At 58.8% G+C, this 113,638-nt stretch carries 106 protein-coding genes, 2 tRNA genes, 1 pseudogene and 1 riboswitch (1 of these 110 cut by a window edge); of the genes and pseudogenes, 52 read left to right on the forward strand and 57 right to left on the reverse strand.

Going from position 1 to position 113,638, the window contains the following annotated elements; genetic code table 11:
- Nucleotides 1–132: 132 nt before the first annotated feature.
- A pseudogene (locus tag GGQ68_RS20695) lies at nucleotides 133–490 on the forward strand (hypothetical protein); the annotation flags it as partial.
- A gap of 86 nt (nucleotides 491–576) precedes the next feature.
- Nucleotides 577–804, forward strand: coding sequence for a hypothetical protein (locus GGQ68_RS20700; protein WP_183969343.1), 228 nt, complete (start codon nucleotides 577–579; stop codon nucleotides 802–804).
- 195 nt (nucleotides 805–999) lie between these two features.
- Here GGQ68_RS20700 and GGQ68_RS20705 read toward each other — a convergent pair whose 3' ends face one another.
- The 6 genes from GGQ68_RS20705 to GGQ68_RS20730 form a co-directional block, all read right to left on the reverse strand.
- Nucleotides 1,000–1,977: a sialic acid TRAP transporter substrate-binding protein SiaP gene (locus GGQ68_RS20705; protein ID WP_183969345.1), complete on the reverse strand. Its 978-nt coding sequence runs from the start codon at nucleotides 1,975–1,977 to the stop codon at nucleotides 1,000–1,002.
- 16 nt (nucleotides 1,978–1,993) lie between these two features.
- Nucleotides 1,994–2,878: an SMP-30/gluconolactonase/LRE family protein gene (locus tag GGQ68_RS20710; protein ID WP_183969347.1), complete on the reverse strand. Its 885-nt coding sequence runs from the start codon at nucleotides 2,876–2,878 to the stop codon at nucleotides 1,994–1,996.
- Nucleotides 2,879–2,882: 4 nt separating this feature from the next.
- Complete coding sequence (locus GGQ68_RS20715; protein ID WP_183969349.1) at nucleotides 2,883–4,178, reverse strand: TRAP transporter large permease; 1,296 nt, start codon at nucleotides 4,176–4,178, stop codon at nucleotides 2,883–2,885.
- Nucleotides 4,171–4,692 carry a TRAP transporter small permease gene (locus GGQ68_RS20720; protein WP_183969351.1) on the reverse strand — a complete coding sequence of 174 codons (522 nt, stop codon included), beginning with the start codon at nucleotides 4,690–4,692 and terminating at the stop codon, nucleotides 4,171–4,173. The genes GGQ68_RS20715 and GGQ68_RS20720 overlap by 8 nt, the downstream gene beginning before the upstream one ends.
- Nucleotides 4,693–4,754: 62 nt before the next feature.
- Nucleotides 4,755–5,744, reverse strand: coding sequence for a TRAP transporter substrate-binding protein DctP (gene dctP / locus GGQ68_RS20725; RefSeq protein ID WP_183969353.1), 990 nt, complete (start codon nucleotides 5,742–5,744; stop codon nucleotides 4,755–4,757).
- A 44-nt stretch (nucleotides 5,745–5,788) separates the two neighbouring features.
- Entirely contained in the window at nucleotides 5,789–6,655 is an 867-nt protein-coding gene (locus tag GGQ68_RS20730) for a shikimate dehydrogenase (protein WP_183969355.1), read from the reverse strand.
- A 432-nt stretch (nucleotides 6,656–7,087) separates the two neighbouring features.
- On the opposite strand from GGQ68_RS20730, the gene GGQ68_RS24470 reads away from it, so the two are divergent.
- Complete coding sequence (locus tag GGQ68_RS24470) at nucleotides 7,088–7,543, forward strand: hypothetical protein (protein WP_246429479.1); 456 nt, start codon at nucleotides 7,088–7,090, stop codon at nucleotides 7,541–7,543.
- A gap of 13 nt (nucleotides 7,544–7,556) precedes the next feature.
- Nucleotides 7,557–8,489: an alpha/beta hydrolase gene (locus tag GGQ68_RS24475; RefSeq protein WP_246429480.1), complete on the forward strand. Its 933-nt coding sequence runs from the start codon at nucleotides 7,557–7,559 to the stop codon at nucleotides 8,487–8,489.
- A 347-nt stretch (nucleotides 8,490–8,836) separates the two neighbouring features.
- Here GGQ68_RS24475 and GGQ68_RS20740 read toward each other — a convergent pair whose 3' ends face one another.
- The 8 genes from GGQ68_RS20740 to GGQ68_RS20775 form a co-directional block, all read right to left on the reverse strand.
- Nucleotides 8,837–9,865 (reverse strand): zinc-dependent alcohol dehydrogenase, encoded by a 1,029-nt coding sequence (locus tag GGQ68_RS20740; RefSeq protein WP_183969357.1) that lies wholly within the window; start codon nucleotides 9,863–9,865, stop codon nucleotides 8,837–8,839.
- Nucleotides 9,862–10,869 carry a branched-chain amino acid ABC transporter permease gene (locus GGQ68_RS20745; RefSeq protein ID WP_183969359.1) on the reverse strand — a complete coding sequence of 336 codons (1,008 nt, stop codon included), beginning with the start codon at nucleotides 10,867–10,869 and terminating at the stop codon, nucleotides 9,862–9,864. The genes GGQ68_RS20740 and GGQ68_RS20745 overlap by 4 nt, the downstream gene beginning before the upstream one ends.
- A gap of 9 nt (nucleotides 10,870–10,878) precedes the next feature.
- Complete coding sequence (locus GGQ68_RS20750) at nucleotides 10,879–11,739, reverse strand: branched-chain amino acid ABC transporter permease (RefSeq protein WP_183969361.1); 861 nt, start codon at nucleotides 11,737–11,739, stop codon at nucleotides 10,879–10,881.
- Nucleotides 11,726–12,460: an ABC transporter ATP-binding protein gene (locus GGQ68_RS20755; RefSeq protein WP_183969363.1), complete on the reverse strand. Its 735-nt coding sequence runs from the start codon at nucleotides 12,458–12,460 to the stop codon at nucleotides 11,726–11,728. The genes GGQ68_RS20750 and GGQ68_RS20755 overlap by 14 nt, the downstream gene beginning before the upstream one ends.
- The gene (locus GGQ68_RS20760) at nucleotides 12,457–13,185 is read right to left on the reverse strand and encodes an ABC transporter ATP-binding protein (RefSeq protein WP_183969364.1); all 729 of its coding nucleotides are present in this window, start codon (nucleotides 13,183–13,185) and stop codon (nucleotides 12,457–12,459) included. The genes GGQ68_RS20755 and GGQ68_RS20760 overlap by 4 nt, the downstream gene beginning before the upstream one ends.
- A gap of 9 nt (nucleotides 13,186–13,194) precedes the next feature.
- A complete protein-coding gene (locus GGQ68_RS20765) occupies nucleotides 13,195–14,493 on the reverse strand; it encodes an ABC transporter substrate-binding protein (RefSeq protein ID WP_183969366.1) in 1,299 nt (432 codons plus the stop codon).
- 89 nt (nucleotides 14,494–14,582) lie between these two features.
- A complete protein-coding gene (locus tag GGQ68_RS20770) occupies nucleotides 14,583–15,419 on the reverse strand; it encodes an SDR family NAD(P)-dependent oxidoreductase (protein ID WP_183969368.1) in 837 nt (278 codons plus the stop codon).
- 30 nt (nucleotides 15,420–15,449) lie between these two features.
- The gene (locus GGQ68_RS20775) at nucleotides 15,450–15,965 is read right to left on the reverse strand and encodes a 2,4'-dihydroxyacetophenone dioxygenase family protein (RefSeq protein ID WP_183969369.1); all 516 of its coding nucleotides are present in this window, start codon (nucleotides 15,963–15,965) and stop codon (nucleotides 15,450–15,452) included.
- 304 nt (nucleotides 15,966–16,269) lie between these two features.
- Between GGQ68_RS20775 and GGQ68_RS20780 the strand changes: the two genes are divergently transcribed.
- Nucleotides 16,270–17,838: a XylR N-terminal domain-containing protein gene (locus tag GGQ68_RS20780; protein ID WP_281374919.1), complete on the forward strand. Its 1,569-nt coding sequence runs from the start codon at nucleotides 16,270–16,272 to the stop codon at nucleotides 17,836–17,838.
- A 252-nt stretch (nucleotides 17,839–18,090) separates the two neighbouring features.
- On the opposite strand, the gene GGQ68_RS20785 is transcribed toward GGQ68_RS20780, so the two are convergent.
- Complete coding sequence (locus tag GGQ68_RS20785; RefSeq protein WP_183969374.1) at nucleotides 18,091–18,987, reverse strand: thymidylate synthase; 897 nt, start codon at nucleotides 18,985–18,987, stop codon at nucleotides 18,091–18,093.
- 599 nt (nucleotides 18,988–19,586) lie between these two features.
- Here GGQ68_RS20785 and GGQ68_RS20790 point away from each other — a divergent pair.
- The 5 genes from GGQ68_RS20790 (at nucleotide 19,587) to GGQ68_RS20810 (ending at nucleotide 23,731) form a co-directional block, all read left to right on the forward strand.
- The gene (locus GGQ68_RS20790) at nucleotides 19,587–20,537 is read left to right on the forward strand and encodes a hypothetical protein (RefSeq protein WP_183969376.1); all 951 of its coding nucleotides are present in this window, start codon (nucleotides 19,587–19,589) and stop codon (nucleotides 20,535–20,537) included.
- Between the two features lie 109 nt (nucleotides 20,538–20,646).
- Complete coding sequence (locus GGQ68_RS20795; protein WP_183969378.1) at nucleotides 20,647–21,927, forward strand: tetratricopeptide repeat protein; 1,281 nt, start codon at nucleotides 20,647–20,649, stop codon at nucleotides 21,925–21,927.
- A gap of 36 nt (nucleotides 21,928–21,963) precedes the next feature.
- Nucleotides 21,964–22,398, forward strand: coding sequence for a VOC family protein (locus GGQ68_RS20800; RefSeq protein WP_183969380.1), 435 nt, complete (start codon nucleotides 21,964–21,966; stop codon nucleotides 22,396–22,398).
- Nucleotides 22,395–23,063, forward strand: a complete 669-nt coding sequence (locus tag GGQ68_RS20805; RefSeq protein WP_343056031.1) for a DUF1194 domain-containing protein — start codon at nucleotides 22,395–22,397, stop codon at nucleotides 23,061–23,063. The genes GGQ68_RS20800 and GGQ68_RS20805 overlap by 4 nt, the downstream gene beginning before the upstream one ends.
- Before the next feature lie 8 nt (nucleotides 23,064–23,071).
- Nucleotides 23,072–23,731, forward strand: coding sequence for a DUF1194 domain-containing protein (locus GGQ68_RS20810; RefSeq protein WP_221235669.1), 660 nt, complete (start codon nucleotides 23,072–23,074; stop codon nucleotides 23,729–23,731).
- Between the two features lie 159 nt (nucleotides 23,732–23,890).
- On the opposite strand, the gene GGQ68_RS20815 is transcribed toward GGQ68_RS20810, so the two are convergent.
- Complete coding sequence (locus GGQ68_RS20815; protein WP_183969384.1) at nucleotides 23,891–24,388, reverse strand: MarR family winged helix-turn-helix transcriptional regulator; 498 nt, start codon at nucleotides 24,386–24,388, stop codon at nucleotides 23,891–23,893.
- A 292-nt stretch (nucleotides 24,389–24,680) separates the two neighbouring features.
- On the opposite strand from GGQ68_RS20815, the gene GGQ68_RS20820 reads away from it, so the two are divergent.
- Both GGQ68_RS20820 and GGQ68_RS20825 read left to right on the forward strand, forming a co-directional pair.
- Entirely contained in the window at nucleotides 24,681–25,169 is a 489-nt protein-coding gene (locus GGQ68_RS20820) for an NUDIX domain-containing protein (protein ID WP_183969386.1), read from the forward strand.
- A gap of 50 nt (nucleotides 25,170–25,219) precedes the next feature.
- Nucleotides 25,220–26,707: an inorganic phosphate transporter gene (locus GGQ68_RS20825; protein ID WP_183969388.1), complete on the forward strand. Its 1,488-nt coding sequence runs from the start codon at nucleotides 25,220–25,222 to the stop codon at nucleotides 26,705–26,707.
- A 70-nt stretch (nucleotides 26,708–26,777) separates the two neighbouring features.
- Here GGQ68_RS20825 and GGQ68_RS20830 read toward each other — a convergent pair whose 3' ends face one another.
- Nucleotides 26,778–26,999: an FAD assembly factor SdhE gene (locus GGQ68_RS20830; RefSeq protein ID WP_183969528.1), complete on the reverse strand. Its 222-nt coding sequence runs from the start codon at nucleotides 26,997–26,999 to the stop codon at nucleotides 26,778–26,780.
- A gap of 41 nt (nucleotides 27,000–27,040) precedes the next feature.
- Nucleotides 27,041–27,436, reverse strand: coding sequence for a helix-turn-helix domain-containing protein (locus tag GGQ68_RS20835; RefSeq protein WP_183969390.1), 396 nt, complete (start codon nucleotides 27,434–27,436; stop codon nucleotides 27,041–27,043).
- Nucleotides 27,437–27,527: 91 nt separating this feature from the next.
- Between GGQ68_RS20835 and GGQ68_RS20840 the strand changes: the two genes are divergently transcribed.
- The 4 genes from GGQ68_RS20840 to GGQ68_RS20855 all read left to right on the forward strand — a co-directional run bounded on the left by GGQ68_RS20840 (nucleotide 27,528) and on the right by GGQ68_RS20855 (nucleotide 31,163).
- Nucleotides 27,528–28,736, forward strand: coding sequence for a pyridoxal phosphate-dependent aminotransferase (locus GGQ68_RS20840; RefSeq protein WP_183969392.1), 1,209 nt, complete (start codon nucleotides 27,528–27,530; stop codon nucleotides 28,734–28,736).
- On the forward strand, nucleotides 28,729–29,127 hold the full coding sequence (locus GGQ68_RS20845; RefSeq protein WP_183969393.1) for a hypothetical protein: 399 nt from the start codon (nucleotides 28,729–28,731) through the stop codon (nucleotides 29,125–29,127). Before GGQ68_RS20840 ends, GGQ68_RS20845 begins: the two co-directional genes overlap by 8 nt.
- An 815-nt stretch (nucleotides 29,128–29,942) precedes the next feature.
- A complete protein-coding gene (locus tag GGQ68_RS20850; protein WP_183969395.1) occupies nucleotides 29,943–30,254 on the forward strand; it encodes a hypothetical protein in 312 nt (103 codons plus the stop codon).
- A 117-nt stretch (nucleotides 30,255–30,371) separates the two neighbouring features.
- Complete coding sequence (locus GGQ68_RS20855; protein ID WP_183969397.1) at nucleotides 30,372–31,163, forward strand: inositol monophosphatase family protein; 792 nt, start codon at nucleotides 30,372–30,374, stop codon at nucleotides 31,161–31,163.
- Between the two features lie 359 nt (nucleotides 31,164–31,522).
- On the opposite strand, the gene GGQ68_RS20860 is transcribed toward GGQ68_RS20855, so the two are convergent.
- Nucleotides 31,523–33,406 carry a PhoX family protein gene (locus GGQ68_RS20860; protein WP_183969399.1) on the reverse strand — a complete coding sequence of 628 codons (1,884 nt, stop codon included), beginning with the start codon at nucleotides 33,404–33,406 and terminating at the stop codon, nucleotides 31,523–31,525.
- Nucleotides 33,407–33,767: 361 nt separating this feature from the next.
- Nucleotides 33,768–34,277: a bifunctional 3-hydroxydecanoyl-ACP dehydratase/trans-2-decenoyl-ACP isomerase gene (gene fabA / locus GGQ68_RS20865; RefSeq protein WP_183969401.1), complete on the reverse strand. Its 510-nt coding sequence runs from the start codon at nucleotides 34,275–34,277 to the stop codon at nucleotides 33,768–33,770.
- 183 nt (nucleotides 34,278–34,460) lie between these two features.
- Here fabA and irr point away from each other — a divergent pair, with 183 nt between their 5' ends.
- The gene (irr, locus tag GGQ68_RS20870) at nucleotides 34,461–34,877 is read left to right on the forward strand and encodes a Fur family transcriptional regulator Irr (protein WP_183969530.1); all 417 of its coding nucleotides are present in this window, start codon (nucleotides 34,461–34,463) and stop codon (nucleotides 34,875–34,877) included.
- A 57-nt stretch (nucleotides 34,878–34,934) separates the two neighbouring features.
- Here the strand turns inward: irr and GGQ68_RS20875 are convergent.
- The 3 genes from GGQ68_RS20875 to GGQ68_RS20885 all read right to left on the reverse strand — a co-directional run bounded on the left by GGQ68_RS20875 (nucleotide 34,935) and on the right by GGQ68_RS20885 (nucleotide 37,617).
- Nucleotides 34,935–35,020, reverse strand: a tRNA-Leu gene (locus GGQ68_RS20875).
- Between the two features lie 80 nt (nucleotides 35,021–35,100).
- Nucleotides 35,101–36,957: a M10 family metallopeptidase C-terminal domain-containing protein gene (locus tag GGQ68_RS24750; RefSeq protein WP_183969403.1), complete on the reverse strand. Its 1,857-nt coding sequence runs from the start codon at nucleotides 36,955–36,957 to the stop codon at nucleotides 35,101–35,103.
- Between the two features lie 183 nt (nucleotides 36,958–37,140).
- Entirely contained in the window at nucleotides 37,141–37,617 is a 477-nt protein-coding gene (locus GGQ68_RS20885) for an Lrp/AsnC family transcriptional regulator (RefSeq protein WP_183969405.1), read from the reverse strand.
- A gap of 108 nt (nucleotides 37,618–37,725) precedes the next feature.
- Between GGQ68_RS20885 and putA the strand changes: the two genes are divergently transcribed.
- The 8 genes from putA (at nucleotide 37,726) to GGQ68_RS20925 (ending at nucleotide 46,486) form a co-directional block, all read left to right on the forward strand.
- Nucleotides 37,726–41,160, forward strand: coding sequence for a bifunctional proline dehydrogenase/L-glutamate gamma-semialdehyde dehydrogenase PutA (putA, locus tag GGQ68_RS20890; RefSeq protein ID WP_183969407.1), 3,435 nt, complete (start codon nucleotides 37,726–37,728; stop codon nucleotides 41,158–41,160).
- 103 nt (nucleotides 41,161–41,263) lie between these two features.
- Nucleotides 41,264–42,007 carry a rhomboid family intramembrane serine protease gene (locus GGQ68_RS20895; protein ID WP_183969532.1) on the forward strand — a complete coding sequence of 248 codons (744 nt, stop codon included), beginning with the start codon at nucleotides 41,264–41,266 and terminating at the stop codon, nucleotides 42,005–42,007.
- Nucleotides 42,004–42,384, forward strand: a complete 381-nt coding sequence (locus GGQ68_RS20900; RefSeq protein ID WP_183969409.1) for a GFA family protein — start codon at nucleotides 42,004–42,006, stop codon at nucleotides 42,382–42,384. Before GGQ68_RS20895 ends, GGQ68_RS20900 begins: the two co-directional genes overlap by 4 nt.
- Nucleotides 42,385–42,701: 317 nt before the next feature.
- Nucleotides 42,702–43,931: a beta-ketoacyl-ACP synthase I gene (gene fabB, locus GGQ68_RS20905; RefSeq protein WP_183969411.1), complete on the forward strand. Its 1,230-nt coding sequence runs from the start codon at nucleotides 42,702–42,704 to the stop codon at nucleotides 43,929–43,931.
- Between the two features lie 14 nt (nucleotides 43,932–43,945).
- Nucleotides 43,946–44,734 (forward strand): enoyl-ACP reductase FabI, encoded by a 789-nt coding sequence (locus GGQ68_RS20910; RefSeq protein ID WP_183969413.1) that lies wholly within the window; start codon nucleotides 43,946–43,948, stop codon nucleotides 44,732–44,734.
- 119 nt (nucleotides 44,735–44,853) lie between these two features.
- A complete protein-coding gene (locus GGQ68_RS20915) occupies nucleotides 44,854–45,354 on the forward strand; it encodes a hypothetical protein (protein ID WP_183969415.1) in 501 nt (166 codons plus the stop codon).
- 71 nt (nucleotides 45,355–45,425) lie between these two features.
- Nucleotides 45,426–45,758 (forward strand): hypothetical protein, encoded by a 333-nt coding sequence (locus tag GGQ68_RS20920; protein ID WP_183969417.1) that lies wholly within the window; start codon nucleotides 45,426–45,428, stop codon nucleotides 45,756–45,758.
- Nucleotides 45,759–45,811: 53 nt separating this feature from the next.
- On the forward strand, nucleotides 45,812–46,486 hold the full coding sequence (locus tag GGQ68_RS20925) for a ferredoxin reductase domain-containing protein (protein ID WP_183969419.1): 675 nt from the start codon (nucleotides 45,812–45,814) through the stop codon (nucleotides 46,484–46,486).
- Nucleotides 46,487–46,628: 142 nt separating this feature from the next.
- Here GGQ68_RS20925 and GGQ68_RS20930 read toward each other — a convergent pair whose 3' ends face one another.
- Nucleotides 46,629–47,498 carry a hypothetical protein gene (locus GGQ68_RS20930; RefSeq protein WP_183969421.1) on the reverse strand — a complete coding sequence of 290 codons (870 nt, stop codon included), beginning with the start codon at nucleotides 47,496–47,498 and terminating at the stop codon, nucleotides 46,629–46,631.
- Nucleotides 47,499–47,610: 112 nt separating this feature from the next.
- On the opposite strand from GGQ68_RS20930, the gene miaB reads away from it, so the two are divergent.
- From miaB to trmB, 11 genes are all read left to right on the forward strand, one after another.
- Entirely contained in the window at nucleotides 47,611–48,939 is a 1,329-nt protein-coding gene (gene miaB, locus GGQ68_RS20935) for a tRNA (N6-isopentenyl adenosine(37)-C2)-methylthiotransferase MiaB (protein ID WP_183969423.1), read from the forward strand.
- 217 nt (nucleotides 48,940–49,156) lie between these two features.
- Nucleotides 49,157–49,756, forward strand: coding sequence for an OmpA family protein (locus GGQ68_RS20940; protein ID WP_183969425.1), 600 nt, complete (start codon nucleotides 49,157–49,159; stop codon nucleotides 49,754–49,756).
- 12 nt (nucleotides 49,757–49,768) lie between these two features.
- Nucleotides 49,769–50,092, forward strand: coding sequence for a hypothetical protein (locus tag GGQ68_RS20945; RefSeq protein WP_183969427.1), 324 nt, complete (start codon nucleotides 49,769–49,771; stop codon nucleotides 50,090–50,092).
- 188 nt (nucleotides 50,093–50,280) lie between these two features.
- Entirely contained in the window at nucleotides 50,281–51,252 is a 972-nt protein-coding gene (locus tag GGQ68_RS20950) for a PhoH family protein (RefSeq protein WP_183969429.1), read from the forward strand.
- A 249-nt stretch (nucleotides 51,253–51,501) separates the two neighbouring features.
- Nucleotides 51,502–53,346, forward strand: a complete 1,845-nt coding sequence (locus GGQ68_RS20955; protein WP_183969431.1) for a PIG-L family deacetylase — start codon at nucleotides 51,502–51,504, stop codon at nucleotides 53,344–53,346.
- Nucleotides 53,347–53,385: 39 nt separating this feature from the next.
- Nucleotides 53,386–53,910, forward strand: coding sequence for an rRNA maturation RNase YbeY (gene ybeY / locus GGQ68_RS20960; RefSeq protein ID WP_183969433.1), 525 nt, complete (start codon nucleotides 53,386–53,388; stop codon nucleotides 53,908–53,910).
- A gap of 13 nt (nucleotides 53,911–53,923) precedes the next feature.
- Nucleotides 53,924–54,937 carry a hemolysin family protein gene (locus GGQ68_RS20965; RefSeq protein ID WP_183969534.1) on the forward strand — a complete coding sequence of 338 codons (1,014 nt, stop codon included), beginning with the start codon at nucleotides 53,924–53,926 and terminating at the stop codon, nucleotides 54,935–54,937.
- Nucleotides 54,938–54,941: 4 nt separating this feature from the next.
- The gene (lnt, locus tag GGQ68_RS20970) at nucleotides 54,942–56,498 is read left to right on the forward strand and encodes an apolipoprotein N-acyltransferase (protein WP_183969435.1); all 1,557 of its coding nucleotides are present in this window, start codon (nucleotides 54,942–54,944) and stop codon (nucleotides 56,496–56,498) included.
- Between the two features lie 31 nt (nucleotides 56,499–56,529).
- Nucleotides 56,530–56,577: riboswitch (SAM-SAH riboswitch) on the forward strand.
- Between the two features lie 5 nt (nucleotides 56,578–56,582).
- Nucleotides 56,583–57,761: a methionine adenosyltransferase gene (metK, locus tag GGQ68_RS20975; RefSeq protein WP_183969436.1), complete on the forward strand. Its 1,179-nt coding sequence runs from the start codon at nucleotides 56,583–56,585 to the stop codon at nucleotides 57,759–57,761.
- Nucleotides 57,762–57,869: 108 nt separating this feature from the next.
- Nucleotides 57,870–58,625 carry a dienelactone hydrolase family protein gene (locus tag GGQ68_RS20980; RefSeq protein ID WP_183969437.1) on the forward strand — a complete coding sequence of 252 codons (756 nt, stop codon included), beginning with the start codon at nucleotides 57,870–57,872 and terminating at the stop codon, nucleotides 58,623–58,625.
- A gap of 301 nt (nucleotides 58,626–58,926) precedes the next feature.
- A complete protein-coding gene (gene trmB, locus GGQ68_RS20985) occupies nucleotides 58,927–59,640 on the forward strand; it encodes a tRNA (guanine(46)-N(7))-methyltransferase TrmB (protein ID WP_183969438.1) in 714 nt (237 codons plus the stop codon).
- A 120-nt stretch (nucleotides 59,641–59,760) separates the two neighbouring features.
- Here the strand turns inward: trmB and GGQ68_RS20990 are convergent, their stop codons facing one another.
- Nucleotides 59,761–59,982 (reverse strand): CBU_0592 family membrane protein, encoded by a 222-nt coding sequence (locus GGQ68_RS20990; RefSeq protein ID WP_183969439.1) that lies wholly within the window; start codon nucleotides 59,980–59,982, stop codon nucleotides 59,761–59,763.
- Nucleotides 59,983–60,180: 198 nt separating this feature from the next.
- On the opposite strand from GGQ68_RS20990, the gene aroA reads away from it, so the two are divergent.
- From aroA to GGQ68_RS21005, 3 genes are read left to right on the forward strand one after another with little or no spacing between them, the layout of a single operon-like run.
- Nucleotides 60,181–61,524 (forward strand): 3-phosphoshikimate 1-carboxyvinyltransferase, encoded by a 1,344-nt coding sequence (aroA, locus tag GGQ68_RS20995; protein WP_183969440.1) that lies wholly within the window; start codon nucleotides 60,181–60,183, stop codon nucleotides 61,522–61,524.
- Nucleotides 61,521–62,033 carry a hypothetical protein gene (locus GGQ68_RS21000; RefSeq protein ID WP_183969441.1) on the forward strand — a complete coding sequence of 171 codons (513 nt, stop codon included), beginning with the start codon at nucleotides 61,521–61,523 and terminating at the stop codon, nucleotides 62,031–62,033. Before aroA ends, GGQ68_RS21000 begins: the two co-directional genes overlap by 4 nt.
- 55 nt (nucleotides 62,034–62,088) lie before the next feature.
- A complete protein-coding gene (locus tag GGQ68_RS21005; protein WP_183969443.1) occupies nucleotides 62,089–62,700 on the forward strand; it encodes a (d)CMP kinase in 612 nt (203 codons plus the stop codon).
- A 56-nt stretch (nucleotides 62,701–62,756) separates the two neighbouring features.
- Here GGQ68_RS21005 and GGQ68_RS21010 read toward each other — a convergent pair whose 3' ends face one another.
- Nucleotides 62,757–63,782, reverse strand: a complete 1,026-nt coding sequence (locus GGQ68_RS21010; protein ID WP_183969445.1) for a substrate-binding domain-containing protein — start codon at nucleotides 63,780–63,782, stop codon at nucleotides 62,757–62,759.
- A gap of 326 nt (nucleotides 63,783–64,108) precedes the next feature.
- On the opposite strand from GGQ68_RS21010, the gene GGQ68_RS21015 reads away from it, so the two are divergent.
- A tRNA-Arg gene (locus GGQ68_RS21015) sits at nucleotides 64,109–64,185 on the forward strand.
- 7 nt (nucleotides 64,186–64,192) lie between these two features.
- On the opposite strand, the gene GGQ68_RS21020 is transcribed toward GGQ68_RS21015, so the two are convergent.
- The 3 genes from GGQ68_RS21020 to GGQ68_RS21030 are packed head-to-tail and all read right to left on the reverse strand — an operon-like array spanning nucleotide 64,193 to nucleotide 65,698.
- Nucleotides 64,193–65,320, reverse strand: coding sequence for a tyrosine-type recombinase/integrase (locus tag GGQ68_RS21020; protein ID WP_183969447.1), 1,128 nt, complete (start codon nucleotides 65,318–65,320; stop codon nucleotides 64,193–64,195).
- Nucleotides 65,305–65,478 (reverse strand): hypothetical protein, encoded by a 174-nt coding sequence (locus tag GGQ68_RS21025; protein ID WP_183969449.1) that lies wholly within the window; start codon nucleotides 65,476–65,478, stop codon nucleotides 65,305–65,307. Before GGQ68_RS21025 ends, GGQ68_RS21020 begins: the two co-directional genes overlap by 16 nt.
- Before the next feature lie 10 nt (nucleotides 65,479–65,488).
- Nucleotides 65,489–65,698, reverse strand: coding sequence for a hypothetical protein (locus GGQ68_RS21030; RefSeq protein WP_183969451.1), 210 nt, complete (start codon nucleotides 65,696–65,698; stop codon nucleotides 65,489–65,491).
- Nucleotides 65,699–65,820: 122 nt separating this feature from the next.
- Between GGQ68_RS21030 and GGQ68_RS21035 the strand changes: the two genes are divergently transcribed.
- The 5 genes from GGQ68_RS21035 to GGQ68_RS21055 all read left to right on the forward strand — a co-directional run bounded on the left by GGQ68_RS21035 (nucleotide 65,821) and on the right by GGQ68_RS21055 (nucleotide 71,474).
- Nucleotides 65,821–66,462, forward strand: coding sequence for a helix-turn-helix domain-containing protein (locus tag GGQ68_RS21035; protein ID WP_183969453.1), 642 nt, complete (start codon nucleotides 65,821–65,823; stop codon nucleotides 66,460–66,462).
- A 159-nt stretch (nucleotides 66,463–66,621) separates the two neighbouring features.
- On the forward strand, nucleotides 66,622–67,485 hold the full coding sequence (locus GGQ68_RS21040; protein WP_183969455.1) for a Dam family site-specific DNA-(adenine-N6)-methyltransferase: 864 nt from the start codon (nucleotides 66,622–66,624) through the stop codon (nucleotides 67,483–67,485).
- A gap of 1 nt (nucleotide 67,486) precedes the next feature.
- Nucleotides 67,487–68,692, forward strand: coding sequence for a metallophosphoesterase family protein (locus tag GGQ68_RS21045; RefSeq protein WP_183969457.1), 1,206 nt, complete (start codon nucleotides 67,487–67,489; stop codon nucleotides 68,690–68,692).
- Nucleotides 68,692–70,560 (forward strand): ORC-CDC6 family AAA ATPase, encoded by a 1,869-nt coding sequence (locus GGQ68_RS21050; RefSeq protein ID WP_183969459.1) that lies wholly within the window; start codon nucleotides 68,692–68,694, stop codon nucleotides 70,558–70,560. The genes GGQ68_RS21045 and GGQ68_RS21050 overlap by 1 nt, the downstream gene beginning before the upstream one ends.
- Nucleotides 70,557–71,474 carry a hypothetical protein gene (locus GGQ68_RS21055; protein ID WP_183969461.1) on the forward strand — a complete coding sequence of 306 codons (918 nt, stop codon included), beginning with the start codon at nucleotides 70,557–70,559 and terminating at the stop codon, nucleotides 71,472–71,474. The genes GGQ68_RS21050 and GGQ68_RS21055 overlap by 4 nt, the downstream gene beginning before the upstream one ends.
- A 165-nt stretch (nucleotides 71,475–71,639) precedes the next feature.
- Here GGQ68_RS21055 and GGQ68_RS21060 read toward each other — a convergent pair whose 3' ends face one another.
- From GGQ68_RS21060 to GGQ68_RS21070, 3 genes are read right to left on the reverse strand one after another with little or no spacing between them, the layout of a single operon-like run.
- A complete protein-coding gene (locus GGQ68_RS21060; RefSeq protein ID WP_183969463.1) occupies nucleotides 71,640–72,050 on the reverse strand; it encodes a DUF6634 family protein in 411 nt (136 codons plus the stop codon).
- A 53-nt stretch (nucleotides 72,051–72,103) separates the two neighbouring features.
- A complete protein-coding gene (locus GGQ68_RS21065; RefSeq protein WP_183969464.1) occupies nucleotides 72,104–72,520 on the reverse strand; it encodes a hypothetical protein in 417 nt (138 codons plus the stop codon).
- Nucleotides 72,517–73,452 carry a hypothetical protein gene (locus tag GGQ68_RS21070; RefSeq protein ID WP_183969466.1) on the reverse strand — a complete coding sequence of 312 codons (936 nt, stop codon included), beginning with the start codon at nucleotides 73,450–73,452 and terminating at the stop codon, nucleotides 72,517–72,519. Before GGQ68_RS21070 ends, GGQ68_RS21065 begins: the two co-directional genes overlap by 4 nt.
- A 102-nt stretch (nucleotides 73,453–73,554) precedes the next feature.
- Between GGQ68_RS21070 and GGQ68_RS21075 the strand changes: the two genes are divergently transcribed.
- Complete coding sequence (locus tag GGQ68_RS21075; protein WP_425502993.1) at nucleotides 73,555–73,752, forward strand: helix-turn-helix domain-containing protein; 198 nt, start codon at nucleotides 73,555–73,557, stop codon at nucleotides 73,750–73,752.
- A 20-nt stretch (nucleotides 73,753–73,772) separates the two neighbouring features.
- Here the strand turns inward: GGQ68_RS21075 and GGQ68_RS21080 are convergent, their stop codons facing one another.
- The 4 genes from GGQ68_RS21080 to GGQ68_RS21095 form a co-directional block, all read right to left on the reverse strand.
- The gene (locus GGQ68_RS21080) at nucleotides 73,773–74,141 is read right to left on the reverse strand and encodes a hypothetical protein (protein ID WP_183969470.1); all 369 of its coding nucleotides are present in this window, start codon (nucleotides 74,139–74,141) and stop codon (nucleotides 73,773–73,775) included.
- On the reverse strand, nucleotides 74,138–75,577 hold the full coding sequence (locus tag GGQ68_RS21085; protein ID WP_183969472.1) for a hypothetical protein: 1,440 nt from the start codon (nucleotides 75,575–75,577) through the stop codon (nucleotides 74,138–74,140). Before GGQ68_RS21085 ends, GGQ68_RS21080 begins: the two co-directional genes overlap by 4 nt.
- A gap of 274 nt (nucleotides 75,578–75,851) precedes the next feature.
- On the reverse strand, nucleotides 75,852–76,715 hold the full coding sequence (locus tag GGQ68_RS21090; protein WP_183969474.1) for a hypothetical protein: 864 nt from the start codon (nucleotides 76,713–76,715) through the stop codon (nucleotides 75,852–75,854).
- 380 nt (nucleotides 76,716–77,095) lie between these two features.
- A complete protein-coding gene (locus tag GGQ68_RS21095; RefSeq protein ID WP_343056028.1) occupies nucleotides 77,096–79,120 on the reverse strand; it encodes a TniQ family protein in 2,025 nt (674 codons plus the stop codon).
- A 499-nt stretch (nucleotides 79,121–79,619) separates the two neighbouring features.
- On the opposite strand from GGQ68_RS21095, the gene GGQ68_RS21100 reads away from it, so the two are divergent.
- Nucleotides 79,620–83,444 (forward strand): SIR2 family protein, encoded by a 3,825-nt coding sequence (locus GGQ68_RS21100; protein WP_183969478.1) that lies wholly within the window; start codon nucleotides 79,620–79,622, stop codon nucleotides 83,442–83,444.
- A 263-nt stretch (nucleotides 83,445–83,707) separates the two neighbouring features.
- Here GGQ68_RS21100 and GGQ68_RS21105 read toward each other — a convergent pair whose 3' ends face one another.
- From GGQ68_RS21105 to GGQ68_RS21120, 5 genes are all read right to left on the reverse strand, one after another.
- The gene (locus GGQ68_RS21105; protein ID WP_183969480.1) at nucleotides 83,708–84,325 is read right to left on the reverse strand and encodes a uracil-DNA glycosylase family protein; all 618 of its coding nucleotides are present in this window, start codon (nucleotides 84,323–84,325) and stop codon (nucleotides 83,708–83,710) included.
- A 479-nt stretch (nucleotides 84,326–84,804) separates the two neighbouring features.
- Entirely contained in the window at nucleotides 84,805–86,421 is a 1,617-nt protein-coding gene (locus GGQ68_RS24155; protein WP_221235670.1) for a hypothetical protein, read from the reverse strand.
- 426 nt (nucleotides 86,422–86,847) lie between these two features.
- On the reverse strand, nucleotides 86,848–87,009 hold the full coding sequence (locus GGQ68_RS24160; protein WP_167688980.1) for a hypothetical protein: 162 nt from the start codon (nucleotides 87,007–87,009) through the stop codon (nucleotides 86,848–86,850).
- Between the two features lie 312 nt (nucleotides 87,010–87,321).
- A complete protein-coding gene (locus GGQ68_RS21115) occupies nucleotides 87,322–87,741 on the reverse strand; it encodes a DUF6220 domain-containing protein (protein ID WP_183969482.1) in 420 nt (139 codons plus the stop codon).
- Nucleotides 87,738–88,319: an NAD(P)H-dependent oxidoreductase gene (locus tag GGQ68_RS21120; RefSeq protein WP_167688982.1), complete on the reverse strand. Its 582-nt coding sequence runs from the start codon at nucleotides 88,317–88,319 to the stop codon at nucleotides 87,738–87,740. Before GGQ68_RS21120 ends, GGQ68_RS21115 begins: the two co-directional genes overlap by 4 nt.
- A gap of 91 nt (nucleotides 88,320–88,410) precedes the next feature.
- Here GGQ68_RS21120 and GGQ68_RS21125 point away from each other — a divergent pair, with 91 nt between their 5' ends.
- The gene (locus GGQ68_RS21125; protein ID WP_183969484.1) at nucleotides 88,411–89,340 is read left to right on the forward strand and encodes a LysR family transcriptional regulator; all 930 of its coding nucleotides are present in this window, start codon (nucleotides 88,411–88,413) and stop codon (nucleotides 89,338–89,340) included.
- A gap of 316 nt (nucleotides 89,341–89,656) precedes the next feature.
- On the opposite strand, the gene GGQ68_RS21130 is transcribed toward GGQ68_RS21125, so the two are convergent.
- The 13 genes from GGQ68_RS21130 to GGQ68_RS21190 all read right to left on the reverse strand — a co-directional run bounded on the left by GGQ68_RS21130 (nucleotide 89,657) and on the right by GGQ68_RS21190 (nucleotide 106,780).
- On the reverse strand, nucleotides 89,657–90,274 hold the full coding sequence (locus GGQ68_RS21130; protein ID WP_183969486.1) for a glutathione S-transferase family protein: 618 nt from the start codon (nucleotides 90,272–90,274) through the stop codon (nucleotides 89,657–89,659).
- A 199-nt stretch (nucleotides 90,275–90,473) separates the two neighbouring features.
- A protein-coding gene (locus tag GGQ68_RS21135) for an IS5 family transposase (RefSeq protein ID WP_183969538.1) occupies nucleotides 90,474–91,231 on the reverse strand; the annotation gives its coding sequence in 2 pieces (ribosomal slippage) (nucleotides 90,474–90,910 and nucleotides 90,910–91,231; 759 coding nt in all).
- An 83-nt stretch (nucleotides 91,232–91,314) separates the two neighbouring features.
- The gene (locus GGQ68_RS21140; RefSeq protein ID WP_183969488.1) at nucleotides 91,315–92,895 is read right to left on the reverse strand and encodes a hypothetical protein; all 1,581 of its coding nucleotides are present in this window, start codon (nucleotides 92,893–92,895) and stop codon (nucleotides 91,315–91,317) included.
- Nucleotides 92,888–93,781 carry a hypothetical protein gene (locus GGQ68_RS21145; protein WP_183969490.1) on the reverse strand — a complete coding sequence of 298 codons (894 nt, stop codon included), beginning with the start codon at nucleotides 93,779–93,781 and terminating at the stop codon, nucleotides 92,888–92,890. The genes GGQ68_RS21140 and GGQ68_RS21145 overlap by 8 nt, the downstream gene beginning before the upstream one ends.
- Nucleotides 93,782–94,555: 774 nt before the next feature.
- Complete coding sequence (locus GGQ68_RS21150) at nucleotides 94,556–95,650, reverse strand: AAA family ATPase (RefSeq protein ID WP_183969492.1); 1,095 nt, start codon at nucleotides 95,648–95,650, stop codon at nucleotides 94,556–94,558.
- Between the two features lie 523 nt (nucleotides 95,651–96,173).
- Nucleotides 96,174–97,184 carry an ATP-binding protein gene (locus tag GGQ68_RS21155; RefSeq protein ID WP_183969494.1) on the reverse strand — a complete coding sequence of 337 codons (1,011 nt, stop codon included), beginning with the start codon at nucleotides 97,182–97,184 and terminating at the stop codon, nucleotides 96,174–96,176.
- A 14-nt stretch (nucleotides 97,185–97,198) separates the two neighbouring features.
- Entirely contained in the window at nucleotides 97,199–99,421 is a 2,223-nt protein-coding gene (locus GGQ68_RS21160; protein WP_183969496.1) for a hypothetical protein, read from the reverse strand.
- Nucleotides 99,418–100,263 (reverse strand): hypothetical protein, encoded by an 846-nt coding sequence (locus GGQ68_RS21165; protein ID WP_183969498.1) that lies wholly within the window; start codon nucleotides 100,261–100,263, stop codon nucleotides 99,418–99,420. Before GGQ68_RS21165 ends, GGQ68_RS21160 begins: the two co-directional genes overlap by 4 nt.
- 314 nt (nucleotides 100,264–100,577) lie before the next feature.
- Complete coding sequence (locus GGQ68_RS21170) at nucleotides 100,578–101,675, reverse strand: AAA family ATPase (RefSeq protein ID WP_183969500.1); 1,098 nt, start codon at nucleotides 101,673–101,675, stop codon at nucleotides 100,578–100,580.
- An 860-nt stretch (nucleotides 101,676–102,535) separates the two neighbouring features.
- Entirely contained in the window at nucleotides 102,536–103,951 is a 1,416-nt protein-coding gene (locus tag GGQ68_RS21175) for a macro domain-containing protein (protein ID WP_183969502.1), read from the reverse strand.
- 5 nt (nucleotides 103,952–103,956) lie between these two features.
- Nucleotides 103,957–105,294 (reverse strand): DUF4433 domain-containing protein, encoded by a 1,338-nt coding sequence (locus tag GGQ68_RS21180; protein WP_183969504.1) that lies wholly within the window; start codon nucleotides 105,292–105,294, stop codon nucleotides 103,957–103,959.
- A 647-nt stretch (nucleotides 105,295–105,941) separates the two neighbouring features.
- Nucleotides 105,942–106,352, reverse strand: coding sequence for a hypothetical protein (locus GGQ68_RS21185; RefSeq protein WP_183969506.1), 411 nt, complete (start codon nucleotides 106,350–106,352; stop codon nucleotides 105,942–105,944).
- Nucleotides 106,353–106,381: 29 nt separating this feature from the next.
- Nucleotides 106,382–106,780 (reverse strand): hypothetical protein, encoded by a 399-nt coding sequence (locus tag GGQ68_RS21190; RefSeq protein ID WP_183969508.1) that lies wholly within the window; start codon nucleotides 106,778–106,780, stop codon nucleotides 106,382–106,384.
- A gap of 178 nt (nucleotides 106,781–106,958) precedes the next feature.
- On the opposite strand from GGQ68_RS21190, the gene GGQ68_RS21195 reads away from it, so the two are divergent.
- Complete coding sequence (locus GGQ68_RS21195; RefSeq protein ID WP_183969510.1) at nucleotides 106,959–107,759, forward strand: AraC family transcriptional regulator; 801 nt, start codon at nucleotides 106,959–106,961, stop codon at nucleotides 107,757–107,759.
- Nucleotides 107,760–107,884: 125 nt separating this feature from the next.
- On the opposite strand, the gene GGQ68_RS21200 is transcribed toward GGQ68_RS21195, so the two are convergent.
- The gene (locus tag GGQ68_RS21200; RefSeq protein ID WP_183969512.1) at nucleotides 107,885–108,307 is read right to left on the reverse strand and encodes a MerR family transcriptional regulator; all 423 of its coding nucleotides are present in this window, start codon (nucleotides 108,305–108,307) and stop codon (nucleotides 107,885–107,887) included.
- A 218-nt stretch (nucleotides 108,308–108,525) separates the two neighbouring features.
- Here GGQ68_RS21200 and GGQ68_RS21205 point away from each other — a divergent pair, with 218 nt between their 5' ends.
- Nucleotides 108,526–109,485, forward strand: a complete 960-nt coding sequence (locus tag GGQ68_RS21205) for a cation diffusion facilitator family transporter (RefSeq protein WP_183969514.1) — start codon at nucleotides 108,526–108,528, stop codon at nucleotides 109,483–109,485.
- Between the two features lie 480 nt (nucleotides 109,486–109,965).
- Nucleotides 109,966–110,418 carry a GNAT family N-acetyltransferase gene (locus tag GGQ68_RS21210; protein ID WP_183969516.1) on the forward strand — a complete coding sequence of 151 codons (453 nt, stop codon included), beginning with the start codon at nucleotides 109,966–109,968 and terminating at the stop codon, nucleotides 110,416–110,418.
- A 72-nt stretch (nucleotides 110,419–110,490) separates the two neighbouring features.
- Here GGQ68_RS21210 and GGQ68_RS21215 read toward each other — a convergent pair whose 3' ends face one another.
- Both GGQ68_RS21215 and GGQ68_RS21220 read right to left on the reverse strand, forming a co-directional pair.
- Entirely contained in the window at nucleotides 110,491–111,033 is a 543-nt protein-coding gene (locus GGQ68_RS21215) for a P-loop NTPase family protein (RefSeq protein ID WP_183969518.1), read from the reverse strand.
- 363 nt (nucleotides 111,034–111,396) lie between these two features.
- Nucleotides 111,397–112,344: a hypothetical protein gene (locus GGQ68_RS21220; protein WP_183969520.1), complete on the reverse strand. Its 948-nt coding sequence runs from the start codon at nucleotides 112,342–112,344 to the stop codon at nucleotides 111,397–111,399.
- Between the two features lie 716 nt (nucleotides 112,345–113,060).
- Here GGQ68_RS21220 and GGQ68_RS21225 point away from each other — a divergent pair.
- Nucleotides 113,061–113,638, forward strand: the 5' portion of a protein-coding gene (locus GGQ68_RS21225; RefSeq protein ID WP_183969522.1) for a metallophosphoesterase. 283 nt of this gene lie beyond the right edge of the window; 578 of the gene's 861 nt are visible here — the first part of the coding sequence; its start codon is at nucleotides 113,061–113,063; its stop codon lies off the right edge, out of view.

Here is a 113,638-nt window from a genome sequence, read left to right on the forward strand (position 1 = left end):
CTTTGAATACATCAATGGGTTCTACAATCCGCGACGCCGCCATTCAGCACTGGGCTGGAAAAGCCCGGGCGCCTTCGAACGAAAGGTGGCTTAAATGAGCACCAGGGGCGGCACGAAAGCGCGACAGGTCCAATTGCGGTCCGTGGCGCTCATGCCGTTATTCCACCGCGCAAGAACGCCAAGCCCTGCAAACCCACGAGCGCCGGGGCCATCGCCAGAAACGAAGCAGTCAATGCATCGCGATACCTGGGCCGTGCCCTGTGGCGACGGTGGAGCGGATACCACCGTCGAAACCGTGTCGAAACCAAACCTCTCGGGACATTTCCTGCGGAAATACCCTGCCGGTCAGTGGATGCATTGTGTGAAGCTGCTGGGGCAGAGCCTCATGGCGAGGGACTTCCACCGGTAAGTCGCGGAAATCCAGATGCGCGTCGCAGTGCTCAACCGCTACACCGCTCTTGGAGTACCTATCACCGAGGCCGCAGGATAAGTCCGTCCGAGGATTGGGGAAGTGCGTTCAGGCCTCAATTTGCGCAACAAAGCCGCGCGGAGGCCCCAAAAACGGGTGTCCTTCGGTTGGAAACGTGGAAGCAAATCGATCCTGCAATGGGAATGGTCACGCGAATTGCGCAACTGGTCGCGCGCACCCTCAAACGAGTACTGGCTAAAGAGCACCAGAAGTTGCAGGACGATGCGGAAAATGTCCGCGGCCTGCGAGAGCAGTGGGAGCCAGAGGGTCTGTTGATGGCATGGATACCCCCTTCAGACGGCATCCATGCCATCGACAAAGCCCAGCAGACATGAAATCAATGGGTCTCGAAACGAAAAAATGTTTTGGGAAGTCGGAAAGCTCTTTCCGTTACCCTAAGACAGGAAATCGAATGGTTTCATTCTGCCATTCAGGCGCTTTAGAAAATGCGTGGCGTAATCGCCAAACGAGCCTCTGGCTTTCGAACGGGCCCGCGCCCCTGTGCCGGGGCGCGGATTTAGGGCAGGAGCTCAGAGCTCGTTGATTGCTTCGAGCATGCCTTCAGGCCAGGAGTTCGAAAGCGGAGAGTTCAGGTACTGCTCCTGCGCATACGACTGGAAGGCGGCCAGATCGGGTTCGTAAACCTTCAGGCCTTCACCCTTGAAGAAGTCGATCAGTTCGGCTTCCTGGGCGAGATACTGTTCATCGGACCAGGCTGTGGCCTTGTCAGCAGCGGCTTGCATCGCGGTTTGCTGTTCTGGTGTCAGGTCATTCCAGAGCTGCGAGGACACCAGCAGCATCCCGAAGCCCACGTTGTGATTGGTCATCACGATCTGGTCGGTGACCTCGTAGAACTTCATTGCTTTGTCGTTGGGCAGGGGATTGTCCTGGCCGTCGACCACGCCGGATTGCAAGGCCGTGTAGAGCTCCGTGTAGGGGATCGGCACCGGGTTTGCGCCAAGAGCCTTGCCGAGGAACTGCCAGCTTTCTCCACCGGGCATCCGCAGCTTTATGCCGGACATATCCTCGGGCGTCATGATCTCGGCGTCGCCTTTGAGGTTCACTTGGCGGGTGCCGTAGTAGAAGCTTCCAAGGATCTCGACTTTCAGCTTTTCGCGGGCGATTTCCCTGAGTTGCTCACCCACTTCGCTGTCGAAGATCGCCTTCAGATGTGCCTGATCGCGCACGACGTAAGCAGCGCCCAGAATGTCGAACTCAGGCGCCTGCTGCGCCAGATCTGAGGGCGGCAGACCCGCCATGTTGATGTTGCCGCGCTGCAGGCCCACAAGCTCTGTGCCCTGCTTCATCAATGTGGCGCTGAAATAGGGTTGGAAGTTGAACTCGTCGCCCAGTTCTGCGGCGAAGATGTCGACCATCGCCTTGGACCGTGGAACTTCCGGCGGGTTTACGTCAGAGAAGATCAGGTCGATCTCTTGCGCGCTGGCCATGGAGCCAAGGGCTGCGACCGCCAGGGCGGCGGTCAGGGTCTTGAAACGTGTATGAAACATTAAGTCCTCCGGGGTGTCAGATTGAAAATAGGGTTTCGGGCACGCCTTGGCCGGCGCCTTCGATGGCGAACACGCTTCCGGCAAGGGGTTCTGCCGCAAGGCGCTCGGGGCTCAGGAACTTGAAGGCCGAGGTCACGAAAAGGGTCTTCATGTCCTGCCCGCCGAAGCACAGGCAGGTCGGGTTCGTGACAGGCAGGGAGATCTCTCGGTCGATACGACCGTCTGGTGCGTAGCGAACGACTTTGCCACCGGCGAAAAAGGCCTGCCATAGACAACCGTCAGCATCGACACAGGCACCGTCCGGGCGGTCTCCGCTGGCGGAGTAGTCGGCAAAGATCTCCTGACCCGTGATGGCGTTTTTGTCCGCGCTGAGCGACAGGCGGTAGGTGACATGCCGGCGGGTGTCGGTGAAGTACATGTGCCGCCCGTCCGGGTCGAAAGCGATCCCGTTGGAGACCACTACGTCGTCGAGCATCCGCGTCATCACCCCGTCCGCGGTCACCAGGTAAAGCGCGCCCAAGCCGGCCTTTAGGCCATTGTCCATTGTCCCGATCCAGAGCCGCCCTTGCGGATCGACACGGCCGTCATTCAGGCGCGTGGCGGGCATGGCTTCATCCGGTGTCGTGGAGAAAGGCGTTGTGCGTCCGTTTTCAGGATCAAGGCGCACCAGTTCGAGGTCACGGGCGATCAGGACATCGCCGGACCGGGTGAGCGCTTGACTGCCAAGGTAGGTCCCCGGTTGCTTGAGCGCGCTGGTTGCCCCGGTCTGCGGATCAAGCGTCCAGTACGTGGGCTGCTCGATGTCGATCCAGGTCAGGCAATTGCGCTTTGTATCCCACAACGGGGTTTCCCCCAGCTGGGCCGCGACCCTCTGCACGCATTCGATGGTTGGTTTGCGCATCAGATTACCCTTTGTAGCCAAGAAGACGCGGGAGCCAGAGAACAAAGTCCGGCACGAAGGTGATGATCATCAGGGCAGTGAACAGCGCCAGCAGGAAGGGCAGCAGGTCGCGTATGATCTTGCCCAGTGGGGCCTTGGTTATAGAGGACACGATAAACAGCAACAGGCCGTAGGGCGGCGTGATGAGACCCAGCATGGCGTTGACCACGCAGATCACCCCGAAGTGCACCAAGTCGATGCCAAGTGATTGCGCCGTTGGAATGAAGATCGGCACGATGATCAGCAGGATGGCACCGGATTCAAGGATGCAGCCAAGCACCAGGAAAAGGGCGTTGATCGCCAACAGGAAGCCAACCTGTGACAGTTCGTACTGGCCCAGAAAGGCCGCGAGGCTGTCCGGGACGTTCTCCCGCGTGACCACGTACTGGAAGGTCAGGGCGCCGGCAATCAGGATACCGACGGTCGCGGTGGAGCGCGCCGAAGCCAGCAGAGTCTGGTAGAACTGCCCGGCCGAGACGGAGCGGTAGAAAATCACGGAGATTGACAACGCGTAGAAAGCGGCGACGGCAGCAGCTTCTGTTGGCGTCATGACACCGCCGTAGATCCCACCCAGCAGGATCACCGGCAGCAGCAATGCCGGGATAGCGCGGAAGGTGACGCCGGGCATCTCCCGCAGCGGAATGGCCTCGTCGGTTTCAAAGCCGCGCCGGTGCGCAATGACCAGGTTCATGATCATCAAGACAGCACCCATGAGCAGACCGGGCGCCATGCCCGCCGCAAAGAGAAACCCGACTGATTGGTCGGAGACCAAGGCATAAAGGACCATCGGGATCGACGGTGGGATGATCGGCCCGATGGTGGCCGATGCGGCGGTGATCGCCGCAGCGTACGAGGCCGTATACTTGCCGTCTTTGGTCATCATGTTGATGATGATCTTCCCCATGCCCACGGCGTCTGCGACGGCAGATCCCGACATGCCGGAGAAGATGAGCGAGGAGACCACGTTCACGTGCCCCAGACCGCCCTTGAACCGGCCGACGAGTGCTTGGCTGAAACGCAGGAGGCGGTCCGCGAGCGAGCCGATATTCATGATGTCGGCGGCCAGGATGAAGAGTGGGATCGCCAGCAACGTGTAGCTGTTGAAAAGCCCCTGCAACAATGTCTCCGAGGCGATGGACGGGTCGAAGCCCTTCATGATCAAGTAGATGGACGATCCGCAGATCATGGCGAGGCCCATCGAGAGCCCGCCGAAGGCGAGGAAGGCGATCAGCAAGATCGCGACGGTAAATGGATCAGTCATAGTCGTGAGTGCCTGCGGATTTGGAGGTGTCGAAGGCCGGTCCGGCACCCGTGATCCCGCGCCAGACGGTGATACCGCAGCGCAGGATGACGGATAGGGCGAAGGCGATGTAAATCGCGAAGACGTAGTCGAAACGGATCTTCATGTAGGCGGTCTTTTCGATCGCCATGAAAGCGATGTAGTCCCACACATACGGCAGCGTCCAGATGAAGATACCGGCACAAATCGTTCCAGTGAGCACGTCCAATGCGCGGCGAGCGTTACGCGGCAGGGCCGCATAAATGATGTCCAGCCGGATCACGTCTGCTTCCCGCACCACGAAGGCGTAGCCGAACAGGATGCCCCAGAGCCAGGCGATAGACACGAATTCCACCGTCCAGCCCAGCGGCAGATTCAGCAGGTAGCGGAAGACAATCTGGATCAGGAAGCTCACGAAGAGCGCCCCCAGGATCAGTGCCAGAAAGTTCTCGGCGCGTTTGCCGAGCCAGTCAAAAATGGTGCGCAGGCGGTTCATTCAGCCCTCGTCTCCTGTTGGGCCGGGTCCGGTGCAGTGGCTCCAGACCCGGCGCGGCCTTTTTACAGGCCGTTGATCTTGTCCAGAACCCCTTCGGGCCAGTCTGCCGAGAACCTGGAATTCTCAAAGACGTCCAGCACATGGGTGCGGAAGGCTTCCTTGTCCGGCTCATATACGTCGAGTCCCTCTCCCTCGAAGAAGGCGATCAGCTCGCTCTCTTGCTGGATCGTGTCCTCGTCCATCGCGTCCTGGAACTCGCGAGCACACTCTTCGACCTTGCCTTGCTGGTCCGGCGTCATGCTGTCCCACTTGCTTCGGGACATTGAGAAAACGTTGTTCGAGATCAGGTGGCCGGTCAGAATGATTTGGTCCGTCACCTCATAGAACTTCATCTGCTTGTCGGCGGGCAGCGGATTGTCCTGTCCATCCACGGCACCTGTCTGAAGCGCGGTATACACTTCGGTGAAGGCCATCGGCGTGGGGCTCGCGCCAAGCGCTTCGCCAACGAACTGCCAGCCTTCGCCGCCGGGCATCCGCAGTTTCACACCCTCAAGATCCGCAGGTGTCATCACCTTCTTGTCGCCGCGTATGTTGACGTGCCGAGTGCCGATATAGGGGAACGCAAGGATCTTGAGTTGCGTGGCCTCTTCCATATCTGCGATCAGCTCGTCCATCACGCCGGAGTCATAGGTTTTGCGCATGTGGTCGTAGTCGCGCCACAGGTAGGCCGTTCCCAGAATGGACGCCTCCGGCACCTGATTGTAGAAGTCAAAGATGGCCAACGCCGCCATGTCCAGATTGCCGCGCTGCATCGCCGTCAGTTCTGTGCCCTGCTTAAAGAGGGTGGCGCCGAAATAGGGCTTGAAGGCAAAGCCATCGCCCAGGCATCCGGAAAAGTGCTCTTTCAGGATTGAACTGCGGCGATCCGTTTCCTGAACAGTGTCGGAGTAGATCAGTTCGACCGTGTCCTGCGCCATCGCGGATCCTGCTCCGAGGCTGGCAACCAGCGCCAGCGCCGAAGCCTGCGCGGCGACCCTTTTTAATGTCTTCATGTCTTTTTTCTCCTCCCTGAGAAAACATGAGGCGTCCTCCCGCCTCAGTCGAAAGCGTCGAATGCCTCCCGCATCCGACCTATTTCGGGCTTGTGACCCGAAAACAGCTCGAAGGCTCTGATGGCCTGATAAAGCGCCATGCCGGAACCCGGCAAAACTGCGCAGCCGAGCGCGCGCGCAGTCGCGAGCAACTCGGTCTCCAATGGAAAGTAGACGATATCCGCGACCCATAGATCATGGCGCAGAGCCTTTGCGGGAAGCGGAAGGCCCGGCAGCTTGCGCATCCCCACGGGTGACGCATTGACCACGCCATGAGCACGCGCCGTGCCGTCGAAGACATCCGTGACAACGCTGGCCCGGCCGGAGCCGTAGTGATCGTTCAGACGGTCGACAAGATCATTCGCCACGCCAGCATTCACGTCGCGCACCGCCAAGTGCCCGGCGCCACCATCCAGCAGCGCGTGTGCGACAGCGCCACCGGCCCCGCCGGCGCCAAGCAGGAGAACGCGGTCCATGCACGCATCAGGCAGGCCCCGCCGCATGCTTTCCGCAAAGCCCCAGTGATCTGTGTTGTGGCCGAAGCGTTTTCCATCCCGGAAAAGGATGGTGTTGACCGCGCCGACCTTTCGCGCGGCCTCCGATATCTGATCAAGATACGGGATCACGGCGCGCTTGTAAGGATAGGTCACGTTGATGCCGTTGAAGCCCTCGGCTTCGAGCAGGGACAGGATCTCGCCCACATCCTCGGGTAGGGTGCGCGCGCGCGGATCGATAAGGCTATAGCTGTAGGGGAGCCCCATTGCCTGAGCAGCGGCCAAGTGCATGCTTGGCGTTCGCGACGCGGAAATGCCGTCGCCCAAAAGCCCGATCTGACAGCCTGCGGTCGCGGAATGATCAATGGTTTCAGTCATTTGTGTCGCTATATCCAACATCTTTCCCAATGACCTTCTGGCCACTTGACGCGATATTGTTCTAAATGGTTAATTGAGTCAACGTTTTGTTCGTGCTGGTTAAATGTGGAGGCGTTGGTGCCCAATCACGGGCTTGGACACGCTGCGGCACGGATCAATTTCGATTGGTATGCGTGACCGGCGGTGGTGGAGGGATGTCAAGCATGGCCAGGGAGGAAGTGGACAATCCGCAACGCGGCGGCTGGACGCAAAACCCCGAAGCGGTGCGCGAGAACATAGTGCAGACGGCCCGCGAGATCTTTGCCCGTCACGGTCTTTCCGGCGCACGCGTGGAAGAGATCACGGCGCATACGCGCACCTCGAAGCGCATGCACTATTACTACTTTCACGAAAACGGCCTCTATCACGGTTCTGGAGGATGCCTATTTCCGTATGCCGAAGGGAGAAGCCGCGTTGGATCTCGGCGCTCTCCATCCGGTATCGGCGCTCCGGCAGCTGGCGGAATTTGCCTCCGAGCATCATCGTCGCTCACTGGGCTTTGTACGACTGGTGATGATCGAGAGCATTCACGACGGCGCACACATGGCCTCTGGGGCCGTCATGTCGTGGCAGGACAGTTCCGTCATCGTGCTTTTGGAGGATATCTGCCGCCGCGGCGTCGAAGCAGGCGGTTTCCGTCGCGGCCTGACGACGCTGGAGCTGCAATGGCACATCTCGGCCGTTTCAATTTTCAATGTCTCCAATCGCGCGACATTCTCGCGTGTTTTCGGGGGCGACCTTTTTACGGAACACGGGTCAGCAAAGGCTGCGCCGTCATGTGGGGGACATGATCCTTGGCCTTGTCATGAGGCCGGGACTGTCCGCCGAAACTGCTCTGCCAAGAGCTAAGGAGGAGACCAGAATGATAAATCCGCAGATTTCTCAATTTCTTGAGGTTTGGGACGCGAAATGGGCAACGCTTGCGCCCGGGGCGACCCCGGCAGACAGGCGGCAGCATTTCGAAGGCGTTGCTCAGGACATGCGCTTGCCGACACCTTCTGACGTGGAAACTGATGAAGAGCACTGGGTTGAAAGTGAGGGAGGCCCGGTGCGCGTGCGGATTTTCCGCCATTCCGACGGCGGTGTGCAACCGGCCCTGATTTACATGCACGGCGGCGCCTGGATGCAGGGGAGCCCGGAAACCCACTGGGACATCACCGCGCGGATTGCGGCGTGGAACAAGCAGACTGTGATATCGGTCGATTACGCCCGCGCCCCGGAGCAACCTTTCCCGAAGGCCTTTCAACAGGTGCTCGCGGTAACGAAATGGGTCCATGCAGAGGCCGCGACGCTGGGTGTCGATGCGAACCGCGTGTCCATTGGCGGTGACAGCGCCGGGGGAAACCTTGCGGCTGCTGTAGCCCTGACATGTCGGGACGAGGGTATCCCGCTCTGCGCACAGTTGTTGATCTATCCGGCGTGTGATTTTGACCGGTCGCGACCCTCTTATGAGCAAAACGCCGAAGGCCCGCTTCTGATGGTCTCTGGTATGGCGGCCACGAACGCGCTTTATTGCGATGACGTGGAGCAGCTGAATTCCGACCCCAGGATTGCCCCGTTGGCCGCGGACAGCCATGCGGGCCTACCACCTGCCTACATCGCCGTGGCTCAGAACGATCCGCTGCGCGACAGCGGCCTGGCGTACGCCGAGGCGCTGCAATCCGCCGGTGTGCCCGTCGAAACTGACAGCGGGGAGGGGCTGATCCACGGCTATCTGCGCGCGATGGAATATTGCGAAGACAGCGTGGAAAAGCTGAAAATCATGTCAGCCTGGCTGCGCAATACCCAAGGCTGAGGGGCGGCCCTTAACAGTGTAGCTCGGGCCGTTCAGAGGGCACAGACCATTGAGGATCTGTGCCCTTGCCGCAAGGTGATTATGGCTGTTTGATTTCCGGGTCTGATTACAAGTTCGTTCGCAGGCATGGACGGCCCATTTGTGGATTAGATCCTCATCGAAGCGCGCCGCCCACGCATACCGTCACGGCTGCAACTGATATCTGCGTGTAACGACACGCCACCACGTGGAATGAAAATCACGGGTAACGCATCGGGGTACGTGCAAAGAGCGTCGATGCAAACATCACCAAGATTGCGGGCATGGGGATCTGCTCGACAACGCCAAAAGCCCCGCTCGGGAAACGGTTATAGCTTCGGTGTTTCAGCCGCACTCGGATCAACCATGACCTTGCACTGGCTTGTGCGAGATCTCAGCGCTTCGAAAGCGTCAGGCATCGCGATCAGGTTGATGTCGTCGGAAATCAAATGATGCGGCGTGTATTTGCCACCGTCCAGAGCCCGGATCGCCATTTCAAATTCCGGCATCGTGAAGAAAACCGACATCACGATCTCGACCTCCTTCGAGATCGCGCGGAAACTGTTCATGTGATCGGGTGCTGTGCAAAGCCCCAGAACCAGAACCTTGCCCCGAGGCGCGACGAGATCCACACAGTGGTCTATCAACCCCGGTTTTCCGACACACTCAAAGACAATTTCAGGCGCGTCACCGCCACAGCTTTCGGTCACACGGCGGGCCATGTCTTCGCCCGACAGAACAAAGTCAGTTGCCCCCAGATCCATGGCACGATCACGTTGATGGTCGTGCAGATCCGCGACAACAACATGTGCGGCCCCCATGCGTCGGGCCCAATAGGCGACAGCCAAGCCGATGGCGCCCGCGCCGACGATGAGCACGCGGGCGCCGGGCGTCATCCCCGCCCGAAGGATGCCATGCAGCGCCACGCTGAGCGGTTCTGCAAGGGCTCCGTCGATGGCGGAAATACCCCATGGCAGCTTCCGGCATTGCAACTCGTCCAAGGCGGCGAACTCGGCATACCCACCGCCGATCAAGGTGAAGTCCGAACACCACGCGGGCTCGCCGCGCTTGCATGAAGTGCAAGAGCCGCAGCCGCGAAGTGGCGCCGCCGAGACCTGATCACCGGGTTTCAGGTGGGTGACGCCAGAGCCGACATCGATGACCTCGCCGGAAAATTCATGGCCGATCACTTCGCCGCCTTTCAGACCGAAGGTCGGGTCTTCGGTCATGTGCAGATCCGATCCGCAGATGCCGCAGCGGCAGATCTTGAGCAAAACCTGACCCCGGCCAGCCTCGGGCTTATCGACGCTGCCGATGCGGAGTGGTTTTCCAAATGCGTCGAAAATTGCGGCCTTCATGAGATGTCCTCCACGATCAGTTTTCTGCGGACCGGGAACCATGGATGGTCCCCGAGCTTTTGCAGCAGTCCCCAGACGCCGCCTCTGGCATAGAGGGCGATGATCAGTGTGAGCAGGCCAAGCACGATGAGGTATGCCGAACCGAACTCACCGAACAGCCGGTCTGCAAAGAAGTAGATCAGAGCGCCGATGATGGCCCCTTCGATGGAGCCGATCCCGCCGACCATGACGATGAAGATCGCCATCGAAGCCCAGAACGGATCGAAGCCTGCCGACGGCGTAATGCGCAATTGCGCCATGTAGTAAATTGCGCCGGCGAACCCCGTGCCCACGGCGGCTGCAACGAAGATATAGAACCGCAGCTTGCCAACGTTGACGCCCTGACTTGCCGCAGCGACGGGGTTGTCGCGCATCGCGGTCAGGGCCAGTCCATGACGGGACCGGAGCAGCCAGTAGCTGCCGCCGATGGTCACGAGCAAAAGGATGGCACAGAGGATGACAAAAGCGACTTCGCGTTCGTGTTGGCTGTATTGCGTCATGACGCGCAAGGTCATGCCGGCCCCCGCATTCACATAGTCGATGTTCGAGGTGGCCAGACGGACGGCCTCTGCCACGACCCATGTGCCGATGGCGAAATAGGGGCCGTCGAGCCGCCGCAGCAGGAAATAGGTGGGCACCGCCAGAACCGCTGGTGCAATCATCGACAGGATTACCGCCACGAACGGATTGACGCCAAAGTTCTGCGCCAGAACGAAAAGCATGTAGCCGGCCACACCGATAAAGGCCTGCTGCCCGACAGAAACAAGACCGGCGTAGCCTGCCAGAAGGTTCCACATCTGCGCGATGGCGATGTAGCAACACAGCTCGATCGCCCATCGAATGTTGCCCGACGTCGCCCACCAGGGCATCGCCACCAGAGCCACGAGCGCCACGATGCCAATGCTCATGGCAATCCGGCTGGACAGGGTCGCGCGTTGGACGCGCGTATGATGAATTGTGGTCATTTTTCGCCCTTACTTCTTGCGCGCCATGATGCCTTCGGGGCGCGTTGCGAGCACCAGAAGGAACACCAGATGGCCGAAGAGAATTCCAAGCCCCGGATCAATCCGCAGACCCACGGCCTGCGCGACACCCAGCACCATTGATCCGATGAACGCGCCCCAGACAGAGCCCATGCCACCGATGATGACGGCTTCGAACGCGTAGATCAGTTGCGCTGACCCGTCCGAGGGTGAGACAGTCGCCCGAAGCGCCGCAAAGATGGCAGCAAGGCCCAGGATGCCCACGGCAATCGCAGTCGCCGTCGCGTAGATGCGTTTGGGATCGACGCCGGTCATGGCAGCGGCCTCGGTATCTGCTGCAGCTGCCCGCAGGCCGCGCCCGAACCGGGTATAGCGCAGAACGGCATCCAGTCCGCCGGTGAGGCAGAAGGCGCAGAGCAGGACGATCACCGGTAGCAGGCCAAGGTAGATCGGCCCGATCTGAAAGCTTGCACTTGCGATATCGGAATTTGGCAGGCTGCGTGTATCCGCAGACCAAATTTCCAACATCAGGTTTTGCAATGCGATCGACAGGCCGAACGTCGCGATCAACGAGGGCAGGGGGTCCGCCCCGACCACGCGGTTCAGGATGAACTTCTGCAAAAGCCAGCCAAGGCCAACGGCGATGGGCACGATTACCAGAACCAATCCGACATTGCCAAGCGGCAGAACCCCGGCAAGGGACACGGCAATCAAGGATAACAGGATCATCACGTCGCCATGGGCAATGTTCACGATCCGCATAACACCGAACATAAGGGCCATGCCAAGGGCGTATTGCGCATACATGCCGCCCAAAAGCACCCCTTGGACAATTGCATCAAGCCATTGCATTGGACGCTCCGAAGTAGGCCGCGGCGATGTCGTCGCGGGAGATTTCATTGGAATTGCCGGTCAGGGTGATCCGCCCTTCCAACATGCAGTACAGCCGGTTGGATGCCTCACGGGCCAGTGTCACATCCTGCTCTACGAGGACGATGGACGTGCCCCCCGACAGGATTTCCGGCAACACGGCATAGATTTCTCGGATCACCTTGGGCGCGAGGCCAAGACTGATTTCGTCGCACAAAAGCACCTTGGGCTGGCAGAGCAGCGCGCGCGATATGGCAACCATCTGCTGTTGCCCGCCCGACAGGTCTTCGATGGGCTGATTGCGTTTCTCTCCGAGGATCGGAAACAGCTCGAACAAGCGGTTCCGTGTCCATTGCCCTTCGCTTTCGGAAAGCCGCGCATGGTCGATGGCGACACGCATGTTTTCTTCGACAGTCATGCCGACGAACAGTCTGCGCCCTTCCGGGACCATGGCCAGCCCACGTCCGACCATCTTGTGCGCCGGTGTGCCGCCAACGGCCGCACCTTCATACCGGACCATCTCCCGGTCCACGGGCAACAGCCCGAAGATTGATTTGAGAAAGGTGGATTTACCCGCTCCGTTGGCACCGATCAGCGAAATGACTTCGCCGGGCATAAGGTGCAGGTCGATGCCGAAGAGCGCCTGAAAGTCGCCGTATCCCCCGGTCAGGCCGTGGGTCGACAGGATGGGTGTGTCAGTCATGCTTCGATCCCCATGTAAACGCGCTGAACCTCGGAGTTCTGCATCACCGTGTCGGGGCTGCCCTCGGCGATCTTCTTGCCGAAGTTCAACACCAGAACGCTGTCCGCGACTGCCATCAGGGCGTGCAGAACGTGTTCAATCCAGAGGATCGTCACGCCGCGGTCTCGCACACGCCGGACGAGCGACACGAGTTCTGCGCCCTCTGCCTCGGTCAGGCCGCCCGCGATTTCATCGAGCAGCAGCAGTTTGGGCTTGCCCGCCAGCGCCCGCGCCAGTTCCAGTCGTTTCCGATCAAGCAACGTCAGGCCGCCGGCGCGATTGTTGGCGCGCGCAAGCAGGCCGCAGTCGCGCAAGACCTCGGCGGCATGTTCGCTGGCGTCCGCCTCGCTCATCTTGGCGCTCATCATTGCGGGCACCATGAGGTTTTCGAACGCCGTCATGTCGCCAAACGGCTGAGGCACCTGATAGGTGCGTCCTATGCCGCGCTGGCAGCGTTTGTAGGGCGGTTCAGCGGAGAGCAGGGAGCCATCCAAAGACAGCTCCCCCCCGTTTGCAGCAAGGTCACCACTGATCAGGTTGAACAGCGTCGTCTTGCCCGCACCATTGGGCCCAAGAATGCCAAGGACCTTCCCGCGTGGCACATCGAAAGTTACGTCGTCCACCACGGTGACAGCGCCGAAACGCTTGGTCAGGCCGCGCGCCGACAAGAGCATCTGATCAGTCATGGGGTGCCCTTACGACCAATCAAGCGGTTTCATCGCCGTGTCCGGTTCAAGCACGTCCGGATACAGCGTGTTGTCCACGATCTTCAGATCGAAGGGCCAGTCTTCGCCCTCGACCCACTGACCGCCAAAGATCGGCGTCTTGCATATGTTCGGATGAGGGCCATCGGCAAAATTGATGTTTCCGACGAGCGTGTCCAGATTTGTGGCCGCCAGAGCTTCGCGGTTTGCATCGCGATCCTGCGGGTCCGAGGACCGCTTGAGCGTGTCGAGAATGACCTCCCACAGAGCGTGAGAGTAGCCCAGCGGCTGTGTCCACTGTTTGCCGGTATCCTCTCCCCAGCCATCAGCGATTTCCTGGCTTGTCTGGCCGGTCAAGGATGACGTGAAGGGGAACGCCGGTGTCCACCAGACCTCGGAGGACATTCCCTCGCCCAATTCGCCCATGGCTTCGATGCCGGAGGGGAACAGCAGGGCCGCGGCCACGGTCACCACCTTGGGTGTGTAGTTTTGCTGCTTGCACTGCGTGATGAATGTCTTGAGGTCGGCCACGTAGGTGATGCCGCCGACGATCTCGCAGTTGTTGTTTTTGAACTCTGATATCTGGGCCGAGAAATCGTTGGTTCTTGGTTCGAACATGGATGGGGCAAAGGCCTCGAAACCCGCTTCGCGCACGGCAGAGGGCAGACCGTATTCTTCGTTGCCCCAGGTTTCCCCATCAGCATTGCGAGGGAAAAGCATTCCGACCTTGCCATTGGTGTCGATGGATCGCCACATGCCCGTGAACGTACCCAGCACGTCTTCGAGCCCCCAGAAGAAGTGGTAGGTCCACATGAACGGGTTTTCCGCGCCTCCCCGTGGCATCACGAAGGCCTGCCAGGGCGAGTTCGATGAAATGCACGGCACGCCGTAAAGCTCGCATTGATCCGCTGTCGGGTTGTTGATGTCCGTGGTCGAGGCCGGCAGCATCAGCGACACTTCATCGTTGAGGATGAGGTCGCCTGCCAATTCGGCAGCCCGGTTGGGGTTGGACTGCGCGTCCCGCATCAGGATTTCGATGTTGTAGGTCTCGCCGTTGACCTCGATCCCGTCGGCGACCAATTCCATGATTTTTGCGGCCGTGTATTCGTCGGTTTCACCAAAAAGCGACAGCGGGCCGGTCATTGGGCTGATCATGCCAATCTTGATGGTCTTGGCGTTTTGAGCACGGGCCGCATGCGGCAGGGCAATTGTGGCAGCGGTCACTGCGGCCAACCCCTTGAGCAGCGAACGCCGGTCAACGTAGGATTTTGGATTGATTTCGAGTGTCATTGATTTCCTCCCTGATGACGTCACGCCGGGCTCCTCCTGCCCGGTTGGTGACACGTGTCGGCAGGCAGCGGACGCTGCCTGACCGAGGTTCATTCGATCTCTTGAGCCGGGCGCAGGATCAGACCGCCATCGATCACCATTTGCGACCCCGTGACGTAAGACGATGCGTTGGACGCGAGATAAAGCGCCAAGGGCTTGATCTCGTCCGCCTCAGCTACGCGTCCAAGACAGGACCACCGGACAAACGCCTGCCGGTCCTCGACATTGGCCATCCGGCCCCCGGCGATATTGGTGATGAAGGGGCCCGGACAAATCGCGTTCACACGGATCTGATATCGCCCAAGCTCCATCGCCAATTGCTTTACCAGATGGCTGACCCCGGCCTTCGCGGGCATATAAGGGGTCCCGACGATGCCATCGACATAGAATGCCGCGATGGACGAAGTTGCGATGATGGCACCGCCACGGTCCTGCTGCTTCATATGCTGGGCGGCCAGCTTCATCGTGTTGTAGATCGAGGTCAGGTTGACTCCGATCACCTTGTCCCAATGCGCGTCGTCCAAGGCATCGATCTGGCCTTCAGGGTTGCGTGCGCCCTCCGGTGTCAGAAAGCCCGGACCAGCGTCCACACCGGCATTGGCAAAGACCACGTCAATGCCCGACTGAGCTTTTGCGGTTGCGTCAAATGCCGCACGTAGCGCGGCTCGGTCTGTCACATCCACCACGGTGCCGGTCACCTTCCCTTTGGGCGCGGTTTCTCGGATGTCCGACAACGTGCGGTCGAGTTGCTCTTGGTTCAGGTCGAACAGGGCGACATTTGCCCCACGCTCAGCCATGATCTCTGCATAGGCCCGGCCCAGCCCATAGGCCGCACCGGTCACGATGACGGACTTTCCCGCCACATCAAACATCGTCTCAAGCGACATGTATTCCTCCCTGACTGAACCGATTGCGGATCAGATGAACATGTCTTTGTTGACGGGGATGTTGTTGGCTTCGCAGTGCGTGACATAATGGTCGATGAACCAGAAGACGTCCGCCGTGAACTCGAAATTCGCCTGATCGTCAAAGAACTCGATTGCGCCGTTGATCCAGAAAAGGGCCTTCATGCCGTTTGGATCGTCCGAATAGAGCGTGTGGGCCGTGCCCGGCAATTCGTAGACAAAATCACCCGGTCGCGCGACCCAGTCGTATTCGTAATAGCCCCAGGACCCTTCGAGGGTGACCGCAGACACGACACCCCTGTGGCGGTGCGTGCCGATGCGTCCGCCGCCTTTGACCCATAGAATGTTTGCCACCGAATTTTGGCGCACGTCAAAGGCCAGGTGCTTGATGGCTGCGTGTTCTCCGAAGGGCACCCAAGGGTTGTTCTCATCATCACCGGGGATGAAGGCGCCCTCTTTGCCAAAGCGATGGATCATCGCTTCGTGGGGTTCGTCTGGCAATTTGGTAATCAGCTTCTGGTCGTTCATGTGATCCTCCCTAAGCCCCCATTTTCAGGAGCGACGCCTAGGAGACAGGCGGGGGTCACAAATCGTCAAAACCTTTTTTTGATGCTGCATTGCGGAAAGCCTTTTCCGCGGCATGTTTGCGCTGAAAAGCTTGAGGAAAATGGTTAACAAGATCACCAAGGCATAGGTGGGTCGCGCCTCCTTTCTGCGGTGCGGCTTAAGTATATGATGAAACTGCTTCATCATATGATTAAATGCTTACATGAAAACACATCCTGACGAACTTGGTCTTCTCGACCGTGGCGGGCGCCCAACCCTGTCCGACATGCTCGATAGAATGACCTTCAGCCCGGCGCGCGGCAGCATCGAGCTGAATGGAGCGCGAATGGTCCTGTCCCGCGCGACCTACGCGGCCGACCTTCAGGACGAACTTATTCGCCGCTACGGCGAACACGAGGCGATGGTTCTTCTGCTGCGCCTGGGCTACCGAAACGGACGTGAGGACGCGGAGTTCATCCGGCAAGCCTGGCCAAATCTTGAGATCGGCGATGCGTTCACGGCGGGAACGCGCCTGCACATGGTCACTGGCACAGTTCGCGTCGAGACACTGCATAACGATTTCGACTTCAAGAACGACCGGTTTTCCGGCGATTTTCTCTGGCACGGATCGGTTGAGGCGATGGAATATTCTCGGCGTCACGGTCGCGCGATCAAGCCTGTTTGCTGGGCGCAGACAGGGTATGCGGCCGGATATGCCAGCGTTTTTTTTCGCAAGCTGATCCTTTACAAGGAAGTAAGCTGCGCGGCGATGGGCGACAAATTCTGCCGCGTTGTGGGCAAAACAGTCGATGAATGGGGCAAAGATGACCCATTCGTTCGAACATTCCTTGAGGAGGTGCTGGTCACAAGGCCCGAAACGTCGCCCCGCATTCGCAAAAATGGGCTGACACAGGGCAGTCAGACCGCCGGCATTCTGGATGACATGATCGTTGCGCCCGTGCGAAGGGATCTGGAGCGGCTGGCAATGGCAGGTTTAAGCACTGTCATCACCGGACCTCAGGGCACAGGATGCTTCAAGGCTGCCGCTTGGTTGCAGGCGAGGCGATTTGCGTCCGGTGAATTGCACCGCGTGTATGGCGGATCAGACACGCTTCCGGAGCTTCTTCGGGGCATTCGCCAAATGCTGGCCAAAAAGGGCGCGCGAGAACAGACCTTGGTGGTTGAAGCACTGGAAGATCTCCCCGCCGACGCACAGTTGGATTTGGTCAACCTGATGCAGGCAGACGGAGCCGCGCCCGACAATTTCATGTTGATCGGGCTATCACATCGTTCTTTGTCTCAGCTTCAATGCGACAAGAAACTGCGCGCTGACCTGCTTTACGCGCTGTCCGTTATGCCCGTCACAATGCCTTCCTTGGCCGCAAGGCAGGACGACATCGCAGTGTTCGGTGATATTTACTTGTCTCATCTCAGAACCCAACAAGATGATTTCGTTCTACAGCTCACGCCGGAGGCACGTGATTTCATTCGACAACAGTCTTGGCCGGGAAATTTTCCGGAACTCCGTTCGACAATTCTCCGCGCCGCTTTGAAAGCGGAGACGGCTGCCGCAATAACTGCGGAGGATATCGCCAAAGCTCTGACAAACGAAGCCTCCACCCGGCCTCAGTCGTCGGCGGTCGAGACGAGCAAGAGGTCCACTGCCGACTGCATTGACGCTGTTTGGGAGGCTACAAAATCTACCTTGGATCACGGAGTCCCGATAGACGATCTAATTGCGAAGATCGAGATCCTCGCATTGAACGAGGCCGGTGGGAATATATCGGCTGCTGCGCGTCGACTTGGCTTAACCCGGGCGAAATTGGGCTATCGCTTGGCCTTATTGAACAAGTAAGGCATTTTTGGATGGGGTAGCGTGAGGGACGCGTAATCCCCGCGCCATTGTTGCGCATTTCTCGAGAAGCCCAGACACGTTCTGTTCCATGAAAAACTTACCCTACGTGCGCAGTCTACAGGCATGCCGAGCGCGGTGTTGGCCGCTCCACTTTTGCCAAGCGAAGCGGGGAGGTGTTTCGATGCACACAGTGCATCGTTTCGCGCAACAAAGCTGCCTCCATTGGTATTTAAACCCGGAATGCTTGCGCTCCTACACAGCGACCGGCGCTTTGATCGCTGCATGTGGATCGTAACCTTCGACCACAAAGTCAGAAATTGAATACCCGTCAATACTTTGAGGCTTTCTGGCCAATCGCATGGATGGGAGGGGGCGGGGCGTACGTGCTATCTGCTCTCGTGCCTGTTCAAGATGGTTGAGATAAAGATGCGCATCTCCCCCGACCCAAACGAGTTCGCCTGGGCGAAGGTCCGATTGTTGAGCAAGCATCAACTGAAGCGCTGTTGCGCCGACAAAATTGAAAGGCGCTCCGAGCAGCAGATCGACTGACCTTTGAAAAAGCAGGCAATTCAATCGTCCGTCGGACGTGACGTGGTATTGATAAACCATATGGCATGGCGGCAGGGCCATTGACCCCAATTCCGCGACATTCCAGCCATGAAAGAGCATTCTCCGGCTGGTGGGGTTTTCGCGCAGTGTTTGAACCAAGGTTGCGATTTGATCATGCTCTTTGCCGTCCGGACCCTGCCAGCGGCGCCACTGCTTGCCATAGACGGGCCCAAGTTCGCCCCAGCGGGCCGCAAAGGCATCATCTTCAACAATTCGCTGTTCAAATGCGTCTTGCGAAATGGTGTCGCCTGTCTCCCTTCGGTAGGTCGCAAGGGGCCAATCGGACCAAATGCGCACGTTTTCGTTGAGCAACGGCTGAATGTTGGTGCCGCCAGTGAGAAACCAGAGCATCTCTTTCACGGCGGTTTTCCAATACACACGCTTGGTCGTGAGGATCGGAACGGTCCCATTTGAAAGATCGAAGCGCAACATCGCGCCAAAGACGGAGCGCGTGCCGACGCCGGTGCGATCAACGCGCTCGTCCCCATTCTCAAGAACGTGGGACAGTAAGTCGAGATATTGAAGTTCCGGGTGGCGCATGCCGACGTCTCTTAAATCATGTGAGGGAAGTTGTTGAGTTCCGTTGTACATAAGTTGATGGGGCGCATCCATAGGCTCGCGATGCGGAGCGGCACTGCCCATTCTTGGGGCTGTTTCCCAAGCCTCCACTGCATAGCTTTGCGTCGCTTGGTGTGACCGTTCAGTCCGCAAAAGTGTCGGGCATTCGAGAGAAATCACTTCTCCCCCTTCGAGGGGACGTCCGGCGGGTATGTTTTCCCGTCCTAATGCAGAATATGCGTGCTGAAATAGGCAGAGTTGCGCCGGATCTTTCGCCGCCGTGCGTCAGTCACTGCGCCGCTCTCGGTGGTGAACTCGGGCGCCGTGAGTTGGTCAAACCTGTGGCGAAAGTGGGGCGATTTTGCCGCACATCTTAGAGGTGTGCGGCTGGGCCGATTGACTTTTTTGAGGCCGCCAAACAGGATCGGGACAAAATATAAAAAGTTTTACCTGAGGCAGTTATCATGAATCGTGCAATCTTGGCACTCGCAATTGCGAGTGTCCTTTCCTCGTGCAGCTCAGGTGGGGGCAGCTCTCTTCAGAGCGATGATTCCAACGGTATTGGAACAGGCCAGCAGCCTTTGACCGAAGAGCCGGATGTGACCGGAGAGCCAGACAGCGAAGTCGTCCCAGAGGTGCCCGAAGACCCAAATGTCTACCTGACCCAGGCAGATGCGGAAGGCTTGCAGCTCAACAGCATCACCTACGATGCGGACACTGGCGATCTGGTTCTCAACAACCTGGATTTCGACGACACGAATCCATACTCGGCAGATGGCGCCGTCTCGGCAAGTTTCACAGGCGAGGGCTCCGGGTTTCGGGCATATCGAAACAACATCGGTCCTGATGAATATTACGCTGTTTTTCGGCTTACTGACGAAGGCTACGGTCAGGTCGCAGCGAGCGGCTCTCGGTCCGAGGTGTTTGACCGCGCATTTGATACCGGTGGGGCAGGGGCCGAGCGTTTGGTCGGCTCCGGCCAATTGCCCGATACGAATGCGACCTATGTTTTCAACGGCGAGTACGCTGGCGTTCGGACAATCCGCCCTGACGACAGGGCCGGGCCGACGGAGGACATTCAGTACGTGACGGGAACAACTCAGCTGACCGTCGACATTCAGGATTTTGACACAACAGGTAGCGTCCGTGGGCTTGTGTTCGACCGTACCGTTTTCGACGCGATGGGGGTGCCGGTTGGTGATCGTTCCATGGGCGAGGCGAACGTTGGCGATACGACCTTTATCCGTCTCGACCGGACGGACATTGATTTCGACAACTGGACTATCGTCTCCGGCGATGCGCAATTGGTGCACGTGTCTGCTACGTCCAACCGCCCTACGCCTCGTGAGGATAATGGTACGACAGATGGGCGCTGGGAGGGGCTTTTTGTCGGGCCGAATGGTGAAGAGGTCGTTGGAATCGTGGTTGTGGAGGATACGACGCCGATCAGCATCGGCATTGATCCCGATACCGGTTTGTACAACGATGTCGAGATCGTGCGTGAAGTCGGCGGCTTTGTTGGCTCGCGCTGAGCCGACAAGGCGTTTGACCAGCCTTCTGTGCGCGGCTTGGTTGGCGTTAATCTGCGTTGGCGCGCTTCCAGCGCTCGCCAATGCTGATCCGACCTCGCAAGAGACCCGCATGAGCCTTGATGAGGCGCGCGCTGTGGCGACACGTGCCTTGATGGCGCGGCGTCCGGACGTCGCATTGGTGCTTGTCAATGGCGTCCTGCTTGGCGAGCCTGAAGATCCTGTAGCATTGACCTTGCGCGCACGTGCCTTGCGTGACCTTGGCCGCCTTGATGAGGCCACCGAAGCAGGAGCGCTCGCCTGGCAAGCCGCTGAGACTCCGACGGATCGCTTTTACGCTGCGATGGTGCGTGCTCAGACAGGGGCCAGAGCGGGGCGCAAGGGGATGGCGCAACTCTGGCTGAGACGTGCCTCGGCAATCGCGCCGGACGAAGAAGCCCGTGCTGTTGCGATCCGTGATTTTCGCGTGGTGCGTCGGCAGACACCTTGGCGGCTGTCGCTGGATCTGAGCGTTGCGCCATCGGATAACCTTAACGATGCGCCACGCACGAATGAATTCACCTTTGGCGGTCTGACCTTCATCAACCCGACGGCTGTGCCATTGAGCGGAATACGCTACGGCGTCGATGCGGACTACCTCTATCGCTTTGCGCTGGACGGAAATGCACGTCTGAACCTGCGTGCGGGCGGCGGTTTGAGCCGTGTCAGATTTTCTGAGGATGCCCGTGACGAGGTGCCAGGCCTGGACAACGAAGATTTCCGGCAGGAACATATGGATGTCGGCATCGGCTTGGAACGTCGCGGTGAAGAGGGCCGGTGGCTTGGCTCTGTCGACCTGCTCTTTCGACGCGATTGGGTTGGCGGTGATGTGCTGTCCGACACGCGTCAGGTGTCGTTGTCTTATGGCCGCAGCTTTGGATCACATCTCATCCTTACGGGTCACGGGGCAATCAGCGACAACCACAGGCACGATGCAGGCGTACGCGATGCGACGACGCGATCAGGAGGGGTCTTGACCCAATGGAAAGGGGCGCAGGGCACGGTCAGCCTTGACCTGAGCCGCGCTGACATCTCGTCTGACTCGCGGTCTCTTGCGCGGCAGGTGGACCGGGTTCAGTTGGGCTACAGCCACGCGACTCCGATCAAGGGGACGCAGCCGCGCGTCGCATTGTCCTGGCAGTCAGAGGATTTTGACTTCGGACCATCGACGTTTTGGCTGGATCCGCGTGAAGATGACGTTTGGCGCTTGTCTGTCGATGTTCTGCTCCCGAAGCTAGAAAGATATGGCTTTGCGCCGGAAATCGGGGTTTCCTTCGAGGACCGAAGGTCCAATTATAGTCTGTACGAGAGCCGCAGCACCGATCTGCGGTTCGGACTGAAATCTGTATTCTGATCGGGGGCGGGTGTCTCCGATCGAGGGGGGCTCCCAATGAGCATTAAATACCTGCATACCATGGTCCGCGTAAAGGATCTGGACGCATCCATCGCATTCTACAAACTGCTGGGGCTGGTCGAGCGTCAGCGCAAGGAAAGTGAGCAGGGTCGGTTCACTCTGGTATTCCTGTGCCCGCCGGATATGGCGGACGGCCATGCGGATGTAGAGCTGACCTACAATTGGGACGGTGACGACGGGCTGCCGTCGGATTCGCGCCACTTTGGTCACCTCGCCTATACGGTGCCGGACATCTACGAGATGTGTCAGACACTGATGGATGCGGGCGTGACCATCAACCGTCCGCCGCGCGACGGGCACATGGCCTTTGTGCGCTCTCCCGACAACGTGTCCATCGAATTGCTTCAGGAGGGTGAGCCGCTCGCCCCGCAAGAGCCCTGGGCCAGCATGGAGAACACCGGCCATTGGTGAGGTTTCTGGCGCTTTTAACGGCGCTATTGTTGCCAAGTGCGGCGTCAGCCTGTCGGCTGGCGCTTCTCTTGGCACTGGACGTGTCGTCGTCGGTTGATGACGCGGAATATGCCCTGCAACGTGATGGTTTGGCAGCAGCGCTGCAAAGCCCCGATGTGGTGAATGCCATCGCCCAGGATGGTCCCATCGCACTGGCGATCTACGAGTGGAGCGGACGGCGACAGTCGGTTGTGGTTCAAGACTGGGTCTTGCTTGGTGGGGCAGCGGATATCGCACCAGTGGCGGCGCGCTTGCAGGCGCAGACCCGCACATATCGGCGCTATCCTACCGCTTTGGGCTATGCGCTTGGCTTCGGAGCGGGGCTTATGCAGCGGGCGCCCAGTTGTGAGCGGCAGGTGATCGACGTGTCCGGTGATGGGGTGACCAACGATGGTTTTGGCCCTGTGCACGCCTACCGGCATTTCCCATTCAATGATGTGACGGTAAACGGTCTTGTGGTTCTGGGGGCTGACCCGGCGGTGCTTGAGCATTTCGAGTTCGAAGTGATGCGCGGGCCGGGGGCTTTCGTGGAGATTGCCAGCGATTATACCGATTTCGAAGCCGCGATGGAGCGAAAGCTCTACCGTGAAATCCGTGATCGGATCGTTGGCGGACTGTCTCGGTGAGAGCGATCTTGCCCTTGCTTCTGTGTCTGTGGGGCGCCACGGCGCAGGGGGCGTGCCGTCAGGCGTTGGTCTTGGGGCTGGACGTGTCGGGATCGGTGGACGCCGCGGAGTATAGATTGCAAATGGACGGCCTGGCCGCCGCTTTGTTGCACCCGGAGGTCCAGACCGCGCTCTTCGCCATGCCTGAGGCGCCAGTATCTTTGGCGATTTACGAGTGGAGCGGGCCGGAAGCACAACGCGTCATTGTGCCGTGGCGTGTCATAAGCGACCCTTTGGCCTTGGATGCGGTCGCAACGACCTTGCGCCATGTGCAGCGGGGCGATGGCGCATCATCTACCGCTCTTGGCGCGGCAAAGTCTTTTGGGGCCGCGATGCTGTCAAAGCAGGCAGCCTGTTGGAAGCGGGTTTTGGATGTATCGGGGGATGGTACGTCGAACACTGGGCCTCGGCCAAAGATTGTGCGTCCCGATGGTATCACGATCAATGGTCTTGTGATCGGTGGGGGCGACGGGGGCGGACTGGATGCGCTTGCCGCCTATTACCACGCCTACGTGGTGCAGGGGCCGGATGCCTTTGTGGAAACCGCAGCGGGTTTCGCCAGTTTCGAAGCAGCTATGGTGCGCAAATTAAAGCGCGAACTGCAGGTCATGGTGGTCTCGACCCGGTAGTTGAAAGATGTTTGGGAAAATGGGTACCTGAGCGAAGCAAATAGCAGTCTGGCGTCATGGATTGAACAAAATGCACTCAGGTTTCGGTCAAAAAGCCCTCGGGCGGGCGTCAGAAGGAGAGTCTGGCCATTCTGGCCTATGCGCATCAAGGCGCGGGACTCAGTAGATGTATCGGATCTGATCGGTCCAATAGCGTTCCACGCGGCGCAGCGCCGTTGTGATGTCGTCGATGCCCTCGACGGTCAAGACGTTCCTGCCTTGCAATCCATCCGCGTGACGGCTGAACAGCTCTGCCACGATGTTGCTGATTTCCCGACCGCGTTGCGTCAGACGCACGCGCACAGAGCGGCGGTCGATTTCGCAGCGCTGATGGTGCATGTACCCCATTTCGACCAGCTTCTTGAGGTTGTAGCTGACGTTGGAGCCTTGGTAGTAGCCGCGGGTTTTCAGTTCCCCTGCGGTGACCTCGTTTTCGCCGATGTTGAACAGCAGCAGTGCTTGCACCGCGTTCACGTCGATGATCCCAAGCCTTTCGAACTCGTCCTTGATAACGTCGAGCAGAAGTCGGTGAAGCCGTTCCACCAAGCTCAACGCATCCAGATAGCTCGCCATGAAGCCCTGTTCCGGGCTCTTATCCATGGACGAATGAATGCTCATATCGTTTCTCCGCCTATTGTGATGAACGGCAGCTTTCACGGATAAAACCAAATATCGCGTTAAACCGTGCCGAAAGCCGAGAAAATTGGAACCACTTTTGCGCGGAAGGCGTTCTTACAGATGTGCGGCGAGATGCTTACTTCTGATGCAGTTTGGTCCCGCGAACTGGCAAACACATCGAAGTGGTCTAACATGCCTGACGGTGTTCCGCCTGCTCAGGTTGAAATTTTTACCCTAGGCTGTTAGACACAGCGTTCTGGCGTCACACAAATTAAAAAAATGAGGCAGCGCCGTGCTGGAAAATTTTAAAAGTTTCTGGGGGGATTTCGTCCAACCCATTTATCAAAGACCGAAGCGATTGCAGCTTGCCGCGCTATGCTACCGTTTTCATGGCGATGAATTGCAAGTCCTTTTGATCACAAGTCGTGACACCGGGCGATGGGTTGTGCCCAAAGGCTGGCCAATGAAGGGCAAGGATTCCACTGGGACGGCTCTGCAAGAAGCCTGGGAAGAAGCCGGGGTGTTCGAGACGCGCGCGGTCGGCAAGCGGGCGCTAGGCAGCTTCGTTTATGAGAAGCGCCTGAAACGTGGCTGGAGCCAACCGATCGAAGTCTGGGTGTACTCTGCTGAAGTCGTGAAAATGTGTGCTGATTTTCCCGAGGCGCATGAGCGCAAGCTGCGCTGGTTTACCCCAGCAGAGGCTGCCGCACGGGTGCTGGAACCGGGGCTGAAGAAGCTCATTCTTGATTTCGATCCCAAGGTCACCCCTCAGAACACTTGAGATAAAGCGCCTCAGTCGTTACTCCGCCCGGAACCGGAGCGGAGAACACTATGACCGAGAAACGAGATTTTCAGGCCAATCACGCCGATACACTGGATCGCGACCTCGGGCGGCTATCTACGCTTGAGCAGGCCACGGCCTATGTGTCGCGTCCGATGGCGGGAAAGGGCGTTGCACTGGTCTTTATGGTGCTGGCTGCTTTGCTGGCGTCTATCGCCTTTGGCGGCTCCGACAATACCATGGTCATCGTGATCGCCTCGGCCTTTGGTGCTTACATGGCGTTGAACATCGGCGCGAACGATGTGGCCAACAACATGGGGCCTGCGGTCGGGGCAAATGCGCTGACAATGGGTGGGGCGATTGCCATTGCCGCGATCTTTGAAAGCGCGGGCGCGATGCTGGCAGGCGGTGACGTGGTGGGCACCATCGCCAAGGGCATCGTCGCTCCGGAAGCCATGTCAGATGTGAACGTCTTCATTTGGGCGATGATGGCAGCGCTGCTGTCCTCGGCGCTTTGGGTGAACTTGGCCACATGGATCGGCGCGCCGGTCTCTACCACGCACTCTGTCGTGGGGGGCGTTATGGGGGCAGGCATTGCTGCGGCCGGTTTTGGTGCGGTGGCATGGCCCACTATGGGCAAGATTGCGGCCAGCTGGGTGATTTCACCTCTGCTCGGCGGCATAATCGCTGCAGCCTTCCTGTGGTTCATCAAGTCTCGCATCGTATATCAGGAAGACAAGATCGCAGCCGCGCGCCGCTGGGTGCCCGTATTGGTGGGCATCATGGCCGGATCCTTTTCCGCCTATCTCGCAATGAAGGGGCTCAAGAAGGTCGTCGATATCGACTTCACCACTGCGCTGGCCATCGGCGGAGCGCTGGGCGTGGTATTTTGGGCGGTGATGATTCCGGTGGTAAAGCGCCAGTCGAAAGGGCTGGAGAACCGGAACAAATCCCTGAAGGTGCTGTTTGGGGTGCCGTTGATCGTCTCTGCTGCGCTGCTGTCTTTTGCGCATGGGGCGAATGACGTGGCCAATGCGGTCGGCCCGCTGGCCGCGATTGTTGAAGCCTCACGCACGGGAACGTTCGGCGATGGCTTTGGTATTCCGCTGTGGGTGATGTTGATCGGGGCTTTCGGCATATCCTTTGGCCTGTTCCTGTTCGGTCCGAAGCTGATCCGTATCGTGGGGTCGCAGATCACAAAATTGAATCCGATGCGCGCCTATTGCGTCGCGCTGTCGGCTGCCATCACTGTGATCGTGGCGAGCTGGCTGGGCTTGCCGGTGTCCTCGACGCACATTGCGGTCGGCGCGGTCTTTGGTGTCGGATTTTTTCGTGAATGGGATTTCGAGCGGCGACTGAAACGCGCGCGCATGTCCATGCCAGAACGTCCCTCGCTCCCACGCGAAGAACGCCGCCGTCGAAAGTTGGTGCGCCGGTCGCACTTTTTGACCATCGCCGCCGCATGGGTGATAACGGTTCCTGCGGCAGCTGTGCTGTCGGCCATCGTGTTCCTGGGCATTCAGGCGATGGTTGGTTGAGGCGACGAACGTCCCGTAAAATATGATAGGGCGGGGAGATCCCCGCCCTATGCATAAGATGTCAGGCGTTTCAGCCGTTGGCAGCGACCGCTTTGATATCGGAAATCAGCGGGGCGTGTACGGCAGGCGCGGGTTTCTGGCCCGAAATCCATTGGTACAAATCTTGATCGTTCTCATCGAGAAGCGCTTCGTAGGCGTCGAGCCCCGCAGTGTCCATCGCTGTCAGGCGCGCTTCGGCGTAGCGGATCAGGATGATATCCATCTCCTTGGTGCCGCGTCGCATTGAGCGCATGTTCAGACGTTTGATGCGGATATCGCGGGTCTCTTCGTCGGTCACAGCTGACCTTCCTCCTTAAGCTTGGCACGCAGCTGTTTTTCGATCTGCGCAATCTTCTCGACCCTTTGCAGGATCTGGGCGCGCAAGGTTCTCAACTCAAGAAAAAGCGCGTTGACGTCCTCGGACAGTGTACCATCTTCGGGATTGTTGACGCCATCGCCTTCGCCGTTGATGAGCCACATCATCGAAACATTGAGTATACCGGCCAGCATCTGCAGCCTGTTTGCGCGCGGTTCCGCGTGATCATCTTCCCACGCCTGGATGGTCTTTGTTTTCAGGCCGAGCCGTTTTGCCAGACTTTCCTGCGTCATGCTTTGGGCCTCGCGCGCCGCCGCAAGGCGGTCGCCAAGCGTTGCCACATCGGGGCCGTACCAGTCAGTGTCATTTGCCATTCGTTATTCTCCCTTGCGTCGCCGCTTGAACGGGGGTGGGGTGAAGCCTAAGACAGGCAGCGCCTGAACACAAACTGTTGGAGTCTTTCTCATGACCTTCCTCTCCGAAACGCTTGCTGCCGTAAAGCCGAGCCCCACCGTGGCAGTGACGCAACTGGCCCGCGAGCTGAAGGCGAAGGGCCGAGACATCATCAGCCTTGGCGCCGGTGAACCGGATTTTGACACGCCCGACAATATCAAGGCTGCTGCGATTGCGGCAATCAATGCCGGGAAAACGAAATACACGGCGCCTGACGGAATTCCTGAATTGAAGGACGCCATTTGCGCCAAGTTTCACCGTGAGAATGGGCTGACCTATACGCCAGCGCAGATCAGCGTCTCTACGGGTGGCAAGCAGGTGCTGTATAACGCGCTGATGGCGACACTGAATCCCGGCGACGAAGTCATCATTCCCGCGCCGTTCTGGGTCAGCTATCCGGACATCGTGCGTTTGGGGCAGGGGACTCCGGTGATCGTCGAGGGGGAGCGGCAGCTTGGTTTCAAGATAACGCCGGAGGCGCTCGAGGCGGCGATCACGCCGCAGACGAAGTGGCTTATTTTCAACTCGCCCTCCAATCCGACGGGGGCAGGCTACACGCGGGACGAACTGAAGGCGCTGACCGATGTATTGATGCGGCATCCGCATGTCTGGATCATGTCTGACGACATGTACGAACACCTCGCCTATGACGGCTTCCAATTCGTAACCCCCGCCCAGGTGGAGCCGGAGCTGTATGATCGCACGCTGACGGTAAATGGCGTGTCCAAAGCCTATGCCATGACCGGCTGGCGCATCGGCTACGCAGGCGGGCCAGAGCACCTGATCGCCGCCATGCGCAAGATTCAGGGTCAATCCACCACCAATCCATCGTCCATCTCGCAATGGGCAGCGGTAGAGGCGCTGACCGGCCCGCAAGACTTCCTTGGCACCCGTTGCGAGGCGTTCCGCGAGCGGCGTGATCTTGTGGTTGAGGGGCTCAATGGCTGTCCCGGCATCACCTGCGCCGTGCCGGAAGGCGCGTTCTACGTCTACCCATCAGTGGCCGACTGCATGGGCAAGGTGTCCAAAGGTGGGACGTCCATCACCACCGATGAAGAATTCTGCACAGCGTTGCTGGAGGAAGAGGGCGTCGCGGTGGTCTTTGGGGCGGCCTTTGGTCTGTCGCCGTATTTCCGCGTCAGCTATGCCGAATCCGAGGCGGTGCTGAAAGAGGCATGCCTCCGCATCAAGCGTTTCTGCGAGGGGCTTAAAGATGGCTGATCTGCCAAACTACTATTTCCGGGTGCGCGAAAACGGCGCCCTGGTTTTTCGCGTCGATACGGAAAACCGGCAGCGGCGTATAGAGATGGACCAGATCGCGGTGGTCAATCTGAACCGCGAGGAGATAAAGCCTCAGGGCGACACGCAGCTTTCCAACGATGATCTGGAGGAGATTAATCGATGGATGACAGAGCGTAAAACCCTGCTCGCCATGCGTGATATTGACGATATCCATCGCGCGGTGGACTACCTGAACACGACGACACAATGGGCGCAGTCAAAGGCCACGGATGACCAGCTCGAAGAGGTGACTGATGCGCTTCTGTTGGCGATGCACGACCTTCGCACGGTGCTGGTGCGGAAAAAAGCTGATCGGGTGATGAAGAGCTAAGGCCCAAATGGGTGATTCTGCCCTGTTTGCGAGTGGTTCGCCTGAAACTTGTGCGTTTCAGGTGGGCTGCTCGCAGTTTGGCGCATAAACGCCGCTTTCGGGAAGGTTTTGCTGTTTTCTCCGCATCACTTTTGAGAAATGATCGATTCATGCGAAGATCTTCATCCTATGAAGGCGGTAAAGACCATCCCGGCCATGCGGCCGCTCCTCCGCTCTGTCCTCCTCAGTTTCCGCTGTCGCCTGAAGCTGTGCGTGATCTTTTGGATGACGAGCTGTCTTAGGTGATTGGTCCCGTGAGCCATCGGACCGGATTTCGGATGAAGCTATTTGGATTTAAGGCGCCGTTTTTTTGTATCCATGAGGGGCGACCCCTGTTTGTCGTTGGTTCAAGGCGGCGATAGACGAGGGGTTTGGCCCACCAGCAAAGCTGCAAACGAGGATGGCTCAGACGACGTCCGCGCATCTGGTCGAGGTTGCCGTTTCGGTATCATTTAACGGATAATCGTTGCCGACGCCAGTGCGGCTTTGCTGATCTTTTGCCTTTGTGACGTTGTGCAGCGTCATGGCGCTGCCGTCACGAACTTGGTCCGCAAGGGTCCGTTCAAAGCTGGGAAACGCGTCGCACCATCACTCCATAGAGCATTCATCCAGCCGCAGGTCAGGCCAGAAACAGTTGGTAAATTGATCCCAATTCGGAAACAATTTCCGCGACTTCTTTGGAAAAGACAGGAAGAAATTGACTTGCCCACAGGGGCTGTTAGCTTTCCCGAAGGGATTTCTGCGAGTCACCGTTTTTAGTCACCATGGGGGACATTATGAGACTTCTTTCCGCGGCCGTGGCCGCCTTTGCGCTTTCTGGCACCGCTGCTTTCGCTTGGGGCGATATGTATATGGGCGATGCGACCAATAACCCGAATTCCAACATGCTTCAGCACGCGTATCATGCACCAAACTACTGCCCGGCTGGGCTTCAGCCGGTGCTGGTTGGCGGCGTCGTCTGCTGTGGCAATGCAAACGCCGGTCCTTATGTGAACCGTGCGGGCGCGACACGTAAGGTTTATCACAAGCCCGCCGCGGCGCCGCGCGCATACGCGCCCGCAGGCACCAAGGGCGTGGTTTACCGCTAAGATAAAAGCTCCCTCTGCCGGAGAGTTTTACGCCAAAAAGGGATGAACCCTTGGCAATTCCTGTCAGGCCGCGTATAGGCGCGGCCTGATTTCTTTTTGTTGTCTGGAGGCAGGATCATGCAGGGCACCGCGAATCTCAACATTATGATGAAGGCGGCGCGCAAGGCAGCACGGTCTCTGGTCAAGGACTTCCGCGAGGTTGAAAACCTCCAGGTGTCCATGAAAGGCGCTGGCGATTTCGTGACCCGCGCCGACCTGGCGTCCGAAGCCATCCTCAAAGAAGAGCTGATGGGCGCACGCCCGACCTACGGCTGGCTTGGCGAAGAAAGCGGCGAGATCGCTGGTGAAGACCCGACCCGGCGCTGGATCGTCGATCCGTTGGACGGAACCACCAATTTCCTCCACGGCCTGCCGCATTGGGCGATTTCCATCGCGTTGGAACACAAGGGCCAGATCGTGTCTGCCGTCGTGTACGATGCCGCCAAGGACGAAATGTTCTATGCTGAAAAGGGGTCGGGCGCCTGGCTCAATGACTCCAAACGCCTGCGCGTCTCCGGGCGCCGCCGTATGGTAGAGGCACTTTTTGCCACTGGGGTGCCATTCGGCGCAAAGCGGACTTTGCCCGCTACGCTCAAGGACCTTGCGCGACTGATGCCGGAATGTGCCGGCGTACGTCGCTCCGGCGCGGCCTCTTTGGATCTGGCCTATGTGGCGGCCGGCCGCTTCGATGGATATTGGGAGCGTGAGCTTAGCCTGCACGATTTTGCAGCGGGCTACCTGATTGCCAAGGAAGCGGGTGCGATCGTCGAAGGCGTGCGCGAAGGGCAAGATCCTTTCGAGACGAAAACCATCCTCTGCGCGAACAACGATATCTTCAGCAGCTTTGCGCGGGTTCTGCGGTCGGAGTGAACGGCCAGGCGTTCTGCCCATGGTCCACATAGGGAATTCCGGCGCAGAAATACCTATCTAACGCAGCTGATGGCACAAACATCCCGCACCGGTCGCCCGGCGCGGGATTTTCTTTGCTCACGGTAATCTTGTTTGTTGCCTATCACGCGCTGCCTGCTTGGCTGAGCACAGCTGGCGGCAACGGCATTTTCGGGCAGGATCGGGGCAGGTCCTGTATCGACAGAACCATTTGGTCGAGCCGGAAAATCGCAGATGAAGAGGCGACCAGATGGTCATCGCCTGCAGCTAGGGCCATCATCGTGAAAACAGCCCCGGCACTGTTGCGCCGGAGCTGTTCCTTTCGTGGTCGATCAATGTGATCAGCCGATTACGGAACCGTCTTCACGCCATACGGCGACCACGGAGGAGCGGGGCTTGCCGTCACCGTCCGGCCATGCGCCGCCCGGATGCTGGACGCCGACAAACGCTGTCTTGCCGTCCAGCGACCAGCACAGGCCGGTGACTTCCGCGCCGTTTGGCACAGTCATGAAGCGGGCGATTTCGCCGGTTTCCGGGTTGCCCACCAGCATCTGGTTGTTGCCTTGCCCTTCGAACTCGCCTTCGTTGCTGTCGTCGCCGTCAGTCTGGATCCACAGCATGCCGTCAGAGGAGAAGGCCATGCCATCGGGCGAGTTGAACATGTTGCCCTTGGTGACGTTGTCCGAGCCTGCATAGACGTTGTCGTAGACGGTCGGGTTGCCGGCCATCACGTACAGGTCCCACGTGAAGTCGTCCGCCGCGTGATTGCCATCCGCCGGGGTCCAGCGGGCGATTTGACCGAAGTTGTTGGTCTCGCGTGGGTTGACCGCGTTGACAGATGTGTCGTCGCCGCCGGCGTTCGGCTTCACGCCACGGTTCTTGTTGTTGGTGAGCGCGACGTAGGCCTCTGGCTTGGTTGGGTTGGCCGCGACCCACTCCGGGCGGTCCATGGTCGTGCCGCCAGCCGCCGAGGCTGCCATGCGGGTGAAGGCGAGGATTTCGGCAGCGTTCATGCCCGTGGTTTCCGGCGTCAGCGCCAGCCACTCACCGGTCTGGTCGTCGTGGAACTTCGCCACATAGAGCGTGCCATCATTGAGCAGCTCGCCTCCGTCCTGACCTTCTTCCCACGTGCCGTTGGACACGTAGCGGTACAGGTATTCGCCGCGTTCGTCGTCGCCCAGGTAGACCACGATGCGCCCGTCAGAGGCCTGCACCATCTCGGCATTCTCGTGCTTGAAACGGCCCAGTGCAGTGCGCTTGATCGGAGTCGAGGAAGCGTCAGCCGGGTTGATTTCGGTGACGAAGCCGTGGCGGTGCGGTTCGTTCGGCTCTTTCGACAGGTCGTAGCGATCGTCGAACTTTTCGTAAGCGTAGCGGCCTTCGCCACCGATGCCGTAACGGCTGTAACCTTCGCCCTCGGGCATGTCACCGGTCGCGCCGAAGTATCCGTTGAAGTTTTCTTCGCAGGTCAGGTAGGTGCCCCAAAGCGTCTTGCCCGAACCACAGTTGTTCATGGTCCCCTTGACGGTCATGCCCTCGGGATCTGCGTTGGTTTTCACCAGATCATGACCGGCCAACGGGCCTGCGAGGGTCATCTCAGTCTCATGCGTGATGCGGCGGTTGTAGGGGCTGTCCTTGACCACTTCGTAGCCATTGTCGCCCTTTGTGATTTCCATGACCGTGACGCCCTGGAAGTTCTTGAGGATCTGCACTTCGTCAGCGGTTTGCGGCACGCCTTCGGAGGCCTCAGGCAGGTTGATCTTGGGGTTCACGTATTCAGAGTTGACGGCGATGACTTCTTTGCCGTCCACGTCGAACAGCTCCATGCCGTCGGTATTCTCGCCAAACACCTTGTCGGACATGTCGACAGAGACGAGGCCGTCCTGATAGGCGTCATCTGCTTCGGACCACAGCGCGTCGCCCCAGCGCACAAGGACCTTGTGCTGATAGCCGTCGGGCAGGTGGATCTGGTGGTCGGTGGAAATGTCGATGGCGTCGAAGGCAAAGCCGCCGTGCGCTTCGGCACGGGCCGCAGTGGTGGAGCCAAGCAGCCCAGCGGTGCCGAACACGGCCGCGCCAGACCCAAAGGCCAGTGCGCCGCCGAGGAAGCCACGGCGAGACACAGCGCGTTCGACCACGGCGTCGAAATCATTGGTGTCAGGGCGCGGATCGCGGTGTTCGTCGAATTCGTCCCAGGACAGATCGATAAGGGTCTTGTCGGTCATTGTGCATTCCTCGCTGGCAATGTCGCTTGCGGAACTGTCGCCCCGTCTGCGAGCCGCGCTAAAGGACGGGTGCAAAACAACCGTAACACTTTGTTGAAGCTTTTGTGACGCAGGCTTTGCTTTCCGGAAAACTTCCACTTGGATCCGCCAAAACCTTCACCAACCGATCGGTTGTTTTTCTCCTGCGGTCCGCTCTGATGTGGTTTTAAATCCTGAGCGGTTTTGCTGCACAAAACCTTTGAACGGGAGCCTCCGCCGTTCTCCGATCTGGTTTGCGCAAAATGGCACGCACATCATTAAAAACTAAAAAAGGGGCATTTCTGCCCCTTTCGTGTCATCGACGCTGGAATGTGGTGAGCTGTCAGCTTTCGCTCAGAGCCACTTTCATACCGGTGACCTGATAGATGACTTCGCCATCTGCTTCGACGATGCCGTCTGCGACGCCCATGGTCAGGCGACGGGTTTGCACAGCCTTGGTGAAGTCTATTTTGTAGGTCAGCATCTTGCGGTCAGGGCGAACCATGCCGGTCAGCTTCACCTCGCCCACGCCCAGCGCGTAGCCACGGCCTTTCCAGCCCCGCCAGCCGAGGTTGAACCCTGTCAATTGCCATAGGCCATCCAGACCGAGGCAGCCAGGCATGATCGGGTTGCCGGGAAAGTGGCAGTCAAAGAACCACAGGTCCGGCGTGATGTCGAATTCGGCCAGAATGTGTCCCTTGCCGTGCGCGCCGCCGTCAGAAGAGACATCGGTGATGCGGTCCATCATAAGCATAGGCGGTGCGGGAAGCTGTGCGTTGCCTTCGCCGAACAGCTCGCCACGGGCGCATTTCAGCAGGTCGTCCTTGTCGAAGCTGGTGGGATAGTCGGACATCGCGGAAGTCCCCCTCATCATAAGCCGTGTCAGAAAGTCCGGCACCGTCTACCACCGGGGTCGCGTGCCATGCAAGCGCAACCCAACCGCGTTCGATGCCCTTTGTCCGTGAAAGGAATTGAAATCACCCCCACATGCGCCCTATATATTAGCTTGATGGCGAAAGTTGGTGCAGATTTGACAATGACCCCCGCAATAGAGCGTGGAAAGTCCTGGCTGGCGCGCAGTGATCTGCGCCCGACACGGCAACGCGTTGCTTTGGCGGCTTTGCTGGTCGGCGATGGTAACAACCGCCATGTAACTGCTGAGAGCTTGTTTGCCGCAGCCAAGGGTGATGGTGAGCAGGTGAGCCTCGCCACCGTTTATAATACGCTGAAGGCGTTCTGCGACGCAGGTTTGATGCAGGAAGTCACCGTGGATGGCTCGCGTAGCTATTTCGACACCAATACCCACGATCACCCGCATTTTTTCTGGGAAGATGAGGGCCATTTGACCGACGCGCCTTCTGACCAGCTGGTCATTACCAATCTGCCCGAGGCGCCGGCAGGATCAGAAATTGCATCGGTCGAGGTCGTGATCCGTCTGCGCAAGAAAAGCTGACATTGCCGGCTAACGCGCCGTGTGGCGCGCTTTCGTCGTCTTCACCTATGGATAATGTGGTGCCCGCGGCCGGATTCGAACCGGCACGGCACTAAGGCCTAGAGATTTTAAGTCTCCTGTGTCTACCATTCCACCACGCGGGCTCCACATCGCGCGCGAAGCGCGAAAGGTGGCGTGACAATAGCTATAGCACCTGCGGTGTAAACCACATTCGCCCAACATTTCAGAGAATGAAGTCTGCCTCTGTGACGCCATCAGGCACATTCAGCAAAATCAGCGATGCATCAGTCGCGCCATCGCCGTTTTCGTCGAGATATAGCAGGGTCGCGCCGAATGGATTGACGAAGTAGAACACTTCCATGCCGCCGCTGCCGGTAAACCCGCCCGTTCCGGCAAAGCGAAAGCTTGCCTCTTCGTCGATGCCGGAGAGGTCAATGATGTCCCGGCCTCTCTCAAAGTCCTTGATCCTGTCGGGCGTTCCGTCGTCGACCTCTGCAAAGCTGTCGAACACAAAAGTATCCGAGCCGGATTTGCCAATCAGAATGTCGTAGCCCAAGCCCCCTTGGATCACGTCATTTCCGCCGTCTCCGGCGATTGTGTCATTTCCAGCCCCGCCAATCAGCGTGTCGTCTCCGTCGCCGCCCAAGACACGATCAGCGCCATTGCCGGCATCGAGGTAGTCATCATCACCAAGCCCGGCGATGTAATCACGTCCGTCGCCGCCGAGCAGCGTGTCATCTCCAAACCCGCCAGTCATCGTGTCGTCGTTGAACCCGCCATCGACGTAGTCGTTTCCATTGCCGCCCGATAATGCATCGTTGCCGACATCCCCGCGCAGCGTATCATTGCCATCGCCTCCAACCAGAATATCCGCATTCGCCCCGCCATCAATTTCGTCGTCCCCGGCATTGCCGTACAAGACGTCGTCGGCATCCCCACCAAAAATCACGTCGTTTCCGGCGCCACCGCTGATCGTGTCTGCGCCGCCAAGGCCGGATAGGGGGTTGTCTGCGTAATTGCCCCGAATATCGTCACCTTCTTCGGAGCCGATAACTTCATAGCTGCCATAACCTTGCAAGATGATGACCTCGACGCCGCTGACGTTCAGAACATCGCCTCGCGCGATCAGCGTGTCCTGTCCCTCGCCCCCGATGACGGTGGCGTTGTTCTCTGCCAGCGCGATCCGATCATCACCCGGCCCAGCGTCGATAATGCCCTCAAAGGTGCCATCGAACCCGTAGATGCTGTCGTTGCCAAAACCAAGGGTCAGGTCGCCGACCCAGTGCCCGCTATTATAGATCGCGTCTCCGCCGGAAGCGGCGTCCATATCTCCGCGAATGGTGCCTTGGTTGCGCACAAGGTCGCTGTCTTCGCTGCCTTGAATCCAGACCTCTCCCGCGTCGGCGAGAAATGCTTTGCTCGACTCGAAGCCCTGGATGACGCCGGTGTTGAACAGCTTCAATCCCAAGGTGGACGCACCATCGATATTGGTCACTTCCATAAAGCCGGAATTGTCCAGCCAGCTGCGTCCGGTGCCTGACATGGCAAGCTCTCCGCCGCGCATGGTGCCTGTATTCTCCACCGTGACATGAGACGCGTAGTCACCATCGCGGAGTAAATCGTGGCCATAAAGCGCCTGCATCAGCCCGTGGTTCTGTACGGTATACGATAGCGTTGCGGCCGCTCCGTTCACGTCGATCACACGCCCGGCGCTGGTGATTTCCCCGTTGTTCACGATGCGATGGTTGCCCGCCGTCGCGAGCAAGACGGCGGGGCGCATGTTCAGGGAGTCGTCATTGTTCCGCAGCAATCCGTGGTTTTCCAAAACGGAATTTGCCGCACCCATGTACAGTGTTGCAAAGCCATGGCCTATGATCTGCCCATAATTCACCAGAAGGCTTCGGGCCGAACCGCCGCTCATGATGACGGTGTAATTCTCGTCGTTGGCGATGATGGTGCCATCTGTCACATAGACCGTGTCGCCATTCGCTACCGGGTAATATGAGCCGGTATAAATCTGGTTCGCATTTAGAAAGACATAGGCCATGCAGCGCCCCAAAAGCGGGTCTTCGCCCGCCACACCTGTTCCGCGCCGAAGCTGACGCAGGGCCACCATCGTGCCGACAGGGTAAAGACTGGGTTATCATCGCAGCGAAAACTCATGGATCCCCAGCGGGGCTCGCCGCCGTGAGGCTTCCGAAAAGAACACCGGGTGATCTGCGCCGGGCTGTTCGGCACGGAGGAGGCGGCAATTCCAACCGGATCACGAGACGTCCGTCACGGCCTCTTCCTTGATGGCTTCCATAGCCACGAAGGTGGAGGTCGAGGCCACCCCGGGAAGCGTCGATACGCTGTCTGCCAGCACGCGACGGTAAGAGGGCATATCGGCGGTGCGCACCTTCAGCAGATAGTCGAAATTCCCCGCAATAAGATGTGCTTGCTCAATCTCGGGCACTTTGGCAACGGCGGCATTGAATTTGGCCAACGTTGCTTCGCGCGTGTCGACCATGCGCACTTCGACAAATGTCACATGCGCCAATCCCAACCGGATCGGATCAAGCAGCGCGCGATATCCTTTGATGGTGCCGCCGTCCTCGAGCTTTTTCAAGCGTGCCTGAACCGGGCTTTTCGAGAGCCCGACACGACGGGCGAGTTCAGTGATCGAGATTCGCGCCTCACCTGCAAGCTCGCGCAGAATGGCCTGATCAAAGCGGTCCAGATCGTTCAATTCATCCTGCATGGCAGAGGCCCCCTTCAAAAGTCGATTTGACCACCGTAGCGCCCCCAATCAGGCGAACCACCCGGATGATTGCAGATACTCTTGACGAAATCCAGCCCGGAGACCGCCATGACCATGCCATCCGACCTGCGCCGCCGTATCGACGCGTTGACCTATGCACCCGAGGCAGAGGCCTTGACCGATTTGAGGGCCACGGCAGACCTGTCGCCGGAAGCGCGCAAAGCCATCTCTGACAAGGCCGCGCGCCTTGTGCGAGACATCCGTGGCAGCACTCGCCCCGGCTTGATGGAGGTATTCCTCGCAGAATACGGCCTGTCGACCGAAGAAGGCATTGCGCTTATGTGCCTGGCCGAGGCGCTGCTGCGGGTGCCCGATGCCCACACCATTGACGCATTGATCGAGGACAAGATCGCGCCTTCCGACTGGTCGCGCCACATCGGACATTCCGCCTCGCCCTTGGTGAACGCATCGACATGGGCGCTGGTGCTGACCGGCAAGGTGCTGGACGACGACGCCCGCCCCGGCCCCGCAGGCCATCTGCGCAACGCCATGAAGCGGCTGGGCGAGCCGGTGATCCGCAAGGCCGTCGCGCGCGCCATGAAGGAGATGGGCAGCCAATTCGTCCTTGGTGAAACCATCGAGGCCGCGATGAAGCGTGGTGCCAAGATGGAGGAGAAGGGCTACACCTATTCCTACGACATGCTGGGCGAAGCCGCGCGGACGGAGAGCGACGCCGCGCGCTATCACCTTGCCTACAGCCGCGCGATCACCGCGATCTCCAAGGCCGCGACGCACAAGGAAACGCGGCGCAATCCCGGCATCTCGGTCAAGCTGTCAGCCCTTTACGCACGCTATGACGAGTTGCAGCATGACGAGGCCGTGGCCGCTCTGGTCCCGCGTCTGACCGCGCTGTGTGGTCTGGCAAAAAGCGCCAGGATCGGGCTGAACGTCGATGCGGAGGAAGCTGACCGCCTGTCGATATCGCTCGACATCATTGAAAAAACGCTTGCCGATCCGGCGCTGAAAGGCTGGGACGGCTTTGGGGTTGTTGTGCAGGCTTATGGCCAGCGCGCCGGGGCGGTCATCGATTGGCTCAACGCCACGGCAGAGCGGCTGAACCGACGCATCATGGTCCGTTTGGTCAAAGGTGCCTATTGGGATTCGGAGATCAAGAAGGCGCAGGTCATGGGGCTAGGCGCTTTCCCCGTGTTCACCGCGAAATCGCACACCGATGTCAGCTACATCGCCAACGCGCGCAAGCTGCTGTCCATGACCGACCGCATCTATCCCCAATTCGCCACACATAATGCCCACACCGCAGCGGCCATTCTGCACATGGCGCGGGAGGTGCCCAAAGATGCGTTCGAGTTCCAGCGCCTGCACGGCATGGGCGAAACTCTGCATGGGCTGCTCAAGGATCAGAACGGCACCGCCTGTCGCATCTACGCGCCTGTGGGTGCACACCGTGACCTGCTCGCCTATCTTGTGCGTCGCTTGCTGGAAAACGGCGCGAACTCGTCCTTCGTAAACCAGATTGTTGACGAGGAGGTGGCCCCGGAAATGGTCGCCGCTGATCCATTCGACGCACCGGACGCTCGCCACCTGCCCACCGGGCGCGACCTGTTCGACGGACGCGAAAATTCCAAGGGCTGGGATCTGCGGCACCGCCCGACGATGGAGGCTATCGATGCCGCGCGTGCGCCCTTTGCAAAGCATCAGTGGCAGGGTGGACCGCTGACCACCGCCACCGGCGAGTCCACTGCGGCGGAAACCCGCGTCGCCCCCTCCGATCCATCGGATACGGTCGGCACTGTCGCCTGGGCCACGCCGGAGCTGTCCCGCGCCGCTGCAGCTGCTGCGCGGCCATGGTCCGCGCCCGCGTCCGAGCGTGCGCGCGTGCTGAACGCCGCAGCTGACCTGTATGAGCAGCACTATGGCGAGCTGTTTGCCTTGCTGCACCGTGAGGCGGGCAAGACCCTGCTCGACGCCGTGGCCGAGCTGCGGGAAGCCGTGGACTTTCTACGCTATTACGCCGGTCAGGCGAATGAGGACCCCGCGCGCGGGACCTTTGCCTGCATCTCGCCCTGGAACTTCCCGCTGGCGATCTTTACCGGGCAAATTGCAGCCGCCCTGGCTGCTGGCAACGCCGTGCTCGCCAAGCCCGCGGAGCAGACGCCGCTGATCGGATACCGCGCTGCGCAACTTCTGATCGAGGCGGGCGTGCCTGCCGAGGCGTTGCACCTGCTTCCCGGGGCAGGCGACGTGGGGGCTGCCCTGACTTCCTGCCCGGATGTGGCGGGCGTGGCCTTCACCGGTTCGACCGAGACCGCTCAAATCATCCATAAATCCATGGCGGAAAACCTTGCTCCCGGCGCACCGCTCATCGCGGAGACCGGCGGGTTGAATGCCATGATCGTGGACAGCACCGCGCTGCCGGAACAAGCTGTGCAGGCGATCATTGAAAGCGCGTTCCAGTCCTCCGGGCAACGGTGCTCCGCCCTGCGCTGCCTGTATGTCCAGGAAGACATCATGACGGGTTTCCTTGAGATGCTGACCGGCGCGATGGATGCGCTGGTGCTGGGCGACCCGTGGCAGCCTGCTACAGACGCAGGCCCGGTGATCGACGCAGAGGCCGCCGGGATCATCACCGATCACATCGAGGCCGCCCGCCACGACAAGCGCCTGTTGCACAGCTTGCCCGTCCCTTCAGACGGTCATTTCGTGCCGCCTGCTCTGATCCGTGTTGACAGCATTGCAGACATGCAACGCGAGATCTTTGGCCCTGTTCTTCATATCGCGTCCTTCAAGGGTCGCGATCTGGACAAGGTCATCGACGCGATCAACGCAACGGGTTACGGGCTGACCTTTGGCCTGCAGACCCGGATCGACGACCGTGTGCAACACGTCACGGATCGCATTCATGCGGGCAATATCTATGTGAACCGCAACCAGATCGGAGCGATTGTCGGCTCTCAGCCCTTTGGTGGCGAAGGGCTGTCGGGGACTGGCCCCAAGGCAGGCGGCCCGCACTACCTGCCGCGCTTTCGTGCGCACCCCGCGCCTGAGGTCACGCCGCCCAATGGCGACCATATGCCAGCCACCGCACAAGGGCTGGCGCAAGCGCTGGTTGCCGCTGCCAAGGACGCCCCGAAGCCCAGCCGCACCATCCTGCCAGGGCCTACGGGCGAGGCAAACCAGCTGACCACCAGCGCCCGTCCGCCCGTGTTGTGCCTTGGCCCCGGCACACGGGCCGCGCAGCAGCAGGCCGAAGCCATCCGCGCGCTTGGCGGCACTGCCCATGCGGCGACCGGCCCGGTAAATGCCGACTGCCTGAGCAAGCTCGATGGTTTCTCCGGCGTGGTCTGGTGGGGCGACGAAGATCACGCCAGAACCCTGCGCCGCGCGTTGGCAGAGCGCAAAGGGCCGATCCTGCCGCTCATCACCGGGATGCCCGACCCGGCCCACGCATTGGCAGAGCGGCACATCTGCATCGACACCACGGCGGCGGGCGGGAACACGGCCCTTCTGGCAGGGCATGCCTGATCTCTGCACGTGACATCGACGCAAGGTCGGGAGGGGGGAGAATTGCTTGTCCGCCCTCCCGCTGCTCTGGACGCGTCCACCGCCAAAGCCTACCAATGTTCCCATGTTTCCAATCCGCGATCACAACCCTTCGGGGCGCACGCCCTTCGTCACGTATGCGCTGATCGCGATCAATATCGCCGTCTTCGTCGCGACGCTTGACCTTGCCAACGATGACCGGGCATTGCTTTCGTTCTATGCGGACTACGCCTTGGTGCCGTCCTTCTTGTCCGAAGGCTTTGGCTACACGGGGTTGCTGACATCCATGTTCCTGCACGGTGGCTGGATGCACATCGGCGGCAATATGCTTTATCTCTGGATTTTCGGTGACAACCTCGAAGACAAGATGGGGCATATCCGTTTTGCACTGTTCTATCTGGCAGCGGGGATACTGGCAGGGTTGGTACATTACTATTCGGCCCCCTTTAGCAACGTGCCAACCGTCGGTGCCTCTGGTGCGATCGCAGGAGTGATGGGAGGCTACATCCTGCTCTTTCCAAGGGCAAAAGTAGACATCCTGCTAATAATTGTCATCATTTTCAAAATCATCCCGGTGCCCGCCTGGATTGCCTTGGCTGGATGGTTCGCGATGCAGGTCTGGAACGGGCTTGGCGCAGATCCGATGGCTGGAGGCGTGGCCTACTGGGCCCATGCCGGGGGCTTCGTCGCGGGTGCCGCGCTGGCCCTGCCGACTTTTCTGCGTCTTGGCGGGCCTCGTTTCTGGAGCCGGACACACGGCATTCCACCGCACCCCGCAGCAGTCTATCGTCGCGACATCACCCGTGTTCCAAGGATCAAACGAAAATGACAGAGCTTCCCACCGAACCCGTCAAAGCCACTTGCCATTGTGGCGCGGTCGCGCTGGAAGTCACATTGATCGGTGGGCCCAACGCCCCCCGCAAATGCGACTGCTCCTATTGCCGACGCCGCCCTTCTGCCGTGGTCTCTGCCCCGTTGGACGGGGTGAAGATCATCAAGGGAGCGGACAATCTGACGACCTATTCATGGAATACACATACCGCTCAGCATCACTTCTGCAAAACCTGCGGCATCTACATGTACCACAAACGGCGATCAAACCCTGACCAGCTTGGGGTGAACCTCTATTGCATTGAGGGGATGGAGCCGATGGATTTCGAACCTGTCCACTGGAACGACGGCGTGAATCATCCCTCGGACAGCTGACGGCGGCCCCCTCGCGTCTGGGCGGCTGCCACATGGGGCCTCCGAAATAGTGAGACAGGGCATCTGGTTGGATCAACGCCTTTGAGAGCGCTGCGGATAATTGCTTAAAAAGCGTTTCGCTGCGGCTATAGCAGAGGTTTTGACCGTAAAAGGGCGGCGTGTGTCTCAATCTCATTGGCTGCAAATCCTGCCACTTGTTTGCATGATGCCTAATCAGTCCACTGCAAAGCGTTTGCTGGCCCTGCGATTTCAGCCACACCTTGCGCCGCCCCCCTTTGGTCGCCTACATAACCCCCAACAAACGCAAGGGAGGCCGTATGCGCCGCGTCGTCGTTACAGGGCTGGGGGTTGTCTCCAGCATCGGGAACAATGCTCAGGAAGTGCTTGCCGCGTTGAAGGCGGGCACCTCCGGGATCACTGCCAGCGAAGAAATGAAAGAACACGGCTTTCGGTCACAGATCGCAGGCCAGTTGAAGATTGACGTCTCTGAGCATGTGGACAAGCGCGCTCTGCGCTTCATGGGGCCGGGGGCGGCCTATGCCCATATCGCCATGCAACAAGCCATCGCGGATTCGGGCCTTGAGGAGTCCGACATCGTGAACCCGCGCACCGGACTCGTGGCGGGCTCTGGCGGCCCGTCCACATCGGCGTTGCTCACCGCGCATCAGACGGTTTTGAAAACGGGTGCCACAAAGCGCGTCGGCCCCTTTGCCGTGCCAAAAGCCATGTGTTCCACCGTGTCGGCAAACCTGTCCACCGCGTTCAAGATCAAGGGCATCAACTATTCCATCACCTCGGCCTGTTCGACCTCGCTGCACTGCATCGGCAACGCCGCAGAGCAGATCATGATGGGCAAGCAGGACGTGATGTTCGCGGGTGGCGGCGAGGAGCTGGACTGGACCCTGTCCTGCCTGTTCGACGCCATGGGCGCCATGTCATCGAAGTACAACGATACACCGGACAAAGCGTCTCGGGCGTTTGACGCGGGCCGCGATGGGTTTGTCATCTCAGGTGGCGGCGGCATCCTTGTGCTCGAAGAGCTGGAACACGCCCGCGCGCGTGGCGCCAAGATCTACGCCGAAGTGACCGGCTACGGCGCGACTTCCGACGGTGCAGATATGGTGGCCCCCTCTGGTGAGGGCGGTGAGCGCGCAATGCGCGTGGCGTTGAGCACGGTGCCAGAGGGGCGCAAGGTCAGCTACATCAATGCGCATGGCACCTCGACCCCCGTGGGCGACGTGGGCGAGATCGAGGCCGTGCGCCGCGTCTTCGGTGCAGGATCGACCCCGCCGGTGTCCTCGACCAAGTCGATGACCGGCCACAGCCAGGGCGCAACCGGCGCGCAGGAAGCGATCTACTGCCTGCTCGCGCTGGAGCACGATTTCATCATTCCGTCGATTAACGTGGAAACGCTGGACCCGGCGCTGAAGCCGGAAGAGATCGCCACCGCTTGCGTCGAAAACGCTGGCCTTGATTCCGTGATGACCAATTCCTTTGGCTTCGGGGGCACCAACGGCTCCATGGTGCTGTCCAAGTTCAACGAATAAAACGGAACGCTTTGATGACGATTTCTTTGCAAGGCAAGCGCGGGCTTGTGATGGGCGTAGCAAACGAACGCTCGATCGCCTGGGGCATTGCCAAGGCCTGCGCCGAGGCCGGGGCCGAGCTGGCCTTTACCTATCAGGGCGAGGCTTTTGGCAAGCGGCTGGAACCGCTGGCGGCCTCGGTCGGCTCCGACTTCATGGTTGATGTGGATGTGACCGACGATGCGTCTCTCGACGCGGCGTTCGACAAGCTTGGCGCGCGTTGGGATCGTTTGGACTTCGTAGTGCATGCCATCGCATTTTCCGACAAGTCGGAGCTGACGGGCCGCATCTTGAACACCTCGCGGGCCAACTTCAGGAATTCGATGGATATTTCCGTGTATTCCTTCATGGACGTGGCGCGCCGGGCGCATCCGCTTATGACAGAAGGCGGCACCTTGCTGACGCTGACTTACATGGGCTCCACCCGGGTGACGCCGAATTACAACGTCATGGGCGTGGCCAAGGCGGCGCTGGAATCGACCACGCGCTACCTGGCGAATGACCTTGGGTCGGACGGGATACGTGTGAATGCGATCTCTCCGGGTCCGATGAAGACGCTGGCAGGAGCGGCCATCGGCGGCGCGCGCAAGACTTACAAGCACACGGATCAGAACGCGCCCTTGGGCTCAAACGCGACGCTGGAGGCCGTTGGCGGCACGGCTGTCTACCTGATTTCTGATGCAGGTGCCTGCACCACGGGGGAGGTGATCCGCGTGGACGGTGGATATCATGTGCTGGGGATGCCGCAGTACGAGAATCTGTAGACCGCGAACTTCTTCGATAGCCAAAAAAGCCCGAAGCATGCCATGCTTTGGGCTTTTTTCATGCAGAGGTTGCATTTCATGGGGCGGATGCTCGAAGCGCTGGTTGCAGGAAACGAACGATGACACCCGAACAGGAACTCAGGCAGGCCATTCTGGACGCTGCGCCGGCTGCAGGTGGCAAGCGGGATAAGGGGGCTGCCAGGAGGGCACAGCGGGCCAAACGCGCGGACCGCAGCGCCAACCGCCGATGGGTGTTTCGGCTGATCTTCATGGCGTTGAGCCTGTCCGGCTCCGCAATGATGGTGTTCACGGAAAGCGGACGCGAGATGCGCCGCGAGTTTCAAGCCGGTCTGCTTGATGTGATACGCACGGAAATGGAGGCCAGACGAGAGGCGCAGGTGGCCTATGCTGATCCCTCTGCGGACGCTGATACTCTGGCTACTCAAGCCGTCGCCGCTGCGGCTCAAGGGGCAAAACTCACTCCACCCTCGCAGGCGGCGCCAATTCGCGTGCCTGATAAAATCACTTTCGTTCCGGCTCGCGGATCGGAGCGCGTGGAACGCCCCATCGTCAGTGACATGCCGCAAAGCCGGGTCACCATCCGGCGCATCGGTGATTGATCGGGTTCCTCCGGGCTTCGCAATCGCCGCGTCGCATGTTACCCATCTGGCAACCTGCCGGAGAATTTCCTATGCGTCTGCCCTTCTTCCTGCCCATTGCGCTCGCTGCGCTGACGGCCTGTCAGTCCGGCGATCAACCGATGACAGCCCGTAGCAAGGACGACGGCGTGGCGCAAAAACTGGCGCTGGGCATCTCCGCGGCAGAGGCAGAGGTCGCGCTGGGCATGGAAGCAGGGTTCGAGCGCAATCCGCAGAACTATGACGAATCTTGCAGCAGCTATGCCTACGGAGACTTCGGGGATGGGCCGCGCTATGTCCACGCACGCTTTCGGGACGGGGCGCTGGTGCAGCGCTCTGATGGGCATCGCGGCTTGTGCACCTATGGTTCGCTGATCGGTGGCTGAGCCGGAACTCCGCAGCCAAGGCGGGCGTTCATTGGGAAACGGAGGGTATTCCAATGACACATACGCTGACACTGCAATCCATCGCCGCACTAACCCCAGACACGTATCATCTGGTGTTCGACAAGCCCGAAGGGTTTGCGTTCAAGCCAGGACAAGCCACTGATTTTGCGGTCGACAAAGACGGCTGGCGCGAGGAAAAGCGTCCCTTCACATTTACCAGCCTGCCCGGCGAAGACACTCTGCAATTCGTGATCAAGACGTATCCCGAACATGATGGCGTGACCGAGCAGATTGGCAAGATGACGGTTGGCGACAAGGCTCTGATCGAAGACCCGTGGGGCGCGATCGAGGATAAAGGCGACGGCATTTTCATTGCAGGCGGAGCGGGCGTCACGCCCTTTATCGCGATCCTTCGTCAAAAGCTGCAGGACAATGGTACGTTGGATGGCAACACACTGGTGTTTTCCAACCAAACTGAAGCCGACATTATTTTGAAAGATGAATTCGACGCCATGCCGGGTCTGAAAACCGTTTACACGGTCACTGACCGACCGGACAGCGACTATGCGCGTGGCAAGGTGGATGCATCGTTTCTGAAAGACATGGTCGATGTCAAAGGTGACATGGTCTACGTCTGCGGACCCGACGCTATGGTCGAAGCTTTGCCCCGGGAAGTGGCGGAACTGGGTGTGCCTGACAAGCAGGTCGTGACCGAAGACCTCGACTGACTGAGATTATACAACGGGTATCGGGGGCCGGCCGCCGATACCCGTTGTTTTTGGGACGCAAGGAAGTGACCTGCGTTCCAGAGGCCACAGAATATTTCAACCGAGCCGCCTCAATGGCCTCGGACGGGAGCCCATCTTTTCGCTAGAACCATTGTCCGGGTTCCATCAAGCCAAGGTCCAGCAATTGCCGCGAGTGCCATTCGAACGGCACGGAATTGTGCCAGTGGAAGGTTTTGATATCAAAGGTCGAGCCGGGGTTGCGTTTAAGAGCCTTTGCCGTTCGGAACGACGCGAGAACGGCCGTGAGGTTGTTATGCCAAGGGCAGGCATAAGTGTTGTATTCCTGATCGTTGAAAGTGTGATCCTCCTGCAAAGTCAGGCCGACGCGCGCGCGGAAAATCGCAATGCGGTCTATTTTGCGGCGTTTCGCCGGGACATGCTCTTCGTATCGCCAGCGCAGTCCGCCGAAAAAATCCAGTTGTCGCTCTTTGGGATGGTTGTGGTTTTCGGGGTCTGGGCGGGCCAGGGCGTAGTATCCAGAACGGTCCAAATGTGCATCGTCGAGATCGACGGCATCTGGGACACGCCTCAAGTCGCCTGCATAGAGGTCGACCACGTATGTCAGCATGGCGTCGCGCCGTTCCTCTGCATGGTATGACAGCATCTCGCCGATGGTGCGTGTCTCGCAAAAGGGGTAGAACAGGTACTCCGCATTGTAGCAGTAGAATACCCATTGGCCGCTCGCAGCGTTGTTGATGGCATTCACTGCCGCGGGCACCGCGCCATCGTCTGTGGTGTCATATGTTATGCGGTGGACTTTGCCGTTCAGGTCGTCGGGCATGTCGTACAGGTTGGACACGAAACACAGGACCACCTGAAAGCCGCAGTGGCGATGGTGGCGCAGTGTGGTGGCCAACTCCACGTCATCTTCGGCAAATACAAGCGCGATTGGACCATGGCCCAAGGCAGTGCGACCGCGTTTGAGGAAGTCGTCTAGGGAGTCGTACTGCATCTTGGCCTGTCATCTCCGCTTTTAGTGAAGAATCGGTGAAAAGTGTGCCCATTGCAAGCCGGGGGCGTTTCGCGGTATTTCCCGCCCTTGTTCCCCGGATCGGAGTCGCGCCATGACCGCCAAGAAGCTCTATATCAAGACCTATGGCTGCCAGATGAACGTTTATGACAGCGAACGCATGGCAGAGGCTATGGGTGGTGAGGGGTATGAGGTCACGCAATCGCCTGATGATGCGGACATGATCCTTCTCAATACCTGTCACATCAGGGAGAAGGCTGCCGAAAAGGTCTATTCCGAACTGGGGCGTTACAAGGGTTTGAAGGCGGCAAAGCCGGACTTGAAGATTGGCGTTGCGGGCTGCGTCGCGCAAGCAGAGGGCGCTGAAATCATGCGCCGCCAGCCTCTGGTTGATCTCGTGGTCGGGCCGCAGAGTTATCACAAGTTGCCGCAGCTGACGGCAAAGGCGACTGGTGGAGCGAAGGCGCTCGACACTGATTTCCCCGAGGAAGACAAGTTCGAGCACCTCAAGGGGCGGACAAAGGCCAAGCGCGGCCCGACCGCCTTTCTGACCGTGCAGGAAGGCTGTGACAAGTTTTGCGCCTTTTGCGTGGTGCCCTATACACGGGGGGCCGAAGTCAGCCGTCCTGCCGATCGTGTGATCCAGGAGGCACAGGATCTGGTTGAACGTGGCGTGCGAGAGATCACTCTGCTTGGGCAAAATGTGAATGCTTATCACGGGCATGACGCAGGCTTGGCCGGATTGATCCGCGAGCTTTCGAAGATAAATGATCTGAAGCGTATTCGTTTCACCACGTCACATCCCAATGACATGGATGAGGCCCTGATTGCGGCGCATGGCGATTGCGAGAAGCTGATGCCATATCTGCACCTTCCGGTGCAGTCTGGATCAGACAAGATCCTCAAGCGCATGAACAGGCAGCACACGGCCGAGCAATACCTCAAACTTATTGAACGTATGCGCGCTGTGCGACCTGATTTGCACATGTCCGGCGATTTTATCGTGGGATTTCCGGAGGAAACCGAAGAGGATTTCCAGGCGACCATGGATTTGGTGCAGGCCGTGGAATATGGCTCGGCGTTTTCGTTCAAATACTCCGAACGTCCCGGCACGCCGGCGGCAGAGCGTCCTCAGGTGCCTGAGGACGAAAAGGATGACCGCCTTCAGCGGCTTCAAGGCTTGTTGACCAAACAGCAACGCGCGCTTCAGGATGCTATGGTGGGGCGTGAGGTGCAGGTGCTATTTGAGAAGCCTGGACGGCAAGCCGGACAGATGGTCGGCAAATCCGAATATCTGCATGCTGTGCACGTCGACACGTCGGACGGGCAGGGCGGGTCCAGAATCGCGGTGGGTGATTTGGCGAAAATCCGAATCGAGTCGAGTAAAACGAACAGTCTGGAAGGGGTGCTTCTTTCGTCTTAAGTATGGCGTCGAAGCCTTTGACGAGTCAGAAAACCTCCGGTTGTCCACACAAAACACAATATATAGTGGGAACTGTTTCCGAAATCGGTACAAACTCTGTGGATTCATCCTTCCCTTAACGATCGGAATCCTTAAACTGTTGATTACAGTTAATTAGCGCGGCCCGCTGCCAATTTGGAGCCGCGTTGGGGGAAACAACAGTTAAGGGACAGAGCCTGTGGCGACACGTATCACCAAGGCCCTCAGCGCAATTGCGCTGACAGCTCTCGCATGTCTGACGGCGGCCGCACCGGCCGTTGCAGCTGGGGCCGAGCATAACGAAGCATTTATTTCAACTCAGAACACCCGCACAGTTCGCGGTGAGCAGTATATTCCCGGCATTTGGGTCGATCCCGATGGCTGCGAACACTGGGTTATGGACGACGGCGTCGAAGGCTACATGAGCCCGCACGTCGATCGCAAGGGTATCCCGCAGTGCCACCGTTCCAACACTTGCGGCGTGATGAACACTGACCAGTTCTTTGCCACTGACAGCTACAAGATCTCACCCGCCGGCAAGGCGCGGATCGCGGACTTCTTCCGCTCCTCGCCTGCTGTTGGCTATGTGATTGCCGGTCACACAGACAGTCGCGCCAGCGATGAGTACAACATCAAGCTTTCCTATAACCGTGCCTTGGCTGTGGCGAAAATCGCGCGCAGTGTCGGCGCGAACATCACCGATGTGCGCGGTTATGGCGAACGTATGCCCGTGGCGTCGAACGCTTCCACCACTGGCATGGCGAAGAACCGCCGTGTCGAAATCATCTGCTTTCAGTAAAAGGTCCGAGACATGAAAATTGCAAAACTCGCCCTGATGCTGACCGCTGGCGCACTGCTCGCCGGCTGTGAGCTGGCAGACGGTGTCGGCGCCTACGGTCCGGACAAATCCATCGACCGCGGCATCGACAGTGATGATCTGTCCAGCATGCGCGCTGGTATCTGGGTTGATCCGAACGGCTGTGACCACTGGATCATCGACGACGGCGTCGAAGGCTACCTGTCTGCCCGTCTCGACAAGTACGGCAAGCCGGTCTGCTCGGGGATAGCCCCGCCGACCACTGCCGTCGGTAATTTCAAGCAGGGTTCGACAAGCATCATCGGCGACCCCCTCTGATCTTAACCGGATCGCGACATCGTGACAGCCGTCCCACCCGGGGCGGCTGTCTCTTTTTGGGCAGATGTGTTTCAGAGCGATGACAAATGCAGCGGGCCCCTTGCGTTGGACAAGGCAACGCGGCACCATATCTGGAGTAGGGAGCGACGGCCCCTCCGGTCTTCGCAACACTCGCGCAGGAGAGCGTATTGAGCACTGGCCTTTTGACCGAAGCCATCCTTGAATTTCCCGACAACCGATTGTTGATCGATCTTTGTGGCGAATTCGATCGCAACCTTACCGACATCGAAGCGCGCACCGGGGTGCAGATCCTGCGCCGTGGCAACCAGCTTGCGGTGCACGGCCCCGAAGATGCGGTGAGCGGCGCCCGTGAGGTGCTTGAAGCGCTGTATGACCGATTGGAAAACGGTCGTGCAGTGGAACGTGGCGACATCGATCGGGAGTTCCGTCTGCAAGACCATGAAGCGCCCGACGAGCAGCTTGAAATGTTCACCGGCGGCAAGGTCGAGATCAAGACCCGGAAGAAGCTGATCGAGCCACGCACGGACGCGCAGAAGGCCTATGTCAGGTCGCTGTTCGAGAATGAGATGGCGTTCGGGATCGGGCCAGCAGGCACCGGCAAAACCTATCTTGCCGTTGCCGTTGGTGTGAACATGCTGATCACCGGCGCGGTGGACAAAATCATTCTGTGTCGTCCGGCGGTCGAGGCGGGCGAACGGCTTGGCTTTCTGCCTGGCACGCAGGAGGAAAAGGTCGATCCCTATATGCAGCCGCTTCTGGATGCTCTGAACGACTTCCTGCCTGGCAAGCAACAAGCGAAAATGCGCGAAGAAAAGACCATCGAGATCGCGCCGCTGGCCTTCATGCGCGGTCGGACCTTGTCGAATGCGTTCGTGGTTCTGGATGAGGCACAGAACGCCACGACCATGCAGATGAAGATGTTCCTGACGAGGTTGGGCGAAGGGTCGCGCATGGTCATCACCGGCGACCGCACACAGACCGACCTGCCGCGTGGCGTGCCGTCCGGCCTTGCCGATGCGGAACGTCTGTTGTCCCATGTGCCGGGAATATCGTTCAATTACTTCACGGCAAAGGATGTTGTCCGTCACCCGCTGGTCGCCGCGATCATCGAAGCCTACGAGGGCGACACGCAGGCGTAATATAGGACACTGAAACTGCAATGCGCCTCTGCCTGCCGGGTGGGGGCGCAAGTCGTTTCAATAGGGATGATTCGGTTTCCCGACAGCATTGTTGCCGTGCCGGCGATGGTTGGTTGGAAACGGTCGAATTGTCCTCATTTTGCTTAGATGTTCCACGTCTGGCTGACGTTATTATCAGTCTTGGTAAATTTGCTGTACCATCCTTGCGTGTAGGGGCTCAATTTCAGAGCCTCATCGGAGGATCTGCTCATGCCGGAATTGTCTAGGGGAGGCGCGGTCTCCATCGTCGCCCATCAGGACGACGACATCTTGTTCATGAACCCGGACATTGACGCGAGCCTCTCAGCGGGGGAGGCGAACACCACCATCTTTGTGACCGCAGGTGACGCGGGGCTTGGGCCGGCGTATTGGGGCGGACGGGAAGAGGGTGCAAAGGCCGCCTATTCTGTGATGACTGGCGTGGATACATGGGTGGACGAGGCGATTCAGCTCGACATCAACGGCCGCAGCATAGAGGTCGTGAGCAGCCATCCCGAAGGCCTCTCTGATGTGCGTCTCTACTTTCTGCGGTTGCCGGATGGCGGGGGTTCATTGACGCCTGACCAGGAGCAGCAGCTCGCCCGCCTTGAAGAAGGAACGCTGGACACTGTGACCGCCGTCGACGGGAGCGTCACATACACCCGCTCCGATTTGGTGGAGACGCTGACTGCGCTCCTCGACCTGCATGCTCCAACGCAGGTGCGGCTGCAAATCGCCGATGGCGACAATGCTGCGGGCGAGCATACCGACCACGTCAACGTCACCGAATTCGCGGAGGAAGCCTTGGCGGGCTATGACGCTGACAGTTTCACCGTGACGCAGTACGTGCAGTACGCCTCAAAGGATATGCCGGCCAATCTGTCTGAGGCTGAAGCCGACCGGGCGCTCGCTATCATGGAGGCTTATGCCGAGCACGACCCGGGAGTTTGGGAAAGCGACGGAACGCTGTCGCAGGTCTATCTCGACTGGACCGGTCGGCAATATGTGGACCGTGTGACCGAGGTCGATCCTGACACCCCATGGACCCTGGCAGATCCGGTTATCGAGGCGCCGGACGAACCAGCCGATCCGGCGGAGGGCGGGGGAGGCTATGAAGTGGCCGGACCCGATGGGTTCCTGTTCAATATCGGCAGTACCGGAGCGATTACGCCAAAGGACTGGTTCGTGCCCTCGCAGAGCGACGCGTGGGACCAAAATAGCGATTATATCTACGAGGTGACGCGGGTCTTCGTGGCAGATGACGGCACGCGTACGGAAGAAACGCTGCTCTTTGAGACCGTGGCGGAGGGCCAGTTGGCGCCTGTTGCGGACGATCCGGCTGATCCCGACTCGATTCCCCCTGTCCCTGTGGAACCGGAGCCGGGAGAGCCTGACCCCGTGGACCCTACGATGCCCCTTGGCAACGTGGTGTACAGCCTTGATGGCGAGGACAGTTTCCTGTTTACCATCGACGCCAACAGCGGAGAGATTGCGCCTGAAGCGTGGTTCACACCTTCACTTGACGATGCCTGGGACCACGATGAGGATCACGTCTACCAAGTGACCCGCATCGCAACCGATGAGAACGGAACGACTGTAACGGAGGATCTGTCCTTTGAAACAACAGCGGAAGGTCTGGTGAGTCTGACGAGCGACGCGCCTGCCGACCCGATTTTCAATCCAACCCCTACGGAGCCGCAACCAGATCCTGACCCGGACCCAGCGCCAGATAGCGGAATAGATTTCTTCAGTCTTGCGGGTGAAGATTCACAATTGTTCACCATCGACAGGGCCACCGGAGAGGTGGATACACAAGACTGGTTCACGCCCACACGCGACGACGCATGGGACCGCGACGAGGATCATTTCTATGAGATCACCCGCGTCACCCACTTCGAAACGGGCGAGGAGGCCGAAGAACCGCTGACCTTCGAGACCCTCGCTGACGACAGTTTTGTCCAGGTGCCAAGTGAAGGTGGCGCGGCGCTTATGGCGTTGTTGTCATTGCCGGGCGACGGCGACTTGCCGCCGGACCAAATCGAAGCAGAGATGGAAGTCATGGACCCGATTGAGTGAAGCAGGTAGCACGGGCGCTGCTACAGTCCGGAGACCGACATGCTGACAGAAACCCTCTGCGAAGACGACCGCTGGCAGGCCGCGGGCCTTGACCGTCTGGCAGAGCGTGCCGCGTTGGCGACGCTGCGGCATCTGGGATTCGATCCCGAGGCGTTCGAGATCGCGGTTCTGGGGTGCGATGACACACGGATCGCGGTGTTGAACGCAGATTTTCGGGACAAGCCCCGCGCGACCAATGTTCTGTCTTGGCCATCAGAGGATTTGGCAGCGGACGAGGCGGGTGAAGCGCCATTCGCGCCCGAGCCGGATTTGGAAGGCGAGCCGCATCATCTGGGCGATCTGGCGCTTGCATATGACACCTGCGCGCGGGAAGCCGCCGAACAGCACAAGCCTGAGAGCGACCACGTGACGCATTTATTGGTTCACGGGGTTTTACATCTTCTGGGGTATGACCATATCCGTGATGCAGATGCCACGCTAATGGAAGGGTTTGAGGTCGAGATACTTGGCAATCTCGGTCTGAAAGACCCATATAGGGAGATCGATGGGCCACATGGCTCGTGACTGGTATGGATTGATGGGCGACAACGACGATTCGTCTAATGCGGCGCGTAGCGCGCTAATAGATGTAAACGGCCACGACGATGGCCAACTGACAGAGCAAGGCGGCTTCTTGAGCCGAATCTTCGGGCGTTCGCCGCGCGAAGACGAAGATGAGGACGGCGAGCTCATGTCACGAAGCGAAGCAGGTGCACCTGTGCAGACTCATGGCATGGTGAACCTCCGCCGGATGCGGGTTGAGGATGTGTCCATCCCCAAGGCAGACATCGTCGCGGTTCCTGATACAATCACGAAGGACGATCTGGTGCAGGTTTTCCGCGAAAGCGGCATGACCCGGTTGCCTGTCTATGAAAACACGCTCGACACACCCGTGGGCATGGCTCACCTGAAGGATTTTGCCTTGGCCTATGGCTTCAACGGCGAGAGCGATGATTTCAACCTTCGCGAAATGCTACGGCCTTTGTTGTATGTGCCGCCGTCCATGCCGATCGGCGTTCTGCTGACGAAAATGCAGACGGAGCGTAGGCATATGGCGCTGGTGATCGACGAATACGGTGGCACTGATGGCTTGGTGACGATTGAGGATCTGATTGAGCAAGTCATCGGCGAGATCGAGGACGAGCACGACACCGACGATGATCAGACATGGGTGAAGGAACGTCCCGGCTGCTGGCTGGCGCTGGCCAAGACCCCGTTGGAGGAATTCGAGGCCGAGCTGGGCTTTGATCTGACCCAGCACGAGGATATCGACGAGGAAGAGATCGACACGCTGGGCGGTCTTATTTTCATGCTGGCGGGCCGTGTGCCTGCGCGCGGAGAGATGGTGCGCCATCCTGCCGGTGTCGAACTGGAGGTGGTGGACGCCGATCCTCGTCGGATCAAGCGGCTACGCGTCCGCCTGCCGGGGACCACACGCGCTGCCGCGCGCGCTGGGGCGGAGGCCTCTCAAACCCCTGTTCCGCAAGAGCCGCAACCCTCCGCACAGCTGACAGAGCCGCAGTCGAGCGGCAGCCCCGCAGGTCGCGACTAACCCTATGCCAGAGCCGCGCCTCTTTGCGCTGCCGCGCTGGGCGCGCTTGCCCTTGGCGCTCGGCGCAGGCGTTGCCATGGGCAGCGCCGCCGCCCCTTGGGACATGTGGTATCTCGCTTTCGTCGGGCTGGTCGGGGCGTTCTGGCTGTTTCAGGTCGCGCCCCGCGGCGTTCAGGCGGCGGGCACCGGCTGGATGGTAGGTCTTGGATATTTCGGCTTTTCCATGGGCTGGATCGTCGAGCCCTTTATGGTCGACGCAGCAGAGACAGGCTGGATGGCGCCCTTTGGTCTTTTCGGCTTGGCAGGTGGACTGGCGCTGTTCTGGGCGCTGGCGTTCTGGGGGGCAGCGCAGGTTCCGCGCCGTGGAGTAGCGGCATTGGTGTTGGCATGGACCGCTGCGGAATTGGCGCGCGGCTATGTTCTGACAGGCTTCCCGTGGGGGCTCGTGGGCTACATGTGGCTTCCCGTGTCGCCCGTTCAGTGGGTGTCGGTCGTCGGTCCATATGGCTTGACATTCTTCACCTTCAGCGCTGCGGCGCTGCTGGGGGTTGCCATTCCGTGCCGGGTCATCGGAGCGCCGCGCGCTTTGCCAGCGATCCTTGGGGCGACTGTGCTGCTGGTGCTTTTTGGGGGCGGTGCAGCGCTGACACCACCTCTGCAGGATTTGGATGGGCGGCCCATCGTGCGGCTGCTCCAACCGAACGCACCGCAGCATCTGAAATGGCGGCGCGACATGGTGCCGGTGTATTACCAGCGCCAGATGGATTTCACAGCTGCGCGTCCAGAAGGCGCACCCGCGCCCGATCTTATCGTCTGGCCGGAAACCGCATTGCCCATGCTGTTGCATCAGGCGGGAGATGCGCTTGGCACGCTGAGCCAATTGGCGGGCGACGCGCAAGTGGTTGTGGGCCTTCAGCGTGAGGACGAGGGGCGCTGGTACAATACGCTTGCGCTGATGGGGCCGGGTGGGCAACTCAAACACGTTTACGACAAGCATCACTTGGTGCCGTTCGGAGAGTACATGCCTGCCAAGGCGCTGTTTTCCCGCCTCAATATCGCCGGTTTGGCAGCGCGGGCCGAAGGCGGATACACATCCGGCAGTGGCCCGGAACTGTTGGACCTTGGCGCCTTGGGGCGAGCCTTGCCATTGATCTGCTACGAGGCGGTCTTCCCCCAAGATGTGCGAGACGCACCTGCGCGGCCCGAGATGTTGCTGCAAATTACCAATGATGCGTGGTTCGGGGATTACTCCGGCCCCTACCAGCACCTTGCACAGGCGCGCATCCGTGCCATTGAGCAGGGGCTGCCAATGCTCCGTGCCGCCAACACCGGCGTATCAGCGGTGATCGACGGGGCCGGACGCATTCTAGAGGAACTTCCCTTAAATGAGGCGGGGTATCTCGATGCGCGGTTGCCTCCACCTATGCGAGTGACGGCATACAGCAGGCACGGTGATTTGCCCGTTCTTGTAATGCTTTTCCTCCTCACCGGTCTTCTTCTGCGTGCGTTGCGACGAGAGCGAGCGGAGAAATCCGTTGACCGAGACAGTTCCCGAGCGTAGGCCAATCGAAGGCCGGTTCCCGGTCCAACAATCTCCGTCACAACGGCTTCCTGGCGTGACGGTAAACACCAATGGAGCACCCCCATGTCCCGACAGAACTACGTTTTCACCTCCGAGTCCGTCTCGGAAGGGCATCCTGACAAGGTGTGTGACCGCATTTCCGATGCTGTGCTCGACGCCTTGCTGGCTGAGGATCCGCTGGCGCGTGTCGCCTGCGAAACCTTTGCCACCACGAACCGCGTGGTCATCGGCGGCGAGGTCGGCCTGACGGATCAGGCAAAACTGGCCGAATACATGGGCAAGATCGACGAGATCGCTCGTGCCTGCATCAAGGACATCGGCTACGAGCAGGAGAAGTTTCACCACGCGACGGTGGAAGTCACCAACCTGTTGCACGAACAGTCTGCGCATATCGCGCAGGGTGTCACGGGCGAGCAGGGTGACGAAGGCGCTGGGGATCAGGGCATCATGTTCGGCTACGCCACGAACGAAACCGACGCCATGATGCCCGCACCGATCCAGTTCAGCCATGCGATCCTGAAGCGCCTGGCGGAGGTGCGCAAGAACGGGACGGAACCGACACTTGGTCCCGATGCGAAATCTCAGCTGACCGTGCAATACAATGGGGGGAAGCCCGTGGGCGTGACCTCCATCGTTTTGTCGACGCAGCATCTGGACGAGAGCATGACAAGCGCCGATGTGCGTGCTGTTGTCGAGCCTTACATCCTCGAAGTTCTGCCAGAGGGCTGGGTGAACGCGGACACGATCTGGCATGTGAATCCCACGGGCAAATTCGTCATCGGCGGACCTGACGGGGACGCGGGTCTGACCGGTCGCAAGATCATCGTTGATACCTACGGTGGCGCAGCCCCGCACGGCGGCGGTGCATTTTCCGGCAAGGATCCGACCAAAGTGGACCGCTCAGCAGCCTATGTTTCGCGCTACCTTGCCAAGAACATCGTCGCGGCTGGCATGGCAGAGCGCGCAACGGTACAGCTGTCCTACGCAATCGGCGTGGCCAAGCCCTTGTCGATCTACGTCGACACCCACGGCACGGGCGAGGTGGACGCCGCCGCGATCGAGAGGGCGATCCCCAAAGTCATCGACCTTACGCCGCGCGGCATTCGTACGCATCTTGACATGAATAAGCCAATCTACGCACGCACGGCGGCCTACGGCCATTTTGGGCGCGCGCCGGAAGCAGACGGCGGGTTCTCTTGGGAGCGTACCGATCTGGCAGAGGCGCTCAAGAAGGCGATCTGACTCTTTTGAAAACCCAAAAGCGAAGGGCGCTCCGGGACAGGGGCGCCTTTTCTTTGTGGGGGTGGCGCTAGCTTAGTGGATCAAGGACAGACGCAAGGGAGATGCACCATGATCCGCCGTTTTACGACACCGACGCTCGCCGCCATCCTGCTGAGCGCAGGCACAGCGCAGGCAGAGATCTTTGCCGATTACCATCAGTACACCGTAGGCGACAAAACCTTTGAGGGGTACGTGGCCACCAACACCGTGATTGAGCCGAAGGGGACGGTGTTGATCGTCCATGATTGGGACGGCATGACGGAGTACGAGGAGCGGCGCGCTGAAATGCTGGCGGAGTTGGGCTACACGGCCTTCGCCATTGATGTCTATGGAGCAGACGAAGATCCGCAAAGCACTGAGGAAAACCGGGCGCTGTCCGGCGCGCTTTACGAGGATCGGGAGACGTTCCGCGAAAGGCTGATGGGCTCCATCGCAGAGGCCGGGAATATTCCCGGTGCGACCGGTGGCATGGTCATGACCGGCTACTGTTTTGGCGGCGCGGCGGTTTTGGAAGCTGCGCGCGCTGGCGCGGACCTTGACGGTTTTGTCAGTTTCCACGGCGGGTTGGGCACCCCGGAAGGGCAGGATTACAGCCAGACCTCCGCCCCGGTAATGCTGTTCCACGGCTCTGCTGACCCTGTGTCGGGCATGGGTGAGCTGGCCGCGCTGCTTGACCAGTTGCAGGCGGCTGGGGTCGCGCATGGGGCAGAAGTTTTTGGCGGGGCGCGGCACAGCTTTACCGTATTTGGGTCAAACGACTATGATCTGGACGCCGACCAGGGGGCTTGGCAGGGTTTGCACGTGTTTTTGCAAGCGAACCTTTGATTGGATCTTTGTTTTCCTCGGCCTGTTTCGGCCGGGGACAATCTTGGCAGCCGATTGGAAGACCAATCCGCTGAATTTTGCCGGCGGCGCTTCCGGGATGTGACCGGTCGATACAGCCGCTGGCGTGTCTAAACAGGCTTAGGCCTGACCTCGTGATCTTTGCGTATCAAATCACTCCAGCGATCGAACGTATCCTCGCCGCAGGCGGTAGGGGCGACAGCAATGGGGAGGTCTCCCCGAACGCACCTGATCGCACCCTGAGGGATTGCCCCGAAAAGCCTTGCGCGCTAAAGCCGCGCCCATGACCACGTCGAACAAGCACCCCGATGCCCCCTGGCGCAATTTTTATGGCCGGATCAGAGGCAAGACCATGAAAGCCTCGCAGGAGACTTACCTGCAGGAGGACCTTGATGCGCTATCGCCGGGCGCGGTGGACTGGGACGTGAATCCGGACCGGTTTCCGCTGGACATTGATGCGCTGACCGAGGGCAAACCGCTGTGGCTGGAAATAGGCTTTGGCGGCGGGGAGCACCTTGTACATCAGGCCGTGACGTACCCCGGAGCCCATATCATCGGCTGCGAGCCCTATATGAATGGTGTCGCCATGCTGCTGGGCAAGATCCGGCAGTCAGAAGCCACGAACCTGAATGTACACCCGGGCGATGTGCGCAATCTCTTCGACGTGCTGTCCACTGCCTGCGTTGACAAAGCGTTTCTGCTGTATCCTGACCCGTGGCCAAAGAAGCGCCACCATCGTCGACGGTTTGTAACGCAAGAACATCTTGAGCCGCTGGCGCGGGTGCTGAAACCCGGTGCCGAGTTCCGGGTTGCCACCGATATACCTGACTACGTCCGTCAAACGCTGATCGAGGTGCCAAAGGCAGGTTTCGAGTGGCGCGCCGAATGTCCTGAGGACTGGCGGAACCCTTGGTCCGACTGGATATCGACGCGCTACGAGCAGAAGGCGCTTCGCGAAGACCGCACTCCGCATTATCTGACCTTCCGTCGTCTCTGAGCCATACGCGGCACCCGTCGCCATTCCGGAATGGTTCGCAGCAGCACCGCATGACTGACAGGCGGGGGCTGTTGCGTTTTGTCAGGTGACGGCGCAACCGCAGGCCAATCGCCCAAAGGCTCATGGGCAGTAGAAAAACTGGATCATCAGCGCGGGCAGATTAAATTGTCCCATCAGCGATGCCATGACGGCGCCAGCCGCGAGGACGTTCAGCAGGTAGTAGCGCTGCGCATCTGAGCTGTGCCATCCAAGCGACAGCAGCGTGTAATTAGAGACATATATCAATGCACCGATGAGCCGGATGGCCGTATAAACATCGGTCGTCTGAAGGGCGTCGAGCATAAGCCTCCCCTTGTACGAACGGTTGAAAGTGAAATTGAAAATCGGACGTTAGAAATTTGCCCGGTTGGATGATGATGCCTTCGCGTGCAGCGCAGCTTCATATCTGACGTAACTCAGGAATTCTGGACGGCCTTAGGAGGCATGGACGCCAGCCCATGCGCGCGCTATCAGGCAGAAATGCTTTGACAGGAGGCCCGCATGTCCGCCCATGGTGACCCGATTCCGATGACCTCTCACCGCGCTGGTCCGCTGAACGGCGAGGCACATGTGCCCGGCGACAAGTCGATTTCGCACCGGTCGCTGATCCTTGGCGCGATGACGATCGGCGAAACCAAGGTGACTGGCCTTCTCGAAGGTCAAGATGTGCTCGACACCGCCAAGGCGATGCAGGCCTTTGGCGCGCAGATCGAAAAAACGGGCGACACGTGGCATGTGCATGGCGTGGGTGTCGGCGGCTTCCTTGAGCCGGAGAACGTGATCGACTGCGGCAACTCCGGTACCGGTGTGCGGTTGATAATGGGTGCGATGGCGACGTCTCCGATCACGGCAACGTTTACCGGCGACGCTTCGCTGAACAAGCGTCCCATGGCACGCGTCACCGATCCGCTGGCGTTGTTCGGGGCTGTGGCGCATGGCCGCTCCGGCGGGCGTCTGCCCATGACCATCGTGGGGGCGCGTGATCCGTTGCCTGTTACATATACGACCCCGGTGCCGTCAGCGCAGGTGAAATCCGCTGTGCTTCTGGCCGGGCTGAACGCACCGGGTGAAACCGTGGTGATCGAACGCGAAGCCACCCGCGACCATTCCGAGCGTATGCTGGCGGGCTTTGGCGCGACGATCACCAGCGAGGACAGCCCCGAAGGCCGGGTCATCACGTTGCAGGGCCGCCCTGAGTTCACGCCGCAAACGATCATTGTGCCTCGTGACCCGTCTTCGGCAGCTTTCCCGGTCTGCGCGGCGCTGATTGTCGAAGGGTCAGACGTTCTGGTTCCAAACATCGGCCTGAATCCGACACGTGCCGGGCTGTTCTTTACACTGCAGGACATGGGCGCCGACCTGACCTTTGAAAATATGCGCGAGGAGGGGGGCGAACCTGTCGCTGACCTGCGGGCAAAGTTTTCTCCTGATCTCAAGGGGATCGAAGTCCCCGCAGAACGCGCGGCCAGCATGATCGACGAATATCCGATCCTGTCGGTGGTCGCGGCCTTCGCCGAAGGCAAAACCCACATGCCAGGCGTGAAAGAGCTGCGCGTCAAGGAATCCGACCGCATTGATGCCATGGCGCGCGGCCTGCGCGGCGCAGGCCTGCAGGTGGACGAGGGCGAAGATTGGTGGACGGTGCACGGCCTTGGCCATGGGAATGTTCCGGGTGGCTACACTGCACAGACTTTTCTTGACCATCGCATCGCCATGGCATTTCTGATCCTTGGCATGAGTTCGAATAAGCCAATGTCGGTGGATGACGGCCAGCCCATCGCCACGTCCTTCCCGATTTTCGAAGGGCTGATGGGCGATCTCGGTGCACGCATCGAAAGAACATGATCCTGCGCCGCAAACCCCGCCTCTGCGCCGGATTGGTCGCTTTGGCAGTGTTTGCGGCGATGTCTGTCCTGTTGCATTGCAAGATCGCGACGCTGACAGACGTGCATTTCCTCCCGCAGGTGTCGTGGGGCTACGACGAAGCTGCGCTGACCCAATTTGGCAGGGTACTGAGTGAAGCCGGACGAGGCGGCCTTTACCGGAACATTTTGCGACTTGATCTGGTGTTCATGGGGTTGTGGGGGTTTTGGGTTGTGCGTGGGTTCCCCGCGCAGCGCACGCTTGGGTTAGCCGTTGCGGGGGCGGTCCTGGCCTTCGATCTGGCCGAGAACGTGCTCCTGCAAGAGGCGCTGGATTGGGCCATGGGCCGCAGCTTGCCGTCCGACATGGCGGCTTACCCGCAGCTTCTCGGCGGTGTGTCAATTTCTGTGATCACTCAAATCAAAATCGTGCTGTACACGTTGGTGACGGGTGCATTGCTCGTGAGGGATTTTCGCCAATGGCGACGCTGAGACTTCCCCTTTCGCACAGGCATTGCTAATCAGCACACCCGAGACGGAGGACGACATGAGCTTTGCAGTTGCTATTGACGGACCAGCAGCGAGCGGCAAGGGCACCATCGCCCGCGCTGTAGCGGCGCACTTCGGCTTTCTCCATCTGGACACGGGACTGCTGTACCGTGCTGTCGGGCGGCAGATGCTCGATGGCGTCGCAGCACTGAAAGCGGCCGAGATGTTGACACCTGACCGTCTGGATGATCCGTCTTTGCGGCATGCCGACGTTGCGCAAGCCGCGTCAAAGGCTGCGGCAATTCCTGAGGTGCGCGCGGCGTTGGTGGATTTTCAACGTGCCTTCGCACGTCGCGATGGCGGTGCCGTTCTGGACGGGCGCGATATTGGCACCGTGATTTGTCCCGACGCCGAGGCAAAGCTTTTTGTGATTGCAGCGCCGGAAATTCGGGCCCACCGCCGCTGCGCAGAGCTGCGCGCCAGCGGGTTCGATGTGACCGAGGCTGAGGTGCTGGACGATTTGCGGGCCCGCGACGAACGGGACATGAATCGCGCCGATGCGCCGTTAAAGCCCGCGGAGGATGCGCTTATGCTCGACACGACCGAAATGAGCATTAACGATGCGGTCGCGAAAGCGGTGGCCGTCATCGAAAAATTGCGCGGCGCCTGACGCGTCTTTGCTTCGAAAATACCTCCAGGTCCGGGGCAGGGCCCCAGCAGCGGCGTTCAGCGCCGCCGCAGCGTATCGCCAAGCGTCAACTTGGGCGTCAATTCCACCACCTTTTCCAATTCGGCGTTCGGATTTTCGACCCGTGCCGCAATGATCTCAGCCGCTTTGGTGCCGATCTCGGTGCGGCAAGCATCCATGGTGGCCAATTGTTTGGGCAGGCCGTCCAACAGTTCAACGCCGTTAAAGCCCGCGAGCCCTACCTGGCCTGGCACATCGATCCCGGCATCAAGACAGTGCAAAAGGCCACCTGCGGCGATCATGTCGTTTGAATAATATAGAAAATCCAGCTCAGGATCGCGTTCCAGCATCGCCTTCGTTATCTCTCGACCTTTTGCCAAGGCAGATCCGCCGGAATAGAATTCGTGTTCGGCAATCTCGACGCCATCCTTTGCAAGCGCTTCGGTGAAGCCTTCGAACCGCTTTCTCGCGCGGTGGTCCAGTGGCATCTTCGTGCCCATGAAGCCGATTCTCTGATAGCCTTGTTTGAGGATCGCCCGCGCCATTTCGCGTCCAGCGCGACGGTGCGATATGCCGACAGCACTGTCGATGGGCGTACCGTCGGTGTCCATGATTTCCACCACTGGAATACCGCTGGCCTTGAGCATGGCGCGCGAGGCATCCGTATGCTCCAACCCGGCAACGATCACGCCAGACGGCCGCCACGATAGCATCTCGTAAAGGACACGTTCTTCCTTCTCCGGCAGATAGTCCGTTACGCCGACCACTGGCTGCAACTCCGTCTCTTCCAAAACGCGCGAGATGCCAGACATGACTTCGGGGAATACCATGTTGCGCAGCGAGGGGATGATCACGGCCACCAGGTTAACCCGTTGAGACGCAAGTGCTCCGGCGATCTTGTTTGGCACGTAACCAAGCGCCTTTGCGGCCTCCAAGACCTTCTCGCGTGTGGCTTGGCTGACATCTCCACGGTTGCGCAGCACACGGCTGACGGTCATCTCTGAAACGCCCGAAGCCTCGGATACGTCGCGCAGGGTGAGCGGGCGGTGATCGTCTGATGTCACGTTGGAGGCGTCCTTTTGTTTATTTGAAATCACGATACGCCGGGCCGCGCGATTAGTGCAAGTCACACGCGTGCCAGCGACAATTCACTGCGTTCATGCCAAGATAGGCTTTGTGATAAGCGTTTCGTTAATTTGAATTTTCGAATGGCGAATCCGATGACAGGCGCGGTAAACTTGGGTCCGTCGGTCGTTGTAGATGCTCCTCCGCTCAGCTGAATAGTGCGGCCTGCTTCTATCAAGGATGTCAACGCCAAATCCGGCCTTGATTTTCTGAGCACTCTCCGACTACGGGTGAACATGAAGCGTTCATGCGAACAGTGATAACTGGCCCCGTGGCTCAACTGGATAGAGCAGCCCCCTCCTAAGGGGCAGGTTGCAGGTTCGAATCCTGCCGGGGTCGCCACTGAACATCATTTTTCCTTTCCTTTTAGGGGCTTGGTGTCGGAATTGGCGAACCAATCGGGAAGGTTCGCCAGATTTTGTTCTCCATTCGGACGTGCGAGCAGCTTCTCGAAAGCTGAATCAGCCAATCCTTCGCGTTCTGCCGCAGCCGTGTAGTGCTGCACAAGCGCCAGCGTCTTGTGACCGGTCACCGACGCGATCTGGTTCGTGGTCGCTCCCGCCTCTGCGAGTCGCCGCGCACAGGCCTTCCGCAGGCCGTGAGAGGAGCAGGCGGGCAAATCCGCCTCCCGGGTCCAGCGCTGCATGAGATTGCCTAGGCCGGCCGCTGTACGGGCCGTACCGCGCCGCGTGGAGATGTAGGGGCGGTCGGACGGCAGTTTGGCCAGAACCGCTGCCAGGTCCGGATGCACGGGAATCGAGATCAGACGCCCGTTGCTTTTCTTCGTCTTCTGGCGACGGTACTGAAACCGCCCCTCCTTGATGTTCCAAGGTCCAAGCTGCACAGCATCCACGCGGGCCGCCCCTGTGTAGACCATCAGCGTCATCACCCTGTGCGCCTCGGTGCCCTCAGGATGTGTCTGGATGAATTTCGCGATCTCCGCCTCGGTCCAGGTGTGGAAGCCCTCCGTGGCGACCTTGTAGGGCTTCGTGGCGCGGGCCGGGTTGCCGGTCCGCCATTCCAGCGTGATCGCGTAGTCCAGAAGCTGGATAAGCCTCTTGCGCAGGCTGTTGGCCGCTGCAGGCGTGTCCGCCTTGGCAGCCAGAAGGTCCTGCACATGACGGAGCTGCATCAGGTGAACGGGCTTGTCGCCGTGCTGCTGGCGAAAGCTCTCGACCACACCGCGGTAAACGCGCTGCGTCGATGCTTCGAGCGCCAGGAAGTCCTGCGACCGGTACCATTTCGAGACGAGCAGCCCGACACTGCCAGGTTTCGCGCGGCCCGCGCCAACGCCGCCACGCGTCCGGTGTCCCTCCAGCGCAGCTTCGTATCGCCGGATGAAATCCTCGGAGCCGTAGTCCGGTCCAAGCTCGGCCGAGAAGCCGCCCTTGCGGAAGCGCCAGCGGCGCTTGCCGTGGCGGTCGAAATACGAAGTCGCGCCGGGGTACTGGCGGCTGCGCTTCAGGCCTGATCCCATGGGTTCTCCTCCTCCTGCGTCTTCGGCGTGGCCGTGTAGATGACGACGGTGCCATCACGGCTGATCTCTGAACGCCCGATGGGGATCCCGGCATCCCGATACGCCTTCAGGTATCGGGTCAGCTCGGATTGCGTGATGCGTGCCTTCTCTGCCGCCATCTTCGCCTCCTCAGACTATCTGGTCAGCCTGGGGCCGGCCCGCCATCAGCAGTGCCTCGATCTGCTCCGGAGACAGGAGCATCAGGTTGCCGAGCTGGTAGTAGTTGCCGGTCTCACGCGCCTTCGTGCGGATGAGGCGCGGCGACACCCGCACACCGTGCTCGAGCAACTGCTTCGCCCAGTTCTCCGGGGTTTTCCCTTCCATCAAGAGTTCCGACATCGGCGCCTCCGGTTTCATACGCTGTCGGGCTGATGCTACCAGCCAAGTGCACGGCTTCACAGGCTTTCTTTTTTCGGGCATAATTGCCGGAACGATTGTTCCTATCCTGCGAGGCCGCGACAATGGCGTTCAAATTCACCCCGGTCGACCCGGACGAGTATGCCCGTGCTTTCGAGGAAGAGGAGGAAGCCAAAAGCCAGGAAGAGGCCCTGGCGGCCGCGCTCGCGGCGGAGCCCCACGCCAACCTCGAACGCTTCAGGAGGAAGCGCGGCTTCACCAAGACCGAGATGGCGGAGATGATGGATGTCACGCCGCGGAGCTACTACGCCTATGAAAGCGGGAAGCGATCGATCCCGACCGAGGCGCTCGTCCGCCTCAACATGTACACCGGGGTTGATCTGAACGAGATCCTGACCGGCCGCCCGTCAAGCGAAGGGTACGAGCGGGTCGTGTCCACGACGATCTGGATGCTTCGCGTTCTGATGACCGATTACAAAGGTATACCCCTATCGAGGCAAGAGAAAATCATCAGTGAAACGATCTGCTATGCGCAGGAGCACGGGTGCACGATCGATAAGCGTCTTGTTGACGAGGTGGTCGCGAGCGAGATGGTATATAAGTACCATTCGGAAAACATCCCCGCGCCGCCAGATCCACAAGCTTACAGCGACGATCAGCTCAAGCAATACAAGGAGGACCAAGCTACTTGGGAGGCTCGCATAGCAGCGGGTCTTGAGGGTCGCCGGCCGTCCGAGGAAAACTGAAACTCTCTTGTTGTGAAATTCGCCTTTGTCGGGGATTCAGACATTCCGCTCTTTAACCAAGATCTTGCGCGCACGCACTCCATCAGTGATAGTAAAGTTGAAAAATCGTTCAGTCGACACGCGAAGGCGGCGGGACCGGAAGACAGGGAAGTAGGTCCTGTGCCTAAAGACAGTGATGTGCTCAAGTCAGGTGTGGCGGCGGTGCCCTCCAGCAGCAAACAATTGCGACCACCACTCCGGTGGGCAGGTAGCAAGAAAAGACAAATTTCAAAGCTACTTCGACTAATTTCCGGCAAGCCGGAAAAGGTGATAGAGCCCTTTGCTGGGTCGGCATGCTTCACCCTTCAACTAAACGCCTCCAGGTCCACGATCTCGGACCTCAATACAGATCTTATTCACTTCTACAGGGCGCTAAAAGAAGATCCGGAAGATCTTCACGTCCGTTTCTCAGCTCTGGAAGTTTCTGAGAGTAATTACTATCAGGTACGGAGTAGGTTTAATAAAAACCCGTCCGGGGAAGATAAGTCAGCTCTCTTCCTTTATCTAAACAGGTACGGGTTTAACGGAATTTATCGAGTCAATAAGTCCGGCCTTTACAATGTGCCTTGGGGTGGAGAGAAATCGGGTGCACCTCCGAGCCTTGCGGATCTTATCGCAGTTTCGGAAAGGATGAAGACGATTTCCGTGTGTGATGGCGATTTTGAAGAAGTCGTGAGAAGGGAATTGGCCCCGGGGGCACTGGTTTACCTTGATCCGCCCTATGCACGAGACGAGGTGCGTGTATTTAGAGAGTATCATGCCAATAGCTTCTCCACTTCCGACTGGGAGAGGCTCGTCGCCCTAATCTACGACATTGACAGGATTGGTGCGTACTTTGTTCTAAGTTACGCTGGCGACTCTGAGCTTGTTGATGCCCTTAGGCGTTGGGAGGTTGGAAGGCTCGAGGTGACACGAAACGTCGGCGGCTTTGCATCTACCAGACGCAAGCACTCAGAGTTTATGGCATCAAACTACACGAGCTAAAATGAACGAATTGAAAATTGCTGTCATTTCTGATCCTCACGTCTTTAGCGGGCCTTCGGGCGACGACTGCCCGTCATTTATTGCAATGCAGGACGATCAATCCAACCCTCGCCAGAACCCATTCGCAGGAATCAAAAATCTGATCCAGGAAGAGGGAATTTCTTGCGACTACCTGTTCTGTGGCGGGGACCTCGGAGACAAAGCGAAGCCGGACGCTCAGCAGCACGCCTGGAAAAACGTTAACGAAATTGCTCAAGAGCTTAAGGCCTCAGAAGTCTTTGGTGCTGCGGGAAATCATGATGTCGATAGTCGATTTAGCTACAACAGCTTTGACGCGAAAGGGCAAGTTATGGCGCTCGAGCCTCCCTTTCCGACAATGCGCAAAACTCAATGGCTGGAGTACTGGGCGAAGAATTTCACATTTGTGGAGGTGGGCGATGTCCGGATCCTATTGCTGAATTCATCCGCATTTCACGGGTACCATAAACAAGGCGATGTCCCAGAATACTATCACGGCCGCGTGAGTGATGCCACGGTGGACGCGGTATCTAGATCTCTAAGTGGCGCGCAAACCAAACCAGTAAACATTCTGTTCTGCCACCATCATCCAATAAAGAACGATCTCGTCAGGAATGTTGACTATTCCGACATGGACAACGGCGATCGAATGATTAATGCTATTCAGGAGGCGCATGTCGGCCCTTGGATGATAATTCATGGCCACAAGCATGTACCAAGATTATATTATGCTCCCGGTGATAGTAGTGCTCCAACCATCTTCTCAGCAGGTAGTTTCGCAGCCAAACCATACCCAGAGAACCGCAATGCTTTGAAGCCGGAGTTCTACCTAATCAGCATTCCCATGAATGGTCCTCTTGCCTCCGCAACTGTCAGGGGTAAAATTGAGGTGTGGCAATGGAGCTATGGGTTAGGTTGGGCGCGCGGGAAGCAAGGCGTCGGTTTGGGCAACTCAGCTGGCTTTGGAGCTAGGTTAGACACGGCAGAGTTCTCTAGCGAGATTAATGACTACCTGAGGCGCGAGCATTCAGGAATGTCTCTTCCATGGGGGCAACTGGTGAGCCGGTTTCCCAAGCTTGAGCAACTTATACCGACCGATTTCGATCGCGTTCTCAGGTTTCTAGAGGACAACCACGGCATTAGATGTCTGAAAGAGCACGAAACCTTCGCGCAGGTGGATATCCCATAATGACGGATCAAGTTCCTCAGAGAAACCGATCGTTCGATTCATTTAATGCGCGCTTCCTGACTTCTGAAGAGGTGGCGGCAACTTTCATTCCGCCGAAGCAGTACAATGAACTTCTTTCGGTTGGGCACAGTGTTCTCTTTGGCCCAAGAGGTAGCGGAAAGACGACTCTTCTAAAGATGCTCCAATTGAGGTCGTTGGCGTCTTGGAGGCATCAATCCGCAACTAGTGTCAGAAGAAGCTTGGGATTTCACTCCATCTTCCTCGGGACAGACGTTCTATGGGGCTCCCAACTTGAAGCAATATGCAATCGAATTACCGACGTACATAGAAGCGATCAAATCCGACGGACTTCTTTTCGTATTCACCTGAGTCTTGCTGTCCTGAAGGCGCTAGAAGAAGCAAGCGATGATATTGTCCTCCAGTGCCCTGACCTTCAGCATCTTGCAATCCAACCAACGCAGCAGAGTCAACGAAGCCTAGCCAATGCCCTGGCGTCGATCTGGAACATTGATGGCGGAGCAACGTCTATACTCGGGCTCCGACATTCACTTCGGCGTCAGCTAACTCAACTTCAGATATCCATAGACAAAATCATTGAGGACCCCTCTTCGGATATTCCTGACTTCGCAAGACTTCACCCGATGCAGCCGGTACTTCTTGGTATTGAGACTATCAATGAAGCACTTAATCTGGGGAGCCGAAAGTGGGCGATTCTTTGTGATGAGCTGGAGATAGCGCCAGACTTGATAAGGAATGACCTGTTTTCTCTATTGCGAAGTACTTCGCATGACGTTTTGTTTAAGTTTTCGCTGTTCCCCTATACGTCTGATTTGGAGGAAGTTATCAAGGGTGATGCTCCTGGTAGCAACAACGATTTTCAACCTTTAAACCTAAGCTATCCGCATAAAGAAGCCGCCTACCCATTCTGTGAAGAGTTGTTTCGTGGAATGGTCGAGCGAGTCTTGCCTGAGCACGAGGGTGATCCTGTAAGCTTACTTGGGGAGGGGTGGTTCGACGGTGGGAGAAGTTCGCGGCAGAGCTCCTTGAATGCATACTCCGTGCCTCACGGAAAGAATTTTTTGAAGGCGCAAAGTCTCGCCAGAAAGGATCAGAGCTTCACTCGTTGGCTTAAGAGGAAGAAGATCGTCCTTAGGCAGCTAGACGGAGCACCCGAGGACAGCCAGGCGCAGTTTAGAAAAGGAATGCCATTTATTCTTACGCGAGAGGAATTTCTAGCGGACGATGGCAGTTTTCGCAGTCGAAAAGCTTCGACACTCTACACTGGCGCATACTCACTCTTCTCGTTTACTGAGGGCAATCCAAGGATCTTCATAAATTTGATGAAGCCGCTTCTCGAACAGATTGCATCGAATGGCGGTACCGTAGGGGCGACCTCACAGGCGCGCTCACTTGATGCGACCATGCACCGCTACAAGGCAAGTCTTTCTGCAATTCCTACGACAGGATACAAGGACATACAGTCGATTATGCAGCTCGTAGACGTCGTTGGTACATATCTTCAGAGAGAGCAACTCGTATCTGATTTTTCTCCAGAACCTCCCACTACGGTGATAGTCGATAATGTCGATGGTGCGCTGATAAACTTGGTTGGTCGGGCCGTTAATTCTGGCGTTTTCATACTCATGCCCCCAGAACGTGGAGCCGATCCAAAGTTGATATCTGAAAAGAACGCTCTGAACGGGGCAAGGCTGCGCCTCTCTTATACGCTTGCACCGTCGTACAAACTTCCTCTTATTTCTGGACGCACCGTCCCTTTGTCCAAGATAATCCATACGCGGAATGCCGCAAAAAGGAGAAGGCCGGAGATGGTAGGGCAGTTTACGCTGCCATTTGAGGTGGACGAATGAACTGGGAGGAACGGTCGGCAAAGGCCTGCGATCTATTCATAGGTGTTTGCGGTTACGAATCGCGATCCACTTTCGTCTATTCGGAGATGGTTGGTGGAGCGTCCAGCTATTTGTTCCTAAGATTTCCATCGTCGGGAATTCTATCGTTCGACAGCAATGAAGCGTTGCTGTCGGCACGGAGCGATGTAACTTTTCTGGATGTCGCCTCGGAACTTTGGATAGCGGAAGTCGAGAGGCACATTTCCGATACTCTCGCAGCCGATCCGGATAGGACGACTATTGATGTCATTTTTGATGTATCATCGGCTTCGAGAAAGATAATTTCTCAAGTTCTCACTTTGGTAAAGAAGAAGTTCTCGAAGAGAACGTCGTTGACGTGTGTTTATGCGGTTGCCGAATTTTATGACCCCCCAAACTCGGAAATTCCAAGTCACATTTCGGAGCCAATCGTTGGTGACCTAGCTGGGTGGTCAGATGATTTGTCAAAGCCGCCTTGCGCTGTGGTTGGACTAGGTTTCGAACCTGGGCGGGCCCTCGGTTGCCTTGACTATTTGGAGATTCCAGAAGCTCGACTCTTCTTCCCGCATGGGCCGGATGCCCGATTTGTTGCGGCGGTTGAGAAGGCAAATGGTAGATTGGTTGCCGAGATTGGTAGCAGATTCGTTTTGCCGTATTCGGTCAATAGTCCAAACGACACCCTAATTAAACTTCTCTCGTTGATTACTGGGTTGGAGGCAGATTTCCGGCCGATCATTATTCCATTTGGGCCAAAAATATTCGCCACCGTGGCGATAGTTGCTGCTATTCAAAGGAGCCCTAATATCTGTGTTTGGCGAGCTTCATCGGGCGGGCTGGGAGAGTTACATGACTCAGTTGCGCAAGGGTCAGTGTGCTGCCTGACTATTGAGCTCTAGAGCGGATATGCATCTATTAGTGGAGATACGCGCAATGGATATGTCTTGCGAAATATCAAGGTGGATCAGGCACATGGTTTCTGAAGCTATGCTAGAGAAAATTGGCAAGCCGACGCGATAGGTGCTTCAGGCATCTTCTGCTGTATCGAGATGGATGTGGGTATATCACTTCTGGAAGTTGCGGCTGCACAGGTATTGGTCCCTCCAACTATCACGCTGTTGCTGAAGTTTAATATTCGCCATAGTAATTGTTGCACGCCGGGCTCGTTCTGGGTCCTCGGCTCCAACTGGCACTTCCCTTAGACGTCCGAGCCGATACCAGCGCGAGATTGAACGCAGCCAGCCTTCTTCCCTATCGAAGTCATAGCTGTAACCAAGCACTGGCGAGGTCGTGACCCAAGGGTCGTCAATCGTGGGGTGCCCGTGAACGTCTCCGTCGGCCCGTACGACATCTCCGTCGCGCCAGATCAGGAACCAGTTATCGATCACCGGGGCGTCCGGAAGATCATCTGGTTGAGGGCCGGCTTCTGCCTCGTCGAGAGCAGCCAGTAAGTCTTCTCCATTGATATAGCGCATAAGCTCAAATCCTCTGTTCTGTGCGCCATCGACGTTATCGATAGCACAAAGCGTCACTCGAAAATTTCTCCGAGGGGGACGTCCCCCGCTGGTCCGCAGTCGTAGGCGAGCAGCTTGAGCAAGACGACGTCCTGAACTAACCCAAGCTCATCTGATTGCAGCCCTGGCTTACGTACGAAGAGGTCCCAAAGGCCATCGGGACGCGCCGACAACCGGAAGACCTTTCCTCGTGCTTCATCGGTGAATGTGATTTGCATCGCCACTTCATCCACCTCGACCTCGGTGAAGACCTCACAGTGCTGGTGGATGGGGGGCATGGCCTGCCAAAATTTCTGCATAGTCTCTGCAGCCGTTCCGGGGGAGCCATCTTCCCATCGGGCTTGGTCCACGAGCATCAGAGTGCTGCCGAATAGCTCGCGGTACATGTGTTCCACTTGGATGGGCTCTGCCCAGTCTGCCATGCGAGTCATAGGTCCATATCCGATTGCGAGGTGGGGGATGAGAGTGCTTCCATGATCTGGCCATCGGTCTCTGCTTGGTGCAAGCGCGCCAACTCGTAGTCCTTCAGCGCGAACTTGATGGTGCTGATCTCCGGGCCGCCCTGATACGTGATCTCATAGGTCGCGACGCAGTCCGGCATGATCGCATCTTCGGCGACGCGCGGAGACTTGAAGGCGTACTCAACGGCGGCGTTGAACGGTCCACCAGCTGCGCAGGTGCGAAATTGGCGCTCGCTGGTACGATTTCCGCCAAGGTCCTCAATGAATGTCTGCACCGGCTGGCCGCCGAGGTCCGTGATGAAGCCATCGGTTCCCCAAGCGTAGATGAGGGTCATCGACTGCCCCTGCATCTCCACCATGGACGGTAGCCCGTAAAGGTCTTCCATCTGAGCTCTCAGCGCAGCAGGCTCAGGGGCCTTCTCAGTCGGTACCTTCAGCACCCGGAACAGTGCCAGTGGACGTTTTCCGAAGGCTTCAGTGGCCAGAAACGCCGTTATGTGGTCTTGCGGCGCGTTAGCAAGACGCCCCTGCATGCCGATGTCGCCGATCTCACGGGTCGCTTCATAGCGTAGGTCAAAGGCCTTTCCCTGTGGCGACTGAATGCGCAGGCGGCGTTCTGTCTGCGTCGGCGCTGCCTCCGACCGCTCATTGAAAAGTGCAGTCAGATCATCGACCGGATCACCCGGCTGCAGGCCTAGAAGCTTGTAAGGGTAAGGCCGCGCCACGATCCCGCCGACCTCCTGTAAGTTGTCGGCGGTAGCCGTCCCGCTTTCGGCACCAATTAACACGATGGCGGAAAGCGCCATCGACGACACGCGACAAGAGCCGAACAGAACTGAATTCATCTCAATATCTCCAAGTATCCCATAATGGGATAATACCAAAACAGGATTACGCGGCAAGGGTATGACCCTTTCGGAGAGCGGCGATTGGCGCGTAGTCTCAGAACACCGGGGCATCTGGCGCTGCTTGACGCGCTAACGGATGCCCGCAAGGCGGCTGGAATGACCCAGCAGCAACTCGCAGAACGCATGAAGCGACCCCAGTCGTTTGTCGCGAAAGTGGAAGGTGGTGAGCGGCGCCTGGACGTCGTTGAGTTCGCCGAGTGGACCATCGCCCTAGGGGTCCATTACGGCGACTTGCTTGAGCCCGTGCTGCGCTCCGTCGGCATTGAAGCAGCCGATACCACAAACCGAGCGTGATCAATGCGCTTCAGTAATAACTACCAGATTTCAATAACCGTGCCCCATGCCACGCCAAAGACGATTACGCAACTTAACATTGCGCTTCCGATTAGTATTCCGAAGCCAAGTAGTCTGTGTCTACGCAAGAGTGCCCTACTTTCTACTTCCAGGGCGGCAAAGTTATCCTCAAGCTTCGCTTGCCGCTTTTCCGCCGCAACAACCCTTCGGCCGGTGACCTGCATGACGCCCCCGATCCGATTTGCCTCAGCCGCCACCTCCTTGCGGAAGGCCGTCATCTGCCGCTCGAGCTCAGCCTGCATCTCCGCCAGCTCTGCCTCCGTCTTCCGGATCGAGTCGCTTCGTCGGGCACGAAACTCCTCGATCCGGGCGTCCAGCTCTCGGGTCATGGTTCGATCCCCTTCTCTGACTGGTGTTGCGGATCGCGCCCAGCTGGGGGCTGATCCTCCACCAGGTCGTTCAACGCAGCCTCCGCCGCAGCCGGTTTCAGGTAGCGCTTGATCAGCTCCCAACAGCGGGAGACGATTTGAAGGATGCGATCCAGAGAGCTCGCGACATCCAGCTCTCCGACCCGACGCTTCAGGCGTTCATCGTGGATGGTCCAGCCTTCCCCCGTTGGCGCCGGTACGACTTCACCGGTCAGCACGCCGATCATCAACTTGCGGGCCAGCTCGAAGGCCTCCCGCACCCCGTCCCGGCGGTAGGAATCGGCCTGGGACCGGACCTCTTCCATCTTGCGCTCGGCGTCGAGCCGCACCTGCCGGGCCTTTCGCTTGGCGTCGAGGAGGTAGGCGTCGGCCACCGCGGTATCTTCCTCGGCCTTCTTCTGGGCACGGTTTTCCAGCCTTGTTGCCTCCGCCTCCGCAGTGGCCAGCCTGGCCACCGCCGCCTCCCGATCGCGGCGGGCCGCCTCGAGCAGCGCGTCGCTCTCGGTTGAAGCTCTCTGTCGCTTCGCCGCAGTCTCTGCATCCAGGAGGGCGGCGTGCTCCAGCTGCTCCGCCAGCCGGGCCGTGATCTCCTCTTCGGTGGCAGAGAGCTCCTCCTCGTGGATCGCCAGCGCCGAGACGCGATTCTCCATCTCCCGCAGCAGCAGCGCATCCTGCTCCGCAGCCGCCTTGCGCGCGCGCCACTCCGCCCGGGACAGCCTTTCCCGCTTCGGACCCAGCCGGGTCAGGGCGGCGGCGATGCCGACCTCGCGGTGGTACTCGTCCTGAAGCTCCCGCGCCCGGGCCTTGTAGGCCTTGTTCCCGAGATTCACCGCGGCCTTTGCGTCGTGGCCGGCCTCGCGGGCGGCGGCTTCGACTTCGGTCTTCGCGGCCCAGGCTGGGTTCAGATCGCGGGCCGAGCAGGTGGGATCATCTGCCGGCAGGACGAAGGCGTGCAGATGCGGGTGCTCTTCGTCGAGGTGCTCGACCACGCCCATCAGCTTGTCGCCGAACATCCGCCGGAAATGGGCGAGGTTGTACTCGACCCAGGTCTCGTATTTCCGCCGGGCTTCCGCGTCCGCCTCGACCTGGCTGGACAGGAGCGGATGCGAGGCCACGCAGGTCAGCAGCGTGTGGCGGTCTTTGCGGATGCCGCGCTCCCTGGTCGAGCCATCGGCCAGCGTCACGGAAATCCGCCCGGCCGCCACCATGGCGTCATGGCGCTCCTTGATCCGCGCCGGGTGCAGACCCGCGACGACGCGTGGCGGACGAGGGGCAGGAACGTGGGTGGAAAACCGGGGGACACGGGCCGCTTCGGCCAGCACCTGCTCGACCGATTGGCCGGCGGGGTTGGCCTTGCGCGAAAAGCTCTGGAGGTGGAAGAACTGGGGGCCGCTCATGCTGTGACCTCCGTTCCCCGAGAAACGCAATATGGACCGACTATTGTGTTGGCAAGCAACACGTCGGGCAAGGCGCTGCGCCCCTGCACCCAGCCAGGCGGCTGTGCCGCCGATCCGTCCCGGATCGAAGCCGCCCATGGCGGCTGCAAAAGCCTTCCTCCGCCAGCCATGGGGGTGGCGCGTCGGCAGGCTTTCGGGGGGTGTCCCGGGAGCGCGGACCGCCCTGGCGCGGGGGCCGTTGGCCAGCCGAGGACCGGGATCATGCCGGGTCTGGTCATCGCAGGAACCCCGCAACCTGGGCCTCTTCCCGCGTGATCAGCCCGCGCCGCACCGCCTGGAAAACCCTGTCCTCCGGCAGGTGCCGGTACATCCAATCCTTCCGGTCGCGGATGGCATCGGCGGCGTCGCTGAGCTGTCTCTCGGCGATCTCTTGCGGCCTGTGCGCCTCGGCCCTGGCCGCCGCGACGAAGGGCCGCCATTTCCCCAGCCTGAACCAGTTGTCCGAGAAGCTGACCTTCGATCGGGTGTGCCCGGCCGAGTGCTTGGCGTAGGCCTTCACCGCCGTCAGCAGTTCGGCCGCCGTCACCTCGGACAGCGCATCCCGGGCCAGCCTGAGCGAGGTCGGCCGGTCCCGGCGCCGGTCCTCGGGATAGGCTTCCCAGATCTTGCCCAGATCCTCCTCCCCCGGCTCCTGCGCGCGCGTAGGAGGTTTAGGGGTTGTTTTAGGATTGTTTGGGGTCCCCTGAGGACCCCGTACCCCGTCCTCAGGGGACCCGGTACCGGGGTCAGGACGCACCCCGTCCTCTGAGGACCCCGTCTGCGCGGGGGGCCTTGCCGGGGCCCCAATCAGCTCCAATTGCGCCACGACATCCATGTCGATCCGGTAGACGACGGTGAAGCCGTTCTTGCAGGGCCGGTGCTGTCCGGTCTGGACCAGGATGCCCTCGCGGAGAAACTCCGAGATGGTCCGCTTGACGCTGGTCTCGCTAAGCTCCGTGTGGCGCTGGACGAACCCCTTGGAGCACCAGATGCCCGAGCCGTCGTCGCTGGCCTTGTTGGCCAGGAACATGATGATCTGCTTGCGGACGGCACTGCCGAAACGGCGCTCATGACAATGGGCCTCTACGACGTAGCTCATGGCCGGTCCTCCGTGAGGCTTGCGCCAGTGGCGGAGGGGGCGTAGGCTGTTGGTGTCGAGAGACTTTCTTTGTTGTCGGGTGGAGTGCCAGCTCCCCCGGCAATTTTGTTTGGGGCTCCGGAGACCGCTGGACGGTTCGTCAGGCCTTGAATTTCGTCAACGAAATCAAAGGGGCTGTTATGGGGGTTCGCCAGCGCAACCCCTTGATTTTCAACAACGCGCAGACTCCTGCCGGGGTCACCAAAAACACCTGATGTTGTTGTTGTTCGACATCCAAAGGCCGTCTTTTCGACAAAAGACGGGTTTTGAGCAATCAACCCTTTTTGCTGTCCATCTGGCTGCCTTTGCCGGAATACTGCGGTCAAATGGGACGTACGGGATTAGCTCTGGCCAAGCCCTTCCGCCCTTTGCAGCACCGGTTCGGCCTCTTGGCGTAGATAAAGGGGACCGAAGTCCACTCCATCAGGCGAGAACGGGCTGACGCCGGCGGCGCGTAGCTTGGCGGTGCAGGTCTGGCGGTGGAGGCCGAATTCATCCTGCATGGTCGCAGGGGTCAGGAAACGGCGGTGGAATTTAGTCCTATCGTCCTTAGAGACATAAAGTACGGCGCGCCGCGTCACAGGGTGCCGGTTCCAGAATGCTGGTGCATGACCGGCCTGATGCAGCGCCGGATACCAGCCCCTGCGCCTCATGCCGATGCTGTTGGCAAAGACCGAGGCTGGTTGCCCGGCCGCCGTCGTTTTGTCGCGACGGCGGACATGGGGGCGCGCTCCAGCCAGGCTGTCGACCTCGGCCTTCAGAACCATGAACGATCGATAGCCCGATTGCCCGGGATCGCGCGCAACCCTCATGCGCCTTTCCCTGATGGCATTCAGCATTGCGCCGACCGGCAAGCCGGTGCGCTGTTTCGCGAACTGGAGCGCCTCCCAGCCAGAGCCATCGGCCGGATCGGGTTGCGTCAGGGCCTGCAGTTCCGCGACCAGCGCCAGCCCATCGGCGAGCCGCCAGGGCGCCTTGACTCGAGGATGCTCGGTCAGTGGTCGAATGATTTTCTCTTCCCGTAGGGTGCGAAGTTGTGCCTCGGTGGCGCCCATGGCTGCCAGCATGTCTCCCCGTCCAACCAGCGTTGGGATCTCGGCCAGAAGCCACGCATGTTCGGCGGCATCAAAGGTGCGCAGCGCAGATGGGCGAGGGTCCGCGGCGGGCAATGCCCCGGCATCGGTCAGGATTTGCTCGACCAGTTTTGTCGAGACGCCGATCTCATTCGCCGCCGTTCTGGGGTTATGCAGGCGCCGCGCCGGCAGCACCTCGCCCAGGACGCGCTCACCGGCGGCAACCGGCCAGGTTTCGAGAATGCAATCCCGCAGCATCGTGCGGAACGGATCGAAGGCTGCATCTGTCAGATAGTCGTCGAGCGCGACATACAGCTTTCCGAACGTCTGCCGCGGCGCGATCTGCGTGCCGCCGCTGCTTCGGGCGAGATCCCGCAGGGCCTGGCGGAAGGCCGCCTCTCCTTGGGAGAGCACAGCGAAACCGGCTGCTTGAGCCTCTGCCTCCCGCCTGTCTCCAATGCTTGCTTCGTGGGAGCGATGTTGCAGCAGGGCCATCCCGAAGAGCGCGCAGATCGTTGTTACTGCATATACACCGTGCCCGGCCAGCCAGGTCGGATCCTCGCCGGTCTCGAGGCGCATATCCAGCCAGAGATCGTAATCTGTCGGTGCAGAGCAGGGTCGATTAAACGCCCCGGCCATGATCCTGGGGGCAAGATCGCGCAGCCGGGCCGCGCTGTCGAACCTCTCGGCAGGCTTGGCGACCTCCCAAAGCGGCACGAGAGGGTGGTGGTGGTGGCAGCAGAGATTGACCGACCGCAACAGCCAGTCGCCCCGCATCGCCATAAACCGCTCCGGATGGCCAGGCGTTGCCTGGGCATCCTCTTGCAGGCACAACGGGCAACCCCGCATGACCGGGTTGCGCAGGGCGCGCGACACAAAGGCTTCACCTCTGAAAGCCATTCTGACGTCGCCGGCAGGCACGCCGGTCCAAGACGCAAGTTCATCACGTATCGCAGATTCCAGCCCTGCTGCTTCGGCCAGGCAATCAAGGGCAGCAGTCTCTACGTCCAGAAAGCGACGAATCTGATGGCCGAGATCAATGGAAAAGTCGCTCATCTTGGCTGCATTCACCGCAGCGAAACGCGAAAGGAAGGACGGGACCGTTTCGCGCGGGGCCGGGAGTGGACGGAGAGGCAGGGAGAAAGGCATCGGATTCCATATTGGTCTTGTCTTAGACACCATGCGAGAACAGTCGAGGCTGGTCGAGAGATGATCACCAAAAAGGGCTCGGTGGGTTATGTCACCCGGCAATGACCATTCAGAGCCTTTCCTACCGATCGATTGCGGGTTCATGCGGCGGTGCAGCGGACCCGCAGCGGCCGCTCATGGGTTGGCGCAGCAATATCCTAGGTTGAATGTCTGGACTTTCCCTCCATTCACTGTAGCGGCTCGATCTGTCTCGCGATTGCGAGAGGTTCTACCGGAATGGGCCAATTGTGTTGAAAAACTCGCATGGAGCCGCTCTGCATCTGATCTTGCGGGAAATCGTTCCGATAGCTGGCGATTTCGCTTTGAAAGCTGACCTCCCATACTGATTTGGGGAACAATATTCTGCGTTTCTGCAGTCCAGCAGCTGCCGATGGAGTTCTTCAACACAATGCGGGCGGTAAGCGGGCTTTCGCTGTGTTTGCAAAGCTAATTCCAACGCCAACGAAGAGCGGACATTGAATTTTTTGGACAATTGACCTTTAGTGCGCACGCAGAGGTGTATTTTTGATGCTTTTTGGCTTCCTTTTTCTGATCACTCAAACCGATCCTAAGGGTGCGCATGCTGAGATGAAGGTCTGAATAAATGCGGTTTCATGCGAATGGCCCTAACATCCCGGATGCGCTTTTACATCGCTGCGACCAAGGCCGTGTAGTGTTTCTTTGCGGTGCCGGAGTTTCTTTCCCATCTGGCATGCCAGATTTTGTTGGGCTGACCCGGCATGTAATCAAATCCTTCGATCCACCAGCGGGCTCATCTATCGTTACGGCATTCGGCCCTCGAATTCGAGATGACTACAGGCCGCGGGATGAGGATGGCCCCCTGGCTCCGCTTGATCAGGTATTTCACCTGCTGAACCAAGAATACGGCAAGCAAGATGTAAGCACTCTGGTTGCCGAGCGGTTGACAGCCGAAGACCTGACTAAAGCCAGCCGTGAGCACAGTCTCATTGCCCGCATTTCGTCAGACCCTGAGGGCCGCCCACAGATTGTTACAACCAACTTCGACCGACTTTTTGATCAATGCGCTGGTGTTTCCGAGGCCAGAATCTTTGAGCCCCCTGCGTTCCCCGATATCGAGCTTGGCATGCCGATCTATGGGGTTACTTATCTGCATGGACGCATCCAATCCCCGGAGTATCCACACCACGACTACATACTTAGCAGTGCGGACTTTGGTCGTGCATATCTTGCCGAGGGATGGGCGACCAAATTTGTGAGGGCCCTACTGGACCAATACACGGTCGTATTGGTTGGCTATCAAGCCGAAGACCCACCGGTGAAATACCTACTGCAAGGGTTGAACCATGACGGCCTGCGTGACGCTACCAACCTATATGCCTTTGACCGAGGCCAACTGGAAGACATTGAGGTCAAGTGGCGAGACCGTGGTGTTACTCCAATCCCCTACGCCGATCACAGTCATCTTTGGGACACGCTGGAAGCTTGGGCCGACCGTGCGGATGACCCACGGGGTTGGCGCAATGATGTGGTCGATATGGCGAGGAAGGGACCAAGGGCACTATCCCCTCACGAACGCGGGCAGGTCGCGCATTTGGTGCGAAGTACTCCGGGTGCAAGGTTGTTTGCCAAGTCTGAAAACCCTCCTCCTGCCGAATGGCTAAACGTCTTTGACGCGACCTGCCGAGCAGCCAAGAAATCCAAAGACTACGGCGAAGGCGCCGCCACGTTTGACCCCTTGGATGTATATGGCCTTGATGACGATCCTGATAGACCTCCGGAGTCGGGTCGTAGGAGTGCCCGCGTTCATGATCATCTATTGGCATGGCGACGTGGTGATTCCAATCCTTCTGGGGGCCATAGCTTGGCTGGAAGACAGCCGGAAGGATGGGAAGCGATCCCATCACGCTTGTCTCATCTCTTAGACTGGTCCGCAAAGCACTTGAATGATCCCGTCTTTGCGTGGTGGGCTGTTCGGCAACACCGACTGCATCCACGGCACGTGAAAGAAATCGAGCGTCGGCTGAGAGGTAACGACGAACTTCATCCCGAGGCGCGAAACACCTGGAACCTGATCCTTGAGTCCCTGGCTGACAAACGTGGGGCCGCTTGGGACCATGGATGGTTTGGCCTAACGGCCAAGATCAAGAAGGAGGGCTGGACCAGCGGCGTGCTTCGGGAAGTGGACAAGGCCGTGGCACCGATTTTGGCGAGCAAACTCCCCTACGGCTTGAGTGAGGCCAAGCCGCCGGAAGACTCTTGGGACGACGTGACATCAGGAGAAGTTGTAAGGTGGGAGATTAAGTTTCCGTTGCGGCATGGTGAAGAATTCGATGTACCGGATAAAGTTCTGCCTGAGGTGTTTGCGATTGGAGAACGGCATCTCAGACTCGCCGCCGATCTCCATCGCGACATTGGGATCAGCTACTTCACCACACCGACCTGCTATCCAGAGCGCGAAGTGGTTGGCGATGACCGCGACGATGATGAAGCTGCCTATTTCCGTTGGTTTTCTACCCTGATGGAAAGGATGTCCGAACAGCATCCTGTTTTGATGAAAGCACGCGTGCTGGCGTGGGATCATCAAGATTCGTTCTTCTTCAGGAAGCTGAAGCTCTTTGCTCTGAACGATGGTCGGCTTTTCGATGCCGATACGTCCATGTCCATCGTGCTGGAATTCTCGCGGGGTGATTTCTGGGATGATGATGTTAGACGGGAACTGCTATTCCTGATCGCCGACCGATGGGAACACATGTCAGGCGAACACCAGGTTGCCATCGCCAATAGACTGCTGGCCGGTCCCGAAAAAATGGACCACTGGACGGAAGAGGATTACCCCGGAATTCGTGATGAGTTTGCCGCCCGATATACGCGCTGGATAGAACTACAAGGCTGTGAACTTATCGATTACCAATCTGCCCGGCTGGCCAAGATGATCGGCAAGATTGAAAGCTGGTCAGACGGCTGGGCGACTGGGTTGGTGTCCACACATGGGGTTTCTGTGAGGAGTATCAAAACTGACGACGACCCCGGAACTTTAGTCAGCACTCCGGTCAACGAGGTGCTTGATCGTGCAGGTGCGATGGGCTCAAGAAACTATCGTGCCTCGACCGACTTCCGGCCGTTTTATGGCCTTGTCAAAACCCATCCACGGAAGGCCCTTGCGGCCCTGTCAAACGCATCACGACAGGGCAATTTCCCTAAAGAATATTGGCGACCACTGATACAGAAATGGCCGAGCGAAGTTTCGCCACGCCTGAGTTTGGTGTTTCTACATCGCGTTGCTCGCCTTCCGCATGCGGCTATGCGGGAACTTAGCCAACCTCTTGGCGATTGGGTCAGAGAGAACTTCGAAGCGATCTATGTGGCAGATAAAGAGATGGCTTGGCGCGTGTTCGATGCCATTACCTCCGGACTGGTTTCTGACGGTGGCTCAGCAATCAATAGTGGTCGGGTTGAGACGCGTATCGGTGGCGAGGTTGTCCATAGCTCACGGCGGACATACGGCCACGCAATCAACGGGCCAATCGGTCGCGCCACTGATGGACTGATCAATGCGCTGAACGGTCTGAAGCTCGGTGAAAACGCAAGTATCCCCGTAGCCTTCAAGACGCGTATTGAACGTTTGCTGGCCGCACCGGGCGAAGGTAGCGATCATGCTGTGGCAATCTTGGCGCGTCAGTTGCGATGGCTGTATCACATCGACCGTGATTGGGTCCTTGAGCGAATTACGCCATGGTTCGCGTATGACCATCCTGCCTCCGAACCAGCGTGGAATGCTTTTCTTTCGGCAGCGGCTTTCCCTCAAGTCGAGATCGGGCAACGGTTGAAACCGCTGCTATTGGATATTTTCCCTCGGATTTATGGTTGGAACTGGGATCGTGATCTCGCGAAAATTGCTGCCCAAATGATCGTCGAGCTGGCAGTCTACAGATCCGATGAACCGGACGGCGTTTCGATCAACGAAGCACGCAACTGCATTCGGGAAATGTCCGACACAACCCGAAAAGATGTGATCTTCCGCTTGGGTCGGATTGGCCAGCGAGACGATGGTGGTTGGGCCAGCCACGTCGTGCCATTCATCGAGAGCACTTGGCCCCGAGAGCGAAGGTTTCGAACGTCCGAGATGGTGTCGTCGTGGGTGCAGATGCTCGACGATACCGGCGATGAGTTTCCCTTGGTGCTTAGCAGTGTTTTGAGGTTTTTGGTTCCAGTCGAAAACGAGAGTCACTGGCTTTACAGATTCACCAGAGAAGTTGGTGGTGAAAAACCACTGACTGTCCAACATCCCTCAGCGGTACTGGACATGCTCGATGCGATAGTTCCCAATGATCCATCCGCCGCACCCTTCGAGCTTGCTGAAATTCTCGATCTCATAGAGGCAACAGATCCAAGCTTGGCCCGGGATCGCCGGTATTTCAGGCTTATCGACCTCGTTGAGAGGCGTTGATCACATTGTACATGGGTGCGGACAATGAAGTGAACTAGGGTGAGCTGCCATGCAAGGGCATCTCTGATCCCCCAACACTGAAGTTGCCCACTAACTGTGGATACGATTATACCGCGACCCCGTCATCCGATCGGCGTGTACATGCTGCGCCTTCGACCAATGGCTGTTCTGGGGAAGCTGCACAGCAGCGCGAGCCGATCCGGTGATTGTCTCCTTTGGGCCGATGGCGTCCGAGAGATTGGTATCAAAGTGTTGGCCTGGATTCATGAGAGTAAGCTGTCCATGTAGGCCGAGCTTTCAGGCCTGGTCATTGTGCCGTATCTCGACAGATGTGGCAGGCCGACAAGTCTTCTTCCCTCAAGCTCACCACGATATGCCGACACTTGCCCCCAGCCGGTTGGGCACTTTTCCAATCGATCAATTTTAAGGATCTCGGATAGGATCTTGGTGGTAACTGAGCCCATCGTCACGATGATTGATGGTTGAGATATGCTTAGCACTTCGGCCCAAAGCTCTTTTCCGAACTGAATAGACGGCGCCCGGCTCTTAAGGCTTCGCCAGGTTGGGGAGCGGAAAGGAACCAAGTTTCCAGCCAAGACTGTTTCAGGCTCCACCTCGAGGCGCTTGAAGAGGGCAAGGACCTGCTTCTGCAGCTTGTGATCGCCTGGAGCTTTACCGGCCCAGCTTTCGCGATTGTAAGCGCTTCCATGGTCCACCGCATACTGACCATACGCCAGGTCCTCCTCCGAACCTCCCGGATTGAGGCCAATAAACGCCACTCGGGCCCCAGAGAGAGTTTGGGATGGGCTGTAAAGAAACCGCCATCCTAGGTCATTGCCACTGCGCTGATAAGCGTGTTCGATCTGTTCTTTGAAGTTCATTGATACCAAGCCTTAGGGGTGAGATCTTTATGCTGCACAGCGAACGAACGTCCGTAAATAGTGGCGTTATATAGAGGTGGCGAAGGGCCGCTCAGGGCCGGAATTACCGGCGCGGCCTTTCCGCACATGCAGAATGCTGCGTCAGCTACATGTGGTAGTCTGGGCTTAAAACGGACTTGCGGCAATGCGGCAGGTCGGGGCCGCGGAACGATGTCAACGTTTCCGGCCCTGAGCTGCCGTTGAACCGGATCACCATTGCTGCAGCGTGGCTTCCCCATACCGGACTTTCATGGCATCGCGCAGAAAGCTCCGAGAGCCGAGGCTCGCAGTGCGGACGAAGGGGTTCCTCTAGACGCCAAGGGGGCGGAGGTTAAATATGCTGACCTGCAGAGGCGGCCCGTTGCGAACATTCGCACATCATGAGACGAACCGCCGCACATGCCTCACTCCAAGCGCGCCCTCCATCTATCGTAACTACATTACTCAATATTCGTCCGTGGGCGAAGAATCTTTGCTTCAAATGGTTGGGTGAATTGATCGATCACTGCTGTTCCGGAAAAGTACTCGCTATTATACCATCGTCTATGTTTAGAAACGCCATCTAGCGCAAACCTGTAAGCGAGTTGACGCTCGATGTTGGAGAAACCAGCAGATATCATGTCAGCTGTAGGCATCCAGTCGTAGATGTAGCGACACTCATCTAGAATAGTCATGTCCATGAACATGGGTGTCTCTTTGGCTTGGTAACGCCACCGTCGGGTAGTTTCGACATTGACGTGGTACGGTATGGCGACCTGACGGAACAACAGCTCGACTATTTGATGGCTAAGTACCAGATCGCAGAATAAGTAGTAGTCTTGGAAGCGGTGGCTATTTACCATCTCAGCGAGATTAGGGGCTAGGAACGCCCCACCATTTTGCTCGGCGAGCATAGAGAACGTTAACTCACAAGTATTATTTATTAGTGCCTCTTTGTCCCCGTCCGTTCTTAGCTGCGAGAGGAATTGATCAGCAAACTTGGCGAACTCTGGATCAAGGTTCACCCATTGAGGGTAATTACAATCCTGGGCGTTTATTTTCTTGTTTAAGGCCGCAAACGTCCAAAGTATTGGGTATTCACCTGCATCAACGATCACGTCTCCACCGCCAAACTCTTCAGATTCAGAAAAGTGAAACGCAGCTGCTACAAGAGCCTTACTTTCATCTCCGGTCATCTTCTTGAAGAAGTTCGAGAAGACACTGCTCTGCTTGGGGAAGCGATTGTACGGGGATATGAAACCGGCGTGATCCATGAGGAGACGAGTGATGAATTGCCCATAGTACTCATCCAATTCAGACTCTACGATATTCAGCCACTCACTGAAGTCATACCCCTGTGCGATCGGGCCTTCAGGGGTTGTGCCTTCTTCGCTTTCAATAAAGTCCTTGGGGTAGAGGTAGCAAGCAACCAACTTTGCAATTAGAGCTCGCCCTCGCGCGTCACCAGATTCTGTCGGGAGCGAAACATTTGTGATCAGTGCCCCAGGGGAATTTAGAGCATGTCGGGCAAGAACTCGGGAAATTGCGAGTAGCGTTTTCTGCTTCGCATTGCGGCTCGGTAACGGTCCACAGAAATCGAGATAAATTATATAAAAGCGAACAGGCGAAGCATCGATGAAGGTATCGATTCCGCTCTTCACAATTTTCACAAATGGAAATTCGGAGGATAGGGCGGAGATTACAGCCTTGGTGTATACTTTCACATCAGACTCGAAGGCCCAAATGTTTTCTGGAAGGATCCCCGCGGCACAGAATTCCCGCAAGTCATTTTCTGGGTTTGGGCCGCATAGGTACGCCACTTTAAGACTTTTTGCGTCCCGCACTTGAGAGACTGAATCGTAAAACGCTTCCCAACGATTAATTGTCTCATCGGTTAGCTGGCCACCGGCTTCAGCATCATACCCGCCTCGATCCACCAGCCTGTCTCGCACTTCCCGCACATATGATCGGCGACACAGGGTTGCATTGGTTCTACCTTCGGTAAGCGTACTTATTGCGCTTTCAATCATCTGCCGGCGAGCAATGATTTTTTGAGGTTCGGAGTATTCAGCGTTCATTGATAGTCCCTAGTTTCCCTCACTCAGAGACAGCGCGTAGCGCTTCCGAATCTAAATGTTAACATACTCCGTTCTTCACCAAGGAGTTGCTAGCCAACCTTATGGCATTCAGAATTGATGTAAAAGAATAATACTTGTTAGGTGGTGTACCCAAGTACCCGATCACATCGTCGCAGTTAGACTGAGCGATTTTTTACGTCGATCTGAAGAAGGTAAATGGTGGCGCGTATGGCAGTTAGGGTCCGGTTCCCGCCCAGAGCTGCCGTTTACCCGTCTCGCCAGGGCTGCGGTGCAGCTTCCCCAAAGCGGTCGTTGCGACGCTTGCGCGGCATTGGTCATCTCTCAGAGGTCAGTAATGCGGGACGTAGCGGCCGTTGGCCGCGCTTGCGACATCTCTGTACCCGAACGTCGGCGATGCGCAGTTCGCTACCCCTCGCGCTGAACCCATTGCATGCCGTTTAGGCCCTGGAAGCCGTCGATCGAGAGGGCGCGCTGCTTGACGCCTACCTGCCGCCGTTCACCGGCTTTTACCTGTTCTAGCCGGGGCGGCGGAACCAGCCGCCATAGTTGCGCGCGATGATCGAACATTTGCGCACCTGGTGCGAAAGCACGTTATAGCCCTTTCGGAAGATGCCGCTCGCGCAGTCGCCTACGGAGAGCCGGGCAATCCAGGCCGAAGCATGGTACCCGGTTTGGGGTAGCGGAGGGGGCTTTGCGGGGCGCGCGGCTGGGTCCGCGGCCTCAAGGACGCAGGAGATACGGCTCCTGCGACGCTTCTCCCGTCGGCGCCAAGGGCTGGGACCCATCGTGCGGCTGCGCGGCGGTCGGAGAGTGGCGCCCCCCCATACTAACAGCCCAAAATTACCATGCGTCGAAATTCCTGTCTCAGCCCTGCCGCGGTCACACCGATTGGGCGTTGACGCAGCCGGCGTTGCGCCGCTCGACCTTGAACAGCAGGACAAGCGATGCGGTGAGCAGCAGCGCGGCGTTGAAGGGGTGAATGGCAAGCGCCGCGCCGCCAGTGGCGGCCAGACCGACCTGCCCCAAATACAACACGAGGAGGGCACAGGCCCACCGTGCGAAGCCCCGCAGCCGCCGCACGAGGAGCGCGTATCCGGCAAGCCCCAGAACGGGCAGTGAAATGATACCGCCAACGATGGCGTGTGCCCCCCAGCCGATCTCGCCGTAGAGAGCCTGGCCGGCCAGCAGGAATTGCAGGCCCAAAACCACCGGCAAGCTGCGCGCGGCGACGGTGAAGGGCGCAGGTGTCCCGGACGAAAGATCCCTGAAAGTGTCGTGGTTGCTCGCGGTCATGCTCATGCCACCTCTTGTCCGCGCGTTGCCGGCGTGGCGGCGATGAAAGCGTCCAGCGCATGTGCATAGCCCTCGGCAGCCTCAGCCAGCTCGGCCGCGCTCAACTTGTCCGCACCGAACGTGATGTAGGGGGCGTGCCACGGCAAGCCGCAGCGACGGGTCGTGGCCTTGAGCGGGGTAAAGATCTCATCGATCGTGAAGTGGTTCGCCCCGCCCCGCCCATAGGCGCCGGGGGTGTTCCCCGCGGTGGCCGCGACCATCAGCGGTGTTCCCGCCAGCCGGTCGCCTTCGTCCTCGGCAAACAGGTAGAACATGCGGGTGAGGACGCTGTCCTGCCAGGCCTTCAGCAGCGCGGGGGTGGAATACCACTGCACCGGGAATTGCAGAACGATCCGGTCAGCCGACAGAAGGCGCTGCGCCTCGGTGCCGGCCTCGGTGAACATGTCGATCACGCCGTCCGGGTAGAGGCTCTGCATGTCGACGACCTCAACTCCGGGGAGCGCGGCGACGCGGTCGCATAGTGCGAGGTTTGCATGCGACTGCGCGATGTCGCGGTGGAACAGAAGTATGAGAGTGCGGGACATGGCTGCCTCCTTGGGATGAAGATTGACCTCAGGATGGCGCTCCAATAAAAATTACTCCAATAGATATCAGGTATAGGATATTATCAATCCCATGAATTTAAGGGCCGTCGACCTAAACCTCCTCGTGATCCTTGATGCCCTTCTGGCAGAAGCGCATGTCAGCCGTGCCGCCCAGCGGCTGAACCTCTCCCAACCTGCCGTTTCAAGTGCGCTCCAACGCTGTCGCGCATTGTTCGACGATCCTCTCCTCGAGCGGGGGTGGGGCGAGATGAAGCTGACACCAAGGGCAGAAATGCTACGCGGACCGATCCGTGACGTGCTGGCTCAGGTAAAGCACTTGCTCGACCCGCCCGAGACCGAGCTTTCCGAGCTGGTACAGGTTGTGCGGATCAGCGCGGCCGATGCACCGACGGCCCTTCTGGCGCAGCCTCTGATCGAAAAGCTGGCCCGAACGGCACCCAACATCTCGATTGTCTTCAAGCCATGGCTCGGCCCCGACGTCGTCGCGCGGGAACTGACGAATGGTGAGACCGACCTTGGCGTCGCGCTCTTCGACCGGCCGGTCGATCACATCGAAACGGAGACGCTGTTTGAGGCGGACTACGTTGTCGCAATGCGCAAAGAACATCCCGCGGCCGAAAGCTTCTGCCTCGAAAGCTGGTTGGCATGGCGGCATATCGTGGTGTCGGGCCGGGGCGAGCGTCATACCCCGCTCGATGATAGCCTGCGGGCCATCGGCCTTTCGCGCCAGGTCGGCCTCGTGGTCCCGTCTTTTCAGCTCGTCCCTGCGATCCTCTCCACGACCGATCTGTTCGCCATGCTGCCCCGCAAGTCATTCGAGGCGCACCACGGGGGCGACCTCGTCGGTGTTGCCCCGCCGCTCGAAGTCGATCGCTTCCCACTTCATCTCGCGTGGCACGACAGGAATAGCGATGACCCGGGCATAGGCCATGTGGCCGGGATCATCAGGGCGGTCCTGGCCGCAGAAGGCGGCGAGATCATCAACTCCGGTAACGGATGAAGGCCCATCGTGTAAGCGCTTGGCGTCGTGCTGCGTCTTGCACGAATGCTTCAGAAGGGCTGGGAGCGGACGAATGCACCAGCAGCGAAGCCTTGGCATGATTCCGGTCACTCTGGGCTCAAACCGGACCTTCGCTGCGCCGCAGGGGCAAGCTGGCCTGGTCGCCCCGCGCGGCGTCACTTCCGGCCCAAAGCCGACCTTGGGACTGCGCGACAACGCCGCCGCGCAGCTTCACCGAAGCGGTCGTTCGTTTGTCGCGCAGCATCTGCAACGCTTAGATGACCGCTATGCGGACAAAGCTGCCGCTCCCTGCAAGTCAGGTCAATTCTGTCATAACTGCCTTGCGATAGGTTTCGCGTTGCGAAAGGCGGTCGTACCACGACTCAAGCGCAGGCAGGTCAGGGCGCTCGATGGGCATATTGAACCAAGCATAGGCAATACAGCCCAGTGGGATATCTCCGATCCCCAAAGTTTCGCCCGACAACCACGGCCTCTGGGCGAGAGCCTCGTCCGCGACCTTCATCAAGCCGGCGCACTGTTCCTGCCCTCGCAGCATCGCTGTTTCATCGCGCGTCTCCGGCGTGCAACGAACCATATTCCAGAACAGATCGCGGAAAGGGACCGCGAATGAAAGGGATGCCCAGTCCATCCACTTGTCAGCAATGGCCCAAGTTCGTGCATCCGCCGCGGCAAACCCACCAGAACCATATTGCCGGGCAAGGTATCGGACGATGGCATTGGATTCCCAAAGTACCAGCGATCCGTCCTGAAGACATGGAACCAGCCCGTTCGGGTTAAGCGCACGAAACTCCGGCGTGGACACGACGCCGAAGGCGCCCCCTGCGGGGACATGCTCATATTGCAAACCCAGCTCTTCCGCGCACCACAGCACTTTGCGAACATTGGTTGAATTGTCCCGTCCCCAGATTTTCATGACCAATCCCTTCCTTGATGTTTACGCCTATACGCCGACGTTCCTTGGCATGAAAGGGCTCATAGCTGCCTTGCGGCAATGCAGCGCCATGACCCTCCGCCTGGGCGGCGGTCAACCCGGTCGCGGTTGGTAGCTGACAGCCCGGAGCGGCCGTTGAAAACTCAAGATCGAGCGCGCTAGGCTCCAGACTCGTTAATTTTCAAAGCCAGAAGATGACAGTTGCGGCGAGAGCGACAGCGGACAGAAAGACCTTCGGGCACCTGTCGTAGCGGGTCGCAACGCGGCGCCTGTCCTTGAGCTTGCCGAATATGATCTCGATACGGTTGCGCCGCGTGTAGCGGCGCTTGTCGTATTTGACAGGCTTGCCTCGGGACTTCCGGCCAGGAATGCAGGGCTTGATGCCCTTGTCCCGCAAGGCTTCACGATACCAGTCGGCGTCATAGCCCCGATCGGCCAACAGCCATTCGGCCTCTGGCAGGTTGCTCAGCAGGGCCGCCGCGCCGGTGTAGTCGCTGACCTGGCCGGCTGTCATGAAGAACTTGATCGGGCGGCCGTTCGCGTCCGTGACGGCATGCACCTTGGTGTTCATGCCACCCTTCGTCCGCCCAATCAGCCTGCCACGCCCCCCTTTTTCAACCGCAGGCTCGAAGCCGTGCGGTGCGCCTTGAGATAGGTGGCGTCGATCATCACTGTCTTCCGGTCGGCGGCTTCGGAAGCAAGTCCCTCCATCATCCGGGCGAAAGCACCCATGTCGCGCCAGCGCTTCCATCGGTTGTAGAGGGTCTTCGGTGGACCATACTCTTGCGGCGCATCGGACCAACGCAAGCCATTACGATTGATGAAGACTATCCCGCTCAAGACCCGCCGATCATCGACCTTGGGCTTGCCATGGCTCTTTGGAAAGAACGGCCGCAGCCGCGCCATCTGCTCGTCGCTCAACCAGAAAAGATTGCTGATCATGCCCCCATCAGTTCGGGAGCGTGAATCACGCCGGCAAGGTGGTCGCAAGCCGATTAATGGGTCCTGACCCTAGGGGCACCTCAGTCGAACCAAACTGGGTCGACCTCCCATGTACCTTTCGAATTGGTGAAGCGATGGGATTCATGACGGAACAGTCGTTCGTTGACAAAAATATGCAGCGTGGCGGTTACCCCCTCACCATTCTCATAATTATGGACTGCAATCCGATAGTTGCCAGGCATCGTAGAAAAGCTACGGATATTTTCCGGCCCGTAGCCATTAGTATTGTCTACATCCAGTGACAGGTCTCCAGCTGAACGTTGAGAGTACGAAGCTGTCGCGCCCTTCGGATTAGTCACCCGCAAATCAATGTCGCTATTGTTGCCATCCCAAGTCAGTGTAACCCGCAACCGTGATGGACGACCATTAAAATGTACATCGCTTGCGGCCAGCTCGACCTCATTAAACCCACGTTCGGGCTCCTCTAACACCACGGTGATATGGTTCCACCCCGCGCCTAGAACCGCGGACGAGCTAAAGTTTCCATTGCTGCTTATCCGCGGTTTCTGCACTACTTCGCCGACCTTGATCCGGACGGCGGCGTGCAGCTCCTTCGGAAACCCGTCGCCCAGATTCCCCGCCAGTTCGACAACTGAGCGATCTGTGTGCAAGCCATCGACAGGGGTCTCGATTGTAGGGTTGAAAAAGTGTTCCTCACGTCCAGCTGAGCGGCCTCCGGGCAGCCGGGTCTGGTCGCTGATCAATGCCGGCTTCGTCCGTTTGGCTCCATTGAGGATCGAGCGGGCTTGCCTCTGTGCCATGACATAGGGCTGATGGTTGTCACCGATGCGGAAACGATCAGGAAGATCCAATAACTTTTCCAGCCGTCGCTTGTAGAAATCTGCAATCTCGAGCCTGTCTTTTACAGTCCTCTCAAAAATAGTCTCGGAGGCTTTCGGTGTCTGTTCATTGATACCGTAGCTGATCCGCATCCCGTCCTCTAGCTGTCGGATTGCCGTACCATAAGCGTCGATGTAATAATCGGGATTGAGCTGATCGTACCAGCTGTGCAAATCGAAGAGTGACAGGTGCGCCTCGACGATATAGCCCGATACAAGTGAAAGGCCCTGCGAGAACTCCTGTTTCGCACGGGCGCCATCGAGATAAACAGGATCGTCGGCTTGGGAAGATCCTTTTATGAAGAGCTTGTCCCAGTTCGGACTGCCGGGCACATTGAATGACCATTCCCCGGACTCTCCAGGCAGGCCGACGTCAGTGATCAGGTAGAAATCGTCGCTACTACCACGGAAATCGAGCCTCAGCTTTACATCGTAGAGCTCAATTATTTGCCAGGCTGCCTTTGGCAAGCTCACGAGCGAATATGTTTCATATCGTGAGGTGCCCTCTGCGGTCGTCGACGGCAGGGTGACTGTCCCCCCAAGAAGATCGAATCTGAAGCGGCTGGAGACCATGGGCTCCCCAAGCAACCGTCCGATCTTGACCTGCGCATTCCAGTTGAGCGTCAAGATAGCCCCACTTCCGTCAGCCCCTTCACCCGGAACGGTCTCCCCACTTGCGTCGAAATCAAAAACCTGCTGCGCCGAGGCAGGAAAAGGTGACAGGAAGGCAAAGACAAGAATAAGTGAGAGCGCTCTAATCATTGATCCACTCCGAAAATTCGCGGGCCTGCCGTGTTGTGAGGATTGGGGTGTTGCCATTGGAATAGGTCTCGAGGTCTTCGAGAACGACGCCATAGGATTTCGTCTTGAAGAGGTCTCCGATACGAAGATCAGCGATAAATCCCGAGGTCATTCTCGACGGCAGAAGTGAAAACACAGCGAGGATCATCACAAGCACCGATGCAGAGATGGTCGGCAGGCTCTTCCCTGGCTGGATACGTAGAGCATAGCCCGTCGCGATCCATGTGCCACCCAGATATGCCAAGAGAACAAGACCCCAGCGCAGAATGATATGATCATCGAAGAAATAGGGGAACGCAAATTCGCTCAGGATCAATACACAGAGTAGAAACCACGCGGGGATGAGCAGGGTGACTACCGCTGCTTTCCATTTTTTCGGTTGCGTTTTCCCGGCCTTCACACGCCCCGGGGCTTCGCTCTGCTCGGATTTGTTTGCCTGCGCCTCATGCCTGGTTGCATTTTGCGATGAAGCTGTACTTGGGGTGGCTTTCTGAGACTGACGAGGAGCCCCCGTGGAAGCTCGCTTTTTCGGTCGGGCGGGCTCTTCGGTGGCAGTCTTTTTCGCCTGACTGACCGCTGGCTCAGGATGATGACTGACGGGCAACTTGAACATAGTGATGAAGGGAATCGGCCGATCTATCACGGTGCCTGCCGGCAGGATTTGTGCACCGACCTGCGCGCGCCAAGGTGACTTGATAAGAATATTACGCCCATCGGCCGTGACAAAAACGTATAATCCTTGCCCCTCTAGGACGTAGTCGCCGGGCTGTACCCGTGGTTCCTTGGCGATGAGTGGATAAGCTGCGGCTTTGGGTGTCTGAATGTGATGCGAAATCGGTTCAGTCATTCATTCCTCAAATCGCGATAAATCACTTTACACGAAAGGAGGCGTCAGGTCGGCATTACCCTCATCTCAGCGAAAGCGTATGGCCTAGGCATCTACTTGGTCTACTTTCGCTTTTTTGGTTTTGTAGTCAACAGCTCTGTTGCATAGATCGGGCGATGGCCGAGTTGAACCGCACCGGTATTGAACGCTGAGCATCAGCTTCGCCCCCACTGCTGACCTTGGGACCCTGGACTATGATGCGCGGTGCCATGACGGTCCGGTAAGGGGAAGCCGCGCTGCGGCAATTGTGATCCTGGCCAATGACCGGTGTGGGCCGCGCACCCTGCCGGGCAGACCGCTGACACTGAATGGCGGCTTTGTGACTGTCGATGTCCAATCTTGGTGACCGCAGCGAAGGTCGGCTTCCCGCCCGCCGTCTCAGAAATCCGCCCTTGTGTCAGCCAGTCGCCCACGCAGCTATCGACCTCGACCTGATTGGTCCATGTCGGGCCAGAAACAGTCTCCCGATTTGTCTCAGGTGCGGCAGAACCTTCTTATTGATCTCTACCAAAGTCGCTTCCGGTATGTTTGGTTGCTTACCGGTAAGCAACCAAACATACCGGAGGCATACTATTTGCTTTCTCATTACTCTCGCCCAGGTGTTGTAAAGTCGGCCCGGAGCAGTCTGATCGCAGGGCTCTTGATATCTTTGGCGGCACTGAATGCGGGCCATGGAGCGTCAAGCGGGATCGCACCTCGCCATGAACACCAAGGCGCACGTTGGTCTCAGTGGCATCACTGTAACACCTGTCGCTGCGCCAGCAATTCGGCGCGGTCCAACATTCGGCTGATAGTCCGCAAGCTCGGTGTGCGACCGGCAACGATAACCCGCTGGATTGCGTCCGACGTGGCGTCGATAGCCGTTTGCGGAAGGCCCCGTCCTTCGCCCTGCTCTTCAACAAAGACTTGCAACTGAGCTCCGGTCAGGTCCGGCAGATCGAGCACGACACAGCGGCTGAGCAGAGGCGCGGGCAAACCCCACCGGCTGTTGGCGGTCATCACCCAGTTCGCCCAGGACATATCGCAACGGATCTGATAGTAGGGACATTCCCAGGTTTCGGCTGTCATACGCTCCAAGAGCGGGAGTAAGGCGTCGGTCAGAGTGTGACGGGATCCCTGAGTAGATTGGACATTTCCGGCCTTCTCAACCTCGTCGATGATCACGACGGGCCCGGAATGCCGCTCGCGCAGGGCGGTCTGCATCAGCTTGCCTGGGCTCGCGCTGCTCCACCCGCGTTGCGCGCCGACCAAGGAGAAGGCCGCTGGCTCCCCCGTGGCATCGATGGACGTTCTGGGTACCTCAAGGTGATGCGCGAGGCGGCGTGCCCAGAAGCTCTTGCCGATCCCGGGAGAGCCTACCAGCACAAGTGGATCGAAACGGAGGCCAGGCAGCCCCCTGCGGACGGAAGTTCTCAGACCATGCCAGACGACTTCCGTCGCCGGTGCCATCCATGGCATCTCTGCATGAAGCGCTGCCGCGATTTCGTCCGCCTCGTGTTCGGTCACGATCCGGGCAATCGGCAGACCTCCACGCAACGGCGTCAGCAAGGCCGCGTCGCGCTCTTGCAGATGCTGGATTCCGGTGGAGCTATGCAGCCGCTCGAGATACCGCATCGCCCGCCGCCTGATCCTGGCCGTATCGGCGTCGGTGATCAGGTCGTAGATGCTCTGCGTTCTTCCAGCAGTCATTATCCCCGGCTCACGCTGGTTTATTTCCATGCGGATCTCGCGCAGCTTCTGCGTGAGCTGTTCGGTCAGATCCGACAGGCGCGGTATGTTGTCGATGAATTTGATTGTGCTGAACGGGATCGTGGTGGTCGCACGAGTCATGGCGAAGTCCTTTCAATACGCCGGACCAACGCCGCGGCGGCGATGCTCTCGGGCCGGTCAGGCCTGAAAGACGGGGGATGAAAGGTTCCGGAACCTTGGTGTCACTCAGTGAAAGGAAATCGATCTTTCTGTCAAATCGGCGGAAAATGGGCCGGTAGAGGAGAAGTCTCCTGCGGGCCAACACAAGTCTCAACTATATGAAATTAATATATAAAGCATGTTTTTTGCGGCTTCGTGGGCCTCATCTTGCGCAGACTATTGCTTGCTTTTGCGCAGACATTGGCTTTCTTTGACATTTGGTATCGTCCGACACCTAAAGACCGTCTTAACCTGACATTTTTATAAAAAATATCAATAACTTACGACATAACCCGACATTTCGAATACCGTCTTGCCGACATCAAAAAGCCGTCTTCCGACATCGTTTTTTCCGACCTGTCCTGGGTGGGCTGCGGCGCGCAGGCAAAGAAAAAGGCCGCCCGGCGGGCGACCCTAACGTGGATTAACGGGGACAGATTGCTGGCTACTTCCGTTTGCGCGGTTTCTTCGCCACATTCGTGTCCTGGTAAAAACGATCCATGGCGCGGGAGGTGTCGATCCCGCGCCAATGCTCAGACAGGAAGGGGTTGAGTTCGTCATCAGAGTTGGTGCGGACATAATAGGCCTCGGCGAAATGATCGAGGGTGACCCGGACATCCCCCATCTCCAGGGCCTCCGAGAGCGCTTCGATCGTGATCTCGACGGCCAAACCGAACCGATAGGCTGCAGCATGCATCATGAGCGGCATGAATTCCGCGAGGCAGAACAGGCCTTCATCGGTCAGGCCAGTTCCCGCCAATAGCTTGGTCATGGCATTTCGGAGGGTGGGGCCATCGGCTTCGGGCGTCATGGCCAATATCTCGACAGGACGCAGTCGCCGCGTCAGGGTGGGATCGTGGTTGATGAACTCGTGTCCTTCCGAGGTCCCGGTCAGGATAAGCGAAACAGGCCAGGGCCCGACCTGCATCAGGTTGCGGAACCGCTTCGCGAAGGCGGACATCGCCTCTTCGGTCGCGTAACGCCCTGCGTCCTGGATCTCATCGAGGTGAATGGCCGCGATATGATGATGCTGGAGCTGCCTGCGCAGACAGTCGATCAGGTAGTCCTCGGTCCGGTTGCCCTTGGTCGGGTATCCAATTTCCCTGAGGACGGCACAGCATGTGTCCTTCACGCTCGCTTTTCCCGGCACGATTGCACTGACGATCCTGTGGCCGAACTCCCGACCGCCTGTGGCGACCGCCGCCTCCTCATACTCACGGATCACCCGCGCCATCATCGTCGACTTCCCGCTACCGGCAGGGCCGATCAAGGCAGCCCCCTTCTGCTCATACAGCCCACGCGCCAGGCGAGTTTCCCGCGCCTCGAGGACACTGAACACCCGCTCGCGGATCAAGCGGTGGGTCTCGGTTTCAAAGAAGAAGGTATCCAGCGCGGAGGTCGCGGCCGCTTTGGTGCGCGTTTTCTCCATCACGGCCAGGGCTTCATTTGTGGTCATGGAATATCTCCGGATCAGGATCTTGGGCGGCGTCGGGCGCCATTGGAGCGGAAGCGATCGAGGGGATTTGCTCCATCGGGGCGTTCGGCGGCCTCGGTCTCCGATGGGGATCTGGGCGCTGATGCGGTGTGATTGCCACTGGGACCGGTCGCGTAGCCGGTTTGCAGAGGATCGATGAACTCGTCGCGGCCGACAAAGGGCTTTTCATGTGCGCCCTTGCCGAACTCCAGTTCCTTGCGAAGACGCGCTGCCTCCTCGTCGCTGCGACCTTCCATGGTGACGCCGGCCGAGTGTGCGATGGCTTTTGCCTCCCCGCGCCAACTCTCACGGGCTTCAGACTGGGCTTTGGAATGATCGGCGACATCAAGTGCGGCTTCAGCCTTGCGCCGGGTCCTTTCCGCCTTCCACCAGGCGAGTGACTTTCCCCGCATGGTCTCGTCGAGGCAGGGAACGGAAATCAGGTCGCCATTGGCGACGACCGAGATGGCCCCGAGGTTCATCGGGTCGACGATGATTTCCAGCTTTTCCCCCGGCCGGGCGATCCTGTCCACGCCCGGCGCCTTACGCTGGTTGCGGATGAACTCATTCGAATAGACCAGCCCCTCGAATCGGATGCCGGCTTCCGAGACGCCAGCAGCATGGGAACTGCCACAAGCTTCGCGCAGTGCTTGAGACCCAGGCAGCGCGAAGGGGTCAAACTGTTCGTGTTTCGACAGCTTCGCCCATGTGCCGGACGGGGTCGCTCCGCCGAGACCGCGGTGAGGCGATGCGTTGTAATCCGCCACGAATGTGACGAAGAGACGATGCAGATCATCATCCGTGAGGCAGGCCTCGCGCCCAGGATTCCGATCATTTCTCAAATGGGGCGCACCGGCTGTCCAGCCCGGCAAATGCCGCGCCCATTTCAATTCGAAGGTGCGAAACAGGCGTTCAACGTGAGCGCGAAGCTCGGCCACGCCGGTCACGGCATTCAGAAGTGAACCGGACAGGATGCGAACCGCCTCGACGAACCTTGACCCACCAAATGGGTTCTTTCCGAACTCGCTCCCCGAATCCGTCGAAACCATGTGGATAGGGGCCCTGTTGTCCCAAGAGGACTCGAAGAGCCCCGCCTCCCTGAGGAGTGGCGTCTTGTCCACAAAGCACATGCGAAGGCAAGACAGCGATGCTTCCTGGTTCGGTGCCGCACAAAACGCAAACCCCAAGATCATGCGGGTGGCGACATCGATCGCGACGACCACCCATCGGCGAACGCGCTTCACCTTGGCACGCTGCTCGGGTGTCATGCGGTCCCAGGCCGCTCGCGACACGTTCAAGGACAGAACATGAACCTGCCACGCGTCGAATACGACCGACTGCCCCGGAAAGCTGGCTTTCAGTCCCTGCTCGACGCTGCGGAGTTCTGCTTTTGCCTTCGCCAGCCCCTCGCGTTTGACGGTGACCGTGAACCGGTCCAGGTATTTGTCGATCCAGCGCTCATAGGTCCTGGTCGACTTCACGTCGATCAAGACCGGGTAGCCTGCGGCGCGGCGGCGCTCGTTTTCCTTCTCGACCTGCGAGACCGTGTGAGCAGCCACATCGGATTTGGAGTCTGGCTTGTCCGGATATTGTCGCAAGAACCGCAGAACGAAATTCTGGTCTTCAATCGCCTGTTCGTCCAAGTCTACCGATCGAGCACGTGGGGGGCAAAACACCTTTGCCTGCTGACCTCCTTTTCGGAACTTGCGATAGTAACTGAGCAGAGTGTCATTTCTGGGAAGCGGCTTCAGGCTCTGCGTCGCATTCGCAGTTTCCGTCCCATAATCCCGACGTGCTTGATAGGACTTGTAGTCCCGATCCAACTTGGCACGCCAGGTCTGCACCCCATCGCGCGTCAAGATCATTCCGAACTTTCGGTAATGGGCCATCCGCGTACAGAGGAACATGATCAGGTCTATGCGCGCGCGCCGTTTCCTGGTGGCCCCGAACATCTCGCCCGTGCCGAACATGGCGCGATCCATCTGCTGGGCCGGGCTGTAGTAGCCACGCTCGATGATCAGCAGTTCGCTCTCGAGCAGGTGCGGGATCTCATCCGCGCGAAATTTGCGGATATCCACGTCATGGTCGGCGTTCAGAACCGACAGCAGATAATGCGTGACGACCTCGCTGCCGCGATCCCTGACCTCGCTGGTCCTGGTGACTTCGGCTCCCTCGAAGGTGACCCGATCCGTTGCCTTGAGACGCGCGAAATAGGTCATGCCGCCACCTCGCAGACAAGGCCGCTCTCGAACCGATCCAGAGGGTGTTTGCGAATGTCGCCATCCCCGATGAGTCGGACGGCCGCACGCCACGCCCGATTGTCGAGCCGGGACGCCTCGATCAACCGATCCAGCGTGAACCGGGGCGGTAGATCGTTCGCCGCCTCCAGGACGATCCGGTCAGCTTCCGGGTCCCAGCCCCGCCGCGCATAATGGATTTTCTCCGCGCAGTCCCGCCACGCCGGGTGAAATGAATAGCGCGACAGCACCACGATCCGATCGGCGACGTCCCGCGAACACTGAGACGCAATGTTCGCGACCTCCGCCAGATAAGACTGGCGCCGGGCCTTCTCGTCGTACTTGACCGAGACCAGGACCTCTTCACCTGAGGCCAGCAAAACGTGAATGTCGATCTTGGTGTAGCTTGCGTCCCCATCCAGACCCACGAAATCAATTCGCGTGAACTGCTCCTTGAAGTTCAGCACATCAGGATGGGCCGCGAGGTTCTTCTTCACCTCGGCCTCTTCCATCGAGGCGCACCAGAACTCCTGCATCACGGCCCTGCGGTGCAGGCGCGTCACGAAGGAGAGCCGGGAGCTGCCTCGTGACTTTCCGAGTTCCATCTTCTGCAGATGAGACCGACGGACCCGGAAAGGGGCCTCCGGATCCGCCGCCAGGGGCGGGCCAATCGGCGACAGATGCTTGGTCGGGACGCCGGGACTGCGAACGCCGGTGAAAGGCAGGACGCCGTAGATCGGCCCGAGTGTGATTTTCGGCTGCCTGGGCAGCTCCGCCGGCGAATAATTCCAGCTGTCGTGATCGATAATCTGATCGTCAGACATGACATCTCCGTTCCCGAAAACAGCAGTGTTTCGGGTCTAATTCTGCTTCTCTTGATGAGGTCATGTCGCTCTTGCCGCGCGCGAACTCTATCGCTAGCGTGGCAGTTGTGCTGATGTGACAGGACCTCTGCGTCTTGTGCCCCTTTTGGGGCGAAATTCCGAACTGACCCAACCGAAACTGCTTGGGCGGGTCATGCGGTTATTTTCCGGGAAGTCGGTGAAAATCCCAATCGAAAAAGCTTCACCCATGTGCCGGAAATGTGGATAACTCATTCAAGTGACTGATTATCATAGAAGAATCGATGCTGCCCTGCTCAATGGAGCAGCGGCCGGCCTTGTTGGTCGGATCCCAGCTCCAGCATCCGTTTCACGGTCCGGATATTGATCTGCTGGCCCGCCCCGAATGCCTCCCCCAGCGCGGTCGTGATGGCCGTTGTGATGGCCGGCGAGAGCTGCCGCTTGGCAGCCTCGCGTAGGACGAGATCATTGATCTGCCCCTGCGTGGGAGAAGGCACGTTGACGACGCGGATCCGCGACAGAAGCGGTTCCGGCAGGCCGTGCAGGCTATTTGATGTGAAGACCCAATTGACGAAAGACATATCGAATTGGTTCTGAAAGTAAGGGCAGGTCCACCGGCTTGCCGTCAGCTCTTCGAGCAGCGGCAGGAGGGCATTGGGAAGACTGAAAGCCCGTCCCTTGTCGGATTTGGGCGTGCCGGATTTTTCTATCTCGTCGATGATGACGAGCGGATTTGCAACCTGCCGCATCAGCATCAGGCCCACGAGACGGCCGGGGCCGGCATTCGACCAGCCGCGTTGACTTCCTATCAGTCCGAAACTGGCATTCTCGCCTGTGGCGTCGAGGGTCATGTCCGGCGTTTCCAGCAGCTGCGCAAGACGACGTGCCCATGCGCTTTTGCCAACGCCCGGCGGGCCATCTAGAAGAATCGGCGCAAATTGAGCACCGGGCCTGCCACTTGCACGATGATGATGAAGGCTGCGCCAAACATGTGTCGTCGCTTCCGAGACCCAGGGAAACTCCGCATGAAGCGCCGCCGCTACCTCATCGATATGATGCGCCGAGCGCAGATCGAAAATCTCGGCGCCGTCCCGACAGCCCTCTAGCATGACGCGGTCTTCTCGCGACAGGCGCGTTGGCTCCACCTCCTTCAGATGGTGGCGATGGATCTTCTGCGCCCATCGCCGGATCCGGATCTCGAGCGACTTCGGGAGTTCATTCTGGGGATAATGCCATAGTTCATTATAGGCGGCGCGTTCTTCCTGAGGGATGCCATCGGAAATCTGCCGCTTTTCCAGCAAGCGGCTATGGAATTGCTTGAGTCGCTTGATGATCGCGGCCTCCTCAAGCGCGGGATCAGACTGTTTGCTCAGGATGAAGCGGATTCTTGGCATGGATGGGATCTTTCGTCATAGCTCCGCCAGCCGCCATGATGACGGACATGCGGGCAGAGCCTCGGATTACAAAGGGGATGTCAGCTTCGCCGCGCGCCCTGGATCGATCGTCGCCGAGGATATGCGCGGCTACGCAGGAGTGGCGTTATGCAGGAGGAGGAATCATGGTCATAGTCAGGTACTCGGTAAACACAAACATCGGGACCGCACCGGCGTGAACCACACGGTAGACCCTTCGGTGATGGCTCCTGCCACAGTTGACTGAGTATGGGAATAGGAGTCACGCCATTGATATAATTGAGAAAAAAAGATTCTGCGCATTCTTTTTAAGAGGCTGATGTCTGAGGGGCGCCAGGCATGCCCCCTAGATATGGGGCAGCCTCCCACAGACCGCATCTACTGATAGACTGCACATTGGCCGCATTCTCGTGCTCTCGTCGTCTTCGAGGCCTTTTCCAAACATCGAGAAATCTGATTTTCGCATTCGTCGTGCCGGAAAACGTCGCGCGCCTCGCGATTGGACGGCCCGATGGAGGCGAGAAGAGGCACTCTTAGGGCTTTTCGGCCATCGTTCAGGCTAAGCGGACTGTGCCGATTCGAGAGGCTGTATGAATGTCGCTGTCCTGAAGAAGTTGCAGGTTACACGGCAAAGCGCGCCTTCGAGGTAGGCATAGTTTTTACCGGAAGGGCGGGAAGCAGCCGTTCGCCGCATTGCGCACGAACGGCAGAGTTGCGATGGGAACTACCGCGCGGAGTGCTTTTCAAGAGAGGGGCGGACGGCGCTGGCAATGATCATGACTGATTAGTCGGCAGCGCCCATCGCTTACGTGGGGCACGGCGGCCAGCCAGCGTCTCAAATACTACTTTTTTTCTTTGAACCCGAGATAAAGCAATTGGCGCCTATCTTCCTCCTTAACAGTATGGGGCAGTGTGATCGTCAAAGTGATTTGGTCGATGAGCGTGCTCATCACGGCGTCAAATACTTCACGCCGCACTACTTCTGAGGCGTCAGAAAGGCTTATTGTGAGGGTATTTTGATTGGGCTGAGATTCATCATCAGTTGCTGCAGCTACCACTTCCTTGGATTGAACCTCGGCAATACTCGAGTCGGAGTTCTCCAGAATCGAAGTGCGCTCCCGCCCGATCAGAAAGTCAATATTGGGAGCTCCGTCCTCGGCGCGCCGTCCGATTGGTCGAGCGCCAGATGCCTCAAGTGCGTTGCGCATGCCAAGGGGCATAGTTTCGTAGCGGATAAAACAAACACGTCTCTCCCCCCACGTAGAAAGTCCTTTTTCTGATAGCCATTCGGGCTCAGGATCGGATGACAATACTGCTTCCGCATTCTGCCGCAACAAGTCCATCGTTTGCGCATATAGTTGGCGGCTCCACTTCCCATTCGCAGGCGCGGCCGATGCGATGCTAAGTGATCCACTTATCTCCTGACGTGGAATACTTTTTGCCAGTGTCTTGCGAGTAAGGATTCCGAAGGGCAATAAAAATACAACGTCAATACCCTCGTTGAGAAACAGTGAGGCGACTTCCTCACTGGCACGACTATTATAAATTATCGCCACGGATTTTTCGGTGGCAACGCGCATCAATTCCGAAGCTATCGCCTGAAGGGCCTGCAACTCACGTTCACCAGGCTTGCGCGAAGGCAGAAGTGCAATCCAAGGCCGAAAAAAATTTTCCCGACTTCCCTGAAGATAAAGCTGGCCCGGCACATCAAAAGTCGGCAGCGTTTCCCGCTGGATCATGTCATAGCCAAGCTGCTCTGCACTTACGCGCTCATCTTCGGTGGGCTGCGCATTCGCTTCGTGGCCCACGTGCCGCGAAGCGGAGGGCTCGAAAATCAACACGTGAGCATTTACGCCATCGAGCTTCTCTCGGATCATCCGCGATACACGAGCCCAGTCCAGACCACCATGACCGCACCCAAGCGCGGGAAGCGTAACAGTTACTGGCCCTACAGAGTCTAAATAACTGCGAAGATCTTCGAGTCCAGCATCGATATCCTCATAGCGGGAAGAATTGCGCCAATGGCGCTTGGTCGGGAAATTGATGACCCAGTCGCCGGTCAAGGATTTCCATACATTCATTGCACCGGGTTTAACGCGATCATCTCTGCAATCGCGTTGATACTGCTTGAACATATCGGGGTAGCGCTGCTTGAATGCCAACGCCACGCCTGCGCCCATCACTCCGACGCAATTGACTGTATTCACACGGACATCCGCATGTACGTCAAACATATCGCCTTTCACGAACTCAAGCATGATAGCTATTCTGCATCCTTATCTATGTTTTCTGCACACCACGTATACAATTCGTCAGCTTGGTTTTGATCCCACCACCACGGTACGAGTGCCGTTACATCTGCGCGCGAGATCGCGAACAACATTCTCAATTCACCCTCGTTACGAACGACATCAACAATTTGCTGTGGATCTCGCCCTTGCCCAAGAACATCACCGACAAGGTCATGGTAGCATACGAGCAGTAGCAATGTCCGTGCGGAAGAGGCGCTAACCGTGCCAACATGCTCGGTCAAGATTTCCGCCATCATAGGCATTGCGCCTACAGGGTGATCGGGATCGACCTTCTGCAGGCCACCGTTCTCGTCCCAGCGGGAGCGTGGTCCCTTGCCGATGTCGTGAAGATAGGCTGCAATTTCAAGGAGACGCTGTTGTTTGACGTCGAAAGAGTCATACTCATCAAGCTCTAACAGCCCAGAAACAACCTCCTTCGTATGGACATCTACTGTCTTTCGATGGACACCGTTCGCGGAGCGTAGACCAACCAGTTCGGCAGTATGAGGTAGGCAGCCGAAATCAGCACGCAGGCCATCTCTAAGGCTGCGAAGGTTCTCAAAGCTGGCGGTGTCCTCATGGTCGCCGGTGTGCTCGGCGACATAGGAACATGCATCATTGAAAATGCCTGCTACCTCACCAGGCCCTTTTACGACACTGCTTGTTCCACCCTGCGCAAAATTCGTGAACCAGTGTTTGCGTCTCCTGTCCTCAAACTCGATCGGGGGAAATTCACGGTCACCAACGATTTCCTTTACACGCTCCTTGACCCATTCGTTCCACACGATGCAACGCGCCGCTGCTGTGACAGGAAGAGCGCTATAGACCAGCATTTCGGCCATTCGCCGGTGTCGGAAGTCATCGTCCGGGCTGCCCCACTTCTTGCTGTCAATCGCGTCCCAATCAAGCTCGGCGAGGCTTGCCGGATCATGGTAGAAATCCGGTGGTATCTCGGTATTCGCTGACGCTGAGGTGAAGACCACGTCCTCCCTTTCGACCAAGGTGATAGAGAATTCAAAATAGAGAATATCATACTGATCGACATTTTTGGCATTTACCACGCCAAGCAGCATCGGGCTGACGGAACCAAAATAGAACGGTACGTAGTCATGTACGCATCCCATGGGGCCACATGGAACCGCCATCCGCGCGCGGCGGCCTTGGATTCCCTCCGCGGCGATCGATCGATGCCGCTTGGGAAACTGAGGATGATTGTGGGCGAGAAAGCCGTCGCGCAACAGACCTTCCAAATTGTCGATATGCGAGAAATGATAAACGTATCGATGTGTGTGCTGAGCCGATATCGGCATCTTAAATCCTTACAACTGCAGTTGGCTCAGATGGCCACAAAAAGTCAGGCGTTTCAACGCACCGGATCACTTGACAGAGATTTACCTTCATCGGGTGCAGGCATGAGGCCAAACTGACGCTCTCGCTTGAGCCGGCTATGGGTTGCAATCATTGGTAGCCTGGCCGCGTTTGGCCGCAGTATTGGGCAGGCCTTGGTCGACAGCGCGGACGTAGGACAGATGCGATATGGGCTGGGACCGGTCACCTACCTCGCCGCGCTCGAATGTCCGCAGTGGGCCGATCTCGACGGTACGACAGGAGGGGCGGAAACCGAACCTTAGCTGCGGGCGCGAGGCCTGAGCCGGCTCCATGCAGAAGCGGACTTCCAGACTGGATACCATACTGGAGCTTGACCGATCGACATTGAGGGAGGGAGGAGACATCTACTGCCCGCTCGACGAGTATTCAACTCGGGATCAAACTGTCTGTCCGTTTCCGAAGATCGAAGCCGATAAAGCAGACAACCAGTATCGATTCGACCCTCCACCGGCGGACCACGCGGGGTGCCACTTGGTAACACGCCTGAGGCATATGCCGATCGACCTTAGTTTGAGCGAAACCTACAAACTTCCGAAAACCGTCTTCGCACGGCCCGCTCAGCCGTTCTTCAGGATGTTGTAGGCTCCGTGCCCTCTGACAGCAGGGTCTCGGCGACATCCATCGCCTCTTTGCGAGTCACTGCAATCCTCAATGGAAAACCCCAGAATTTAGAAAAGACCGCGCCGAAAGTCTTGAAGGCCAGACGCTTGGCGGCGCTCGGCTCAATCACGATCATCGCCCGCACCAGCGTCCGCAATTCGGCCTTGTGCTTCTTCATCCACAGCGCAGTGCGTTTCTTTTCTTCCTGGCTGTGGTTGTGGTCTTCATCTTCGGTCGGGGCATTATCGCTCAAGATTACAAACGGTGCGCGGCGCTTAAAGCACGCCTCAAGTGCCGCGAAATCCTCGTCGTGGTCGTGATCGGGCGCATCGTCATAGCTCATCCAGACAAGCGGGAAGTTACTGATATCCAAGGGCATGTGTCGTCTCCTGACGAAAGTGAACGGTTTCAGGTCGAGCGAATGTGATGCCACGTAAAGACAGGCGCGACCGCGCCCGGCAGCGTGACAGTCAGCAGTTCCAGACCCACAAGATGGCCGCCATCGCGCAAGCCATCGAAGACGCCGGCGAGCGTGCTCATGACGAACAGCAGGCCGCCGAGTACGAGCATAGCCCAGTCGGTCGCGCGCCGCGCGGCCAGCGCGAGCAAAGGCGGGACGACCCAGGCACCGTAGAAAATGGACACGCCCCACAAGGCGGCGGGATCGAACGTCATGGCCTGCATCGTTTCGCCGCCGCCGACATACGCATTCAGATAGGAAAAGCACTGGATCGTGACAAAGAGTGCGGCACCAACTGCAGGGATGAGCCATGCGAGCGCGAGCTTAACCGGGGCATTGTCGATCACGTGGAAACTCCTGTGCCTATGTGTCGGGCAGCTCTGGCTCTCCAGCAAGGGAGCGCGATCACTAGTACGCCAGCCGCCTCTGCCTCACAGCAATACGCCAGCCGGCAAGTGGCGTCATTGCGCAAGCCTGCCGCAATATGTTTCAATCCGGCCTGATCTGAGAAAGCCGAGGTCTGAGATGTATCTGGACGTCCGTCGCGACTGGCTCGCCTATGTCGACGAAATCCCGCGTGTGCTGGTGGCAGCCAATGCGGTCGCCACCCTTGACGCCTTGGAGCAATCGCCCCGGCACCACCACCAAAAGGCGCAACTGCTGTTCACGGTGCGGGGCGTCGTCAATTGCGAGGTCGACGGCGCAGTCTGGATCGTACCGCCGCAATGCGCCGTATGGATTCCCGGCGGACTGCCCCATTCCGTTTTCGGCTCGGGCGAGGTGGAGTGTCTCTCTCTTTTCATTGACCCTCCCGAAGCCGCGAACCTGCCGAAGGACTGCTGCACGATCGCGGTGTCTCGGTTTTTCCGCGAGTTACTGATGCGGGCAAACGCTCTGCCGGACCTCTATGACGTCGACGGACCGGATGGGCGGATCGTGTCCGTTCTCTTCGATGAGCTGGCTGTGGCACCGGTCGAGGATCTCTGCCTGCCCATCCCAGGCGATCCGCGCCTGAAGAAGCTCACCGACCTGTTGATCGCGGCGCCTGCGGACCACGCGAGCGTCGCGGAGTGGGCCTCCCGCGTCGCGCTCAGCGAGCGCAGCCTGAGCCGTCTGTTGGCCGAGGAGGTGGGCATGAGTTTCGGCCGCTGGCGCCGACAGTTGCATATCGTGCTTGCCTTGCGGCGGCTGAGCGCGGGTCAGTCGGTTCAGGCCGTCGCCATCGATCTCGGCTATGAAAGCGCCAGCAGTTTCGTGACCATGTTTCGAAAGATGGTCGGCAAGCCTCCAGGCCGCTATCTGCTCGAACGGAACCGTTTACGATAGGTAAGAGCAATAAGAGCCTACCGGGTGTCGTCCACAATCGCCGCTTGGCGCATGCTCCGGAGGGGGGGGCACTCTGACACGCGACGTGTTCACGTTCAAAACCTCTTTGTGACCCCAAGCAGCTCTCAGTGCTCGCCTTCGCACGCCTGATGGTCGGCCAGGGCGTGCAGCACCCGGCAGGGTTCGCCATCGGACTGACCGTCGCAGGTCTTCACGACGCGTACCAATTCAGCCTCCAGCCGCCGCAACCGCGCGATCCGATCACGGATTTCGATAATCCGATCCTTCGCAATGCGGTGCGCGTCGCCATGGGCAGCATGGGGTGTCTCCTGCAGCGCGATCAGTTCGGCAATGGCGTCGAGGTCGAAACCAAGCTGCCGGGCATGGGCGATAAAGGACAACCGCTCCAGCTCGGAATCGCCGTAGCGGCGCTGCCCCCCGCCCGTGCGGCCGGGATCGGGCAAAAGACCACGCCCCTCATAGTAGCGGATCGTCGTCACCTTCACGCCCGTGTGCTTGGACAGCGCACCGATGGAATGGCCCTGCATCGCGATTACCCCTTGAAGCTACAGTGGCTGTAGGTCGTATCTACCATGGGGACGAAACGAATCAAGAGCACTGCCATGACCGACCAGCACCTCTGCAGCCCCGGCCTGCCGGACTTCGATGCCCCCACGATCCACCGCGGGATGAACGCTCGCGTCACCGAGCTCCGCCGTGGTTGCGCGCGCCCGGCAGACACGGGTCACCAGGTGGAGGCACGCTGATGGGACACGATCACGCGCATAATCACGGGTGCGACCACAAGCACGCGCACGCGGGGCATTCGCACGGCCCGACCCTCTCGGCCAATGACACGCCCGAGGCGCGCCGGTCCAAGGAACGCGCCATCCTCATCGCCGCGGCCCTGACGGGCGGCTTCATGGGGGCCGAGGTCATCGGTGGCCTCATCTCCGGATCGCTCGCGCTCTTGGCCGACGCGGGCCACATGATGACGGATTTCGCGTCGCTCCTGCTGGCCTGGTTCGCATTCCGGCTGGCGCGGCGACCGGCGGACTGGAAGCGGACCTACGGCTTCGACCGGTTCTCGGTGCTGGCCGCCTTCGTGAACGGGCTCACGCTGTTCGCCATCGCTGGGTGGATCGTCTTAGAGGCCGTCCAGCGCCTGCGCGATCCGCACGAGGTGCTGGGCGGACTTATGCTCTGGGTCGCCGTGGGAGGGCTCGTGGTGAACATCCTCGCCTTCTGGGTGCTGAGCCGGGCCGAGAGCGACAACCTCAACGTCCGCGCTGCCGCGCTGCACGTGATGGGCGACCTCCTGGGCTCTGTCGCGGCAATTGCGGCCTCGCTCATTATCATCTGGACGGGCTGGACCCCTATCGACCCGATCCTGTCGGTGCTGGTCGCCCTGCTCATCCTGCGCTCGGCCTGGTCCGTGGTGCGTGAAAGCGGGCACATCCTGCTGGAGGGCACGCCCGTCGGCTTCGACCCCCGCGCCGTCGCAGCCGATCTGGAAGCGACCCTGTCCGGCGTGGCCCGCGCCCATCACGTCCACGCCTGGTCGATCACGCAGGAACGTCCGATGGCCACGCTGGAGGTCGAACTCGCCCCCGGCGCGGCAGCGGACGAGGTGCGCCGCGCCGTGAAGCACCGCGTGCGCGAGACGACCGGGATGCAGCATGTGACCGTCGAGGTGGCGGCAGGCGCTGAGCACAGGAGGGGTTAAGCGCTATCCATCCCCAGGCAGGAATGGTCCATGGTTGTATCTGAACACGTCAGGTTTTCGCGCGTAGCGTCGCGAAAGCCTAGTTTGTACAAGGTTTGTTGCTGCTGTCATCGTGAGATGCAGCGGCGACAATCTGACAGCGAGGAAAGTGCAGACGGACTTCCATCCCCCGACGGATGCTACACGCTGGTGCGCACGGCTGCTTCGGGTAAGTCGTACCGCGGCACCGGTCTTCCCGTCGAAGGCCCAGTCAGGGCCGGTTGCGACGCCGCGCAAGGAAGGACCAAGGGCTGGCCATCGCCTCGCCGCCGCATGACCGCTTCGAGCTCTCTGCCGCCATTGAAACTGGTGGCGGGGCGCCCTATGCTAGGCCCGCCACAGACGGAGATTTATGCACAGAGGCTTCGATTGAACCGCATGTAGCGGCATCGCTCGGCACATGGATGCCGACCCTTTTTGCATGATTTCTGTGGAGTTCTCATGGAGAACGTTAACGTGCTGATCCGGCCCTTTGACGCGGCAACGGATCTGAAAAAACTGTCGACCATCTGGTTCGAAGCCTCGCTGGAGGCGCACCCCTTCATCGGTGAGAAAAGGCTGACTGAACAGGGCAAGCTGATCGAGGAGGCCTATCTGCCGAAGGCGGAGACTTCCGTGGCCTGCATTGACGGAGAAGCTGTTGGCTTCATCAGCCTTCTGGGATGTTTCATCGGCGGGATATTCATAGCGCCGGGCTGGCAAGGTCACGGTATCGGGCGCACGCTGATCGCCGATGCCTTGGCCCGGAAGGGCGATTTGTCCCTTGAGGTCTATACCGAGAATGAACGAGCCGTCCGCTTTTACAGGACGCTCGGATTTCAGGAGGTTTCTCGGCGCGCGGTCGATGACTTCGGGTTCCCGTTCCCGAATGCGGCACTCCGTATCAAGACCTGAGAACAGGTCTGGCAGGGCTATTCCCTGCCAGACCACATTCGCGAAGGTATGGATCGAGCCCTTCGTGGCCTTTCAGAGCCGTTCCAGCGCGGTCGTGACTGTCTCAGCCAACGCTTCGGCCGGCTGTGTGCCGTCAAGCCTCAGAACCGGAGCGGTTTGTGCTTTGAGCCAGCGTTCATGCTGCGCGAGATTGCGTCCTGTGAACGAGGGGTCATCATAGCGAGATGCCCAATCACGGAATGCCAGATGGCCTTCATACATGTCGCCACCCGGCAGGATACGATCACCATGTCTTTGTGCCTCTCGGCTCTCCAGACGTCGCAGCCGTATCGCGGTAGGTGTATATAGGAAGGCGATGATCTCGACATGCTCAATCAGGATATCCCCCCACCCCATAAAGGAGCCTGACAGAACCCAACCGTCCGTCTGGGATTGCCGCTGTTGTATCAAGCGGACCCGATCTTCTGGCAGGCGCTTTGTCGTGAATGGTGGGTTCGTTGGCATCCAATAGAAATCGTCTACGTCCAGAAGTGGAACGCCCATCTGCGCGGACAGTGTCGCGCCAAGCGTTGAGACGCCCGAGCATGACGCTCCGATCAAGTATATTCTTGGCACGTCAGTCCCGCGCTAGCATTTAAAACCAAGCGGGCATTAGCGGTACGCGTCACCTTCTACAATGTCCGCTTCGTCCGCACTGCTGCCCTTGACCTGCCAGATCATGCTGCACAATGACGCTGATGGCAGGCTTGGGGAAGCTGTGCCGCGGCACGGCCGAACCTGGCGAAGGTCGGGATTGGGCCGCGAGCGACACCGCACGCGGAGTGACCAGGCGCTTGACCCTGTCGCGCAGCGAAGGTTCGGAACGAGCCCATTTTCCAGATGCTGCGGATCAGGGGAACCTGCAAAATGCGGACAATTACGACTTCGTGTAGATTACAAACGCCGCCCGCAAATATACGAATGGCGGGCGGCGCGTCGTCACCGATCTTCAAAATCTTCCAAACGGAAGTTTCCGATCCATAGGCTTTGCAGATTTAACAGCGAGCCGGCTGTTCCTTGAATCGTGGCCACATGGACCCCGTTGTAGCGCACAATCGCAGGGGCCGCGTCATCGCCGTCTCCGGGCTCTCCCTCGATAACAAGGTTCGCGATGACATCATCGCTACTGAGATACGCACCCGTCTCATCCGTAAAAATCACCGTCTCGATCCCATCGCGCCCTGCTCCCACCAGCCCGTTACTGGACGGATCGTCAAAGAGATCGGTGATGACGACCGGGGCTGCACCGGGCACTCCGGTTTCAATTTCAAAGAAATCCCGACCCTCGCCGCCGGTCAGCGTATCACCGTCGTCTCCCCTCAGGACATCATCACCTAAACCGCCAAAGACCGTATCCGACGCCCCAAGACCATCATCGCGCGTATTGATGGTGTCCGCGCCAGATCCGCCTGTGATCGTGTCCGATCCGCCGCCGCCATCAATCAGATCGTCACCGGCGCGGCCCGATATGTCCTGATCTTTCAATGTGCCAAAAATGATGTCCTCAATCGGGGTGCCGTTTATTTCGGTATCGTCGTTGGGGACAGGCTCTGTCGCCATGTCATCTGACGTGCCTTTGTCGTCTCCATCATCGAACCCGTTAAAAATTTCCAGCAACCCCCATTCGAACAGCGAGGCAAGTAAAACGGAAAAAATCATCGAAACCTCCACAATCATTGAGCGAGTTATGACAATGATTTCGCGCCTTGACGAGTCGAACAGAGTTCCCCCAAGTGGCATGCCGATGGGCGACAAAGTCGCCTGATCGGGGGCGCATATCAGCATTTTGAGGCCATTAAGGCGCACATAGCTGTAGAGGCGGCTGAAACAGTGCGGATCAAGCTGCGCATCCGATGATTCTGGTCTGTCGACTCCGCTTTTCAGCACGACGGACGGACCTGTCCTGCCACTTTTGGCCAAAAACCACTGTTTGTGGAAAGGTCCACGAAAGCGGACGTTTGAACGCCCTGATCAAGGTCGGCAATATCCGGCTCTGCCGACCTTCATCTTCCGAAAATGCTGCGCCATGGACGAATGGCCGGTCTGGTGAAGCAGCGGCGCGGTCGGTGGAAGGCGGCTCTGGGCCGGTCCCACCTGCCTGACCTCGATGAGGTTGAGGTAGCCTCCGCCTTGGCACACCCCGCATCCTTGGCGGAGTGGCTATCCCACGGCGATCCAAGCTGCTGGTGGTCGAGGATATCTCCGAATGCCGTCTGGTCACGCTTTTCACCGATGCCTGCTGACGCCCCGTCGTGGACCCCGATGCTGTACCGGATACGGAGTGCCGGATTGCGGCGGCCTGCAGTCTTCCTCGGCTGGATAGGCCTCAAACTAGGGTCACAACCAGGCGGGCGTGACGACCCAATGAAGGTCGTTTGCGAAAAAGAAACTTGTCGACGCCTTAAGTCCAGCGAATCCAGGGGCTTTGGTCTGCCAGACAATTTGCGAAAAACACTTTATTATCAATCGCTTGAAATCCATTCCGCCGGAGGGCAATTTGCCCTCAGCTGAACGAGTCGAGCATTGCAACTCCTCGCGATCAGCCGTGACGCGGCCTGCTTTCCCTGTGGGTCAAAACTCGCTCGAATTCATCGGAGGCGATCTTGCCGAGCCCCACCGTTATCGAAATCCCGGACAATGGCGGAACGGTCGCAGTAATGGCCGACCTCCACCTCAAGTCCTATTTCTGGCAGGGCAGCAACCCCCTCAAGTTTCATGGCCTCGAAGATCGGCTGCTCCGTGAAAACGTCGATGCCTTGATCGTCTCGGGTGACCTGTCCGACACCTTCGGCCCGTCACTGCAGGACGCGCTCGCATATCTGAGCCGCTATGTTCCCGCCGATCGCATCCACCTCCTACCCGGAAACCATGACTACTATTCTGGGCGCCTGGACAACGAGAACCGGCTGCGTGACCTGGTTCATGCCAGCGGGGGTTGGTTCGCGCAGAAGACCGAACTCCACCATCGCAGCGACCGGTTTCTCTGCGCCACGCTTTGGACGGACTTTGACCTACTGGGGGATCAGGAGGCTGCCAAGAACTTCGCCCACCGGTTCATGCGCGACGTCGACATGATCTCCATCGAAGCGCTCGGTCATGTGTGGCTTGACCCGGACCAGGTGCTGCCGCGCCGCATAGTCCCGGTTACACCTGAGGACATAATCGCCGTGCATCGGGAACA

It is taken from the genome of Sagittula marina, assembly GCF_014196795.1.
Taxonomy (GTDB): domain Bacteria; phylum Pseudomonadota; class Alphaproteobacteria; order Rhodobacterales; family Rhodobacteraceae; genus Sagittula; species Sagittula marina.

Bases quoted from the DNA above. Each gene is read 5' to 3' on its own strand.
- GGQ68_RS20705 (WP_183969345.1), bottom strand. From the start codon at position 1,977: ATGTTTCATACACGTTTCAAGACCCTGACCGCCGCCCTGGCGGTCGCA.
- GGQ68_RS20710 (WP_183969347.1), bottom strand. From the start codon at position 2,878: ATGCGCAAACCAACCATCGAATGCGTGCAGAGGGTCGCGGCCCAGCTG.
- GGQ68_RS20715 (WP_183969349.1), bottom strand. From the start codon at position 4,178: ATGACTGATCCATTTACCGTCGCGATCTTGCTGATCGCCTTCCTCGCC.
- GGQ68_RS20720 (WP_183969351.1), bottom strand. From the start codon at position 4,692: ATGAACCGCCTGCGCACCATTTTTGACTGGCTCGGCAAACGCGCCGAG.
- dctP (WP_183969353.1), bottom strand. From the start codon at position 5,744: ATGAAGACATTAAAAAGGGTCGCCGCGCAGGCTTCGGCGCTGGCGCTG.
- GGQ68_RS20730 (WP_183969355.1), bottom strand. From the start codon at position 6,655: ATGACTGAAACCATTGATCATTCCGCGACCGCAGGCTGTCAGATCGGG.
- GGQ68_RS24470 (WP_246429479.1), top strand. From the start codon at position 7,088: ATGCCGAAGGGAGAAGCCGCGTTGGATCTCGGCGCTCTCCATCCGGTA.
- GGQ68_RS24475 (WP_246429480.1), top strand. From the start codon at position 7,557: ATGATAAATCCGCAGATTTCTCAATTTCTTGAGGTTTGGGACGCGAAA.
- GGQ68_RS20740 (WP_183969357.1), bottom strand. From the start codon at position 9,865: ATGAAGGCCGCAATTTTCGACGCATTTGGAAAACCACTCCGCATCGGC.
- GGQ68_RS20745 (WP_183969359.1), bottom strand. From the start codon at position 10,869: ATGACCACAATTCATCATACGCGCGTCCAACGCGCGACCCTGTCCAGC.
- GGQ68_RS20750 (WP_183969361.1), bottom strand. From the start codon at position 11,739: ATGCAATGGCTTGATGCAATTGTCCAAGGGGTGCTTTTGGGCGGCATG.
- GGQ68_RS20755 (WP_183969363.1), bottom strand. From the start codon at position 12,460: ATGACTGACACACCCATCCTGTCGACCCACGGCCTGACCGGGGGATAC.
- GGQ68_RS20760 (WP_183969364.1), bottom strand. From the start codon at position 13,185: ATGACTGATCAGATGCTCTTGTCGGCGCGCGGCCTGACCAAGCGTTTC.
- GGQ68_RS20765 (WP_183969366.1), bottom strand. From the start codon at position 14,493: ATGACACTCGAAATCAATCCAAAATCCTACGTTGACCGGCGTTCGCTG.
- GGQ68_RS20770 (WP_183969368.1), bottom strand. From the start codon at position 15,419: ATGTCGCTTGAGACGATGTTTGATGTGGCGGGAAAGTCCGTCATCGTG.
- GGQ68_RS20775 (WP_183969369.1), bottom strand. From the start codon at position 15,965: ATGAACGACCAGAAGCTGATTACCAAATTGCCAGACGAACCCCACGAA.
- GGQ68_RS20780 (WP_281374919.1), top strand. From the start codon at position 16,270: ATGCTCGATAGAATGACCTTCAGCCCGGCGCGCGGCAGCATCGAGCTG.
- GGQ68_RS20785 (WP_183969374.1), bottom strand. From the start codon at position 18,987: ATGCGCCACCCGGAACTTCAATATCTCGACTTACTGTCCCACGTTCTT.
- GGQ68_RS20795 (WP_183969378.1), top strand. From the start codon at position 20,647: ATGAGCCTTGATGAGGCGCGCGCTGTGGCGACACGTGCCTTGATGGCG.
- GGQ68_RS20800 (WP_183969380.1), top strand. From the start codon at position 21,964: ATGAGCATTAAATACCTGCATACCATGGTCCGCGTAAAGGATCTGGAC.
- GGQ68_RS20815 (WP_183969384.1), bottom strand. From the start codon at position 24,388: ATGAGCATTCATTCGTCCATGGATAAGAGCCCGGAACAGGGCTTCATG.
- GGQ68_RS20825 (WP_183969388.1), top strand. From the start codon at position 25,220: ATGACCGAGAAACGAGATTTTCAGGCCAATCACGCCGATACACTGGAT.
- GGQ68_RS20830 (WP_183969528.1), bottom strand. From the start codon at position 26,999: ATGCGCTCAATGCGACGCGGCACCAAGGAGATGGATATCATCCTGATC.
- GGQ68_RS20835 (WP_183969390.1), bottom strand. From the start codon at position 27,436: ATGGCAAATGACACTGACTGGTACGGCCCCGATGTGGCAACGCTTGGC.
- GGQ68_RS20840 (WP_183969392.1), top strand. From the start codon at position 27,528: ATGACCTTCCTCTCCGAAACGCTTGCTGCCGTAAAGCCGAGCCCCACC.
- GGQ68_RS20845 (WP_183969393.1), top strand. From the start codon at position 28,729: ATGGCTGATCTGCCAAACTACTATTTCCGGGTGCGCGAAAACGGCGCC.
- GGQ68_RS20850 (WP_183969395.1), top strand. From the start codon at position 29,943: ATGAGACTTCTTTCCGCGGCCGTGGCCGCCTTTGCGCTTTCTGGCACC.
- GGQ68_RS20855 (WP_183969397.1), top strand. From the start codon at position 30,372: ATGCAGGGCACCGCGAATCTCAACATTATGATGAAGGCGGCGCGCAAG.
- GGQ68_RS20860 (WP_183969399.1), bottom strand. From the start codon at position 33,406: ATGACCGACAAGACCCTTATCGATCTGTCCTGGGACGAATTCGACGAA.
- fabA (WP_183969401.1), bottom strand. From the start codon at position 34,277: ATGTCCGACTATCCCACCAGCTTCGACAAGGACGACCTGCTGAAATGC.
- irr (WP_183969530.1), top strand. From the start codon at position 34,461: ATGACCCCCGCAATAGAGCGTGGAAAGTCCTGGCTGGCGCGCAGTGAT.
- GGQ68_RS20885 (WP_183969405.1), bottom strand. From the start codon at position 37,617: ATGCAGGATGAATTGAACGATCTGGACCGCTTTGATCAGGCCATTCTG.
- putA (WP_183969407.1), top strand. From the start codon at position 37,726: ATGACCATGCCATCCGACCTGCGCCGCCGTATCGACGCGTTGACCTAT.
- GGQ68_RS20895 (WP_183969532.1), top strand. From the start codon at position 41,264: ATGTTTCCAATCCGCGATCACAACCCTTCGGGGCGCACGCCCTTCGTC.
- GGQ68_RS20900 (WP_183969409.1), top strand. From the start codon at position 42,004: ATGACAGAGCTTCCCACCGAACCCGTCAAAGCCACTTGCCATTGTGGC.
- fabB (WP_183969411.1), top strand. From the start codon at position 42,702: ATGCGCCGCGTCGTCGTTACAGGGCTGGGGGTTGTCTCCAGCATCGGG.
- GGQ68_RS20910 (WP_183969413.1), top strand. From the start codon at position 43,946: ATGACGATTTCTTTGCAAGGCAAGCGCGGGCTTGTGATGGGCGTAGCA.
- GGQ68_RS20915 (WP_183969415.1), top strand. From the start codon at position 44,854: ATGACACCCGAACAGGAACTCAGGCAGGCCATTCTGGACGCTGCGCCG.
- GGQ68_RS20920 (WP_183969417.1), top strand. From the start codon at position 45,426: ATGCGTCTGCCCTTCTTCCTGCCCATTGCGCTCGCTGCGCTGACGGCC.
- GGQ68_RS20925 (WP_183969419.1), top strand. From the start codon at position 45,812: ATGACACATACGCTGACACTGCAATCCATCGCCGCACTAACCCCAGAC.
- GGQ68_RS20930 (WP_183969421.1), bottom strand. From the start codon at position 47,498: ATGCAGTACGACTCCCTAGACGACTTCCTCAAACGCGGTCGCACTGCC.
- miaB (WP_183969423.1), top strand. From the start codon at position 47,611: ATGACCGCCAAGAAGCTCTATATCAAGACCTATGGCTGCCAGATGAAC.
- GGQ68_RS20945 (WP_183969427.1), top strand. From the start codon at position 49,769: ATGAAAATTGCAAAACTCGCCCTGATGCTGACCGCTGGCGCACTGCTC.
- GGQ68_RS20955 (WP_183969431.1), top strand. From the start codon at position 51,502: ATGCCGGAATTGTCTAGGGGAGGCGCGGTCTCCATCGTCGCCCATCAG.
- ybeY (WP_183969433.1), top strand. From the start codon at position 53,386: ATGCTGACAGAAACCCTCTGCGAAGACGACCGCTGGCAGGCCGCGGGC.
- GGQ68_RS20965 (WP_183969534.1), top strand. From the start codon at position 53,924: ATGGGCGACAACGACGATTCGTCTAATGCGGCGCGTAGCGCGCTAATA.
- lnt (WP_183969435.1), top strand. From the start codon at position 54,942: ATGCCAGAGCCGCGCCTCTTTGCGCTGCCGCGCTGGGCGCGCTTGCCC.
- metK (WP_183969436.1), top strand. From the start codon at position 56,583: ATGTCCCGACAGAACTACGTTTTCACCTCCGAGTCCGTCTCGGAAGGG.
- GGQ68_RS20980 (WP_183969437.1), top strand. From the start codon at position 57,870: ATGATCCGCCGTTTTACGACACCGACGCTCGCCGCCATCCTGCTGAGC.
- trmB (WP_183969438.1), top strand. From the start codon at position 58,927: ATGACCACGTCGAACAAGCACCCCGATGCCCCCTGGCGCAATTTTTAT.
- GGQ68_RS20990 (WP_183969439.1), bottom strand. From the start codon at position 59,982: ATGCTCGACGCCCTTCAGACGACCGATGTTTATACGGCCATCCGGCTC.
- aroA (WP_183969440.1), top strand. From the start codon at position 60,181: ATGTCCGCCCATGGTGACCCGATTCCGATGACCTCTCACCGCGCTGGT.
- GGQ68_RS21000 (WP_183969441.1), top strand. From the start codon at position 61,521: ATGATCCTGCGCCGCAAACCCCGCCTCTGCGCCGGATTGGTCGCTTTG.
- GGQ68_RS21005 (WP_183969443.1), top strand. From the start codon at position 62,089: ATGAGCTTTGCAGTTGCTATTGACGGACCAGCAGCGAGCGGCAAGGGC.
- GGQ68_RS21020 (WP_183969447.1), bottom strand. From the start codon at position 65,320: ATGGGATCAGGCCTGAAGCGCAGCCGCCAGTACCCCGGCGCGACTTCG.
- GGQ68_RS21025 (WP_183969449.1), bottom strand. From the start codon at position 65,478: ATGGCGGCAGAGAAGGCACGCATCACGCAATCCGAGCTGACCCGATAC.
- GGQ68_RS21030 (WP_183969451.1), bottom strand. From the start codon at position 65,698: ATGTCGGAACTCTTGATGGAAGGGAAAACCCCGGAGAACTGGGCGAAG.
- GGQ68_RS21035 (WP_183969453.1), top strand. From the start codon at position 65,821: ATGGCGTTCAAATTCACCCCGGTCGACCCGGACGAGTATGCCCGTGCT.
- GGQ68_RS21045 (WP_183969457.1), top strand. From the start codon at position 67,487: ATGAACGAATTGAAAATTGCTGTCATTTCTGATCCTCACGTCTTTAGC.
- GGQ68_RS21050 (WP_183969459.1), top strand. From the start codon at position 68,692: ATGACGGATCAAGTTCCTCAGAGAAACCGATCGTTCGATTCATTTAAT.
- GGQ68_RS21055 (WP_183969461.1), top strand. From the start codon at position 70,557: ATGAACTGGGAGGAACGGTCGGCAAAGGCCTGCGATCTATTCATAGGT.
- GGQ68_RS21060 (WP_183969463.1), bottom strand. From the start codon at position 72,050: ATGCGCTATATCAATGGAGAAGACTTACTGGCTGCTCTCGACGAGGCA.
- GGQ68_RS21065 (WP_183969464.1), bottom strand. From the start codon at position 72,520: ATGACTCGCATGGCAGACTGGGCAGAGCCCATCCAAGTGGAACACATG.
- GGQ68_RS21075 (WP_425502993.1), top strand. From the start codon at position 73,555: ATGACCCAGCAGCAACTCGCAGAACGCATGAAGCGACCCCAGTCGTTT.
- GGQ68_RS21080 (WP_183969470.1), bottom strand. From the start codon at position 74,141: ATGACCCGAGAGCTGGACGCCCGGATCGAGGAGTTTCGTGCCCGACGA.
- GGQ68_RS21085 (WP_183969472.1), bottom strand. From the start codon at position 75,577: ATGAGCGGCCCCCAGTTCTTCCACCTCCAGAGCTTTTCGCGCAAGGCC.
- GGQ68_RS21090 (WP_183969474.1), bottom strand. From the start codon at position 76,715: ATGAGCTACGTCGTAGAGGCCCATTGTCATGAGCGCCGTTTCGGCAGT.
- GGQ68_RS21095 (WP_343056028.1), bottom strand. From the start codon at position 79,120: ATGAACCCGCAATCGATCGGTAGGAAAGGCTCTGAATGGTCATTGCCG.
- GGQ68_RS21100 (WP_183969478.1), top strand. From the start codon at position 79,620: ATGCGGTTTCATGCGAATGGCCCTAACATCCCGGATGCGCTTTTACAT.
- GGQ68_RS21105 (WP_183969480.1), bottom strand. From the start codon at position 84,325: ATGAACTTCAAAGAACAGATCGAACACGCTTATCAGCGCAGTGGCAAT.
- GGQ68_RS24155 (WP_221235670.1), bottom strand. From the start codon at position 86,421: ATGAACGCTGAATACTCCGAACCTCAAAAAATCATTGCTCGCCGGCAG.
- GGQ68_RS24160 (WP_167688980.1), bottom strand. From the start codon at position 87,009: ATGTTCGATCATCGCGCGCAACTATGGCGGCTGGTTCCGCCGCCCCGG.
- GGQ68_RS21115 (WP_183969482.1), bottom strand. From the start codon at position 87,741: ATGAGCATGACCGCGAGCAACCACGACACTTTCAGGGATCTTTCGTCC.
- GGQ68_RS21120 (WP_167688982.1), bottom strand. From the start codon at position 88,319: ATGTCCCGCACTCTCATACTTCTGTTCCACCGCGACATCGCGCAGTCG.
- GGQ68_RS21125 (WP_183969484.1), top strand. From the start codon at position 88,411: ATGAATTTAAGGGCCGTCGACCTAAACCTCCTCGTGATCCTTGATGCC.
- GGQ68_RS21130 (WP_183969486.1), bottom strand. From the start codon at position 90,274: ATGAAAATCTGGGGACGGGACAATTCAACCAATGTTCGCAAAGTGCTG.
- GGQ68_RS21140 (WP_183969488.1), bottom strand. From the start codon at position 92,895: ATGATTAGAGCGCTCTCACTTATTCTTGTCTTTGCCTTCCTGTCACCT.
- GGQ68_RS21145 (WP_183969490.1), bottom strand. From the start codon at position 93,781: ATGACTGAACCGATTTCGCATCACATTCAGACACCCAAAGCCGCAGCT.
- GGQ68_RS21150 (WP_183969492.1), bottom strand. From the start codon at position 95,650: ATGACTCGTGCGACCACCACGATCCCGTTCAGCACAATCAAATTCATC.
- GGQ68_RS21155 (WP_183969494.1), bottom strand. From the start codon at position 97,184: ATGACCACAAATGAAGCCCTGGCCGTGATGGAGAAAACGCGCACCAAA.
- GGQ68_RS21160 (WP_183969496.1), bottom strand. From the start codon at position 99,421: ATGACCTATTTCGCGCGTCTCAAGGCAACGGATCGGGTCACCTTCGAG.
- GGQ68_RS21165 (WP_183969498.1), bottom strand. From the start codon at position 100,263: ATGTCTGACGATCAGATTATCGATCACGACAGCTGGAATTATTCGCCG.
- GGQ68_RS21170 (WP_183969500.1), bottom strand. From the start codon at position 101,675: ATGCCAAGAATCCGCTTCATCCTGAGCAAACAGTCTGATCCCGCGCTT.
- GGQ68_RS21175 (WP_183969502.1), bottom strand. From the start codon at position 103,951: ATGCTTGAGTTCGTGAAAGGCGATATGTTTGACGTACATGCGGATGTC.
- GGQ68_RS21180 (WP_183969504.1), bottom strand. From the start codon at position 105,294: ATGCCGATATCGGCTCAGCACACACATCGATACGTTTATCATTTCTCG.
- GGQ68_RS21185 (WP_183969506.1), bottom strand. From the start codon at position 106,352: ATGCCCTTGGATATCAGTAACTTCCCGCTTGTCTGGATGAGCTATGAC.
- GGQ68_RS21195 (WP_183969510.1), top strand. From the start codon at position 106,959: ATGTATCTGGACGTCCGTCGCGACTGGCTCGCCTATGTCGACGAAATC.
- GGQ68_RS21200 (WP_183969512.1), bottom strand. From the start codon at position 108,307: ATGCAGGGCCATTCCATCGGTGCGCTGTCCAAGCACACGGGCGTGAAG.
- GGQ68_RS21205 (WP_183969514.1), top strand. From the start codon at position 108,526: ATGGGACACGATCACGCGCATAATCACGGGTGCGACCACAAGCACGCG.
- GGQ68_RS21210 (WP_183969516.1), top strand. From the start codon at position 109,966: ATGGAGAACGTTAACGTGCTGATCCGGCCCTTTGACGCGGCAACGGAT.